The following is a 115,343-nucleotide window of genomic DNA, read 5'->3' as shown; positions in this document are numbered from 1 at the left end:
CTATAGTGAGCCAGAGCAAATGGTTTATATGGGAGTTTTGTTTCATATTTCTGAAAGCACTTTTAACGCTTGAGATGTTGACTTAATATTCTCAAAAGTTAAGAGTAGTCGCAAGCCATTACGGGTTTGTTTTTCTTTCATTTTACAATTGCGCGCATTTTGCTGTACAAATTGTAACACTCTGGTAAAACCATCACTTTGATAAAAGGCACTTTGCTGATCTTGGATAAAATAACCAATAAGTTTCCCTTGTTTTATAATCAGTTTTTCTAAGCCTATTTCTGTGGCTGTCCATTTTAATCTTACGCTATCTAACAAATCAGAGACTTGAGTCGGCATTTCTCCAAAACGGTCAATAATTTCAGATTCAAATTTTTGTAAGGCTTCTTCAGTTTTAATCTCGTTGAGTTTGGTATAAAGGTTAAGACGTTCTGTGATATTATTGACGTAATCATCTGGGAAAAGCAGTTCAAAATCAGTGTCAATAGTAACATCTTTTACGTAAGTTTTGGGCTTACCATCGTCCTTGTATAAATCTACAAATTCAGATTCTTTAAGTTCTTCAATAGCTTCGTTTAGGATTTTTTGGTAGGTATCAAAACCAATATCATTAATAAATCCACTTTGTTCACCACCTAATAAATCACCTGCTCCGCGTATTTCTAAGTCTTTCATAGCAATGTTAAATCCACTTCCTAGTTCTGTGAATTGCTCTAGAGCTGTGATGCGTTTTCTGGCATCTGTTGTCATTGCAGAATATTCGGGTGTAATAAAATAGCAGAATGCTTTTTTGTTGCTTCGACCTACACGGCCACGCATTTGGTGCAAGTCGCTAAGACCAAAATTATTAGCGTTGTTTATAAAAATGGTGTTTGCATTTGGGACATCCAAACCACTTTCGACAATGGTTGTGCTGACTAATACATCAAATTCACCATTCATAAAAGCCAGCATTAATTCTTCTAACTTTTTCCCATCTAGCTGTCCATGACCAATGCCAATTTTAGCGTCTGGAACTAAACGTTGAATCATTCCGGCAACTTCTTTTATATTTTCGATTCGGTTATGAATAAAGAATATTTGTCCGCCACGTTGAATCTCGTAACTCACAGCATCACGTATAGTTTCTTCATTAAACCTAATGACATGACTTTCTATAGGATAACGGTTTGGTGGTGGCGTGGTAATTACGGATAAATCACGTGCCGCCATTAAACTAAACTGAAGTGTTCTTGGTATTGGTGTTGCTGTTAATGTCAATACATCAACGTTTTCTTTTATCGTTTTAAGTCTTTCTTTTACAGCGACACCAAACTTCTGCTCTTCGTCAACAATAAGAAGACCTAGATTTTTAAATTTTACGTTTTTATTAGCGAGTTGATGTGTCCCTATTATAATATCAACACTTCCCCTTTCAAGACCTTCAAGGGTTTCGCGTTTTTGTTTTGCGGTTCTAAAACGATTAACGTAATCTACAGTAACAGGAAAATCTTTTAAGCGTTCTTTGAATGTTCTAAAGTGCTGATAAGCCAAAATTGTTGTAGGGACTAAAACAGCAACCTGTTTTCCATTATCTACGGCTTTAAAAGCAGCTCTAATAGCAACTTCAGTCTTACCAAAGCCAACATCACCACAAACCAAGCGATCCATTGGGCGTTCACTTTCCATATCAGCTTTGATATCTGCCGTAGAACTCATTTGGTCGGGTGTATCTTCATAGATAAAAGACGCTTCTAACTCATGTTGCATATGGCTGTCTGGCGCATATTGAAAGCCTTTTCTTAGTTTGCGTTTTGCATAGAGTTTTATAAGGTTAAACGCTATTTCCTTAACTCGAGACTTCGTCTTTTGCTTAAGTGTTTTCCAAGCTTTGCTACCTAGCTTATAAACCTTTGGAGGCTTACCATCTTTACCATTAAACTTGGTAATCTTATGAAGTGAATGGATACTTAAGTATAATACATCTCGCTCACAATAGACCAACTTTATAGCTTCTTGCTTTTTGCCTTCGACATCTATTTTCTGAAGTCCACCAAACTTACCAATACCATGGTCAATGTGTGTGACATAATCACCAATTTCGAGATTTGTCAATTCTTTTAAAGTAATCGCTTGCTTTTTAGCATAACCATTCTTTAAATGAAATTTATGATAGCGGTCAAAAATCTGATGATCGGTATAGACAGCAATTTTATGATCTAAATCTATAAACCCTTGATATAGGGATAGCACGACAGTTTTATAATTAACGTCTCTTTCAGAATCTTCAAAAATGTCATGAAAACGCTTTGCTTGCTGCTCACTGACACATGCAATGTAGTTGGTTAGACCATTACTGTGGTTTTTGTTTAAGTCATCAATTAATAGATTGAATTGCTTATTAAATGAGGGTTGAGGTTTTGTATTGCATTGAATGGTTTCACTACTAAAAACAGCCGAGTTGCCAAACTCCACTAAATTATAATCCAAAAATTGACGCTTTAGTAGTTCTGAATTACAAAATAACTCATCAGGAGAAGCATGTTTTATATCTTCTGAAAGTGCATTAAATGCTTCAATTGCTTTTTCGTAAAAACTATCAATTCTTGAGAATAATAAAGACGAATTTTTAGAGAAAACCACTGTTTTAGAAGAAATATACTTTAGAAAACTTTCGCGCTTTTCTTCTATAAACTTATTAGCAACATTAGGAATAATACTCACTTTTTTAATACGCTCCGTAGATAATTGGGTTTCTACATCAAAGGTTCTGATACTATCTACTTCATCTCCAAAAAACTCAATGCGATAAGGCTCGTCATGAGAAAAAGAAAAGACATCAACAATACCGCCACGAACAGAAAAATCGCCAGGTTCTGTTACAAAATCTACACGCTTAAATTGGTATTCGAACAAGACTTCATTTACAAAATCGATACTTAACTCATTACCAACAGCAATCTTTAGTGTGTTTTTTTCAAGCTCCTTTTTTGTGACTACTTTTTCAAATAGGGCATCAGGATAAGTAACAATTAACGCAGGTTTTTTTCTTGAATTTATTCGGTTTAAAACCTCAGCACGTAATAACACATTGGCGTTGTTAGTTTCTTCTATTTGATAAGGTCGGCGATAACTGCCAGGATAGAATAATACATCTTTACCATTAACTAACTGCTCTAAGTCATTTAAGTAATAAGCAGCCTCTTCTTTATCATCAAAGACTAGTAAAAAAGGCTTTTCAGCAGTTTTAAAAGCTTCAGAAATTAGTAGAGATAACGAAGAGCCAACTAAGCCTTTTAAGTGCGTATTCCCTTCAGAATTGGCAATAGCATTTTGCAGATTTTGCGTTTGCAAAGCCTGTGCATAGGTTTGGGTAATTGTTGCTTTACTCAATGGCCTTATTTTGAGTGTGCAAATATAAAATTTTTTAAGCCTATCTATATTGAAAATCTTTTATTAGAATTATATTTGCATCGACTTAAAAAAACAAGATATATGTCATTTTCAGATTTATTCGAAAGCGGATTCCAAAAACGTAACCAAGATCATTTTGCAGCCATAGTTAGAGTCGCAATGAGTGATGGTGTTATCAATGATGCAGAAAAAGCTTTCTTAGATAGATTAGCTACGCGCTTAGATATTACAGAACACGATTATAAAGATATCCTTAAAGACTATAATTCGCATCCAATAAATGCACCACATTCATATAAAACACGTTTAGAACGTTTGTATGATTTAGCGCGTATGGTTTGGGCAGACCATATTGAAGGGGCAGATCAAGTGTCTTTGCTAGAAAAACTATGTATTGGGTTAGGGTTTAATCAAGATAATGTAAAGTATATTGCAGATAAGGCGTTAACACTTGTACACTACGAAGTAGACTTAGAAGATTTTATTGAAAAAATGAAAAACATGAATCAGTAACTGATTCTAAAAAGATAGATAAATCGAACAGAAATGTTCGCTTTTTTTTATGCATTACGCATAAATTCTTCTGCCTTTTCTACCATGTTTTTGCTCCCACAGATAAAAGGCACACGTTCATGAAGCTCCGTTGGGGCAATATCCATAATTCTTGTAAAACCGTCACTGGCTTTACCATTGGCTTGTTCTGCTAAAAATGCCATAGGATTACATTCGTATAACAAACGTAATTTTCCTTTTGCGTTTTTAGAGCTTTTTGGATACATATAGATACCGCCTTTTATCATATTTCTATGAAAGTCAGAAACCAATGATCCAATATATCTAGAGGTATATGGTCTGTCACCTTCTTCCATTTGACAGTATTTGATGTAATCTTTTATGCCCTTTGGGAAATGAATATAATTACCCTCATTTACAGAATATATATTGCCGTTTTCAGGAAATTGCATATTAGGATGAGATAGGTAAAATGTACCAATAGCAGGATTTAAAGTAAAGCCATTAACACCATGGCCAGTTGTATATACTAGCATCGTTGAAGTCCCATAAACCACATAACCTGCAGCAACTTGTTGGTTTCCTTTTTGTAAAAAGTCATCAATAGTAACTGGTGTCCCAACCGGAGTTACACGTCTATAAATCGAAAATATGGTACCTACAGAAACATTAACATCAATATTTGATGAACCATCAAGTGGATCTATTAAAACAACGTATTTATTCTGGTGATTTTCATCTTGACTATTAATAGCAACAAAATCGTCTTCTTCTTCACTAGCAATGCCACATACAATATTACGCTTGGTCATTGTTTTTATAAAGGTGTCGTTAGCATAAACATCAAGTTTTTGTTGATCTTCACCTTGGATGTTTGTGTCACCGGCAGCACCAATAATATCTACTAACCCAGCTTTATTTACTTCATGGTTTACAACTTTTGCGGCTAATCTAATAGAGTTAATTAGACGGGATAATTCTCCTGAGGTGTACTTAAAAGAGGATTGATTCTCAATAATAAACTCACCTAAGGTCTGGTTACGTTGCGACATGAACTAGAAAATTGATTTATTTGCCGCAAATATCGGATTTTTTAACTAACTATAACGTTTTCGTAGGGTAAATAAATTGAAAATTCTACAGACTTTCAGTTATATTTGGAAACCTATTCAAAACGTATATGTATCAACCAAGATTAGCCACTCAAGAGGATATGCCAAGAGTTTACGAACTTATTAAGGAATTGGCTGAATTTGAAAAAGAACCAGATGCTGTTGAGGTTACCGTTGAACAGCTAGTAGAAGACGGTTATGGAGAACAACCAAAATTTGTCTGTTTTGTCGTTGATGTTAACGATAAAGTAGAAGGCATTGCAATGATATATCCACGGTATTCGTCGTGGAAAGGTGAGGTGATTCACCTTGAAGATTTAATTGTCAGTCAGGCTTTACGTGGAAAAGGCTTAGGAACGATTTTGCTTGATGAAGTTGTCAAATACGGAAAACAAAAAGGTGTAAAACGCATCTCTTGGGATGTATTAGATTGGAATGAGCCAGCTATAAAGTTTTATGAGAAAAAAGGTGCAAATGTGATGAGAGATTGGGACATTGTGCAAATGGATGAACAAGCAATTGATAATTATATCAATAAATTATAAATGAAAATTTTCAAGTTTGGTGGTGCATCTGTAAAAGATGCAGAAGGTGTAAAAAATGTAGCTACTGTATTAAAAACAGTTGGTTACGAGAATACACTTGTCATAGTTTCTGCAATGGGGAAAACGACTAATGCTATGGAGTTAGTTGTTAAAAACTATTTTGAAAACAAACCCGAATTGCAGAGTGCTTTACAAGACGTGAAAAAGTTTCATAACCAGATTCTCCTCGACCTTTTTGATAATGAAAGACACCCTGTTTTTGATAAAATAAAGTCACTATTTTCCGAATTAGATGGTTTCTTTAAAATCAACAAATCTCCAGACTATAACTTTGTTTATGACCAGACTATTGGTTTTGGAGAGCTGATATCAACAACTATAATTAGCTATTATCTTAATGACATTGGATTGAAAAATAATTGGCTAGATGTGCGGTCATTTATTAAAACGGATAGCTATTATCGAAGAGCTAATGTAGACTGGGATGCTACCCAAGACCAGATATCTGAAAATTTTGATAGAAGTATATTAAATATCACGCAAGGCTTTTTAGCCAGTGATGCTAATAATTTTACAACTACGTTGGGCCGTGAAGGAAGCGATTATTCGGCAGCAATTTTTGCCTATTGTCTCAATGCAACAGGTGTTACTATATGGAAGGATGTGCCTGGTGTTTTAAATGCGGACCCACGTTATTTTGAAAACGCTAAGCTGCTTAATCAAATATCTTATAGAGAAGCTATTGAGTTGGCTTTTTATGGTGCATCGGTGATTCATCCAAAAACACTTCAGCCATTACAACGCAAGGAAATTCCGTTGTATGTCAAATCATTTTTAAACCCAAAAGCTCCAGGAACTAGTGTGAGCAAAGGCAAAACATTAGAACCGGAAATCCCCTGTTTTATAGTTAAGAAAAATCAAGTTTTAATTTCGTTATCGTCATTAGACTTTTCATACATCGTAGAAGAAAATATTAGTGAAATTTTTAGTTTGTTGCATTTGTATAAAATGAAAGTAGATGTGATTCAGAATTCTGCTATTAGCTTTTCAGTATGTTTAGAGAATACCTATGATAATCTCGAAAAGCTATTACAGCATTTAAAGGCAAAATTCAATGTAACATATTATAAAAATGTGAGTCTATATACTATTAGGCATTTTACAGAGGATGCTATATCTTCTCTTGAAGAAGATAAAGCTGTGTTGCTGAAACAATTAACCCAGGAAACCGTTCAAATAGTAACTACCTAAACATTTATTACATTTGTTTATATGAGTAAATCATCAAATACAGGACTTGTGTCCGCCAAAGAAGTTGCAAAAGCTATCAATGCAGATAAATATGGCTTCCTAGGAACCTTTGCGGGTTGGATTTTGATGAAAGTCTTAAAAATATCTTCATTAAATCGTATTTATAATCGTAACAAGCATTTAACAGATCTTGAATTTTTAGATGGCCTTTTGGATGATTTTCAGATTAAGTTCGAAATCCCTGAGGAAGACCTTAAACGCTTACCAAAAGAAGGACCATACATTACAGTTTCTAATCATCCACTTGGTGGAATTGATGGTATTTTATTATTAAAATTGATGCTAGAACAGCGAAGCGATTTTAAAATCATCGCTAATTTTCTATTGCATCGTATTGAGCCATTAAAACCTTATATCATGCCTGTCAATCCGTTTGAGGACAGAAAGGATGCTGCTAGTAGTATTACAGGTTTTAAAAATGCAATAATGCATTTAAGAAATGGTCATCCTCTAGGTGTCTTCCCTGCAGGAGAAGTATCAACATATAAAGATGGTAAGCTTGTTGTGGATAAACCTTGGGAAGATGCAGCAATGAAGCTTATACAAAAAGCAGAAGTGCCAGTTGTACCTATTTATTTTCATGCTAAAAACAGTAGATTATTTTATAGACTCTCTAAAATCAGTGATACACTACGCACGGCAAAATTGCCTTCTGAATTGTTAACCCAAAAACGTCGTGTAATTAAAGTAAGAATAGGTAGGCAGATTTCTGTAAAAGCTCAAAAAGAGCATAGTACACTAAAAGATTTTTCTGATTTTATCCGTCAAAAAACATACATGTTATCTCGTGCTTTTGAGGATAAGCCAAAAATTTTAGATAATATTCAGTCACAGTTAAAAGTTCCAAAACCTGCTAAGCGTATAGTAACACCTGTAGATTCTGAGGTTATGATTAATGAGGTTGAGCTTTTAAAGGGCAAAGACTGTAGACTGTTAACGAGTAAAAATTATGAAGTTTATTTAGCTTCAGCAGTAGATATCCCAAATATTTTAAGAGAACTAGGAAGGCTAAGGGAGATTACCTTTAGAGAAGTTGGAGAAGGAACTAATGAATCTATAGATTTAGACAATTTTGATACCTATTATCACCATATGTTTCTTTGGGATAATAATACTAAAAAAGTTGCTGGAGCATATAGAATGGGTTTAGGCTCGAAGATTTTTGAAGCGTATGGCATTGATGGATTTTATCTTCAGGACCTGTTTCGTTTTGAGCCAGAGTTGTATAAAATGATGAGCCAGGCATTAGAATTAGGAAGGGCATTTATCATTAAAGAGTATCAGCAAAAACCAATGCCTTTGTTTTTACTTTGGAAAGGCATTGTGCATACCACATTACGCTATCCTGAACACAAATATTTAATTGGAGGTGTAAGTATTAGTAATCAGTTTTCTAACTTCTCTAAGAGTTTGATGATTGAGTTTATGAAATCGCATTACTATGATCCTTATGTAGCTCAATATGTTCACCCCAAAAAAGAATTTAAAGTAAAACTTAAAGATGCAGACAAAGATTTTGTTTTTGATGCCACGGAAGCCGACTTAAATAAATTTGATAAGATTATTGATGAGGTCGAGCCAGGTGCATTAAGACTACCTGTATTGCTAAAAAAATACATTAAGCAAAATTGCAAGCTTATAGGTTTTAATGTAGATCCTTTGTTTAATAATGCGGTTGATGGGTTGATGTATATTAAGATTGCGGACTTGCCAGAAAGTACTGTTAGACCTGTGATGGAAGAATTCCAAGCAGAGTTAGAACGTAAATTTATGGATAACAATGATAAGTAGAATTACGTTTGTTTTACTTCTTTTTTCTTGCCTAGTTACTTATGCCCAAACTTTAAAGGGAAAAGTTATTGATGTCACTACCAAAGAACCTCTAGAAATGGTTTCGGTATATTTTAATAATACAACCATTGGAACAACTACTAATACTAAAGGCGAATTTTCTATAGATTATAATGGCGCAGTGCAATCTCCACTAATCATTTCTTACCTTGGGTATGATAAAGTCGTTATTTCTGATTATAGAAACCTCTTATTTTTAAATGTCGAATTAAAGGAGGCTTCCAACCAACTGGATGAAGTCGTAATTAATGCAGACGATGGTTTAACACGAAAGCAAAAATTAAGAATTTTTAGAGACCAATTTTTAGGTACTTCAAAGTATGGAAAAACCTGTAAAATTCTTAATGAAGATGATTTAATTTTGCGATATGATAAAAAAGGGAAACAGCTTAGCGTAAGTGCAAAAGCGCCTCTTGAGATTGAAAATAGAGCTTTAAAATATCATATCACATACGAACTTGTGGACTTTGAAGTTGTTTTTAATTACATAGATCTTTTTAGAAACGACTTTAATGTATATTCTACATATTATTCAGGCTCATCATTATATAAAGATAAAAACATTGAGAATAAAGAGTCTATTCTTAGACAAAGAAGAAAAGTATATATAGGTTCTATACAACATTTTATGCGTTCAATTTTTCGGGGTGATTTAAAGAAAGAAAAGTATAGAATCTTTAAGCGAGGTTTTGGAGTTAAAATCACCGAACATATTTTTGTTAAAGACTTAGATAGCACCAATTTTAAAGAAGTAAAATTATCTGGAAAATTAACCATTACTCATAAGGGAAAATCACAATCGGATTTGATACCAGAAACAGATAAATTTTACATTGATGAATTTGGAAATTTTGTTCCAGCTCAAGCACTGTTTTTTAATGGAGCTATGGGCAATCAACGCATAGGTGATACTTTGCCTTTGGATTATGGTTTAGATAATAATTCTCAAAATTCAGAAAATAGTTCCCAAATTATAAACGAAGAATTTTTAGAAGGCAGTTGGCAAGTTGTTAATGTAGACAAATCTCCAAAAGAAGCCCCTTTTAGTTTAATGGTGGATAGCTTTAAAGAGGCTAAGTTTACTTTTAATTCAAATAGAACTTGTAAGTTGGAAACCACTGTAGATAAAGGTTATTTTTCATTGATGACTTCTGTTATAAATCAATCTACTTGGGATATTTACGAACTCGATAATAATTCATTTATCAATATTGTAAATAATGGAAAAACCCAAATGGAGTTACTTGTTACTACTGAAGGAAAAGATATTTATTTTACTATAGGAAAAGAAAGAGAACCATCTTATTTTGTACTAAGAGTTGTTAAGGAATAAATTAAAAGTCTGTATATGTAGCTTTTAGTCGAATAGATGAATAATTAAAAAAGCCCAGAGCAAAATCTCTGAGCTTTTTTTACTGTAGTTTTAAACTTTATAAGCCCTTAAACCATTCTTGGAATTGATTTCCTAATAAAAAAGTAGGCTTCTTTTCGCCACTTAAAGAGCTAATTAAACTCATAATCCAAGCTATAATAATAGCAATTCCTAATACCCAGCCTAAAAACGGAATCAAAGCAAAAAAGCTTAATAAAAACAAGCCTAAATTTTGTCTTATATAAAAAGAACCTAATTCTGTTTTGTTACTATTATTCATAATCACAGCAATTATCCAACCAATCCAATAGACATGAGAAATAATACCAATATTTTTTCCATCACTTAATATTTCTTTGGCCTCGTCAGCAAATTCTGACGCTTTTTCCTTTGCTTCACTAGCAAATTCTGACGCTTTTTCTTTAGCTTCCTTACCAAGTTCTTTAGCATCATCGGCTAGTTCACTAGCTTTTTGACTTATTTTTTCTCCAGCTCTTTTTGCACTTTCTTTAGCATCACCTATCATATCATCAAGGTCGTCACTTAAATTTTTATTATCGTCAGACATAGTATTCGGTTTTTTAAGTTAAAAATTAGTTAGCTTTTAAAATTACTAAAAAAACCAATGAGATTATTTAAAGGCAGCATCAATAGGCTCCCATAATTCTATCTTATTGTTTTCATTATCAAGTATCCAAGCAAACTTTCCGTACTCATATGTCTGTATATCACCAACAATTGTTACACCTTCTTCTCTTAAAGTTTTTATAAGAGTTTCTAAATCCTCGACTCTGTAATTAAACATAAAGTCTTTTTTTGAAGGCTCAAAATAAGTGGTATCATCCTTAAAAGGACTCCATTGTGTTGAGCAATCATTACCGTTTTTGTCTTTCCACCAAAAAGTACAACCGTAATCATCGGTATTAAAATCGAGATGTTTTTTATACCAATCTTTTGAGGCTTTTGGGTCTTTAGATTTAAAGAATAGACCGCCTATCCCTGTGACACGTTTTTTCATATTATTTATTTTTTAAGGCAGTTTCATAAATAGTTATCCATTCTTCAACAGTCATTTTTCCTAAAAGTTCTTTAATCAAATCATAAGGAATATCGTCAACTTTTTTAAAGCGGACACAACTCTTACCCATGTCTAATTTGTACTTGGCATGTTTTGGATATTCTGCAACAAACCAATCGTATAATTCTTTTTTTGCATACAAACCTGAATGGTATAATGCAATAAAGTTCTTTTGTGACGCTATATTAATAAATGGTAAAGGCGGAAAAGGTTTGCAATGATATCCCGGAGGATAAATTGATTTAGGCACAAAATAGGCCGGCATATTATAGCCCATTCCCGATTCTAAACCTTTAGGCATATGTTCTTTTATAAGCTTATGAAGTTTTGTCATTGGGGCTTTGCGCTCCTCAGGCAATTGACTTATATAGTCTTCTGGTGAATCTGCTTTGTATTGCATAATAGTATTGATTTAGTTTATTTACGTTGTAAAATTAAGCCAGATATTAAAGATATAATAAACCCTAATACAAGAACAGAAGCTAACATCATAAAAGCCATAAAACTGGGACTACCATAGTCTTCCATTTGTTTGGTGAGCTTAGCACTTTCTACTTTGAATTCTTCTGGTGATAATGCTGCTTCCATACCACTTAATTTATACTCTAAATAATCCGAAGCAAAATCAGGATTAATTTGTGTTGTATATAAATAATCCATAACAGCTACACCAATTGCAGAAAATAAAGCTATAAGCATACCTATTGCAAGCGCTTTTCCTAAAGAGATTTTACCATTATTAACCTTATCACGATAATGTTTAATGCCAAAGAATACAAACAATAAAGAAATTATCATTGACGTATATCCAATGAGTTCTCCATAGTCATAGTCAACGCCCATCCCTAAAAAGAAAGGCAATCCAAATAGAACAAATCCACTTATGAGCGCATATAGCCCATATCTTATTACTGTTTTTTTCATAATTATTAGGTTTTGATTAGTTAGCCAAAAGTAGAAATAGGAAGATTTAGGAGGCTCATACTAAAGTACTATTTTACTCATACTTTAGTGTTAAAGCTAGTAAATTATATAATATTTAGACTTTTTGAAACTTGAATAGCTTGGGTTCGGCGTTTTGCATCTAGTTTTACAAGAAGGTTAGAGACATGCGTTTTTATGGTACTTTCCGAAACAAAAAGCTTTTCTGCGATTTCTTGATTTGATAAACCAAGCGCAATTTCTTTTAAGACTTCATATTCACGTTTACTCAGTCCTAGTTCTTCAATTTTTTTAAAGTCTATTTCTTGCTTAGGGGCAGGAGAAGATTTTTGTGCTCTTTTATTAATGAACAGGCCAATAAGTAAAAAGATAACGGCGATAATAGCCATAATATATTCAACTTGAAAATCACCACTTATTACAGCATATTTGCTAAGTTGAAATAGCAAGAGCAATGCTAAAATGAGCATTCCAAAAACAAAAATAGTTTTCTTCATTTTATAAAATTAGCAAAATTTTGCTTTGATTTTATCTACGATGGTTTGGGCTAACTTTTCTTTACTTTCAATAGTCCAACCAGCAACATGTGGAGAGAGTAATACGTTTTCAGAATGGATTAAATACTTAAATGCTTCTGGCATGTTCTCTGAAGTAAAAAGGTTTTCAAAAGAAGACTTTTCGTATTCTAAAACATCTAAACCTGCACCTAATACTTTACCAGACTTAAGCGCTTTAACCAAATCTGAAGTTACGACACTTTTTCCGCGAGCAGTATTAATTAGCCAAAATGGTTTTTGAAAACCATTAATAAAATCTGAATTCACCATGTTTAATGTTATTGGTGTTTGTGGTGTGTGTAGACTTAATACATCCGCTTTATTCTGCAATTCTTCAAGTGAAACCTGCTTGCAATTAGCATCACCAACATTAGTTTTAATGTCATAACATAAGACATCAACATCAAAACCGCGAAGCTTTTTTGCAAAGGCTTTGCCCATATTACCATACCCAATTAAACCTACCGTTTTACCATCTAGCTCAATACCTCTATTGTCTTCTCTCTGCCATTTACCTTGTCTTACTTCTTTATCGGCTTTATTTAGTTTATTAAAAAGAGACAATAACATTGCTAAACTGTGCTCACCAACGGCATTTCTATTGCCTTCTGGTGCATTGAATAATGAAATGCCTTTTTCTTCAGCATAACTGCAATCAATATTTTCTAACCCTGCACCAACGCGACCAATAAATTTTAGATTTTTAGCAGCATCTATAAAATGTTTATCAATAGTAAAGCGACTACGGATAATGATGCCATCATAATCCGAAATTTTAGCTTCAATGTCTGTTTTTGAAGAGGTATAATCTTTATGGTTAGTAAAACCTAAATCGTTGAGTTGATTTATGAGAAGCTCATGATTGCTGTCTATATGGAGTATTTTCAAATCCAAGGATATTCAGTTTGCGTCATTTCGTCTTGCACATTACCTGTATGCGCTGTATCAAGTTTTTCAAATAAAAGGAGATGGACTTCCTCGCCATTTTTAGTCGAAGGATTATGTTCAACACCTTTTGGGACAACTATCATTTCGCCTTCTTTAACGATTTCTGTCCTGTCTCTAAATTGCATGTACAAAGTGCCTTTAATCACTTGAAATAATTCATCTTCGTTATCATGGCTATGCCAAACAAATTCACCTTGAATTTTAGCTAGAATCACTTGCATGTTATCTACTGTAGCAATGCGATGTGGATGCCATTGTTTTGAAAAAAGTGCGTGCTTGTCTTTAATATTTATTGCTTTCATGATATAAAGATATTAATAATGAGATGCTGAACAAGTTCAGCATGACAATGACTAAATGATTAAATGCCTAAAATAAGTTTTGAGATAATTAAGTAAATCACAATCCCAAAAATATCATTACTTGTTGTAATAAACGGACCTGTAGCTATAGCTGGGTCAATACCTCGTTTATGAAGAAAAAGCGGAATAAATGTACCAATTAAACCTGCAATAATTATAACTGCAACTAGTGATATAGATATGGCTAAAGCTAATTCAAACCTTTGCTCCCAAGCAAATACAAATAGAAACAGAAAAACTGATAAAATAATCCCGTTTAATGTCGCTAATAACATTTCTTTGATTAGTCTATTATTTATACTGCCTTTTACATCATCATTTGCTAAACCTTGTACTATAATAGCACTAGATTGTACACCAACATTTCCTGCCATTGCAGCTATGAGTGGCGTAAACAAAAACAAAACAAAAGCTTCTTTTGGTAAGCTTCCTTCAAAATAATGCATAATAATAAACGCGCCAACACCACCAATTAAGCCTAAGAACAACCAAGGTAAGCGTGCTCTTGTCAATTCTATAATACTATCGTCTGAGTCTACATCTTGTGTAATACCAGCAGCAAGTTGGTAATCTTTTTCGGCCTCTTCTTTAAGGACATCTACAATATCATCAATAGTAATTCGGCCTAAAAGTGTTTGCTCATCATCAACAACAGGAATGGCTTCTAAATCGTACTTAGCCATTACTTTTGCAACATCTTCGGCATCGTCATTTACATTAACAAAATCTACATTTTCTTTGGCTATATCAGTGATTCTTTGGTCACTCTTTGCAGTGATTAAATCTTTTAAAGATAATCTACCAATCAATTTTTCTTCTTTACTAACCACATAAATAGAATGCACACGAGAGACATCTTTTGCTTGTCCACGAATACGACGTATACATCCTGCAACTGTCCATGTGCCATAGACTTTAACAAGCTCTTTTGCCATAAGTCCACCAGCAGTGTCCTCATCATAAGTTAAAAGCTCTTGGATTTCTGCTTTGTGTTCTTCGTCTTCAATTTGCGATATTACCGCTTCTTGACGTTCTTCAGGAAGCTCGGCAATTATATCTGCAGCATCATCCGTATCTAATTCTTCAACTTCTTCTGCGATTTCTTTAGCCGATAGATTGTCAAGAATTTTTTCTCGTACATCTTCATCTAGCTCAGTAAGAATATCTGATGTGGTTTCGCTATCGAGGAGCTTTATAATGTATATGGCATCTTCGAAGTTAAGTTCGTCTAAAATCTCGGCAATATCGGCGTAGTGAAACTCATTAAGAAGACGTTTTAGCGCCTCGTCATCATTATTAATGATAAGTGCTTTTACATTTTCTATCAGCTCATTTGTGAGTTGAAATTGTATGTTTTCTTGAGTTTCTTCCAAAGCGAAAAATCAGCAATTAAGGTTTTTATGCCTAATGTCTACTTTTCGTCCTTTTCAATTAATAAGGTTAATTCTATAAATTGAGCAACACTTAATTGTTCTGGACGCTGCCCAAAGATAGTATTTGCTTTTAAATTATAGGAAAGATTAAAAACTTTTAAACTATTGCGAAGTGTTTTTCGTCGTTGTTGGAAACTTGTTTTTACCACACGGAAGAATAGCTTCTCGTCACAAGGCAGATTGTAGTTTTCTTTTCGGGTTAATAATAATACACCCGAATCTACTTTAGGTGGTGGATTAAAAACACTAGGTGGTACTGTAAATAAATACTCCGCATCATAAAAAGCTTGTGTTAAGACAGAAAGAATGCCATATGCTTTACTGCCTTCTTTAGAACAAATGCGTTTAGCAACTTCTTTTTGAAACATTCCTGAAAATTCTGGAATTTGTTCACGCATCTCTAAAGTTTTAAAAACTATTTGGGAAGAGATGTTGTAAGGGAAATTGCCAATAATTGCGAAGGGTTTTCCATTAAATACTAGGTTAAGGTCGTAACGTAAAAAGTCTTTTTCGTAGATTCTACCAGAAAGATTAAGATAGTTGTTTTTTAGATACTCAACCGATTCTGTATCAATTTCTACAACATGGGTTATGGTATCTTTCTCTAACAAATATTTGGTCAAAACCCCCATTCCTGGACCAATTTCTAATACGTCATCATAGCCTTTTAAAGACAAGGTGTCTGCTATTTTTTTAGCAATATTCTCGTCTTTTAAAAAATGTTGTCCAAGGTGTTTTTTTGCTTTTACACTCATACGATTAATCTAAAGGCTTCTTTAGTGAGATAAAAATAAGTAATAACCCTAAACCAATTCCACATAAGAATCCCCCAATGGTTTCCCAAGGCTCAATGTTATATTGTACATATGCTAGGATTACCCCAGATACTATAATTAGGATGCAAACAGCAATTAGTAATGTTTTGTTATTGTATAGAAAATGATTCATGATTACTTAAAATTTACAGCATAAGTATCTATAACTTCAAGTTCTGTCCTGAAAGCTAACATTTTATCGGCAAACTTTTTTAAGCCTTCTTGCCTTAATTTATCGGCATCTTCCTGGTAATATTTATCTAAAGCTTCGCGCGAATAAGAACGGTATTGAATAGAATAGGTTTGACCACCCATTTCTTCTTCAACTAAAACTTTTGAAAATGTTGCACCGTCAAATTTTCCAGTTGCTAAAACTTTAGGAATATGTTCTTTTATCCAGATGAGCCATTCGTCATGAACGGAATCGTCTATGTTTACTGTGACGTTATATATTATCATTTATAATTGTTTTTCGAATAAGAGAAGATTTTTATCTTCCTCAAAAGGATTAACTGTTTTTTTATACTTGAAACCTAATTTTTCAATAAGTCCAATGGAGACCTTATTGGTAGGTAATGTTATTGCGCAAACTGTTTTAATATGAAATGTGTGCTTAGCTAAATTGAGTAACTCTGATGATGTTTCAAAACCATAGCCTTTTCCATGAAACTTTGGTAAGATAGAGAAACCTATATCCACATGCTCTAAAGTGTCACGTTTTAGTAAACCAGCTGTACCGATAGGCTTAAGGTTGTCAGATTTTAGACACATTTTGTAGTAACCAAAGTCATGTTTTTCGTAACATTTTAGCTGATTATTTTTTATGTAATCCTCTGTATCAGCTACAGTTCTTACATTTCTATCACCAATAAATTTTAACCAACCAGGTGTGTTCATCAATTCTAAAATAAAGGGCGCATCTTCCACGGTAATTTTTGAAAGAATTAATCTTTCGGTTTCGGCTATTTTCATTCTAGAATTTAATTTATCGTATCGCCTCGAAGCATTCTAAATTTCTTTCGAGCTTCAACAAAATAGATACTGTCTTCGTGATTGAAGATTATTTTTTCATAAAGTGATTTTGCTTCTTCAGGTCTTGCTAAATGCAAATTATAAAGCTCAGCCAGATAGTAATAAGCATCATCGATAAAAATATCCTCACGATAGTCTGCTATGATTTTTTGATAGTTGGCTTCTGCTTTTTCGTATTGGTTTTGCTTTTCATGAAGTTTTGCTTGGGTAAATAAAGCTTGATCAATAATACTTTCACCATTATGCTCAGTTAAAACCTTATCTAAAAGTTTAATGGCGTCTTCAGTTTTATTCTGAAATGCTAATAAATCTGCTTTAGCGTAATATTTTAGAGCTGTTTGTGTCGTATCGTCCCATTTGTTGTCGGAGATTAATAATTTTAAATCCAAGGCATCATTAGCAATAAGTTGAGAGGTCGATGCTTTTAAGACTTTAAGCTGAGATTCTGCCCAATCAAAATCACCTTTATAATAACTTGTTTTTGCAATTTTATAAGCGGCCTCCTGAGCAATAGTACTGTTTTTTAGATTAGCTTTTATTTGAGTGTAAAAGATAAGTGCCTCATTAAACTTTTCCTGAAGCACTAAAATATCTGCCAATTTTAGTTTTACTAAGGCTTCTTGATAAGGCGAAATATCTAATTTGTATGAGGCTTTTAGAAATTCTGAAGCTTGTTTAGGTTGCTCGAAACTAAATGCCAAAAACTGCCCATAGGATAACTGAAGTGCTAATGTAGATTCAAACTTACCATAAGTTTCAAACAGCGACAAGTATTTGTTATTTATAGCTTCAAGTTCTTTTTTTGAAGCATTTTCGGTTTTGATTTCTAATATAGATTGATGCGCGAGTAAAATAACATCTCTTTCTTGAGATGTCTCCAATATGTAGTTAAAAATATTGATTGCTATTTCTTCATCAGCATCATCTGAGGCTGTTATCGCCAAATCTATAATTCGTTCTAAGCTTTCAGGATTTCTCTTGTATAAGGCTTTTTCTTGTACAAAAGATTTACTGTATTGACGTTCTTGAACATAAAGCCAGCTTAATAACTCATACCAATATGCATCAGGATTAGTTTGTAAGCGTTTGAGCAAAAGGGTTCTTAAGATTTTATTGTTTTCGTTATCCTTATTTTCAGAAACAAATTGGCTAAAATTTCGTTTTATATTATTCAATGTATTTGGCTTATACGCCACATAATCTATATAGCTAGAAAACATATTTTTAATATCGCCTAAATCTCCATAAATGCGTGCTAACTGGACACTAAAATTCTTTTCTGGTAATAGTTGTGTCGCTTTTTTATAGCCTTTTATGGCTTGATGTAAAAGTGAATGTTTTTCAAAGCGTTGCCCAATACCATAAATATATGTAGGTCTTTCCTCTAATGCATCAATAGCCTCATTATATAATGCCTCTGCTTTTACAATACTGTCTTTGAGTTGGTAGTTATAGCCCAATTCTACAAGCATTATTGGAGCTCTATTTTTGACAATTCGTTTTTCTAAAACCTCTTGTGCTTTATCATACTCTTCTAATTGCTGATAAGTATCTACCATTTTATAAACATACGTGTAAGAATAGGGTTTAGCTTCGTATAGTTTACTGTAAATGAGTAATGCTTTCTTAAACTCTCCGCGCTTATAATAATCATCACCTAAATTAAGTTGTTTTTTGTCAGCGCCTTGCGCAACAACTATTGCAACAGAGAATAGTGTAATAAAGACTAATAGTATGTGTTTTCTTAACATCATAAGTTGTAAATATAACAAATGAGGCATTTAGATATTGCAAATGGTATCATAAAAAAATGCCCAAGGAAACTTGGGCATTAATTTTTATAACTTCTTATGTTTTAATCTATAATATCAAAACCAGTATACGGGATTAAGGCTTCAGGAATTTTGATGCCATTTTCCGTTTGGTAATTTTCAAGAATACTAGCAAGAATGCGCGGCAAAGCTAATGAACTCCCGTTTAATGTATGTGCCAATTCATTTTTACCATCACTATTTTTAAAACGTAACTTTAATCGGTTAGACTGGTAGGTTTCAAAATTAGAAACAGAAGATACTTCTAGCCAACGTTCTTGAGCCGCAGAAAAAACTTCAAAATCATACGTTAGTGCAGAAGCAAAAGTTAAATCTCCACCACATAGACGTAAAATACGATATGGTAATTTTAGCTCTTTTAAAATATCTTGGACATGAGACACCATATTATCTAAAGCTTTATAAGACTTTGATGGATGTTCTACACGGATAATTTCTACCTTATCGAACTGGTGTAAACGGTTAAGGCCACGGACATGAGCACCGTAACTTCCAGCTTCACGTCTAAAGCAAGGCGTATAACCGGTAATACCTATTGGTAATTCACTTTCACTAAGAATAACATCTCTAAAAATATTAGTTCCAGGAACTTCTGCAGTAGGAATTAGATATAGGTTATCTTCTGTAACATGATACATCTGACCTTCTTTATCTGGTAATTGACCTGTGCCAAAACCAGAAGCTTCGTTAACCAGGTGCGGTAATTGATATTCTGTATAGCCTACTTCAGTATTTTTATCTAAAAAGTAGGTTATTAATGCACGTTGCAAACGAGCACCTTTTCCTTTATAAACAGGAAAGCCTGCACCAGCTATTTTATTACCTAATTCAAAATCTATGATGTCGTATTTTTTTGCCAATTCCCAATGCGGAAGTGCACCATCATGTAAACTAGGTATTTCGCCATCACGGAGTGTTTCTAAATTATCTTCATCAGAATTTCCGTTAGGGACAATTGGGTTAGGAACATTAGGTATTTTGTACAATACGTTATTTAAAGCTTCAGCTTTTTCATTTAACTCCTGCTCAACCGTTTTTATAGTTTCTTTGAGCTCAGATGTTTTTGATTTAAGTGCGTTAGCTTTTTCTGCTTGGCCAGATTTAAATAAACTTCCTATTTCTTTTGAAATAGCATTCATTTCAGCTTTTGTGGTATCTAACATAGTCTGTAACTGACGGCGTTCTTCATCAAAATTTAAGACATCGTCAATCATTGGCTTTGCATCAATATTTCTGATGGCCAACAATTTTATAATCTCTTCGCTGTGTTCTCTTATATGCGAAACTTGTAACATAGTTGCTTGGTTTTTGTGTCGCTCTAAATTTGAGCCATAACGCTAATTAGCAAAGGGCAAAAGTAAAAAGATTTTATGGCTAGTGAAACAAAAAGAAGTCTATTTTGAAGGTAAAATCCACTTGTTGTGTTTAAAGTAATTCCACTCTACTTTAGTAAGGTCTACTTCTGGGTCTATAAAACGTTTTGAAGGTTTACCATTTACACTCACATACGAAGTGACAAATATTGAAACAGATTTACCTTCAATTTTAAATTTTTTATCAAGCATTTGAGCAAATTGCCATATAAAATCGGGCTTAGTTTTTAAGCCTCGCTGTTGTTTTTTAGTAAGGTAATCGTTGAGTTTAATAGGGATAATCTTATTTGTAGCATTATCAATTACCCTAAAATTAATGCTTCCATTTTTAGCACGTAACATCATACGCCATGAGAGTCGATGCCCTTCTTCAGTCCAAAGCACATTGTCTTCTATAAAGTAATGACGTAATGGGAGTGCTACCTGAATTATAAAGTATGTTGCAAAAGCAATTTTAAAAATAGTTTGATAACTAGGTATTTTTATAGCATTACCAGAGTAGAGTTCTTTCTTTTTTAAAAAGATATTTCTAATTGTTTTTGGTTCAAAAAAGAATAAGCAGAATGCTAAGGATAAGTAGGGGAATATACCAATATGAAATACAAAGGAATTAAAAAGATGAAAAAATATAGAAGCGAAAAATGCATATTTACGAGTTGGCTTAAAAAGCAATAGTGGGATAATTAACCCGTCGAATACTATTCCAGAGTATGCAATAAAATAATGTACACTTTCATTTTGAAGTAGCTCACCAACTATAGGAAAGTGAGATTTACCCTGCATTAATAGCTTGATTACTGAGGCATCTAGCCAATCTGGGTATATTTTTGCAATTGAAGCATAAGTATATACAATAAAGAGTTGTAAAATAAACACCCATCGACACCAATTGGGCATGGATATGCTTTTGAGTTTAGGGTTGCGTTTTACATCAAAACTTGCATAGCGATTGGCAGGTAGAATAGCCATAATAAAGCTTAGCAAGAACAATAAATAATAATGATTATTGTATGATGATTTCTGCATAAAATATGTGCCAGCCCACATCATTGCAAAAGCAAAAGCACTATACCTATATTTATAGCCTACCATTATAAGTAGCCCAAAAACACCCATTACAATGTAATACGCATACATCCAGTTTCCTGATAATGGTTGCAACCAACTAAAGTCTATAAAACTAAAAGTAAATTCGGGTTCAATTAGTGTTTTTTTTATCCAACCTGTAAATATGGCGCCAACAGATTCTAAAAAACAAAGTAGTCCAAAGAAAATTCTAAAAACGATTAGAGAAGAATTATCTATATGTTTAAATAAAAATGTATTCATTCTACTGATTTAATATATACTAATGCACTCTCTCTATCTAGTCTAAGTTGTTCTTGCAACGCTTCTAAGGTTTCAAACTTATGTTCATCTCTTAATCTACTTAATAGTTCTATTACAATTTGGTTACCATAAATATCGTTTTCAAAATTAAAGAAATGGACTTCTATAGATCTTGGCTTGTTTTTTATAGTAGGGTTTGAGCCAATATTCATCATGCCGTAATATTGGGTGTCATTAATTATAGATTTTACAACATATACGCCATCTTTTGGGATGAGTTTGTAATCTTCTTCTATAAATATATTAGCTGTAGGGAAATCAATAGTGCGCCCAATGCTTTGGCCACTAACGACTTTTCCGGTTAAAAAATAATTATAACCTAAATACGTATTAGCAAGAGATATATTTCCATTATTGAGGGCATTTCGTATTTTAGTGGAGCTTATAGTTACTTCTGCAATATCTTCTGCAGAGATTTCTTCAATTTCAAAATCAAACTCTTCAGAAAATTGTTTTAAATCATTAATGTTAGCACTTCTGTTTTTTCCAAAATGATGATCATATCCAATGAGAACCTGTTTGGTATTTAATTCATTTATTAAAATATCTTTTATATAAGCTCTAGCGGATAAGTTGGCAAACTCTCTTGTAAATGTTTTTACGCATATTAATTCAATACCAAATTTTTCTAGCAACATTCTTCGTTCTGCAATAGTGTTTAATAGTTTTATAGAGTGATTTTGTTGGAGTACCATCCTGGGATGAGGGAAAAAAGTCAATACGCTAGGTATCAAGTCTTTCTCTTTTGAGAGGTTTACTATTCGTTTTAGTATTTTTTGATGGCCAATGTGAACGCCATCAAAGGTTCCAATTGTTAAAATTTTTGAAAAACGTCGGTGATTTGATGACATTGTACGAAATATTCTGATTTTGTTAAGGATATGTGAAAAAAAAGTATAAATTTGATGCTAATTTAATAATCCTATACTAATCCATATGGCAAAAAAACTACATTTAAAACTCATAACTAAATATTTAAATTCTTTTTTAACTAACCTTTAAGGTTTTGTCTTTCATTAAGCACTGTGATTGTGATTATTGAAAGACTTTTATATTACATTAATTAAACTCACTTCAAATGAAAAAAAATCTTTACTTTTTAGTAGCTGCTTTTTTCTTGATTTCATCTTCTTTAATTGCTCAAGAGAGGAACTGTTATTCTAATGACTTATTAGAACAGAAGATGCAAGATCCTGCATATCAGGAAAGAATGAATCAGCTAGAAAACTTTACTCAACAAGGTATTGCAAATAATAGCTTCCGAATGATGGATGATATTATATATGTCCCAGTTGTAGTACACGTGGTTTGGAATTCTGCTAACCCAGTAGAAAACATTAGCGACGCTCAAATAGAATCTCAAATAGATGTTATCTATAAGGATTTTAGAGCCTTGAATGATGAGTTTGCTGATATACAAGCAAACATATGGCCTCAAGCTGGGGATACTAAAATAGAATATTACTTAGCTCAAATAGATCCAGATGGTAACCCTACAAACGGTATCACAAGAAAAGAAACTAATGTTGCGGCATGGGGAACTGACGATTCTATTAAGTTCTCAGCCCAAGGAGGAACTGATGCATGGGATCCATTACGTTATTTTAATTTTTGGGTAGGTAATATCGGAGGTGGAATCCTTGGATATGCAACATTCCCAGCAAGTGCAGGTGACCCTGACGATGGTATTGTAATGAGCCCGCAGTTTTTTGGATCTTCAGATTATGAAGCTGCTGCAGGTGAAACTTTTTTCTTAGATGATACTTATGATTTAGGTCGTACTACTACTCATGAGATAGGTCATTATTTTAATCTTCGTCACATCTGGGGTGATGGTGGCTGTGGTGTTGATGATTTTGTAGATGACACACCGAGTTCTGATAGTCCTAACTACCCTTGTGCTGGAGCTAGGCCAGTTAAATGTGGTACTGATGATATGTTCGAAAACTATATGGATTACAGTGATGATGCATGCATGGGACTTTTTACTCAAGGGCAAATTGACAGAATGCGTGCAGTTTTTGAACCTGGTGGGCCAAGGGAAGTTCTTAATCAATCCCCTTTTCCTTTTGAGATAACTTTTGCAGATTCTAATGCTTCAAATGTAGAAGTTTGTAAACCAGCTGATGCAACATATAATTTTACATATAATCTTATAGATCCGACTTTTACAGGTTCAGTGACTTTTGCAACTAATGGCTTGCCAATGGGTGCTACAGCTAGTTTTAGTCCAAGTACAGTTACAGCTGATGCGACTCCTGTTACAATGACGGTTAGTGGTTTAGCTTCTGTAGATGTAGGGACTTATGATTTTCAAATAGAAACTACTGATGGTACAGATACGGCTCCAACTAATGCTACTTTAAATGTATTTGACGATACATTTGGAACAATTACTCAGGGTTATCCTAACGGAGGAATTACTGGAGTTCCTCCAATGGCTGAATTTACTTGGAGTGAAGATTCTAATGCTGCTGCCTATGAAGTTGATGTAGCGTCTGATGCAGGTTTTACTAATATAGTATCTAGTGGAGTTGTTACAGAGGCTTTATTTGTACCTATGGGGCTTGCTACTGATACTTCTTATTTTTGGAGAGTTAGAGCTGTGAATAATTGTGGAGAAGGAGCATATGCTTCTACTAGTTTTCAAACTGGTACTATTGAATGTAATGTTTCAACAGCAACTGATACTCCAATAGCCATACCAGATGGAATATTCTTTGTTGGTCCTGGAGACCCTGTAAGTTCAACTCTTCAAGTTACTGATGTCTCTGAAATTACAGATGTAAATGTAACTATTAATGTATCTCATACATGGGGTGATGATTTACTTATAACTTTAACGAGCCCTTCAGGTACTGATGTTATTCTTTCTAACCGTAATGGAGGAAATGGAACACAGTATGTTGATACTGTATTTGACAGTGATGCTACTGACCCTATAAGTTCTGGTTCTGGAGACTTTACAGGGACATTTACGCCAGATGGTGATTTATCTACATTGAACGGAGAAATTGCTAGTGGAGATTGGCTTTTAACTGTTCAAGATTTTGTTTCTGGTGATACAGGTAATATAGAAAATTGGTCTTTAGAAATATGTGGTGTACCTCTGCCAGATTCAGACGATGATTTGGTTCCTGATTCATTAGATAATTGTCCTTTGACAGCTAATACTGACCAATCAGATGTTGATGGTGATGGATTAGGAGACGTCTGTGATGACGATATAGATAATGATGGATTGCTTAATGATGATGATAATTGTCCGAGCACAGCCAATGCAGATCAAGAAGATTTAGATGGTAATGGAATTGGAGATGTATGTGATGTTACATGTACAATAGCAACATATGCAGGTGAGTCATTAGTAATTGACGATGACTCTGCTTTACCTAGTCAACAATATGTTATATCTGTAGATATAGAAGAAGATTTGACAATAACAGATGTTAACGTTACTGTTGATATTCAGCATACTTGGACTGGAGATTTATTAATAGCTTTATTCAATCCTACAGCCACAGAATTTGTTGTTTTGGCAGATGGTGCTGGAGGAGGTAGTGAAAATTTCACCAACACAGTTTTTGATGATGATGGAATTGATACAGACGGAGATGGAATTGTTGATATACAACCGGTTTCAATTAATGATGGTGTAGCTCCATTTACAGGAGTTTTTGCTCCAGAAGAGCCTTTATCATTTTTTAATGGCCAACAATCAATAGGTACTTGGTTCTTAGTTGTTGTTGACCAAGACCCAAGTTTAGATGGAGGTTCTCTGGATGGATTTAGCTTAGAAATTTGTGGTATTAGAGATTCAGAAGATTTTGATTCTGATGGAATTCTAAATGATGATGATAATTGTGTAATTGTAGATAATACAGATCAAGCTGATAATGATGGAGATGGTATTGGAGATGAGTGTGACGATGATGATGATAATGATGGGGTATTAGATGTTAATGATAATTGCCAGTTTACTGCTAATACAGATCAAGCTGATAATGATGGTGATGGTCTTGGAGATGTTTGTGATGATGATGATGATAATGATGGTGAGTTAGATATAAACGACAACTGTCCTCTAACTGCAAATGCAGATCAATCAGATGTTGATGGTGACGGTCTTGGAGATGTTTGTGATGACATAACTGTTAATGATATTGTTACTCCTAATGGGGATAATGTTAATGATACTTGGCAGATTCAGAGTATTGAGCTTTATCCAGGCACTACTGTAAGAGTCTATGACAGAACTGGAAATGAGGTTTTCGCATCTAATTCATACAGAAATGATTGGGGAGCAACTAACCAGAGTGGTAAAGCACTGCCATCAGGTTCTTATTACTATGTAGTGAATCAATCAGGAGAAGGAAACATAGTTGTTAACGGATGGTTATTTGTTACATACTAAAAAAGTAGATAAATTTTAAATCAATTAATTCAATGAAATTTTATAAAAACATTTTAAAGGTAGTAGCATTGTTATTGTTTGGAACTATATATGCACAACAAGAACCTAACTATGCCTTGTATAGATATACTATGAATGCAATTAACCCTGCTTATGCTGCCGCAGATGGTGAAACAAGCTTGACATCAAGCTTTAGAAGTCAATGGGTTAACGTTCAAGATGCACCTGAAACTCAAACTTTCTTTTTTGCCACACCACTTACTGAAAAATTTGGAATAGGCTTGTCAATTATTAATGATAAAGTGTTTGTTGAGAATAGAACAAGTTTCAATGTCGACTTTTCGTATAAGTTAAAGTTCAGTGAAACCACAGATTTATTCTTAGGGTTAAAAGCTGGAGCAAGTACTTATAATATTGATGAGGATGGCTTTGGTAGGTTTGGTTTTAATAACGGAGATAGTGCGATTCAAAATATTGACGAAGGTTTTAGACCTAATCTTGGAGTTGGAGCACATTTATTTAATGAAAAGTATTTTGTGTCTTTCTCAATTAATGGGCTATTACAAGGAGAGCGTGTTAATGTTGACGATGGTAGAGTTACAACATCTAATAATAATTCTCATTGGTATCTTTCAGGAGGTTATAATTTTGACTTATCGGATAAGTTTGAATTTAGACCATCTACTATGATAAGATATGTCAATGGTTCACCATTATCTGCAGACTTTACCGCGGCATTCAGATACAACAAACGTTTTGAACTTGCAGGTGTTTACACAACAGATGGTGCATGGGCAGGTACTTTAATGTTTAATCTTGCTGATTGGATGGATTTTGGTTATGCTTATGGAGGTTCATCTAGAAGCGATTTGAATGATATCAATGATGGTACTCATGAAATCCTAGTACGTTTTAATTTTCCTAAGAAAAATAATTCTGACGAGTAAAAAGTAATTTATTTACATAAAAAAACCTCTCAATTTTTGAGAGGTTTTTTATTTTCCATTATAATTATTCATTGTAATTTTTAATCCCGAGAGAACAAAAGAATCTATAATCTTAGTACTTAATTCTAACCTTTCTTTTAGCTGATTATTTTCTTCATCTGTCCAATTAGCTAACACATAATCAACTTGTCTTCCTTTTGAGAAATCATTACTAATTCCAAATCTAAACCTACTATACTTTGTAGTTTGTAATTTGTCTTGGGTGTCTTTTAATCCATTATGACCACCGTCGCTTCCTTTTCCCTTTAACCTTAAAGTACCAAATGGTAAATTAAGATCATCTGTTATAACTAATAAATTTTCTAATGGAATTTTTTCTTTTGCCATCCAATATTTAATAGCCTTACCACTTAAATTCATGTAGGTACTAGGTTTCAAAAAAATTAGAGTACGCCCTTTTATTTTATAATAAGCCAAATCGCCTAATTTATCTGTCTTAAACTCAAAATCATGAGAAGCAGAATAATAATCTAATATTTTAAAACCAATATTGTGTCTTGTATTTTCGTACTTGTCACCAATATTACCTAAGCCGACAATCAAAAATTTTTTCATGGGGTCAATGTTTTCTTTAGATTTAAATAAGCGTATTAAGCATTTAATCATAGATTTATATTTTCTCAAAAATAAAAAAGCATTCTGAAATACAGAATGCTTTTAGCTTATATGAAGAAATAGTTTTGCTTATTCTTGTGCTGCTTCCGTTGCTGGTGCATCTGCTGCTGCTTCTGCTGCTTCTGCTCCTTCTTCTTCCTCTTCTTCCTCATCAACAACAGCTAGTCTACTACGCCTTACTTGACATACTACTGTATTATCTGGGTGTAAAAATTTGTAAGCGTCATTTTGAAGCTCAGTGATGTATAATTTGCTTCCTATTTTAAGAGGAGTAATATCAACCTCAATAAAATCTGGAAGATTTGAAGGGATTGCTTTTACTCTTAATTTACGGTAAGGTCTTCTTAAGTTACCACCATTTAAAACACCTTTAGAAGTACCTGTAATACGTACAGGAATGTTCATGGTGATTTCTTTATCATCAAAGATTTGATAGAAATCTACGTGAATAATTCTATCTGTCACAGGGTGAAATTGAATGTCTTGCATGATTGCGTTAACTGTTTCACCGTTATCTAAGGCAATCACAACTGTATGCGCGTCTGGAGTGTATACAAGTTTAGAGAATGCCAATTCTGGTGCAGAGAAATGCAATGGCTTATCTCCTCCGTATACTACGCAAGGAACCTGACCAGCATTACGTAAGGCTTTAGTTGACTTTTTGCCTACGCTTTCTCTTTGAGATCCATTAATTGTAATTGATTTCATTTTAAAAGTTTAATTTAATAATTATTAATTACCTCATTTTGAGGGCTGCAAATGTAGTAATATTAAATTAAAATTCTATAGACCTAGCGTTCTTTTTTAATACACCTTATCTATTGGAAACAAATACACTAAAAAAGGAATACGATTACATTACAAATTTAGAACTAATAGACTTATTCTGATGCACATTTTGCATGACTTCAGCAAACAAGTCTGCGCAACTTAAAACACGAATTTTACTGCTTTCTTTAGTAAGAGCAATCGAATCTGTAACTATTAATTCTTCTAATTTGGAGTTTGCTAATTTTTCATAAGCACTTCCAGATAATATTGGATGTGTACAAATAGCTCTTACACTTAACGCACCACGCTCCATCATTAAATCTGCAGCTTTGGTTAAGGTGCCAGCAGTATCAACCATATCATCAACTAAAACTACATTCTTCCCAGTAACATCACCTATTAATTCCATATGCGAAATAACGTTAGCCTTAGCCCGTTGTTTGTAGCAAATAACAACATCGCTTTCTAAGGCTTTTGAGTACGCATAGGCACGTTTAGAACCTCCCATGTCAGGAGAAGCAATGGTTAAATTATCTAGATTCAACGACTTTAAATAAGGCAAAAATATAGTAGAGGCAAAAAGATGATCTACAGGTTTTTCAAAGAATCCTTGTATTTGATCTGCATGAAGATCCATGGTTATAATTCTAGTAGCTCCAGCAGCTTCCAGCATTTTTGCAACTAATTTTGCTGCAATCGGAACCCTAGGTTTGTCTTTTCTGTCTTGTCTAGCCCAACCAAAATATGGTAATACCGCAGTAATATGTCTTGCCGAAGCACGTTTAGCTGCGTCAATCATCAGTAACATTTCCATTAAATTCTCTGGTCCAGGATTTGTTGAACCTATTATGAAAATTCGAGTACCTCTTATTGATTCTTCATAAGATGGCTGAAATTCTCCATCGCTATATCTTGATGTGATGACGTTGCCAAGTTTTACGCCATAGGCGTTAGCAATTTTTTCAGCTAGATATTTGCTTTGAGAACAAGTAAAAATCTTAGCTTCGGTTGAGTCGTAAGGCATTTTTAGTGTTGTATTATGTTAGTTAGTTGTAGTTGTAAAAATATGCTCAAAGTTAGAAAAATATTTACCTAGCAAAAAACATAAAACCTAGTATTTTTAATTGATTGGCAGAAATAATTTTTTATTTTTGCCAATCCAAATTCAATGCTCAAGTGGCGGAATTGGTAGACGCGTCGGATTCAAAATCCGATTTCTTCGGAAGTGTGGGTTCGATTCCCACCTTGAGTACTAAAAAGGTTAAATCATAAATAAAGTGATTTGACCTTTTTTATTATATCATTTAACGAACTTTAATTGAAAAAGCATATATAATTATTTACTTTAGTGAATATTATTTTAGAAATGAAAATTAGTATTTATAAGGCTTTGATTAATAAAAAAGTAAGCTTACTTTTTTTATTCTTTTGTTTAGTTCATTATTCAAATTCTCAAACTTTCACCGATGTTACATCATCGAGCGGTATAGTCGATTTAATAGATACCGTAAGTGATCCAATCATTGCACGTGTGTATGGAGGAGGCGCATCAGTTGTTGACTTCGATAAAGATGGTGATTTAGACTTTTTTGTGGGTACTAATTTTGGTAAGCCTAGCCAGCTTTATCGTAATAATGGGAATGGGCAATTTCAAGAAGTAGCAAGTACACTAGGAATTACTAATTCAAATAGAGTCAGAGTTGGTTTATGGTTTGATTATGATGGAGATGAATTACTTGATTTAGTTCTAGTAGGAGATTGTTTTAAAGTGTCTTCAGGATGTGTAGACAAAGTAGATATATTTCTTTATAAACAAACAGAAAGTGGCATGTTTACTGAGATAAATAACTCAGGATTAGATTTTAATGGTAAATACAATGGTGTTACACTTCGAGAAAGAGTTGTAGGAGGAATAGCCTCAGCAGATATTAATAACGATGGTTGGTTAGATGTGTTGGTTACTGTTTGGGGAGCTGAAGCTACTTTGTTTATTAATAATGGGAATGGAACTTTTTCAGATATTAGTATTTCTAGTGATTTAGGTCAAGAATCTATGTTCAGATGGCAACCGGTTTTTCATGATTTTAATAGAGATGGTTATATAGATGTTTATATTAATGTTGATTTTGATGCAAATGAATTATGGAGTAACAATGGAGATAATACTTTTACAAATATTGCTGCATCTGTTGGAGCGGATAGTTCATTTAACGAAATGGGTATGACGCTTGGAGATTATGATAATGATGGAGATTTGGATATTTATTCTACTAATATTTCTAGAGTTGAAGATGGAGAAGTTAATTTAAGACATAATATTTTACTCAGGAACGATTGGGCAAATAACAGTTTGAGTTTTACAGAAGTCTCAAATGAACCTGCAATTAATGTTGGTGCTAGTGGTTGGGATTGGGGGACAACTTTTTTTGATGCTAATAATGACGGGTACATAGATTTAGCTACAACAAATGGTTGGCCTCAAGAAGAGTGGTCGCCTGATGAATCTAAATTATGGCTTAATGTAGATGGTATTTTATTTTCCGATATTTCTGAGAGCGCTTCTTTTAATGATTTATGGGAAGCTGCATCTTTACTGGCATTTGATATGGATAGAGACGGTGATTTAGACTTATTGCAGTCTATGAAATTAAATACAGGAGATGCCAAAGGAGCAAGATTGTACCAAAACAATTATTCAGCTGGCGTAAATCCAAATAATTATTTAGTAGTTAGGCCAAGGTTAGATGGCAGCAATCATTTTGCAATTGGTGCAAAAGTTACTGCTACATTTAACGGGATCTCCAATATTCGACTTATAACTGCAGGAACTAGTCATTTTGGGCAAGAACCTGCTGAGGCTTTTTTTGGAATAGGAACAAGTAATTTAGTTGATGAAATTAAAATTGAATGGCCAGATAATACGGAGACTATAGTTACGGATATAAATGCAAATCAAGTCATAACAATTTCAAAATCGGGAATATTAAGTATTGATGAAAAGTCTCTAATAGATAAGATGTCAGTTTATCCAAACCCAGTAAAAGACATATTAAATATTGAGACCAACATAGAACTTAAAGAAATAGAAATTTTTAATGTATTAGGGCAAAAAGTTTTAATGGATTTTAACAATAAAAAAATTAATGTTTCATCTCTTATTTCCGGAACATATTTTATAAAAATCAATGATGTTGCTGACTCAATAACTAAGACAATACGTTTTATAAAAAGATAAAATTAACCTAACACAAATTTTATAATTCTCCCGATATGGATCAATTCTGGTTTAATGTAAAGTATGGTCTTAATCATGTTTTAGACATCAATGGTTATGACCATGTACTATTTTTAATGGTGCTTGCAGTGCCGTACCTTTTTAAAGATTGGAAACGAGTACTACTTTTAGTGTCCATTTTTACTTTAGGACACACTTTATCATTGGTTTTGGCAGCTTATGACTATGTCTCAATAAATGGTAAAACTGTAGAGTTTCTAATACCTATTACCATAATAATTGCGGCAATTTATAATGTTTTTACTGCTGGGAAAAACAAAGAAAATACAAAAATATCGGTACTTTTCTTAACAGCTTTGGCCTTTGGTATAATCCATGGTTTAGGTTTTGCACGAGAGTTTACAATGGTCTTTGGTGATGCCGAAAATAAGCCATTGGCATTATTAGAATTTGCTTTAGGGATTGAGTTTGCTCAGGTTATTATTGTTTTTGTAATTCTCTTTCTAGGTTTCTTGTGCCAAACTATTTTTAAAGTTTCAAAGCGCGATTGGACTCTTGTTGTTTCATCAATTGTTGTTGGTTTAGTTATTCCAATACTTTCTGCTAATAGTATTTTTTAAACACTTTAAAGTTTTGTAAAACTTTAACTGCAAGGCATTGCTTATAAAATACGAAGCCATTATATTCGTTTATTACAAATATTATAATTTAAGTTAATGGCTCAAGAAGCAAAACAACTTCGATACGACAAGGCTTATTTACGAATGGCTCAAGAATGGGGAAAACTATCTCATTGTAAACGTAAGCAAGTAGGTGCAATTATCGTAAAGGGCCGAATGATAATTTCTGATGGTTATAATGGCACACCAACAGGTTTTGAAAACTATTGCGAAGATGATGACGGTTATACCAAATGGTACGTCTTACATGCCGAAGCTAATGCCATTTTAAAAGTCGCTTCATCAACACAATCGTGTAAGGGTGCAACGCTTTACATCACCTTATCTCCTTGTAAAGAATGTAGTAAACTCATTCACCAAGCTGGAATAGTTAGAGTTGTATACTCTCAAGCTTATAAGGATGATTCTGGTATAAAGTTTCTTGAAAAAGCAGGAGTTCAAATAGATTTAATAGAAGAAGTAGAAGCATAATATGTCTAATACCAAAAAATATATACCATTAATCATTGGCATTGCTATAGCTCTAGGTGTGTTTATTGGTGGTAGACTAAACTTTACAGATACTTCAGATCGGTTGTTTACAACCAACAGTAAAAAGGATAAGCTTAATAGACTCATAGATTATATAGATTATGAGTATGTCGAGGACATAAATACAGATAGTATTGTAGACGTTACCGTAAATGGAATATTAGATAATCTTGATCCACACTCAGTATATATTCCAAAGAAAGATTTAGAACGTGTAACAGAAAATATGAGAGGCGATTTTGTAGGCATTGGCATTAATTATTATCCTTACAAAGATACATTGGCCGTGATTCGCCTAACAGAAGGTGGTCCAAGTAAGCGTGCAGGCATATTAGGAGGAGACCGTATAATTACTGCTGACGGAGATTCTATTATAGGCAATAATTTTAGTACTGAAAAAATCAGTAAAAAGCTTAAAGGCGAAAAAGGAACTAAAGTAAAACTCAATATCTACAGACCGCAAACAAAAGAATTTTTAGACATCACCGTTAAGCGTAGTGATATTCCTATTAAAAGTGTCGAAGCTGCGTATATGCTTACCAATAACTTAGGTTACATAAAAATTAACCGTTTTGCGGAGTCAACCTATAAAGAGTTTAAAAGAGCTTTAGATAAGTTACAAGATAGAGGCGCAACAAAATTGGCATTAGATTTAAGAGACAATCCAGGTGGGTTTTTAGGTATTGCAGAACAGATTGCAGATGAATTTTTAGAAGACGATAAGCTTATTCTTTTTACAAAAAACAAAAAAGGAAGACGAGAAAATATTTACGCCACTGGACGAGGTGATTTTGAAGAAGGACAAGTTTATATTTTAATTAATGAAAGTTCTGCCTCAGCTAGTGAAGTTATAGCTGGCGCTTTACAGGATAATGATAAAGGTGTTATTGTTGGCAGAAGATCATATGGTAAAGGTTTAGTACAGCGAGAAATGGCTCTTGGAGATGGTAGTGCTGTGCGTTTAACTGTTTCAAGATATTATACACCAACTGGACGGTCTATTCAAAAACCATATAACAATGGTAAGAATAGAGCCTATTTTAACGATTACTACAAACGACTTCGTAATGGAGAGCTTATGGACTCTGAAAATATACAAATAGAAGATTCATTAAAATTCACTACGCCGGAGGGTAAAGTGGTTTATGGTGGTGGCGGAATTATACCAGATGTCTTTGTGCCTTTAGACCGCTCCTTTGAAAACGAAACCATTAACTACCTGAGACGCTCTGGTCATTTCGGATATTTTGTTTTTGAAGAATTAGACAAAAATAGAGCTATTTATAAAGGTGTTGAAAAGCGAGATTTTATAAATAACTTTTCAGTAAGCGATGATATCGTTGTACGTTTTCAGGAGTATGTTAATAGACAGGAACGTACAAAAATTAGTTTCGTTGCTTTTAACGATGTCATTAAAAGACTCATTAAAGCAACACTTGCCAGACAGCTTTATGATGATAATGCTTTTGAAGAGATTGTCAATAAAAGTGATATCATGATTGACGAAGTTATTCTTTTAAGTCAAGAAAATTTTGATGGTAATTAACTCGAAATCTTATCATGTATTTTGGTGTGTTTTCCACCGTTCCACAATGTTAAAATATCTGTAGCTACTTGAGCGCCACTACCGCAGGCAATTGCAAACTGACTTCTCCATCCAGCTAAAGTCCCCGCGACATAAAGGCCCTCTTCAATAAGGTGATTATCGTTCTTAAGCCAGATGCGTTCTTTTATAGGCATGGCTTTTGGGTGTGCTTCAATATAATTTTCTAAGCCTTTTATGGTCATAAGATTGGTGTAACCAACAGCAATTACAGCAGTTTTAGCGCTGTAAGCATTTTTATTAGTTTCAATAACAAACCCTTCTGTAGTTTTTGCAATAGATTTCACTTTCTCTTTGTCAATTTGCTGGACGTGAGGATATAAATCTTTAAGTTGCTGTTTGCCACTCTCCAAAATATCTTTACCCAAAGTGCCAGGGTCTAATCCTAAGACATTATTAAACAGTGCTGTTTGTAAATGCGATGTTTTTTGATGGGTAATAATACCAATGTTTTTATTAGTTGCAAAAGGCTTAGGCTTTGCAGAACCTAAAACCAAAGCACAGGACATGCCAGCTGCGCCACCACCAATAATTAAAGCGTCAAAATCCATTATTTGTGGCTTTGTAAACGTTCAATTTTTTTTGAGATTCTCAGTATTTGAAGCAGAACTAAAGCGCAAAGTGCTGCGACTATCGTAATAACAGCAGTAAAGCTTTCGCCTTCAAATAAAGCATCAAAATTTAATTTTGTAGCATTAAAAATAATCAAGGCAATTGCAATGACTGATGCAATAGGAATAAATAGTTTCATGTGCTTATGTTTATTGTTTTTTTAGTGGTTACAGCTAACATCTATACAAGTAAAGCTTTAATGTTCGCTGTAAATAGTTTTACTGCAATGGCTAAAAGAATCACTCCAAATACTTTGCGAATTATTCGTATCCCGTTAGGACCAATTAATCGTTCAATACGAGAAGATGTTTTTAGCACTATAAAGATAACAAGAACATTAATAATAACAGCACAAATAATATTCTGAATCTCAAACTCTGCTCGTAAGGATAAAAGCGTTGTTAAGCTTCCTGGCCCAGCAATTAAAGGGAAGGCTAATGGAAATACAGATGCGGTTATAGCGTTACTTTCTTCTTCCTTATACAAGGTAATACCAAGAATCATTTCTAGTGCAATAAAAAATAGTATAAACGCACCAGCCACTGCAAATGAGTTAACATCCACACCTATAAAATGCAATAGACGCTCTCCCACAAACAAAAACACAATCATTATAATGCCCGCTATAATAGAGGCTTTTTCACTTTGTATATGGCCTACTTTTTTACGTAAATCTATGATAATAGGAATGTTGCCAATGATATCTATCACGGCAAACAAAACCATAAAAGCAGTAAATATTTGTCTAAAATTAAATTCCATAATCTTTCGTTTTAATTTCGCCGCAAAGTTGCAACTTAATTCCTGATTTTCAGTATTAAATAAAGGTAAAGTTTAAGTATTTTTGCTCAAGAATTTAAGCCATTAAAATGTTTCAACTCGGTAAAACTATTGTGTCAGAAGACATTATTGAAAAAGACTTTGTTTGCAATCTTTCTGCATGCAAAGGCGCTTGTTGCATTGATGGTGATGCCGGTGCACCTTTAGACAAGGCTGAAGCCAAAATTTTAGAGGATATCTATCCAAAAGTTAAGCCGTTTTTACGTAAAGAAGGTATAGCAGCTATAGAAGCGCAAGGCACATCAATTACTACTGCTTTTGGCGATTTAGAAACACCATTAATAGATGGTGCCGATTGCGCGTATGTTATTTTTGATGATAAAAAAACAGCACTTTGCGCTATAGAAGAAGCCTATAATCAAGGAGAAGTCGATTGGAAAAAACCAGTGTCTTGTCATTTATACCCCATAAGAGTAAAAGCGTATACCGAGTTTTCTGCAGTTAACTATGATAAATGGGAAATTTGTGATGATGCCTGTGCTTTAGGAAAAGAATTGCAAGTGCCCATTTATAAGTTTGTAAAAGAAGCTTTGATTAGAAAATTTGGTGAAGATTGGTATATGGAACTAGAATCTGTTGCTAAAGAAAAATTTGGCAAATAATTTTGTCTTTTTTTTAAAATCTGACGTTGCTAAATTTTAGTTTTATAAAAATTTAAGAAGTTTTCAACGGTTTTTTTGTTCATGTAAATTAGTTTTATCAAAATTTAAAAACTGCCCATTTTTACACTTGCTTAGCAGTTTTTTAATAATCTAATTCCTACAATTAAAATTTCAACAATATATTCATAATATACTGATTATCAATATTTTAAAAAATATTCTGATAAATAGAAACTCGTTTGAAAGAATTTTCGTGTTGTTAAAAACTTGTTGAAAAGCTTTCAGTGAAATGAGTAAAATAAGTAAATCATTTTGTCATATTTGTTAGTCCCAAGTCACACCAAATATTTTCTATTAATTCACAAATAAATTAAGAAACATGTCGCAAGCAGTAGAGCCCATTTTACAAGAAAACAAAGATAGATTTGTAATATTTCCAATTCAACACCATGATTTATGGGAGTGGTACAAAAAATCTGAAGCGAGTATTTGGACTGCTGAAGAAATTGATTTGCACCAAGATATTACAGATTGGACAGAGAAATTAACCGATGATGAGCGTTATTTCATCAAACACATTTTAGCCTTTTTTGCGGCAAGTGATGGAATTGTGAATGAAAATTTGGCAGAAAATTTTGTAAACGAAGTACAATATAGCGAAGCGAAATTTTTCTATGGTTTCCAGATTATGATGGAAAACATACACAGCGAAACCTACTCATTGTTAATTGACACCTACGTCAAAGACGAAAAAGAAAAGTCAAAACTTTTTAATGCCATTGAAACATTTCCTGCCATTAAGAAAAAAGCAGAATGGGCATTAAAATGGATAGAATCTCCAAGTTTTGCGGAGCGTTTAATTGCTTTTGCAGCAGTTGAAGGAATTTTCTTTTCAGGCTCTTTTTGCTCCATTTTCTGGTTAAAGAAACGTGGTCTTATGCCAGGATTAACATTCTCTAACGAGCTAATCTCTAGAGATGAAGGAATGCACTGTGATTTTGCCGTGCACCTACATGAGCACCACTTGGTAAACAAGGTGCCAAAAGAACGTATTAAAGAAATTATTGTTGATGCATTAAACATAGAAAGAGAATTTATCACAGAATCTCTTCCGGTGAGTTTAATTGGGATGAATGCCAATTTAATGTCTCAATATTTAGAATTTGTAACCGATGGGCTTCTTGCTGATTTAGGTTGCGAAAAAGTGTATAACACAGCAAATCCTTTCGATTTTATGGATATGATTTCGCTTCAAGGTAAAACAAACTTCTTCGAGAAGCGTGTTGGTGATTACCAAAAAGCAGGTGTCCTTAACAAAGAAGTCGAAGAGGATAAGTACAATATGGATTTCGATTTTTAATAATCAATCCTTTCAAATTAAAACAAGCTTTATAGTACATGCGCTTTTCTTATAAGAAGCGCCTGTCTAATCATAAAATTAACCATTGACTACTGTAATTATTTGCTTTAGCTACAGATAATTACAGCATTAGAATAACTAACTAACCCCTTTTCTGAACTGGCAATTTCAGAAAAAACAAAAAATGTGTACAGTATGTTTGTAATCAAAAGAGACGGAAGAAAAGAACAAATCATGTTCGATAAAATTACGGCGAGAGTCCGTAAACTATGCTATGGCTTAAACGAGCTTGTAGATCCATTAAAAGTAGCCATGCGTGTTATCGAAGGTCTATACGATGGCGTAACTACAAGTGAGCTAGATAATTTGGCAGCTGAGATTGCAGCAACAATGACCACGGCTCACCCAGATTATGCACGTTTAGCAGCACGTATTTCTGTGTCTAACTTACACAAAAACACAAAGAAAACCTTTAGCGAGGTGATGGAAGATTTATACACGTATGTCAATCCACGCACAGGTAAAGATGCGCCTTTATTGTCTGATGAAGTGTACAACGTCATCATGGAAAATAAAGACAGATTAGATTCTACAATAATCTATAACCGCGATTTCGGCTATGATTATTTTGGATTTAAAACATTAGAACGTTCTTACCTTTTAAAACTAAACGGTAAAATTGCCGAGCGTCCACAACACATGCTTATGCGTGTTTCAATAGGGATTCACTTAAATGATTTAGATGCCGCTATTGAGACCTATGAGTTAATGTCTAAAAAATACTTTACACACGCGACACCAACATTATTTAATTCTGGTACGCCAAAACCGCAAATGTCTTCTTGTTTTTTATTAACAATGAAAGACGATAGTATCGATGGTATTTACGATACCTTAAAGCAAACGGCAAAAATTTCGCAGTCTGCAGGTGGTATAGGCTTGTCTATTCATAATATTAGAGCCACTGGTAGTTACATAGCTGGTACAAACGGAACATCTAATGGTATTGTGCCAATGCTTAAGGTATTTAATGACACGGCACGTTATGTCGATCAAGGTGGTGGAAAGCGTAAAGGAAGTTTTGCCATGTACATTGAGCCATGGCATGCAGATATCATGAGCTTTTTAGATCTGAAGAAAAACCATGGTGCAGAAGAATTACGTGCACGTGATTTGTTCTATGCCATGTGGATGCCAGATTTATTTATGAAGCGTGTTCAAGAAAATGCCGATTGGACCTTAATGTGCCCTAACGAGTGCCCAGGATTATCAGAGGTACACTCTGAAGAGTTTGAAGCCTTATATACAAAATACGAAACCGAAGGAAAAGGTCGTAAAGCCATTAAAGCCCGTGAGCTTTGGGAGAAAATCTTAGAATCACAGATTGAAACGGGTACACCGTACATGTTATATAAAGATGCCGCTAATCGCAAGTCTAACCAAAAGAACTTAGGGACAATTAAGTCATCAAACCTATGTACGGAGATTATGGAATACACATCTCCAGATGAGGTGGCGGTATGTAATTTAGCATCGATAGCATTGCCAATGTTTGTAAAAAATGGCGCTTTTGACCACAAGGAGTTGTTTAGAATCACAAAACGTGTGACTAAGAACTTAAATAGAGTCATCGATAGAAACTACTATCCAGTGATAGAAGCTCAGAATTCTAACTTCCGTCACAGACCAGTTGGTTTGGGTGTGCAAGGTTTAGCAGATGCATTTATTAAGTTGCGTTTACCATTTACAAGTGACGAAGCAAAGGCATTGAATCAAGAGATTTTTGAAACGCTTTATTTTGCAGCTGTTACAGCTTCTATGGAAGAAGCCAAAAAAGATGGCCCATACGAAACATACGAAGGTTCTCCGATAAGTCAAGGCGATTTCCAACATAACCTTTGGAATATTAAAGATGACGAATTAAGTGGTCGTTGGGATTGGGAAAAACTACGTAAGCAAGTAAAGAAGCATGGTGTACGTAACTCGTTATTAGTCGCGCCAATGCCAACTGCATCGACATCTCAAATCTTAGGAAATAACGAATGTTTTGAGCCGTACACGTCTAATATCTATACGCGTCGTGTACTATCAGGTGAGTTTATTGTAGTTAATAAGCATTTATTAGAAGACTTAGTGGATTTAGGCTTATGGAATGACAATCTTAAGAACGAAATCATGAGAGCTAATGGTTCTATTCAAGGCATTGATATCATTCCTGAAGATATTAAAGAGCTCTATAAGACGGTTTATGAAATGAGCATGAAAGACATTATAGACATGTCTCGTCAACGTGGTTATTTCATTGACCAATCGCAATCTCTAAACCTGTTTATGGAAGGTGCTACTATGGCTAAATTAACGTCAATGCATTTCTATGCTTGGAAGAGTGGCTTAAAAACAGGAATGTACTACTTACGTACAAAAGCAGCTGTAGATGCTAAGAAATTTACAGTAACAAGAGAAGTTAAAAAAGAACCTGTTGCTGAGAAAGTAGCATCAGAATCCATAAAAGTTGCAGACGCTGCTGTTATAGAACAACAAAAGCAGAAAGCAGCAAAAACAGCAGCCAAGTTTGCTGAAAAAACTGAGACTCCAGAAGCTGAGCCAATGACGGCAGAAGAGATGAAGGCATTAATTGCCCAAGCTAAAGAAGCAGAAGGTGATGATTGCTTAATGTGTGGGTCTTAATATTTTAAATTAAGTGTTATAAAACCAACGTGAAAGCGTTGGTTTTTTTTATTTCCCCAAAGTATCTGTCCCCAAATACTTATCATCTTTGTTATAATACCAAGCGCGGACTTTAGGCATTTTAATGCCGTTTACGATGTCTTCTTCAGTGAGTAATATATATTCTCCAGAGTCTGGTTTTACCTTGCCATTTTCATCTGTTTTATAAAACTGGTAGACTTCCATAGCATAGGTTTCTGGGTTAAAATAGAAGTACCAAACATCGCTCCCAATAGCAGCATCGTAAGTGGCTTTTAGTACTAAATATTCCTTGCCTTTAAAGGTTTTGCGTTCTACTTTAGAGTCAATGTTTGTGCCTTTGTCTTCGAGTTTCATTGGTAAACCGTACAAATAGGTATAATAGTTTTTATACATATTGGCACGCTCGCAAGTCATCTTTTTTTCTTTGGCTGCAGCTTCATCAAGCTGAGTTTCATTATAAAACAAAGCGCAATCCGTTTTGTCAACAGTATAGGTTTGGCTCGTGTTATTTCTAACAGCTGTAACACTAAAAAACTCTGCAGGTAAGTTGATGTTTATAGCACTAACTCTAGCACTTTGATTTGGCGTTGTCATCGTTACTTTAAGGTGACCATTAAACGTCGACCAATTGCCACTTGGGTCGTGATAATTAATGGCTTTTTCTAAGAGCTGCTGTCCAGTTAGGTTTTGCGATTGTATGGGCATACTAATCACAATAAAGAGTAAAAGCGCGTATAAAGGTTTCATAAAATAAGTATTGTGATACCAAATATACAAAAGCAGGGATTACTCTTCCTCTTCAGTATTAATTGTTGCTGGTTCTACTGAGCTGTCATGAGAATTATGATACTCTTGTAGAAGATTCATGGTCGCATTAATTAAATCTTTGGTCTCTAAAAGCAACCCAAAGTATAAAGTGGTATTCTTTGGACTTGATTCTTCGGTACGAGTACGCTCTACTTGTTTGGCAATTTTAGAAGTTACCAAATCAAAATTAGTATTACGCTGAGATAATATGGTTCCGATTTGTTCAAAAGAACGCGAATCAAAGGCGGACTTTATATCTGCAAAAAGTACTTCTAAAACATCATCCACTTCTTTAAGTTCCTTAATTTGACTGAACTTTAATTTCTTATGATTGTTATTAATATGCTTATGGCTGACTTTAGAAATGTATTCTAAAGATTGTGTCATATCTTGTAAATACCCTAAAATATTAATATAAAAGTTACTTGCGCCAACACTAGACTCATCTAGGTTTTTAATAAAATAGAAGATATTGTCTCTAAGGTCGTCTACCTCAGCAGATAACTTGGCGACTTGTTTTTTATTCTTTTTAAGCTCTAGTAAATCTTGCTTAGCCAACCCACTAATTGCATTGGTGTATATGCGATTACCACGCTTAACAACGTTAGAAATATTTTTTGCACTTTCATGAATGACACCTTGAACAGAAGAACTTTCTGTACGCTCAAGCTCGTCTTCGATGTCTATTTTTTTGGCTTTGTTTTTATGAGTGATGTAGTTTCTTGTTAATAAAACGATGGCGAGTATAAATAAACCCATTAGCGCAAAACCACCGCCATAATAAAGAACACAAGCCATAATAAAGGCTGCAACAAACGCACTAAAAGCAGTAAAAAACCATCCGCCAATCACATTAAGTACACCAGCAACACGGTAAACAGCACTCTCACTTCCCCATGCTCTATCCGCTAATGAGGTTCCCATAGCGACCATAAATGTGACATAAGTTGTAGATAGAGGCAATTTCATAGACGTGGCAATAGAAATAAGCACACTAGCAACCATTAAGTTTACGGCAGCTCTTACCAAATCAAAAGCAGGTAAATCCGCAGCTTTTATTAAGGGGTCTTTTTCAGGTTTTGTAAACTGTTTATCTGTAGTTTTCTTAAAAGAATCTGGAAGGATATGGTTTATAGATTTAGACAATTCTATAGTATATCTCACAATAGTTCTCGATAAAAAGTTAGGTTCAAAACGCTCTTTAACTTCATCTTGTCTGGATAAGTCAACCGAGGTTTTAACCACGGCCTTAGCTTTACTAGAAAACCATAGTGTTAATACCATAACAACACCAGCCAAAAGTAAAAGGTAAGGTTGTGTAGGTACTTTTTGTGCAAGACTCTGCATGCCAAATTCTGAAGGTAATGTACCAAAAGCTAAATAGGCTTCATGCCAACTCTCGTAGGAGTTAAATGCAGCAATTGGGACACCTATAAAATTCACCAAATCATTACCTGCAAAGGCTACGGCTAATGCAAAAGTACCAACAATAATAATCAGCTTGTAAATGTTTATTTTTAAAAGAACTGTTACAGCCAAAGACAATAAGGTCCAAAAAACAAAGCTTATGCTTAAGGTGGCATACAAATTCGTATTTGCAAATTCTAATATATCAGAGCTAATAAAAGTCGCATTTTTTAGACCCTTTATAAGAATAAAGTACATGATTGCAGATAATGCGACACCACTAAAAATGGCACCATACCAGGCTGGTTTTTCCTGAAATTTAAATGACAGTAAAATCCTGGAAAGATATTGCACTATAGCACCTATAGTAAAGGCGACAACAACGGAGAGTAATATGCCGAGAATAATCTCAATGGCTTTAGAGTTGTTAATATAGTTGCCTAAGTCTAATAGGGTTTGGTTAGCATCACCATATATTTTTATAACAGAAAGTGCTACAGAGGCGCCTAATAATTCAAAGACAATAGATACGGTTGTGGATGTGGGCAGCCCAAGAGTATTAAAAAAGTCGAGAAGTAGAATATCTGTGAGCATTACCGCCATAAAAATGACCATAATCTCATCAAACATAAACTCGCCTGGGTTAAAAATGCCCTTACGTGCAACTTCCATCATGCCACTAGAGGTCATAGCACCTACGGCTACACCAATACTAGCAACAATCATAATGGTTTTAAATGAAACAGCTTTTGAACCTATAGCAGAATTTAGAAAATTAACGGCATCATTACTAACACCAACAACTAAATCAGCTATTGCTAAAAATGCTAGAGCGGCTAGCATATAGAGGTAAAGGTTTTCCATGTAAACGGATACTAAAAAATTGTATGCAAAATACCTTAATTATTTTCAAAGCAACGTTATCTAAACGTTATATTAGAACATCTAAATTAAGCAAAATTGCTCATAAAATACAGTCTGCAATATCGGTCAAATAATTGTTAATTAATAACTCCCGAGAAATATTATTAGTTTAAACTTTTAGAATAAAAGACGTTAGGATAAATAACTTTTCTTCTGCCTTAATGTTTAATGCCTCAAAACGATATTCTAAACCTAATTGAATTTTTGATGTCTCATTAATAAGCCATCCGATTTGTGCTGTAGTCCTATGGTCTAATTCAGGTTTAATCTTTACATTTTTACTCAAAAGCGCTTCCATAGATGCGACCAAATAGCTTTCACCTATATCTAACTTCTCGCCATTTAAAGGAACATCTAATGCAAAACGATAGCGAGAACGTAAAACAGTTAGTTGGTCAAAAATGCGCTGCTCAAATCTAATTCTATGACCAAAGCGCAAGGCTTGATTCTTTTTCGTGTAATTAAATTGTTGGGTAAGTCTTAGCTCATTATCTCCACCATCAAAAGATGATCTAAAACGATATTGAATACCTAAACTCAAGCTATGGTTGTAATCTAAATTAAGCGTTGAAAAGTGTGCAATGTCTACTTGACGATTTTCAAAATCAAAGCTTTGGTCTTGGTATAAATAATACCGTGAGCGTGCTGAAAAATTGATTTTGTACGAATCTGAAACCTTATGGTTTAAAGCAAAACCTGTTTCGCCTAGAGTTTCAAAATTGTTTTGAGAAAACAGATTTAACCCAAATATGAAGCTAAAAGAAATGATTAGAATCCTAATATAATACATGCTCGTATGATGTTGGATTTAGAATTCTTGAGCTTAAAAATTCGCCTTTATGGTTAAAAGTAAATTCTTTAATGCTCCTTTTTTTATCTGTTCTAACTTCAGCTATTATTTCATAATTGGCTGAGGCGGTATTCCTTTTTTTCAGTGTATGATCTATAAATGCATCGGCATTAAAATCGCTGGTATAAACATACTGTTTTTGAATTTTTATGAATTTGTGCTTTTTGAAGAATTGTTTGTAATAAGCCGCAATGTGTTGCCTTGCAGAATCTTCGATGTTTTTGAATTTAGTAATCACCTCAATATCTTCCAGTAGACCTTGATTTGAAAACTCTATACTGTAATACTGTTTCAAATATTTAAACTTTACTTCATAACTTTTCTTATCGCCATCTGTTTCCTTGTAAAATTTAAGTCGCTTACAGTTTTTGGGTAATGCCTCAATAATGGTTTGAGTCACTTCAGGAAATTCTGAAATTTTGATGCGCTCTTCCTTTTCATTTTTGGTTTGGCCATATGAGGATTGGCTAATAAAAGATGATAATAGGATTACAAAAATGGATTTCAATTTCATAATGACACTGTTGAGTCCCTAAAAATAAAGATTATCCATTTTTATGCAATATTAAATTTATTTACATAATTAAACTTCTGAAAATCAACTATATAGATATTTAATGTTAATTTAATGTTACGTAAATCTTGTTTAAATGTAAAATTAATGTTATGTTTGTTTCATAATCATTAATAAACCCAAATTGTGATGAAAAAGATAGTAGTAATTATGTTGATGTTATGTGTAGGATTTGCCTATGCACAAAAAGATAGAACCTTAAAACTTAATGAAGAGACTAACCTTATAGAAGTGGTGTATTACCATGATAATGGTCAAATCAGTCAGACAGGGTTTTATACTAAAGAAGGAAAACTTCATGGCGAATGGTATAGCTATTGTCAAGAAGGGAATAAGATTATATCTGCAAAGTATGACAGCGGAAAAAAAGTTGGCAAATGGTTTTACTGGAGTGCAGATAAATTGAAAGAAGTAGATTATTCTAATAATAAGATTGCTAGTGTTAATGAATGGGTACAAAACAGTGCTGTAGCATCAAATTAAATTAGAAATACATAAAAACAAAAAGAGCAGCGATATCGCTGCTCTTTTTGTTTTTATAATTTTGAAGACTAAATCAAAATAATATTCATTTTACTAATTAGTTTCTTGTCCATCCAGAGTTCCAAGAATCATAATCAGCACCAGTACCATTACCAACACCGGTAAAGAATGAGTTTTCATCAAAAGCACCGTTGGTGTCATTTTTTAGAGTAAGTGTTACATCATCAAATGTAATATCAGTAACACTAGTTTCTCCTGCTAAGAATCCGTTTCCAGTTTCTTCATCATCTAAATCATAACCTTCTTCAAAACCTTGAATCCAAACATTATTAAATGTAGCACGCGTTCCTGCTCTTAAGCGGATAGCTTCATTACCATTACTAGAACCTAATCCGTTAATAGTTAAGTTGTTTATAGTAGGAGCACTCCAAAAAACTGGGTTAGAGTTGTTTCCTATATCTGTGTTGAAACCATCTCCTTCAATACCTTTATCATGAGACTGTCTGTGCTCGATATATACATCTGTAAGTGTACCTGTAAAACCTTCAGTCCAATCTACAGAATCATCTTGAGCTCCGACAACAGATATGTGAGACGCATTAACTGTTCCTCCAAAGAATTCTACACCATCATCAGCACCTTCAAATGCCTGAATAAAGTCTATTGTTGTTCCACTTCCGACACCATAGAAAGAGAATCCGTTATTTTCTGAAGCAGCATCAGCAGCACCACCAGAATACTCAATACGTACGTATCTTATGATTCCAGAATTATCATTTGCAATACTTCCTCCGTAAGGTAAACCTCCAATTTCAGATGTTGAGGTAGCATCGCCTCCTACTACAGAATTTATAGGCGCACGACCTAATACAATAAGTCCTCCCCAATCACCAGGGTTTGGTGTTGCAGAGTTAGAGGTAAATACAATAGGGTTAGAAGATGTACCTTCCGCCATGATAACACCACCTTGTTGGATAGCAACATAAACATCAGATCCCGTCGTAGCTCTAACAACAACACCTGGCTCAATAGTTAATGTGATACCTTCAGGTACAATAAGTGCACTTGTTAAATCATATTCTGTGCCTGTAGTTAGAGTAAGGTTTTCAGTCAGTGTTCCTCCAATTATAAAGTCAGAAGGATTTGTTGGATTTGAACCTCCGTTTCCTTGATTAATTGTTACGTCTGCAGTGTCATCTGCTGCACAACCCACAACTAAAAGCGTTGCTGCTGTAAATAATCCTAAAAGAAATTTGTTTGCTTTCATTTTGTTTCGAATTAATTTAATAATCGTTTTTGATTGGGTTAAAATTTATACTTGAATTGTATGCTTGCGTTAATACCTCTTTTATAGCTTGATAAGGCAAACTCAGAGAGATTAGAATTTATACCTAAGTCATTTGCTAACGTTGTATCAAAAGACACATTTTCACGGACACGTTCTATTGTAGGGTCTAATATGTTTTTGACACTAGCATTAATTTCAAATTTTTTGTTAATCGTATTTTTCCACACAAAGTCTAAGGTTGGAACTCCTTTTTCAATGATGTTTCCTAACTGTCCTGAACCTAGTGCATCAATACGGTCTGAGAAATAAGAAAAGACAAGGTTTGCAACTGGCTTATATTCGCCAAAAGTTGGGCTATAGCTTACATCAGCATTGATAAGAACCGGTGAAGCACCTTGAAGCTCATCAGAGTCTCTATTGAAGTTGGTGTTAAATGTTCCAGATACAGTCTTTAAATCTTGTTTTGTAGAAGTGTAAGTCACATTCATACCAGCGGATAGAATACTGTTTTCGTCTTCATCTTTAATCAGTCTTTTTCTAACTTCAAGCTCGATTCCGAAAACATCAGCACGGTCACCTGTTCTAAAGAAACGTTGTGTACCTGTAGCATCATTTGCCGAAACTAAGTTTACAGGATCATTTATGGTTTTATTAAAAACACCTATAGAAAATATCTCACCGCTATTAATAAACCATTCGTACTTTAAATCTAAGTTTACAATCGTTGAGAACGCAGGGTCATTTAAAAGGTCAGGGTTACCACCAATACGATCGGTTACATTCTCGTAAACAAATGGCGCAACTTCTTTGAACTCTGGGTTAGAAACTGTTCTGCTTGCAGAAAAACGAAGGTTTTGATCTTCTGTTAACGCATACTTTACATTTAAACTAGGTAAGAAAAAAGTTTCGTCAGCTTCGTTGCTTCCAGGATTATTAAAAGACAAATTAATCACATCGTAACTAATATCTTGGTTAAATTTCTCTACACGAAGCCCAGGGACAAAGGTCCATTTTTCTCCAGCTTTGTAGACGGCATCTGCGTAAAGCGCATGTACATCAAGATTACCGCTATACGTGTTCTCTAATTGTCCTGGTAGATTTTCTCTTTCTAAACCAGGTAATGGACGGAATACACTTGTATTGTATAAAACACCTAAGTTTTCAGTTGAGAAGAACGCGTCGAAATTATTAGGGTCTTCTATTTCTGTTAGAGGATTTATGATTTCGTAGCCATAACGCTGGTTGTCGAAGCTACGTTCCTTAATACGTCCGTTATAACCAAAGTTAAACTTTAAGGTTTCGGATTGCTCATAGCTTAAATTAACTCGTGCATTAAATTCACTGTCTTCAATATTTTGGAAGTAACGCTGATTATCAAAGTCGACATTTCTGTAAAAAATAGCGTTTGTACTTGGGTCATTATCAAGCGTATTTTCAAAACGCTCTAAAGCAATACGCTTACGATCTGGCTGACGAGCTAGAACGTTATTGTACCCTATGCCGTAATCTAATTTTAATTTTTCACTAAGGTTACTTGTACCAAGAATTTGATTTACAAAAATCATATCCTGCTCGAACTGAACATTTTGAGTAAAGAATCCAAAATCATCATTATCAGCAATAGTGTTACGGTTATAGCCACGTCCGTCAATACCAAAACGGCCTACTTCATCTGTAGCAGCGTTAATGAATAAAGAGTTGAATTTTATTTTATGATCGTTGTTAATACGGTATACAACATTAGCCATTGCTGTTGTGTTACGAGTAAATTCAAACTCTTCAGCATCTTGGAAGATGGTGTTTGCCGCAGCAGTTACATTAGCAAATTGGCCTCTTCTGTATTCAAAACTACTACCAAAAGCAGCTGTTGTGAAAATGCTTAAACGAGATTCTTCTCCAATTTCCCAAGAATCACCAGCAGAAAAATTTCCTTCAATACCTAAAGAGCCATCAATACCTTGTGGGTCTACACCGTGAGATAGAATAACAGCGTAAGGATTATTACGGTATCTGTTATAAAAACCAAAATAACCAGTCCCTTCACTCTTTACAAAGTTTTTACCAATTGCATTTGAGTTAAAATTTGATCCTAGATTTACATCTAAGAAAAAATCTCCTGTGTGTTCTTTAGCAACGATATCTACATTCCCTGCTGCAAAATCGCCATAAAAATTAGCAGCATACGTTTTGCTAACACCTACATTTTGGATCACGTCAGAAGAGAAAAGATTAAGGTCCATATTTTTCTTTTCAATATTATTAGCAGGAAGTGTAAGGCCATTGTATGTCGTATTTAAATAACGATCCCCAAGGCCACGAACGTAAACATTACCGCCACCTTCTTGTTTTGAGATACCAGATATTTTAGTCACAGCACCAGCGGCATCACTAACCCCTTTACGAGATAATTCTTGAGCACCAATACTTTGTTTAATAGTAGTGGCTTTCTTTTGATCTAAAAGAAGTGCAGTTTCAGTTTCTCTTTTTGCCGTAGTTTTAATGACAACTTCATCAAGTGAGGCAGCACTTGCAAACATTAAAATATCAAGCTTTGTTTCTTTGCCTGCTTCAACAATAACTTGCTTCTCAATAGTTTCGTAACCCACAAAGCTAAATTGAATCGTGTAGGTTCCAGGAGTTAAATTATCTAGTCTATAATTACCATCAATATCAGAAGTAACACCAGTGGTTGTCCCTTTTATAAGGACATTAGCGAAAGGAAGAGGTTCGTTATTAAATTCCTTATCAGTTAATTTTCCAACGATTGAGCCTGTATCCTGTGCTTGTACAAAAGCTGTAAAAAGGAAAATAAAAAGTAATATAATTTGTCTCATCAGTTTTTTATAATTGATGGTGCAAAGAAACGTCGCAATTCTAGCTTATAGGTTAATCAAAAATTAATGATTGGTAATAAAAAGGTTATACAATGGTTAGCTTAATATTAAGAGCTAGGCGTATTAGACAACAATTTATTAACATTAAAAATGTTATTACTTTTCTAATCAAAGCTAATGTCTTATTTCTCAATTTGTATATCTTGCCTGTACTAAAAAATGCAACTCATGAATTGGGAACAACTCCTGTCCTTAAAGCGTTTTGGAGACGTAAATAAACGACTGCGCCAAGAACAAGACGAAACGCGTTTGGGCTTTGAAGTCGATTACGATCGTATTATTTTTTCTTCAGAATTTAGAAGCCTTCAAGATAAAACACAAGTTGTGCCATTGTCTCAAACAGACTTTGTGCATACGCGGTTAACACATAGTTTAGAGGTTAGTGTTGTTGGGCGTTCTTTAGGGCGACAAGTAGGGCGATTATTGTTAGAGAAGCATCCGCATCTTCAAAAAATTCACGGCTATCAAATTAATGATTTTGGAGCCATTGTTGCAGCGGCAGCCTTAGCTCACGATATTGGGAACCCACCATTTGGGCACTCTGGAGAAAAAGCAATTGGCGCTTACTTTAAAGAAGGCGAAGGAAAAGAATTTGAGGGTCAACTTACTAAAAAGCAGTATAAAGATTTATGTGATTTTGAAGGTAATGCCAACGGGTTTAAAATTTTAACCGAGAGTAGAGTTGGTCGAGAAGGCGGATTGAGGTTGAGTTACGCTACGCTTGGTGCATTTATGAAATATCCAAAAGCATCGTTGCCTAAAAAGCCTACCACACATATTGCAGATAAAAAGTATGGCTTTTTTCAAAGTGAAGAAGAGACCTTTAAGGCAATTGCAGAAGAATTAGGGCTTGAAGTTAGAGATAAAGCTAATAATGCGTATGCAAGACATCCACTAGCATATTTGGTTGAAGCTGCTGATGACATATGCTATACTATTATTGATTTTGAAGATGGTATAAATCTAGGATTAATTGAAGAAGACTATGCGTTAGAATATTTAATTAAGCTAGTAAAAAACACGATAAACACTGAAAAGTATAATGCTTTAAAAACCACTGAAGATCGTGTAAGTTATTTGAGAGCACTTGCTATTGGAACGCTAATTGATGAGGCGGTTTCTATTTTTATGAAAAATGAAGAACAGATTTTAGCTGGTAAATTTGAAACAGGTTTATTGGATGTTAGTAGTTACAAAGCTCAAATTTCTGATATTATAGATATTAGTATCAAAAAAGTATATCAATCCGCTGAGGTCGTCCACAAAGAAATTGCAGGATATAAAGTTTTAGAAGGCATTCTTTCTGTCTTGGGAAAAGTAGCAAGTAATGTCTATTCTGGTCATTTAACGAGTTACGATAAGCTTATTCTAAAAACGCTACCAGAGACCGTTAACTTATCTAATAACGCTCTGTATGATAATTTAATAGCTGTCTGTTTGTATGTTTCAAAGCTGTCAGATTCTAATGCGATGCTGTTATATCATAGATTTAATGGAAATTCAATATAATTTAAGTTACTGATAAACAGTTGTTTGTAAAATTAAACATGTATTTCATCGATAAAATTTGTTTTTTAACGATATAATACATTAATTTGAAATGTTAGAACCCCAAATCTACCAACCATGAAAAATAATGTACTTAGTGCTTTTGTCGTTTTTTTTGCAGTTGTTGCATGTTTATTAATCATTGATGATATATCACATGGTGTGAGTGCTTCAAAAGCAGATTCTTCAGAAATTAGTAATGAAGTAGAGCAGTCGAATACTGAAACTTTGGCCACTTTAGATTTAGAGACTGAGGATTAATTCCTCTAGTGTTTCTCGTAAGCCATTTTCGTCGATACCATTAATTGCTTTAAGCTCGTTTACAGTACCATGTTCTGTAAATTGGTCTTTAATACCAAGAATTTCAATTTTAGTTTTGTAATTATTGGCATTAGCAAATTCTAAAACCGCAGACCCAAAACCACCAGTAACAACACCATCTTCTATGCTAATGATTGCCTTATATTTTTTGAATAAAATGTGGAGAAGATCACCATCTAGTGGTTTTACGAAGCGCATGTCGTAGTGCCCAATATTGTGGAATTTTGGGTTATTTTCAATCACGTTTGTAACAGTATTAGCAGTTGTGCCAATAGATAATACAGCAATATCAACGCCTTCTTTTAAGCATTTTCCTTTACCAATCTCAACAGTTTCAAAAGGTGTTTTCCAGTCTAATAAAATACCGCGACCTCTCGGATAACGTATCGCCATAGGAAAATCAATACCTTTTTGAACGGTGTACATCATATGACGTAACTCTACAGCATTGCGAGGCGCAAAAATCACCAAATTAGGAATGCATCTTAAATAGGCCAAATCAAAAACACCATGATGCGTAGCGCCATCTTCACCCACTAAACCGGCTCTATCCAAACAAAATATTACAGGTAAATTTTGAATAGCCACATCATGAATAACCTGATCATAAGCCCGTTGTAAAAACGTCGAATAGATATTACAAAACGGGATGAGTCCTTGTGTTACCATTCCGGCAGCCAATGTTACAGCATGTTGCTCGGCAATACCAACATCAAATGCCCGCTCTGGTATAGCTTCCATCATGTATTTTAGAGAGCTACCTGTAGGCATTGCAGGTGTTATACCTACAATTTTTTCGTTTTGTTTAGCAAGTTCTACGATGGTCTCACCAAAGACATCTTGAAATTTAGGTGGCAGCTGGTTAGAACTAGATTTGGTAATAAGCTCTCCAGTTTTGGCATCAAACTTTCCTGGTGCATGATATTTGACTTGATTTTCTTCAGCTTGCTTTAAGCCTTTGCCTTTAGTGGTAATAACATGTAAAAACTTTGGACCTTTTACAGATTTTAAACGTTCTAATTCCGAAATTAATTTTGACAAATCATGCCCATCAACGGGTCCTGAATAGTCAAAGTTTAAAGCCTCAAAAATATTGTCTTGCTTTTGCGTGCCTTTTTTTACGTTGGTCAAATATTGTTTTAGAGCACCAACGCTTGGGTCAATACCAATAGCATTGTCATTGAGGATTACGAGCAAATTTGCATCAGTCACACCAGCATGATTTAAGCCTTCAAAAGCCATGCCGCTAGCAATAGAGGCATCGCCAATAACAGCAATATGTTGTTTGTTGGTATCACCATTTAATTTAGAAGCAATGGCCATACCCAAAGTAGCAGATATTGATGTTGATGAATGCCCAACGCCAAAGGTGTCATAATCACTTTCATCTCTTTTAGGGAAACCGCTAATACCGGCAAGTTGCCTATTGGTATCAAAAATTTCTTTGCGACCCGTCAATATTTTATGTCCGTACGCTTGATGTCCTACATCCCAAATGAGCAGATCTTCAGGTGTATTAAATACATAATGCAATGCAATAGTTAACTCGACCACACCTAAACTTGCACCTAAATGCCCTTCTTTTGTGGCCACAATGTTTATGATAAACTCGCGTAACTCTTGTGCAAGCTGGGATAAATCATCTTGCGATAATTGCCTTAAGTCTTTTGGAAGGTTAATGTTGTCGAGTAAGCTATTGCTCATAAGACAAAGCTACGATATGAATACTAATTTTTACATTTCTGATATAAAAATTGATATTATTAATATGAATAAATTTTACTAAAGTTATATTTGATGTATGATTAACCCTTTCGACGACACATACTTTATGAGAAAAGCACTTCAAGAGGCAGAGGCTGCTTTTGAAAAAGGCGAAATCCCTGTTGGTGCTGTTGTAATTATTGATGATAAAATTATTGCACGCTCTCATAACTTAACGGAGCTGCTAAATGATGTTACAGCACATGCCGAGATGCAGGCAATTACATCAGCTGCCAATTTTTTGGGCGGAAAGTATTTGCATAATTGTACACTGTATGTCACCTTAGAACCTTGCCAGATGTGTGCTGGTGCCTTGTATTGGAGTCAGATATCTAAAATTGTTTATGGAGCCACAGATGAGCAACGTGGATTTAAGGCTATGGGGACAAAATTGCACCCTAAGACTAAAGTCATTGGCGGTGTTTTGGAAGACGAAGCTTCAGCACTAATGAAACGCTTTTTTATTGAAAAGCGTAATCTAAACTGATTATATGTTTTGATGGCTGAGCAGAGTTGAAGCCAAAAAAAACGCCCAACCAAAAGTTGAGCGTTGCATGCTAAATAAAGTATATCTCTTAAAGGATGCTGATGTTAGCAGCTACCATTCCTTTACGGCCTTCTTCTTCTGTGTACTCTACTTGATCGCCTTCGCGAATCTCCAAACCATTAAGGTTTGATACGTGAACGAAGATATCTTTTCCTGTTTCTTCGTTAGTAATGAATCCAAATCCTTTTGAATCATTAAAAAATTTAACTGTTCCAGTCATTATAAATTATAAATAAAAATTAAAGTGCAAAGATACAGTTAAAAACATTACCAATGTTAATAAATTGTTTTATTTCAAAATGTTACAAATATGTTTAGCGCTACAATTGTTTTTTACGCTTTTGATTTTCACGCATTTTATTTAAACTTTCTTTGGTAATCATATAGTCTTTAGCGTCTTTATCTTTCCATCGATAATAGGAGAATAACGGAAATACAACAAAGAAAATACCCATAACACCAAACCCAATTAGTTTCTTTGAATACGGAACATCTAGAACATAACCACAAATAATACTTGCTATTGAAGCCAGTAAGGCTATAAATGTTATAATTTTTATAGGTTTCATAGCGTTAAGATGTAAAATTAATTAATTCTTTTCTGTAGGCAGTCAATAACTTAGATTTTGAAATGAAACCGTAATATTTTTCGTCTTTAATTACGGGTAAATTCCATGCGCCAGAATCTTGGAATTTTTTCATTACTTTTTGCATACTATCCTTTTCGTAAACAATAAATTCTGGCGGAAGATGCATAAAGGTTTCAACGGTTGTAGACTCATAAAGTGTTTGGTCAAACATGACTGTTCTGATATCATCTAACAGAATAATGCCCATAAAATTATGGTCATCATCGGTAACAGGAAATAGATTTCTGCTAGATTTGGCGACACCATTTTTCAGCATATCTCCGAGGGTCATTTCAGGTTGTAATACCACAAAATTTTGCTCAATAACGCTATCTAATTTCATTAAAGTAAGGACACTTTTATCTTTGTCTTGTGTTAATAGCGCACCTTTTTCAAGCAGCTCTTTAGTATAAATGGTGTGGTCCAATACATTTTTATTAATGATAAAAGACATTGAAGCCGTTATCATTAGTGGTACAAATAATTGGTAACCACCTGTAATTTCAGCAATTAAGAAAATAGCGGTTAATGGTGCATGTAAAACACCTGCAATTAAGCCAGCCATACCAATCAATGTAAAATTAGCTTCAGACACCGAAAACCCTAAACCACAATTATTAATAATCTTGGCAAAGAGATTGCCTAATGAGCTTCCCATGACCAGTGTTGGAATAATGATTCCACCAGTACCACCTGCAGCAAAGGTAGTCGTCATGGCAATGGCTTTAAAAACCGTAATACCAAAAAGTAGCGCAATGACGACCCAAATATTATCGATGTAATCATCAAAAAGAGATGCACCAATAGCTTTACTGTCATTACCCAGCATCAAATCATTAATAAATCCAAAACCTTCACCATATAGTGGCGGGATGAAATAAAGCATAACACCAATAGCTAGTCCGCCAATAATTAATTTATGCCTTGCTGATTTTAACCGGTTAAAAATGGATGTAACACCAAAATATATCTTTGTAAAATATATAGAAGCAACACCAGTTCCTATTCCTAATAATATATAGAATAATGTATCCTTAATCTGAAACTTTTCTGAAACAGTAAAATTAAAAAGCACACTGTCACCTAAGAAAAAGTAAGATGTAATTACTGACGAGATTGAAGCAATTAAAAGTGGAAGAAGCGAAGCGAATGTCAAATCCAAACTAAATACTTCTATGGCAAAAATAATAGCCGCAATTGGAGATTTAAAAATTGAAGCAATCGCTCCAGCAGAGGCACAACCAATCAATAAACTTCTCGTTTTTCTATCGATATGTAGTAATTGACCTAAACTAGAACTTATAGCTGATGCAGATGCAATTGCTGGTCCAAGTAAACCCACAGAACCACCAAACCCAACAGTAAGTGGTGCAGTAACTAATGGCAAATAAATTTTACGCTTAGGTATTATTCCATTACGTTTTGATAAGGAATATAATATCGATGGAATAGCATGCTCGTTTGGTTTTTTGGAAACATATTTTACGAATAAATACACTAAAAGCAAGCCAATAACAGGCAAAATAAAGTAAATGCTGTTTTCTGATAAGTTGATGCCTTTTTCAAAAATAGCCTCAATAGCAAAGGTGATGTTTTTTATAGTTACTGCGACCAAACCTGAAAGTAACCCAATAAGAAGAGCTAATAAAAACACGAAGTTTTTTTCGGAGATATGTTTGTATCTCCATACGAGTAATCGTCTAAAAAAGTTGAACTTAGTTGGCACAGGTTAAATCTAACAAAAAATCCTGCAAGAAGCAGGATTTTAAATTTATGATTTTAGGTTTAGCTTTAAACTAAGCTCTGTGAGTTGCTCATGGTCAATTGGCGCTGGTGCATCAATCATGACATCTCTACCAGAATTATTCTTAGGGAAAGCAATAAAATCTCTAATGGTTTCTTGACCACCTAAAATGGCTACCAATCTGTCTAATCCAAAAGCGATTCCACCATGAGGAGGCGCGCCATATTCAAAAGCATCCATTAAGAAACCAAACTGGGCTCTGGCTTCTTCGTCAGAGAACCCTAAATGTTTCAGCATAATGGCTTGCGTAGCCTTATCGTGAATACGTATTGAACCACCACCAATTTCGTTTCCGTTTAAAACTAAATCGTAAGCGTTAGCTTTTACTTCACCAGGCTTAGTATCTAATAATTCTAACTGACCTGGCTTTGGTGATGTAAACGGATGGTGCATGGCATGATAGCGTTCAGTATCTTCATCCCATTCTAATAGTGGGAAATCCATGACCCAAAGTGGTGCAAATTCATCAGGCTTGCGTAAACCTAAACGTTCTGCTAATTCCATACGTAAAGCACTTAATTGTGCACGTACTTTATTGGTATCTCCAGAAAGCACACAGATTAGATCACCAGCTTTTGCACCAGTAACTTCTGCCCATTTGGCCAAATCGTCCTGGTCATAGAATTTATCAACGGATGATTTATAAGTGCCATCATCGTTACAGCGACAGTATACCATACCTAAAGCACCAACTTGTGGACGCTTTACCCAATCGATAAGTTTGTCAATGTCTTTTCTTGTGTAAGTATTCCCGCCAGGAACTGCAATACCAACAACTAGTTCCGCAGAATTAAACACATTAAAATCTTTGTGTTGTGCAACTTCGTTTAGTTCACCAAATTCCATCCCAAAACGAATGTCAGGTTTGTCATTCCCGTATAAACGCATGGCATCATCATAAAGCATTCTTGGAAATTTATCAACTTCAACACCATTGATTTCTTTTAAGAGATGGCGTGTTAGACCTTCGAACGTGTTTAAGATATCTTCTTGCTCTACAAATGCCATTTCACAGTCTATCTGTGTAAACTCAGGTTGTCTATCAGCACGTAAGTCTTCATCTCTAAAACACTTTACAATCTGAAAGTACTTATCCATGCCGCCTACCATAAGCAATTGCTTAAACGTCTGAGGAGATTGTGGCAATGCATAGAATTGCCCTTCGTTCATACGAGAAGGCACCACAAAATCACGAGCACCTTCGGGTGTTGACTTTATTAAATATGGTGTTTCGACTTCAATAAAATTGTCATTAGATAAATAATTCCTAACAGCTTGTGCTACTTTATGCCTAAAGATTAGACTCTCTTTTACAGGGTTACGACGAATATCTAAGTAACGATACTTCATACGTAGGTCATCTCCACCATCAGTATGATCTTCAATCGTAAAAGGTGGTGTTACAGAACCATTAAGGATATTTAATTCTGAGACCAATACTTCTATATCACCAGTTGGAATATTTGGGTTTTTAGACGCACGCTCTTGTACTTTTCCAGTCACTTGAATTACAAATTCACGACCTAATTTTTGAGCATTCTCTAAAATGTCTTTAGTTGTTTGCTCTTCATCAAAATACAATTGCGTAATACCATAACGGTCACGTAAATCTACGTAAACCATAAACCCTTTGTCTCTAACACCTTGAACCCAACCACTCAGGGTTACTTCTATATTTTTATGTGAAGCTCTAAGCTCACCACATGTATGACTTCTGTACATATCCTAATATTAAGACCGCAAATTTAAGTCATTTCTAAGATTATCAAATAAAAAAGCCCTAACAAATGCTAGGGCTCACTATTATTCTATTTTAATTGCAACTTAAGCTGCTGCAATTTCAGTTTCAGGATTTACTAAATCTTGTACAGGACTTGGTTTAGATTTTAATCTCATTTTTAATCGCATGGCTAGATAAAACAAAATAGGCACAACAATTAAAGTTAAGAATGTCGCTATAAATAATCCATAGATTACGGTCCATGCTAATGGTCCCCAAAAGATAACATTATCACCACCAAAATAAATATTAGCATCAAACTCACTAAATAGGGTAAAGAAGTTAATATTTAAGCCAATAGCTAATGGAATTAACCCTAATATTGTTGTAATTGCTGTAAGTAATACAGGTCTTAAACGTGCTTTACCAGCTTTAATAATTTGTTTAAGCAATTCATCTTTTGGTAAATATTCTGAAACGTCTAAATCTAGTTCGTTTTTCTTTCTATCAATTAAAAGTTGCGCATAATCCAAGAGGACAACACCATTATTTACTACAATACCAGCTAATGAAATAATACCCATCATGGTCATTAAAATAACGAATGAAGCACCAGTAATTACAATCCCTCCAAATACACCAATTAAACTCAAGAAAATTGCAATCATAATAATTGCGGGTTTAGATACGGAGTTGAATTGGAAGATTAAAATGAAGAAAATCAAGAACAACCCAGTAAAGAAAGCACCCATTAAAAATGCCATTTCTTTGTTTTGTTCTTCGATTTGCCCGGTATAATCAACCTTGATATTACTTGGCAAGTTTTCAAAATTCTTCATTTCATCTTGAATTTGACTTACCACAGCACCAGCATCTGTATAACCAGGCGCTAAAGCAGAATAAACAGTTACTACACGTTTTGTGTCTTTATGTTTAATAGCACTAAAACCTGAGTTGTTTTTCTGTTTGGCTACGGCAGAAACAGGGATTTCTCGAAGTTGACCTGTCTGAGTTCTAAAAATCATTTTTTGATTAAACAATGCACTGGTGTTGTATCTTAAATCTTCATTAAAACGCACGTAGATATCAAAATCATCACCATCTTCTTTATAGATGCCAGCTTTTTTACCAAACAAAGAATTACGTAGTTGTTGACCAACTTGACCAGTACTTACACCAAGTTCACCAGCCTTTTCTCTATCAACGAGGACTTGCATGCCAGGCTTATCTTTATTTACATCAATTTTAAGTTCGTCAATTGCTGCAATATTTTTTGAATTGATATATCGACGCATGTCTTCGGCAACTTTAATTAATTGGTCATAGTCATTGCCTTCTAATTCGATATTAACAGGAGCACCTGCAGGTGGACCATTAGCATCTTTCTCTACAGAAATTAAAACACCAGGATATATACCAGCTAGTGATTCTTGGACTTTCTTGCGTAAATCCTCACTGTCTTTACCTTTTCTATATTTATATTCACGCATCGATGCGGTAATCTTTCCTTTATGAGGCAATTCTGCATCTGAGCCACCATCAGTTTGAGGGTTCCCTGCTCCCGATCCTACTTGAGAAACAGCACTTTCAACTAAAAAGTTTTCACCATCTGCAATATACTCAGAGTCATTTAAGATGGTATACACTCTGTTTTCGATATCCTTAGTAATTTGATTGGTCTTTTTAATATCTGTGCCTTCAGGATATTCTATATAAACAATAATTTGGTTAGGCTTATTGTCAGGGAAGAATTCAATTTTTGTACGTTGACTAGCTACTGAAGCTCCAAATCCTCCAAAGGCAATAAACAATAATAGTAAGCTACCAAAAGCAATAAGTTGGGGCTTCCATCCTCTCAGAGACTTAGTCAAAAGACGCTCATAAAAATTCTCTAAACGTGTTAATATTTTAGTTTGAAAATAATTAGCGGCTTTTCTTAAAACTAAACGATATATCCACAACATAAAGGCTGTAAAAATCATTAATGTGCCTAAAGCTCTATATTCACCTCCAAAAATTGCTATTAGTAAACCTATTCCGACTAAAATTCCAGAGATTTTAATGATTTGTTTAATCGGCATATCTTTATCTTCAGTAGTCATAAATTGAGAGACTAATACTGAGTTGAAGAAAATAGCAACTATTAATGATGATCCTAAAACCACGGATAAGGTTATAGGAAAATAAATCATAAACTGCCCCATCAAGCCAGGCCATAAACCTAAAGGAATAAATGCAGCGATAGTTGTCGCAGTAGAAATTATAATAGGAAATGCAATTTCACCTATTCCTTTTTTTGCTGCCTCGATTCGAGATAATCCTTCTTCATCCATCAAACGGTAAACATTTTCTACGACTACAATACCATTGTCTACAAGCATACCAAGTCCCATAATAAGACCAAATAGAATCATGGTATTCATGGTGTACCCCAGGGCATTTAGTATCATTAAGGACATAAACATTGACATTGGTATTGCGAACCCTACAAATAATGCATTTTTGAAACCTAAAAAGAACATTAAAACCGTTACTACGAGAATAATACCAAAGATGATATTGTTAACTAAGTCATCAACTTGGCCAATAGTTTTTGAAGATTGGTCATTTGTAATGGTCAACTTTAAATCTGCTGGCAAAACATTTTTCTTAGCATCTGCTACAATTTTTTCTACTTTTTCGGCTGCAGCAACCATATTTTTACCAGAGCGTTTTTTCACATCTAGCATGACTACAGCTTCACCCTTATTACTTTCAGTATTAAACTCACGAGCATAGGTAGTTTTGTCTTTAGGTCTAAAGGTAATTTCTGCAATGTCTTTAAGGTAAATAGGACTATTGTCTTCAGATTTTACAACAAAGTTTTTTAGTTGTTCTGGTGAATCGATCTCTCCAATGATTCTGATGGTACGTCTTTGACCACTTGTTATAAAATTACCTGCTGACATGGTCATGTTTCCATTACCAATGGCATTAGCAACATCATCAAAGCTTACCTTTGAAGCCATCATTTTATAGATGTCTACAGCTACTTCTACCTCTTTATCTTGTGCACCACGAATGTCTACTTTTTTGATTTCCTCTAAATCTTCAATTTCATCTTCTAAGTATTCACCATATTCTTTTAGTTTTTCTACAGTATAATCTCCAGAAACATTAATATTTAGAATTGGCATTTCCTCAGACATACTTAACTCAAAAACATTAGGTTCTACTTTTGCGCCGTTAAATGTTGGCCAGTCTTCACTAGAAGTTTCACTTTCTATTTCATCCTTAACTTTTTGTTTTGCAGACTCAACAGTTATGTCTTCATCGAATTCAACAATAACCATAGAGTAATCTTCTTGAGACGTTGAGGTAATCTCAACTAGATTACTCACATTCTTTAGCTTATCTTCTAATGGATCAGTGATGAGTTTCTCAATATCTTCTGCCGTATTGCCAGGAAATAAAGAGCTTATGTAGATTTTTGTTTCTTTTATTTCTGGAAAGTTTTCTCTGGGCATTGAAAAATATGCTGATCCTCCAAGAAATAAAATAAGTACAATAGCCACATACATTGTGGTTTTATTGTTAATTGCCCAGGATGATAGACCAAATTCCTTGTCTACTTTCTTTTTAGTTTTCTTTTTACTACTCATAACTATGCGTCATTAGAAATAATTTTTACTGTCTGCTCATTCTTCACACTACGTGCACCTTCTTTTATAATCTCATTGTTTGCCTTTAATCCAGAAAGGACTTCAATAAAATCGCCTTGTGTTTTTCCTGTTGTAATAATCACTTGTTCTGCTACAGCTTTACCTTCGTTTTTATCTTTTATGATATAAACATACTGTTCACCATTTGCATTTTCCGAAATGATATTTTGAGGAATTAAGATGGCATTTTCATTGGTGTAATCGTTAATTTTTAACCGAGCAGTTAAATTAGGTTTTATAGAGCGGTCTTTATTAGGTACAGCAATTTCAACCTTAAAAGTTCTATTTGCTGGATTAATAAACGTACCTGTTTGCCTAATTTTTGTGTTTATTGTTTTCCCTAAAATTGGAAACATAACTTCAACCTCTTTACCGTTTTTGATACTTGTGATGTAGCTTTCAGGGATATCTGTTTTAATATACATGTCATCTAAATTCACAATACGTATGAGTTGAGTTTGGCCTGCGCCAACCACACTACCTTGTTCTGTAATAATATCATCTATAACTCCAGAAAATGGCGCTCTTACAGAAGTTTTTGCAAGCTGTTGATTAACTTGATTTACACTTTCTTGCATTGCTTCATAGTTAGATTTGGCATTGAGGTATTGTATTTCACTACCAATTTTTTGTTCCCAAAGACGCTTTTGTCGTTCAAAAGTAGTTTTGGCCAAATCGGCCTGAATTTGAAGCTGGGCTCTTTGTTGTGATAAACCTCCATCATCAATACGAGCTAAAGTTTGCCCCTTTCTAACTTTATCACCTTCTTTAACGAAAACTTGTTTTAGAATTCCATTCATTTCTGGAGTTAAAACGAGATTCTGCTTTGTTTCAACATTACCTTGAAGTTCTAGAAAGTGATTAAAGTTTTTACTTTCAGCAACAAATGTTGTGATCAATGGGATATTTCTATCAGGGCTTAGTACTTTTAAGCTATCATCAAGTTGCTTTATTTTGCCAGCTAATTCCTGTTGTTGAGCGACAAGTTCTTCTTTTTTTGATTGAATAACTTTAACATCTCCAGTAGCTAATATGTCTTCTACTGTTTGAGATTTATCTCCGTCACAGGCAACTAATATTAGTGACAGAGCAATTAGTTTATATAAATTTTTCATTTTGAAATGTGTTTTTATGATTGATTAATTATCAGAAATTTTATTGGTAATGGTTTCAAGTTCTGCTTTAGTATTGATAACATCTAGCATCGTTTGTAATAATTCTTGTTGCGCAGTATAAAGCTGAGTTTGAGCCTGTCTAAGCTCAAAACTAGAAGATATACCTTCAAAAAACTTAGTTTGATTTTTCTTTTCAATACGTTCAGCTAGTGCTAAATTTTGCTTTTTATTTGTGTAATCTTCAACTGCAAAACGGTAATTGCTTTTTGCAGATTCTATTTGCAAATTAAGACGTTGTTGCGTCTCTGTTAAATCGTCTCTAGATTTTTCAAGATTTATTTTTGCGCGTTGGGTTGCAGCACTTCGTTTCCCTGAACTAAAAATAGGAACGTTGAGGTTAATACCAACTGTAGAGAAGCCAAACCATCGATTCTTACTGTCTAAGAATACAAAGTCGTCGTTAAAGCTGTTATAACCTCCATTAAGAAATGCACTCAAACTAGGTAACGCTTTACTCTTTTCTAGTTTAAGAAGAAGCTCTTTAGATTTAGTATCATTAGCCGCTATCTTATAATCAATTGTAGACTCTACGTCATTTTCAGTATCTAGATTTTGCAGAGCTATATTTTGAATAGCAAGTGTTTCTAGATCATCTGTTAGCTTTATGGTTGCATTAAATTCTATACCTAAAGTAATATTTAGCATTTGGTAAGCGATACCTCGCAAACGCTCTGTGTTATTAAGATTGCTTTTAAGATTAGATAGTGTAATTTGTAATTGCTCAACACTTTCTTCTTCCTCTAAGCCATTCTCATATATTTTTGTAGTCTCATAAAGATTTTTTTCAAGCACATTAATGTTCTTCTCAAGAATTTCTAGACTTTCTTCAGATAGCAATACATTACCATAGGCATTTATTACAGCTTTTCGCACTTCTAAATCTGTTTTTACTTTGGCGTTTTCAGAAATTTCTAAGAACACTTTTGCAGACTGAAGCCCTACGATGTAAGAACCGTCAAATAGTAATTGATTTAAAGTCGCAGTGGCTGTAGCATTTTGCTTAGTTCCAAAAATAACTTCAGCAAATTCACCAGGATTACCACCAAAAAACTCGGCAGGGATTACAGAAACTTGTTGCTTTAAAAAGTTTTGGTAGTTTACAGTTGCATCTAATTGAGGCAAGCCTGTTGCAGTGGTTTCCCATTTTTGCTGTTTTGCAGCGTCAATATCTCGAGCTGCATTTTTTGATTGTCTGTTATTTTCTAAAGCATAATCAATAGCCTCTTGAAGACTAAAGCTGCTAGGTATGTCTTGTGCATAACCAAAGCTAAATAGCAAAAGAAAACAAAATAATAATTGGTGTTTCATTATGGTTTATGATTGATTTTTTGTGATAAATTGATTTAATATTTTAAAGCCATTTTCTGTGACTATGGCTCTAAGATGGTATTCTAAAAAGTTCTCCATTAAATATTCCATATTAAACTTTTCTTTAGGGAAAATAACTTCGTCCTTTATACCTGTCATTCCATTAAAATAAAGACGTGAAATAAACTCCACATCTATATTTTCTCTAAATAGTTTGGTTTCAATTCCTTTTTCTAGACTTTCAGATACAGATTCGTGCATCTTGTCAAATTGCTTAGATTTTAAAGCGTCATGTATAGCAGGATAATACTTTTTAAGTTGATATTGAGGCGAAGCTTTTTCATTTTTTAAATGCTGCATTACAAACATTTTTATAGAATAAAGCTCTTCTATTGGGTTAGGAGCATTATCACAGATATCGTCTATGCCATCGCAAATAGTATCAAAAAGATAAAATGTAACGGCTTCTACCAACTTGGTTTTATTACTAAAGTGAACATATATGGTTTTTTTAGATATGCCCATTTCATTGGCAATATCGTCCATTGTAACACTCTTAAAACCTAGGTTAAGAAAAAGGTCTGTAGCTCTATATATTATTTTTTCTTTCATAATTGAGAGCACAAAAATACATCAGGAAACTTTAAATACAAAAATAGTTTCCAAAGTTTTAATGATTTTTTAACATTCATACTATTGAAGTTAAATACGTTGAAAACGTATTTTTGCTTTATGAATCATATCGAAGACTATCAAAAAGCGTTTATTGATTATTTAGATAATTTTATTCAAGAACGTCATCCCAAAAATCTTTACGACCCTGTAAACTATATTCTTAATCTTGGTGGAAAACGTTTAAGACCAGTCTTAACATTAATGGCTTGTGATTGTTTTGGGAGTGATTATAACAAAGCTCTTGATGCAGCCTTGAGTATTGAAGTTTTTCATAATTTTTCTTTGGTCCATGACGATATTATGGATGATGCACCACTAAGAAGAGGTAAAGAAACTGTACATGAAAAATGGGATATTAATACAGGGATACTCTCGGGAGATGTGATGCTGATTATGGCTTATCAATTATTTGAGAATTATAAACCAGAAACTTTTCAGGCACTCGCAAAATTATTTAGTAAAACAGCTACTGAAGTTTGTGAAGGACAGCAATACGACGTGGATTTTGAAACCCGCGATGACGTTTCAATACCTGAATACTTAAAAATGATTGAATATAAAACAGCTGTATTAGTTGGAGGTGCAATGAAAATGGGAGCAATAGTAGCAGAAGCATCTGAAGAAGATCAAGATGCTATCTATGATTTTGGACGCTTTTTAGGAATAGCTTTTCAGTTGCAAGACGATTACCTTGATGCTTTTGGCAATCCTGAAACTTTTGGAAAACAAGTTGGAGGAGATATTATCGAAAATAAAAAAACATACTTATATCTTAAAGCTAAGGAATTTGCTTCTGAGGGCGATAAAACTAAATTGTTAGATTGGTTTTCCTCTCAGCCAGAAGATGCTTCACAAAAAATAGAAGACGTAAAAAAGATATTTACAGAGACAGGAGCTAAAACAGCCACAAAAGAAGCTGTAGAACACTATACTGAGAAAGCATTTTCTTTGTTAAAAATGCTAAATATTTCTGAAGAGAAAAAACAAGTACTTAAGCAATTTGGACTAGGTCTGATGACAAGAAAAGTATAATGCAATTACCAACAAATTTTGAAGACTTAATCGAAGAGGTAAATGGATCAAAACTTTATAAAAGATTAGTCCTTCAACTTAATAAAGATTTGCTATATGCAAATATAGATTTGGGCTTTGATGATGAAGTTTTGCCAACAAGCCTAAAGCTGATTTTACAAGAAGAAATCTATAATCTTATTCAGAATAAATTTTCGGACTATCTTAATTTACTTTATATCGTTGATGTTTCTGAAGCTAAAGTCAGAAATCTAGAGAGCGACGATACCGCAAAACTTTCAGAAGACATTACATTTTTAATTTTGCAACGTGAGTGGCAAAAGGTTTGGTATAAAGCTAATTATTAGAAATGTTTTGGTGACTGAGTATATCGACGTCAAAACCAAAATCTAACAAAAGGTAACCATGGGTCTGCATATATACTTTCATCTTCATCATAAAGCACATCGTATCTAACACCAAAAGTGACATTTCCTGTTCGGTAACCAACTCCTAAAAACAAGGCAGTTGCCCAAAAGTTATCTCTTGTATTTGATGAAAATTGAGAATCAAAATCGGTATTAACATTTACTTGTTCTAACTCAGCTGAAACTTGAATTTCTGGAAAAGGGTTAGTCAAAGCAATTACACTACCACCCAAAATTGTAGATTTAAAGACGTTTCTTTGACTACTATAACTTCCATTAAGACCCAAGCCTGCTGAAAAATAAGGATTAAAATCATAGATGGCTTGGGGTGCTAATGTTCCGCTAAAAAAGCCATCGCCAAAATTTAAACCTATTCCACCCCCAAATCTAACATTACTCCAAAAATTTGAACTTTGATTCTCTTGAGAAAAACTAACGAGGCTAAAAAAAATAAATATAATATTCAGAAAAAATGATTTCATACTCATAAATTGGGTAAACAATGGTTATAAATATACTAAATGTGTTATAGAAAAACCTAAAAGTTGTACTTTTGCCTAAACTTTGTTGAAGCGATAACGTCTCAAAAAAACAAATGGATAAATATTCCTTTCTTAACGCAGCACACACAGCATATTTCGCTGATTTATACGATCAATATCTTAAAAATCCAGATTCTGTAGAACCAAGTTGGAGAGCTTTTTTTCAAGGTTACGATTTTGGCGCTGAAACCTATGGACTAGAAGGCGAGATTATTGAAGGTGTATCGACTCAAATTCCAGAACATGTTCAAAAAGAATTTCAAGTCGTAAAACTTATTGATGGCTATAGAAGTAGAGGTCATTTATTTACGAAGACTAATCCTGTTAGAGCTAGACGAAAGTATGCGCCAACTTTAGAGATTGAAAATTTTGGACTTTCTAAAAGTGACTTATCTACAAAGTTTTCAGCTGGAGAGATTATAGGTTTAGGCTCAGCTACGCTTCAAGAAATTATAGACCATTTAGAGCGTATTTATTGCGATTCTATAGGTGTGGAGTATATGTATATTCGTCAGCCAGAAGAGATTGATTGGATTCAGAAAAAGCTTAATATTAATGATAATCATCCAAGCTTTTCAGCAGATGAGAAAAAGAATATTCTCAGAAAACTGAATGAAGCTGTCTCTTTTGAAACATTTCTGCATACAAAATATGTTGGGCAAAAACGATTTTCTTTAGAAGGAAACGAATCTTTAATTCCTGCATTAGACGCTATGATAGAAAAGGCCGCAGATTATGGTGTTAAAGAGTTTGTAATGGGAATGGCCCATCGAGGACGACTAAGTACATTGACAAATATTTTTGGCAAATCAGCAAAAGACATTTTCAGTGAATTTGATGGAAAGGATTATGAAGAAAAAATCTTTGATGGTGATGTAAAATATCATTTAGGTTGGACGAGTGATCGTGAAACAGATTCGGGCAAAAAGATAAATTTAAGTATTGCTCCAAATCCTTCGCATTTAGAAACTGTTGGTGCAGTTGTTGAAGGGATTTCTAGAGCAAAGCAAGACAGAAAAGATATTGAAGACGCATCTCAAGTTCTCCCAATTGTAGTTCATGGAGATGCAGCAATAGCTGGGCAAGGTTTAGTCTATGAGATTGTGCAAATGGCACAGTTAGATGGCTACAAAACCAATGGTACTGTGCATATTGTAGTTAATAATCAGATAGGTTTTACTACTAATTATTTAGACGGACGCTCTAGCACCTATTGTACAGATGTTGGTAAGGTTACTTTGTCCCCAGTCTTACATGTCAATGCAGATGATGCTGAATCCGTAGTGCATGCCATATTATTTGCATTAGATTTTAGAATGCAATTTAAACGAGACGTGTTTATTGACTTATTAGGATATAGAAAATATGGACATAATGAAGGTGATGAACCAAAGTTTACACAACCTCTATTATACAAAGCTATTTCTAAGCATAAAAACCCTAGAGATATTTATGCCGCAAGATTAATTGCTGAAGGTGTTATTGACGATGGTCATGTCAAAAAAATAGAAAAAGAATACAAAGACCAACTTGAAGAAAAATTAGTTGATTCTCGTAAGATTGAAAAAACTAAGATTTCGCCATTTATGCAAGAAGAATGGAAGAACTTCATTCGAGTTGATGAAAAGGAAATGGTAAAGTCTCCAGACACTACAGTGTCTAAAACGTTATTAAAAGACATCACAAAAACAATTTCTAACTTACCAGAAGATAAAAAGTTTATTCGTAAGATTCAGCGATTAGTAGAATCTCGTCAGACCATGTTTGATGAAGATAGGTTAGATTGGGCAATGGCTGAGCATTTAGCATATGGGTCTTTATTATCTGAAGGCTTCAATGTTAGAATTTCTGGTCAAGATGTAGAACGAGGAACATTCTCTCACAGGCATGCTGTTGTTAAGGTAGAAGATAGCGAAGAAGAAATTATCTTACTTAAAAATGTAGCTAAGAATCAAGGGCAATTTAATATTTACAATTCGTTATTATCAGAATACGGTGTTGTAGGTTTTGATTATGGCTATGCTATGGCTAGTCCAAATACACTTACCATTTGGGAAGCACAATTTGGAGACTTTAGTAATGGTGCTCAAATAATGATTGATCAGTACATCTCTTCTGGAGAAGATAAATGGAAAACTCAAAACGGACTGGTAATGTTATTGCCTCATGGTTATGAAGGTCAAGGCGCAGAGCATTCCTCAGGCCGCATGGAACGCTATTTACAAGTTTGTGCCAAGGATAATATGTTTGTTGCAGATTGTACGACTCCTGCTAATATGTTTCATTTATTACGCAGACAGATGAAAGCTAATTACAGAAAACCATTGGTAGTTTTTACCCCAAAAAGCTTATTACGTCATCCAAAAGTGGTCTCGACAGTAGAAGAATTTGCTAATGGAAGTTTCCAAATGTTAATTGACGACGAGAATGCTAAGGCAACTAAGGTGAAGACTCTAGTTTTTGTTACAGGTAAGTTCTATTACGATTTGCTTGAAGAGCAAGAAAAATTAGGAAGAGATGATGTGGCATTGGTAAGAATAGAACAATTGTTTCCATTACCAACTGCAGCTATTAATAAGGTACTTAAAAAGTACAAAAATGCAGATGATATCGTTTGGGCACAAGAAGAGCCGAGGAACATGGGTGCTTATGGACATATGCTAATGCATATTGAAGAAGCAAAACAGTTTAGAGCCGCTACAAGAAGACCTTATGGTGCGCCGGCGGCAGGAAGTTCAGTACGATCAAAAATACGTCATCAGCAGGTGATAGATTATGTTTTTGATAAAACAAAAGACAACCAAAGAAATTAATAAATAAAAACTCAAATCAGAGCTTAAATAAATAAAAGAACGATGATTTTAGAAATGAAAGTGCCTTCACCAGGCGAATCAATTACTGAAGTAGAAATAGCAGAATGGTTAGTTGAAGATGGCGATTATGTAGAAAAAGACCAAGCCATCGCTGAGGTAGATAGCGACAAAGCAACATTAGAACTACCTGCGGAAGTAAGTGGAACAATTACACTAAAAGCTGAAGAAGGAGATGCAGTTGAAGTTGGTGCAGTAGTTTGTTTAATAGACACAAGTGCTACAAAACCTGAAGGGAGTTCTGATGAAGCTCCAAAAGAAGAGAAGAAAGAAACTGCACCAAAAAAAGAAGTTTCTAAGCCAACAGAGGAATCTAAAACTTATGCCACAGGAACACCAAGTCCTGCAGCTAAAAAAATATTAGACGAAAAAGGAATTGATGCTAAATCTGTATCTGGCACTGGTCGTGATGGACGTATAACTAAGGATGATGCTGTTAATGCTGTGCCGTCAATGGGAACTCCATCTGGAGGAAACCGAGGGACATCCCGCAGTAAAATGTCAATGTTACGTCGTAAGGTTGCTGAGCGATTAGTTGAGGCAAAGAATACGACAGCGATGTTGACAACGTTTAACGAAGTCGATATGTCACCGATATTCGATTTGCGTAAACAATACAAAGAAGATTTTAAAGCTAAGCATGGTGTAAGTCTTGGGTTTATGAGTTTCTTTAGCTTAGCTGTTGTTAGAGCATTACAATTATATCCTGCGGTTAACTCTATGATAGATGGTAAAGAAATGCTTTCGTATGATTTTGTAGATATTAGTATTGCAGTTTCTGGGCCAAAAGGATTGATGGTGCCAGTTATAAGAAATGCTGAAAACTTATCTTTTAGAGGTGTAGAGTCAGAAGTAAAACGATTAGCATTAAGAGCCAGAGATGGGAAAATCACTGTGGATGAAATGACAGGCGGAACCTTTACCATTTCTAATGGTGGTGTTTTTGGTAGTATGTTATCTACACCAATAATTAATCCTCCTCAAAGTGGAATTTTAGGGATGCATAATATTGTTGAGCGACCTGTAGCTATAGATGGTAAGGTAGAGATTAGACCAATAATGTTTGTTGCGTTGTCTTATGACCATAGAATTATTGATGGTAAAGAGTCTGTAGGATTCTTAGTCGCAGTAAAAGAAGCACTAGAAAATCCTATAGAATTATTAATGGATAATAATATTAAAAAGGCATTAGAGTTATAAACTCAATCCTACTATTAAAAAGTAAAAGCGCAATTCCCCCAAATTGCGCTTTTGTTTTTAGATACCCTTATATCTAAAGCTAACTAAACTAAAATTAACTAAAAAAAATAACAGAGATATTAGCTGTAATTATAGCAACAGTACTTACAATTAGAAGTAACACAAATATTTTACTGTTATTGTTTTTCATACTAATGAATAGTCTCTCTGTAAAACTATAAATTGCTTTAATCGTTAGCTAAGGTAAATTTCCGAATAAATTTTCAAATATTTATACGTAGAAATACGTGCTTTTTATTTTTTTTAAAATTTATAAAATATTGAAAATCAAATAGTTGTAAAAAAGCACGTTTTTTCGCACAAAAAAATCCTTCTTATTTTGTCAAAAACCAATTTTTGAATTGTAGAGATTAAAATGAAGAATTATTGAAGTTTTAGGTAAAGGTATTTTTTATCATAGTCAATGATGCCTTTCCCTTTTTTTAGAATGTCAGCACCTATGATTCCATCAACTTTATCTACATTATGGTTTATCAAACCTTCATTAACATGATTAAGATTAAATAGCACCAAAGCAATGCGTTGCTTTTTCCATTTACCAATTGTTACGGTATTAGATTTTGAGAGTTTTGTCTCCATACCAGATGCTCCAGCACCAACGGCTTTTATTTCAGAATCTACGACTTTAAGATTAAACTGTTTAATAGCTTCAAAACCAACACAGCTACTTGATGCGCCAGTATCTAAAATAAATCGCCCTTTTACACCATTAATTGTTGCTCTAATTTCAAAATGATTGGTTTTTGTGAGCTTCAGTTTTATTTTAGAATAGCCTTTTAACGTCAAAAAATCTTTAAGTGCCATTTGCATTTTTGTAGTAGTATTTAAACATCAAAAATACAATTATTAGTAATGCTAATACCCCAAGACTCCATAAAAGGACTATTGACTTAGCGGATTTTAACTCCTGAGAATCACCATAATAAGTAAAAGCTCCCCAATAGTAAGGTGATTTTTTGGCATTGCTAATTGTGTTATTGCTTAGGTAGTCAATCTTTGATTGCGTGTTTGAAAATACTGCGGACTTTCCATTACCATAATACCTATAAAAAGACGACATAATCTCTGAAGTACTTAAATCATTAATTTGCCATAAAGAAAACAATATGTTTTTTGCACCAGCATACTGAAATCCACTGGCAATACTCATAGTACCTTCACCTTTTACTAGTTTTCCAATACCAGTCTCGCAAGCACTTAGTACCACTAAATTTGGGTTAAGATTAAGATTATACAGCTCGTTTAATGATAAAATAGTATTTGAAAAAGAAATTGTTGCAGGATTTACAAAATCACCAGAAGTTGCATGTGTAGACAAATGTAGAATAGAATAGTCGCTAGCTTTTTTTATAAAGCTTTCTTTAGTTGCTAGTTGGTGCATTAAAAGTTTTGATGGGATTTGTGTTTCGATACTTTTTGCTTCGTTTATTGTATGTAATAGTTCTTGATTAGAATCTTTAAAAACTGGGAAAATACCGAGTAAATTATCTTCTAATCTTTCTTTATTATCGTTTAAGTAAAATAAAAGGCTGGAATTATAAGCCAATGACTGATTATTAACTACAAAGGGCATTTTAGAGAAGATAGTTGAGGTCGTTTTAGTATATAAAAGCGTTTCAAAAGGAATAAAATTAATCCATCCATCAGGAATTATAATAACATTAGGTTGATCACTAACAGCATTAAACTTTAAAAGATTGTATATCGAAAACGCATCTTCTGTATAGGCTGCAACATCAGAATTTATCTTTGTAGCATCATTAAAATAGCTTATAAAATTTATGATATCTTGAGTTGTATTTTGATGAATAGGGATTTTATTAAAAGCATGATTCTTTTCAGAAAACACAAATTGATAAATCGCATTCTTGCCATAAAAATATTCTACTATAGTTGTGTTCTCAGCTTTTAGTTTTGTATAAATGTCCTTAAGAGTTATAGCTTTAGTGCTCTCAATAGAATAATTCTGCTTAATTAAGTCTTGCAAAAACTTAAGCTCATTGTTTATTTTTATTAGCCTTAATCTTATGCTGTCTTGCGCATTGATTAGATTCTTGTTTGCAGGTCTATTGAGAAGCCTATTAGTTAATTGCCTTTGTTCTTTTAGAAGTAAGTTTTCTTTTATAAGCGTTGAATCAGAATCCCCATATTTTTGGATTCGATTTCTACGTTCAGAGCGGTTTTTTAAAATCGAAACTTTATGTTGTTCAGCATAATTGATTGCTTGCTGTAAAAAAATAGAATCTCTGTCTTTAAGATATAGTTGATGCAAAATGCCAATGCATTTTTCACTTCTGTTTCTATTTGCATTAGCTTTAACTATGAGGCTTTCTTCACTAGAACTTTCGTAATCTAATAAATTGGCAACATAAATGCCAAGGTTGTGATATGACAATTTTTTCTCAGGATTTGCCTCCATTTCTGCTAGTAAATCAAAGACGTCTAAAAATGTATTTTCTGGGTATAAATTAGTTTCATTAAGATGCTGCAAATCTTTAAACTTGGGTAAAAGTATAGCAAGCGTATTTTTTAATTCTTGTAATGCTTTATCAGGCTTATTAATGAGATAATATAATTGAGCTTCTTGGAAACTAAGCTTTGCAAGCGCTCTTGAAGACGTAAGCTTGTTTTTTAGAGTGTTGTTTTTAATGCGATTAAAGTAGCTAAAGGCTTTGTTGTAATCTTCGTTTTTAAGATTAAGCTGATATTTTAGTTGTAAAGTTTCAAAATCTTCTTTTATGCTAAAGACAATATCGCCATCTAAAAGAAGTTTTTCTTGATTAGTTTCTAACAACAATTGACTTCTTCGTTTTAAACTATTAAGTCTTTGTTTTTGCTGTTTTTTTATGCCGTCTATCTGTAATGTTTTGTCTATTATATTTATAACGCTTTGATGTCTATTTAAAGATTGATACAATCCAGCAAGATTAATGCTTCCTGTTATTTGCTGAGTTTTATTATTCTGCTTTTTGGCAATAACGATATAGTGTTTTATAATGTTTTCAGCTTTGAGGTAAGCATTAGTTTTGTGGTAAAGTATACCAAGCGGAATTAAACAATATTCAACAATATCGTAGCTTGCTACATTGTTTTTTATATAGATTTGGTGTGCTTTCTCGTAGGCAGAAATTGCTTCTCTTTGCTTGTTTTGTTCCCCTAAATAATAGGCTTTATTTACAATAAGATTGATAAATGCAAAGTACTCATCTTCTGTCCTTAACTGGGGTTCGTAGATTTTAATTTCAGAATTTAAAATTTGTAAGTTTTTGAGATTTGGTTCACTATAAAACTGTTCTGTTGATGCGTAAATACGCTCCTCTAAAGTTTGAGAAAAGCAAACCGAAAAGCTCGAAACAAAAAAAAGAACGAAGAGGTTTTTCATTTATACTTTAAAAGAATTTAGAACTTCCAAATACCATACAATTGAAGATAATTAAAATTAGCCTTGAAGTTAAAGACATAACGTGCGCCAAAGCTTGGCCCAATTCTGGCAAAACCACCTGTGACTTCTACTAAAAATCCAGTTCTAAGGTTTGTAAAAGAATCTGAAAATTCAGAAGTAGAATTAAGAGTTTCTATAATTGGGGCTTGTGGATTTGTGCCTTCAAAACGCTCTATTAAAAGAGATTCATCTCTTTTTTCACTAAGAGTTATCATAGTATTAAGACCAGCTCCTAAACCTATGTAGTTATTAATATTGTATCTCATTAAAATAGGAACCTCCCAATCTATATTCTGAAAACTAGACGAAGCTGTAGTGCGTTGTAATTGTTCAAAGCCTTGTGCTCCTCCTATAATTTCTTCAGTAATAGAGGTATCCGAATCATAATTATGAAAGCTATTCAAAAGCTCTACTTGCCAATACCATCGATAAGACTTGTATGGCGAAACTGTTGCACCAACAAAGTAGCTTTTAGAGTCTTTTAAATCTGGAAAATAATTATAGCCTGCCTTTGCTCCAATCGATATGCCTGGTAAAAATCGAGTTGTAGAATAATTCGTAATTATGGGATCGTTTTTATCAAAAATTATTGCAGTTCTACTTCTAGTCTTTTTCTTATGAAAATCTTTAGAGAATTTAATCTTATACCTTACAAAGCCTTTGGTAGAATCATACGCTTTTACATTTTTTTGTTCGCTTCCTGGCAGGTAAATATTTTTAAATGTAAATATAGCTTGAGTTTCAGTATATGTGGTGTCCAGGCAACTGTATTGCACCTCTCTTTTGGGACAAATTTTTACTTTTGGATACATGTCCATGACCTCTAAAGTTTGTTTGTCTAGCATCTCAGGAATATCTGTTTCCAGTCTAATTGTTCGTGCTGGACCTTCACCGTTATTTTGAAACTTAATTTTATATTTAAGCGTTTTAAATCGTACAAATCTGTAATTCAGAAATGTACCATTACTTGACATCTTATTTGGGTCATGAGATGTGACAATCTCCATTTCCATGTCTTTTACTGTATGGTTGCTATAGTTAGAATCTGGGACAAAAACACCACGGACAGAAATTATAGCACTTGTGTCTTTAAGCATTTCTGGTGTGGTTTTCATTGTAAAAAACACATGACGTTCTTCTTTAGGTTCCATGTTTGTAAACTCTAAAACTTTAGATTTTTTGTAATAGTCGTTGGCCTCTTTTAAAGTTAATGGTAAATCTGTTTTTTTAGTAGAGTCTTGCTGTTTTATATGTAGATTTTTAATAACATCTTCGGATGAAGCTAGGAGCGTGCCATCAAAACTGTCTTTTGGAATGTTATAAACGATATCTTCATTAATCAGTTCTTCTTCACCATGATGTGTTCGCATTTCAGTTAATTCAAAATTATTAGCTGCATATTTTTGCTCGTTATAGAATAAGTAAAGTTTACCATTAGAAGCATAGTCATTTTCATTTTTATAACTCATGATTAGTACCATGTCTTGGTCTGGCATTGGTTCTCTGTTGCGCTGTAATGTAAAATCTTCAGACATTGAAGCTTGTGCTTGAAAATTTTCAGCATCTTTAGAAATACTTATTTTTTTAGGACGACTCACAGGTGGCTTCCCTGTATCGTAATTGTTAGTAACCCATAGCTTTACTTCATAATCACCTTTATCTTTATATACGTGTTTAGGATTCTTTTCTTTACTATAATTGCCATCACCCATCTCCCAATAATAGGTGTAAAATGCTTTTGGAGCACCAGCTATTTGTTCTAATGGTGGTGTTTCAGCATTTAATATCAGGCTATCAGCTTTTACACGATGTTGTATCGAAGCTATTCTGGGTTTTATAGAATCAGAAACTGCCTTTTGCTGAGAAAAAACAGTTAAAAAGCAGAAAAGAAAACCAAATACAAAAGCATTAGATTTCATAATTATATTGAGTTGATTGCACTTAAATATAAAAAAAAGCGATGACTCCCCCTTGGTCATCGCTTTTACAGGTCAAGAATTATGGTAGGGCATTTATGACAGTTGTTAATTCAGTATCTGTTGCTGAAATTAAATTACCAGCGTTAAAAGTAATCTGATCATTAGCTGCTATTGTCACTGCTTGAATATGATATAACCATCCCCCGGTTTCATTTGGTGATGCAAAAATGATGTGGCACTCTAAACCAATAGGAATCTGTCCATAATGCTCACTGAATAATCCTGATCCAGTATCATAAGTGTCAAGGTTTGCTAATCCTGTATCTTCACCATCGTAAGAGATAAACACAGAACTATTTGTATTATCATAACCTGTTGGTGGCGCAACTAAGATTGTTGTTTTTGGTCTTGGATCATTATAAAAACGATCTACATTACTCCAACCAAAGTCATTAAAGAATGCATAATATTGTCCGCCTTCTGCAAAAACTTCACCACCCATTCCTTGAGGACCACCTTCCATTTCGTCCCAAGTTAAGTTGTCATTTTCGTCAATTCTACCAGTCCAAAGCTCCATTGCTGGGTCATCACCGCCAGTAAGATTAGATGGTATCTGTAACTCTATTGGGCAGTTTGTTTCTAACGCAATTCCGTTTTGAAAAGCTTCTATTAAAAACTCTCCACCGGTCAACAACATAGCTTTATCTCCATTTGGTAATGTACCCATTGTGTTTCTGTTTGTTTTTAACATGTTTGCTTTATCAAAAATTTCTGTTAGCTCTACATCTACTAATCCAGTTGCAGCGTTTCCATTAAGAGTTAAACAAGCACCGTTAATGCTAACACTAACACCACTAGCTGTTGTTAGAGTCGTTATTCCGTCTTCAACCGTAAGCTGAAAATCTTGTTTTAAAGCTTCGCGAGCGTTTTCTTTTAGAGTTTGAAACTCTTGTTGTGTTGGGACAAAAGGGAGTATTGGGTCTAAATCATCTGAAGTTTTGCAGCTTGTTAATATAACTGCCATCATTAATAAGGTTCCGAAAATTGATTTTAAAGTTTTCATAATTTCTAATATTTATTGTTTTACACCTTTATATCAACAGGGCAACAATTTTGTTACCCTGTTTTTGGTTTTATTTTTTACTTGTAATTATTTTATAGGTAATTACTTCACCTTTTGTGACAAGTGCAATCATTGCTCTTGCGTCTCTTTCAGAAGAAGAGTAACCTTTAGCCTTTCCGTTTGTGGAGTCTACTTCCCAGTAATAAGTTCTACTGTCTGAGGCATCACTTTTTAATACGTGATAACTAATTATCTTTTTTTCAAGAACCACTTCATTACGGCTAAAAAGTCTTATCATTTCTTTGGCTTCTTCCAGACTAGATGAAGTTCCTGAGCTTTTCCCTGTTAAGGTTTTTACAGACCACTCGTACTCAGTTGTAATATTGTTTTCTGTAATTTCTGTTTTAACAATTGCTTTAGTTGCCTTTGTTTTTAATGTTGTAGCGTTTAAGTTTAAGAACGATAATACTACTGTACTGATAATTAAAATTGAACGTTTCATAATTTCTAATTTTTAAGGATTAATTTTCTCGTTACAACCTTATATCAGTATCCTAATAAAATTGTTACCCTGTTTCTTTAAAGTTTTTTTAAATTAGTAGAAAATACAGGGGCTATTGGGCGAAAAAAAAAATCATGAAGACCAGAAATATATTACTGGATTGTTGCAAAACAACTCTTTTGTGATACAATCTATATATGATAAGTATGCGCCTAAAGTGGTTAATTATATTAAACAGAATAATGGAAGTGCAGATGAAGCCCAAGACATTATTCAAGAGGCCATTATTACTATATATCATCAAGCAAGTCAAAAAAACTTACAACTCACTTGCCCGTTTGATGCCTATTTTTTTCTGCTGTGTAAACGTAAATGGTTAAACCACCTCAAAAAAAATTACAATAAAGAGGTAACAATTAATGAGGCAACTGTATCTATAGGTGACGATGCACAAGAATTAGCCTTCGAAACTGAAATTTTTGGCGAAAAACAAGCTTTGTTTGCTGAGATGTTTAATAAGTTGGGTGATGCTTGTAAAGATTTGCTTAAAGCAACTTTTAAAATAAAATCTATGGAAGAGGTTGCAGAACGTCTTGGTGTAACTTATGCTTATGCCAGAAAAAAGAAATCTTTGTGCATTGGTAAATTAACCGAAATGGTGCGAAAATCACCCAAATTTAACCAGCTTAAGTTGTAATGAAGGAAGAAAATTACATAGCGTTTGAGAATTACATTTCTAAATCCTTATCGGATAAAGAGGTGTTGGCTTTTGAAGAAAAGTTAAGTTCAGATTCTGAATTTAGAAAGGACTTTGAAACCTATAAAGAACTATCAGAGTTTTTAGAGCACAGTTATGGAGAAGCTAAGGCTTCAAAAGATTTTGAAACTAATTTAAAAGCCATATCTAATACCTATTTTAATAAACAAGAACATCAAGCTCAGCCTCTAAAGAAGTCAAAAAGATTTAAGATTAGCCAACTAGCTATTGCTGCTACAGTTATTGTGTTTTTAGGCTTGTTTATCTTTAATAGATTTTCAGCACCAGGCTATGAAGATTATTCAGACTATGGTGTTATTAGTTTGTCGGTAAGAGGGAATGTCGAAGATGTCGTCATTAAAGCTCAGAAGGCATTTAATGAAAAAAACTATAAAGATGCCGAAGTCTATTTATCTGAAATTTTGAAAACAGATTCGGATAATGATGAAGTAAAGCTGTACAGAGCTATTAGCCAAATTGAACAAGATAAGTTTGAAGAGGCAGATACTGTTTTAAAACAAATATTTTCGGGAAAATCAGCTTATAAGAATGAAGCACTCTGGTATGCTGCTTTGAGCAAGCTAAAACAAGAAGATACCAAAGCATGTGTAGCGCTTCTTAAAGGCCTGTCTGAGGATACAATCTATTACGAAAAAGCTCAAAAATTAATTGATAAACTAGACTAAAAAGATGTGTATTTTTGCGCTATGATAATTACAGATACGCATACACATTTATATAGTGAAGCCTTTGACGAAGATAGGCATGAGATGATACAACGTGCTATCGAGGCTAATGTAAAGCGCTTTTTTATTCCAGCCATTGACTCTAGTTATACTGAAGCGATGTATAAACTAGAGGCAGAGTTTCCTAACGAGGTGTTTTTAATGATGGGGCTGCACCCCACTTCTGTAAAAGAAAATTACAAAGAAGAGCTTAAACATATTGAAGAACAATTTCAAGCAAGAGATTTCTACGCTGTTGGGGAAATAGGAATTGATCTCTATTGGGACAAAAGCACTTTGCCAATACAGGTTGAAGCATTTAAGCATCAGATTAACTTGGCAAAAAAATACAAGCTGCCTATTGTAATACATTGTCGAGAAGCTTTTGATGAAATCTTTGAAGTTTTAGAACAAGAAAAAAGTGATGATTTGTTTGGGATATTTCATTGTTTTACAGGAAACTTAGATCAAGCTAAACAAGCCATTTCTTATAATATGAAGTTAGGAATAGGTGGTGTGGTGACGTTCAAAAACGGAAAAATTAATCAGTTTATTCATCAAATAGATTTAAAGCATATTGTTCTTGAAACAGATTCACCATATCTTGCACCTAAACCCTACAGAGGAAAACGTAACGAAAGTCAATATGTTATTAAGGTATTAGAGAAACTTTCAGAATTGTATGGTTTATCTACTGAAGAAATAGCTCGTATTACAACAGAAAACTCTAAAGCAATTTTTGGGATATAAGATGAAAAAACAAAACATACTTTTAATATACACAGGCGGAACTATTGGTATGGTAAAAGATGTCAATACTGGCGCATTAAAGGCTTTTGATTTTAATAATCTTATACAAAGAATACCAGAATTACGATTGCTAGATTGTAATATAGAAACTATATCTTTTGAAGAACCTATAGATTCCTCTAATATTAATCCAGAATATTGGTGCGTAATAGCAGACACAATTAAAGACAATTATAAACGCTTTGACGGTTTTGTTGTATTGCATGGCAGTGATACAATGAGTTATTCTGCATCCGCTTTGAGTTTTATACTCGAAAACTTAGCAAAGCCTATTATATTTACTGGGTCTCAACTCCCAATAGGAGATTTAAGAACAGATGCAAAAGAAAACCTAATTACATCTATTCAATTAGCGACACTCAATAATAATGGTATACCTATTATAAGAGAAGTAGGCTTATATTTTGAATACAAATTATACAGAGGCAATCGCACGACAAAAATTAATGCGGAGCATTTTGAAGCCTTTGAGTCTTTGAATTATCCAAATTTGGCAGAATCTGGCGTAAATCTCAATGTTAACAAAGAGTATCTTTTAAAACCTAATGAAGGACTTGCGCTTAAGGTTAATAAAAAGCTGGATACTAATGTTGCGATACTTAAATTATTTCCAGGCATATCAAAACCAATATTAGAAGCTGTTTTACGAAGTAAACTCATTAAAGGATTAGTTATAGAAACTTATGGATCGGGTAATGCTACTACAGAAACTTGGTTCATTGATTTGTTGAGAGAAGCTGTTAAAAGAGGTATGTATATTATTAACGTTACGCAATGTGCTGGCGGAAGTGTAAATATGGGACAGTATGAAACGAGCTCGCAGTTAAAAGAAATTGGTATTATCTCTGGAAAAGATTTAACTACTGAGGCTGCAATAACAAAGTTAATGTACCTCATTGGACAGGATATTAATCCTTTAGAGTTTCAAAGCATTTATGAAACGTCACTACGTGGCGAAATGTCCTAAAATTAACGCCCATAATTTTAGTGTTTAAAGATTTTTTTGTTATTTGGCGTTCTGTAATTTTTAAGACTTACAGAGAGGTGGCCGAGTGGTCGAAGGCGCACGCCTGGAAAGTGTGTAAACGCCAAAAGCGTTTCGAGGGTTCGAATCCCTTCCTCTCTGCTGATGTTTTACTTAAATAGTTACATATTTTTTTTATCTTTAACACTTTAACTAATAAAAATTAAGATTCAAGACAATGAAAAGATTATTTTCTATCCTAGCCATTACATGTTTAATGGTTATTGGAACTGTTAATGCAAATGCAACAACAACAGTAGCAGCCGCAACAACAACTGTTGCAAATGTAGCCCAAGAAACAAATGAAGCAGCAGCTGAAGACTTAGGGTTTCATCAAGAATTAAAAAAGAGATTTATTGAAGGTGGTCCTGGGTTTATGGGAATCGTTTTATTATGTTTAATTCTTGGTTTAGCAATTGCTATTGAAAGAATTATCTTTTTAAATCTTTCTACTACAAATTCAAAGAAATTAACTCAAAATGTTGAGGATGCTTTGGCATCTGGTGGTATCGAAGCTGCTAAGGAAGTTTGTAGAAATACAAAAGGTCCTGTTGCATCTATATTTTACCAAGGTTTAGACAGAGCAGACGAAGATATTGATGCTGCTGAAAAAGCTGTTGTAGCTTACGGTGGTGTACAAATGGGACAATTAGAGAAAAATGTTTCTTGGATATCATTATTTATCGCACTTGCACCAATGTTAGGTTTCATGGGTACGGTAATTGGTATGATTCAAGCATTCGATAAAATTGAAGCAGCTGGAGACATGCAACCTTCTTTAGTAGCAGGTGGTATTAAAGTAGCACTTTTAACAACTGTATTTGGTCTTATTGTGGCTATTATACTTCAGATTTTTTACAACTACATCATCGCTAAGATTGATAGTATTGTAAACGATATGGAAGATTCTTCTATCACATTGATGGATTTATTAGTAAGACACAAAAAATAAGAAGTAGATATGCATAAAATATTAAAAATAGTAGCAGCCTTACTAGGGGTTCTTGGTATTGTTTTTCTTGTTAGAATTATTTCTGCAGGAGATGACGCAATCAAGAGTGGTGAGTCTGCTGGCTTAGTAGATCCTATGGCTTATGTAGCATACATAATATTAGGAATAGTATTAGCATTTGTTGTATTCTTTGTAGTCAAAAATTTATTTACAAATACAGCAGGTCTTAAAAACACATTAATAGGAGTTGGCGCTTTTGTTGCTGTACTTGTTATTTCTTATGTAGTTTCAGGAGGAGACACTAGAGCTTATAAGTTACAGGATGGTATTGCAACTGATGGTCAGTCTCAAATGGTAGGTGCAGGTTTAGTAGCTTTTTATATACTATTAGCTATTGCTGCAGTTTCAATGATTTTCTCAGGAGTAAAAAAAATATTAAGTAAATAGTAGATTATGGCAAAAAGAGCAGCACCAGAAGTTAACGCAGGTTCAATGGCTGACATTGCTTTCTTACTATTGATATTTTTCTTAGTAACAACTACAATCGAGAAGGATAAAGGTATTTTAAGAAGTTTGCCGCCAATTGATGATTCACAAACTGAGCCACCAATTATTAAACAAAAAAACTTGTTTACTATTTTGGTAAATAGAGATGACCGTCTTTTGGTTGAAGAAGAGGAAATGGATATCAAAGATTTAAGACAGGCAGCAGTAGACTTCTTAGATAATGGTGGAGATGTTAATGCAGAAGGTGAGTCATGTACTTACTGTAGAGGTAAAAAAGACCCAGCTTCGTCAGATCATCCCGATAAGGCAATTATTACGCTAAAGCATGATAGAGAAACTAGTTATGGCAGATATATCGAAGTACAGAACGAACTAGTTGCAGCTTATAACGAGCTGAGAGAAAGAGAAGCTCAACGTATTTTTAACAGATCTTTTGCATCCATGTTAGAGGAGAAAGAAAAGAATCAGTTTAATAAAGACGAAAAGCTGAACGCCGATATTAAGAGAATTAAGGACATGTATCCTATGAAACTCTCAGAAGCAGAACCAGATAAAAGTTAATTAGTATGTCTAAGTTTAAGAAGAAAAAAGGTGGTGAATTACCGGCGATATCGACGGCATCTTTACCAGACATTGTATTTATGTTATTGTTCTTTTTTATGGTAGCAACTGTAATGAGAGATAACTCTACAATGGTAGAAAACACTTTACCTGTAGCAGATCAGATAGAGAAGCTTAAAAAAGACAGAACCATGTTTATTTATGCTGGGAAACCAAGTTCGCAATACAGTAATTTAGGTACCGAAGGGCGTATTCAAATTAATGATTCATTTGTTAATTTAGATGCCGTTCAGCCTGCTGTTTTCGAATATATCGCTACACTACCTGAAGAATTAAAAGATAGGGTTGTTATAGCTTTAAAGGTCGATGAAAATACAAATGCAGGTATTGTTTCAGATGTTAAGCAAGAGCTCAGAGAAGCTAATGCACTTAAGATCATGTACATTACCGGTAAGAAAAAAGAAGAATAAATAAAATCTTAATTTTTTGAGAGCGTTATGGTATATATCATAACGCTTTTTTTATATGCTATACTTACTGAAATTTAATAGCTTTACAGCATGAGATTATATTATTGTTTGTTATTGTTTTGTTTACCAATTAGCTTTTCTTGGGCGCAAGATAGTTTATCTGTTGCTATAGATGATAGGTATCGTGAAGATCAGTTTTATGCGTCTATTACTTATAATCTATTATCAAATAATCCGAATGGTGTTTCTCAGAGTGATTTTTCTACAGGCTTTCATTTTGGTTTTATAAGAGATATGCCAATTAATCAAAAACGAAATTGGTCAATTGGTATAGGACTAGGAATTTCTTCTAACTCATATAACCAGAACTTGATTATTACGGAAACATCAGGAAACATTAATTTTTCTATAGATGATGGAGGTCTTGGAAATATTACTAAGAATAAATTTACAACCTACCTAATAGATGTCCCTTTTGAGTTTCGATGGAGAACTTCGAGCGCTGAGACGTACAAGTTTTGGCGCATATATCCAGGATTTAAACTAAGTTATTTAGTATATAATTCTTCTAAATTAAAAAGCGATTTATTAACTACAAATGTATCTAATATTGACGCCTTTAATAAATTGCAGTACGGACTTACTTTAAGTGCCGGATATGGCACATGGAATTTTCAAATCTATTATGGGCTTAACTCTATTTTTGATGATACCGCACAATTAAACAATCAATCTATAGACTCTAGAGCTATTAAGGTTGGAATAATGTTCTATATATTATAGCCAAAGCTTCAGCAGCAAAAGCTGAGGAATAAAGCCTGTTAGACTACCAATAATTAATTCAGGATATGTATGCGCTTTTAAGTGTAAGCGTGACGTAGCTATTGCACCAAGTAAAATCATCATAAGCGCAATAGAACCATTAATATTTATATGAAAATGAATACTCAATGCTATGGCAAACATAAAAAAGCCAGAAGCAGCTAACATATGTATACTAGCTTTTACTTTAAAAACTGCAAGAAAAAAACAGACTAGAGTTGATAATAATATCCCCACAAAAAAATAGTACAATTCTTCAATTTCGGTTTGCGTAAAAACACGAGTAATCACTAGTGCGATAATTACAGAATTGATTAATAATGGTAACTTTCTTTCGTCAGTAGATTTAAGATAAATACTATCTACTTTATTTAGGGTTTTTAATAAATAGTAGACCAATACAGGCAGAATGATAGTAAGCAGAATTGTAGAAAAAATCTTGGCTTGACTAATAGGTTCTGGGATAAATCTAGGTGTTTTAGAAAAGTAAAACAAAACACCTAGCAGTGGCATTATTAATGGGTGAAATATGTACGATATACTTTTTAAGATGAAATCCATAGCTGTCAAACAAAAGTAATTTATTAATTTTCAAATTCAGAAAAATATTAAAAATGAAACTGAAATATTTAATTCTCTTAATCTCATTAGTCTTAACTGCAAATGTCTCTTTTTCTCAAGAGGAGAATTTCAGAATAGTATTTCCACAAACAGAAGCTGAAAGAAATAAAGCATGTTCTAATTGTTTTAATGTGTTTCGTCAAAAAACAAAGGAAGTTAGATTTTCTATTCAGAACGAAAATGGAAATTTATACTTTCAGACTAATGACAGAAAGTGGTTTAATCTACTTTTTAAAAACCCAACAGATGGTTTAGCTCTTGATGTTGTTGCAAAAGATATTTATAACTGCTCAGTTACATCTATAGAGAATAAGCAAATAAATGGAAAGCTACTTAAACCAGTGTACGCTAAGCGTCTAAAAAGTGGATTACGCTCTAGTGGAAAGGATATGTTTAGAGTTTTAGTGGGTAAAATACCTACTGAATTAAAAGGAAAAGAGCTAGAGTACAATATTCTTTTTCTTGGAAATAAAACACTATGTCGATATCAAATTATATACAATCTTAAAGCATATCAATGGGATTTACTAGACATGGGCATGTACTTAGATTCTGTAAATTTTAAAAATCAAAAATTAGTGAGTCAAGGTGAAGAAAATGTTAAGATTAGATATAAAACTCTAAAGTTTAAAATACCTTTTGAGAAAAATAAGTCGATCTATTCTCCTGAAGATATAAAGCCTGTTTACGATTCGTTAAACCTCACAGATTTTAATATTAAAACCATAAACATTAAAGCTTATTCCTCCGTTGAAGGAAGCTTGGAGCGCAATATAGAATTACAAGAAGGACGAGCAAATAGTATTGCAAAAGCGATACAGACTTATCAAAAACCTACTATAAAAAATACGATTTCATCTTCAGAGAATTGGGTTGAATTTTTAAATGATATTGAAGGTACCAAATACGAAAACCTAAAAGTATTAAGTAAAGCGCAAATAAAGAAGAAGCTAGTGGGTGCATTTTCTACAGAGATGGAACCGTATTTAAAAAATCATCGTAAGGCATTAATTACTTTGGAGCTTGAGAAAAAGGATAAGTACAAAACAATGCCTGTAACACAGTTGGTAAACTTATTTAATCAATCCATAAAAGAGGACAATTTAGATGAGGCAAATACTATTCAGAATTCTCTATTTGAAAAGTTGAAAAACAGTGAGGTTTCTCCAGATGTTTTGAAGCAACTTGAAGTACCAATGCAGCTTAAATTCATCAATATATTAAATAAAAACAGTGCTATTAAATATCAGTTAGATGAACGACAAATAGTTATTGTTAGAAACGAGCTTGAACAATTAAAAAAGTTAGATCCCAAAAATACTAGAGTTAGATACAATCTTGCCGCAATAAAATTTAAAATATGGCGCTATAATATTGAAAAGATAAATCCTTCACTGTTTAAAGATGAAATTTTCAATCTTGAAAAGTATAAAATTTCAAAAGCCTTGATTAATAGAATGATGATTAATTATCATATTATTCAAAGCGAGAATTTTAATAGAAAAAGAGATTACTCTAACAAAGACAAATCGGTTAATTATATAAAGTCAATATATGAGAAAATACCACTATCAGATTTTGACTATTTCAGCTTAGCACAATTCTTATCTTACTATGCTAATGTTGAAGCAGCAGCAAAATTATTGTCAGATAAAGCAAGGCAAATTGATGTAGATGAAGATTTATTATTCTACTACCTCAATCTGACATTAATAAATAAAGAATTAACTAAGACAGATGAATATCGCGCCATAATGCTTAATGCTGTGAACTTAAATAAAGATAGGTATTGCCAACTATTTAATACACCAGAGGAAGATGGTGTAACTTTTCAATTACTAAAAGATGATTATCTAAGAAAGAGTTATTGTGAAAACTGTAATAACTAAATCTTTTTGCGTAATCGTGCTACAGGAATATCTAATTGCTCACGATATTTTGCAACAGTACGTCTAGCTATTGGATAACCTTTTTCTTTTAATATACCTGCAAGTTTATCATCAGTTAAAGGTTTCTTCTTGTCTTCTTCCTCAATAACGGTTTCTAGGATTTTTTTAATCTCACGAGTAGACACTTCTTCTCCTTGGTCATTGGTCATAGATTCAGAGAAAAATTCTTTAATGAGTTTTGTGCCGTATGGCGTATCTACATATTTACTGTTTGCAACACGAGAAACTGTAGAAACATCCATTTCAATTTCATCGGCAATATCTTTAAGAATCATTGGTTTTAGCATGCGTTCATCCCCAGATAAAAAATACTCTTTTTGGTAATGCATAATAGAGCTCATGGTTACAAAAAGTGTTTGTTGACGCTGTTTTACTGCTTCGATAAACCATTTAGCGGCATCTAATTTTTGCTTAATAAATAGTACAGCATCTTTCTGAGATTTTGATTTCTCTTTAGATTCTTTATAACCTTTTAGCATATTGTTGTAGGTGCGCGAGACATGTAATTCTGGAGCATTACGACCATTGAGTGTAAGTTCTAACTTACCATCTACTATTTTAATAGCAAAGTCAGGAACAACATGCTCAACCATTCTATTGCTTCCAGAATACGAGCCACCTGGTTTAGGATTAAGGCCTTCAATTTCTTCAATAGCTGCCTTAAGTTCGTTTTCTGTTATGCTAAATTTTTGAAGTAATTTTTTGTAATGCTTCTTTGTAAATTGCTCAAATGCTTTATCTATAATTTTTGTAGCTAATTCTATATCTGGATGTTGTTCTTTTCTATTTAATTGAATACTTAAGCATTCTTGTAGGTTTCTAGCGCCAACTCCAGCCGGGTCTAATTGATGCACTATTCCTAATACTTTTTCGACATCTTCTTCTGTGGTATAGACATTTTGAGTAAAAGCTAAATCATCTGTAATATCTGATAAAGATCTACGGATATAGCCACTCTCATCAACACTTCCTACCAAAAACTGAGCAATCTCATATTCTTGGTCATTAAGTCTAAATGTATTGAGTTGATTTGTTAGGTGTTGAGTAAAGGAAGTTCCTGAAGCGTATGGTATCGATTTTTCGTCATCATCAGCACTATAATTATTTGCGTGAGTTCTATAATCTGGAATCTCATCATCACTTAAATATTCATCGACATTAATATCCCCTGCATCAATAGTGTCACTGTCGTTATAATCGTCTTGAGAGTTATCAAATTCATCAAATTCGTTATCCTTGGCGTCGCTTTCTTTTCCAGTATCTAAAGCAGGATTTTCTTCCAGCTCTTGCTTGAGTCGTTGCTCAAAAGCTTGAGTTGGCAGCTGAATCAACTTCATGAGTTGTATTTGCTGCGGTGAGAGCTTCTGTGATAACTTAAATTGTAAATACTGTTTTAGCATTTGTTGGTTTCGATTTAGTTAAAAATAAAAAAACAATCTAAAACTATACCGTTATTAGATTGTTTTCTGAAAATTTTAAACTTTTTTTAAAACTCTGCATTTTGCGGTGTTCTAGGATAAGGAATAACGTCTCTAATATTACCCATTCCAGTGGCGAACATGACTAATCGCTCAAAACCTAATCCAAAGCCAGAATGTACAGCTGTACCGTATTTACGTAAGTCTAAATACCACCATAGTTCTTCTTCTGGAATATCTAATGCAGCCATTTTTTCTTTTAAAATGTCTAGACGTTCTTCACGCTGTGAACCACCGATAATTTCGCCTATACCAGGAAAAAGTACATCCATGGCTCTTACCGTTTTTTCATCATCATTTAAGCGCATATAGAAGGCTTTAATATTCGCAGGATAATCAAATAGAATTACAGGGCATTTAAAGTGTTTTTCTACCAAGAAACGTTCATGCTCAGATTGTAAATCTGCGCCCCATTCATTAATCAAATATTTAAATTTCTTTTTCTTATTTGGCTTTGAATTTCTAAGAATATCTATTGCTTCTGTATAACTTACACGTTTAAAGTTATTATCTGTAACAAACTTTAGTTTTTCTATTAAACGCATTTCGCTACGCTCAGCTTGAGGCTTAGATTTTTCTTCATTAAATAAACGCTCATCTAAGAATTTTAAATCTTCTTGATTGTGTTCTAAAAGATAACTAATCACAGATTTAATGAAGTCTTCTGCTAAGTCCATATTGCCAGCCAAATCCATAAAAGCAACTTCTGGCTCAATCATCCAGAACTCTGCTAAATGACGTGACGTATTAGAGTTCTCTGCTCTAAAAGTTGGTCCAAATGTATAAACTTTACCAAGAGACATGGCATAAGTTTCAGCTTCTAATTGCCCAGAAACAGTTAGGTTTGCTTCTTTTCCAAAGAAATCTTGTTTAAAATCCACATCTCCATTCTCATCAAGTGGAGGGTTTTTTGCATCTAAGGTGGTAATTCTAAACATTTCTCCAGCACCCTCAGCATCACTTCCTGTAATCATCGGCGTATGCATATTGTAAAATCCATTCTCTGTAAAGTACTTGTGGACAGCAAAAGATAATGTAGACTTTATACGCATAACAGCACTAAATGTATTTGTGCGTGTACGCAAATGTGCATTTTCGCGTAAAAATTCGAAGGAGTGTTTTTTAGGTTGAATAGGATAAGTCTCAGCATCAGAATCTCCTAAAACTTCAATCGTTGATACGACGATTTCAACCTTTTGACCTTTACCTTGACTCTCTACTAACTCTCCATTAATATGCAAAGCAGCACCTGTAGTTATCCTTTTTAAAAGTGCTTCATCAAAATTTTCAAAATCAACAACACACTGAATATTATTTATTGTAGAACCATCGTTAAGGGCAATAAACCTATTAGCTCTAAACGTTCTAACCCAACCTTTTACACTGACTTGTTGTAATGTAACATCTTGAGTTAATAATTCTGATACAGTTTTGGTAGTCATTTTTTATTCTTTTTTAATCTATTCTATTTCTTTTTCGATATCATCCTCATCTTTAGGAATAATATTTATAGAAGGTTCTTTTAGTACTTCTTTATTTGCGATGCTACGCTCTAATGAGAGTAATAGCGATGGCAATAATAATAAATTTGATAACATGGCAAATAGTAATGTTGCAGAAACTAATCCACCTAAAGCTACTGTACCTCCAAAACTTGAAATTGTAAACACCGAAAACCCAAAAAATAACACAATTGAGGTATAGAACATACTTACGCCTGTTTCTCTTAGAGCGGCATAAACAGATTTACGTATTTTCCAATGATTTGCCTGTAGCTCTTGCCTATATTTTGCTAAGAAATGTATCGTGTCATCTACAGAAATACCAAAAGCGATACTAAAGACTAATATAGTCGAAGGTTTTATAGGAACGCCTAAATAACCCATTAGTCCTGCAGTGACTAATAATGGTAATAAGTTTGGTATTAGAGATACTACAATCATTCTTACAGACCTAAACATATAAGCCATAAAAATGGAAATTAATATAATAGCTAAGGTTAGAGAGATAACAAGATTTCTTACAAGATATTTAGTTCCTTTTTGAAAAACTAATGCTTTTCCTGTGATGGTAACTTGGTAGCGTTCTTTCGGAAAAACTTTATTTATTTTATTTTGAAGGTCTTCTTCAATACGCTCCATTTTATCAGTTCCAATATCTTTCATAAAGGTAGTGATGCGAGCATATTGACCTGTACTATCGACAAAGTTCCTAAGTAAATCGACATCTGAAGAGGACTTTTTTACATAAGAACTAATAAATAAGTTTTCTTGACTTGTTGGCAACTGATAGTACTTAGGATTACCATTTGTATAAGCTTGCTTTGCATACTTTACTAAGCCAACTACAGAAATAGGTTTTGAGAGTTCAGGGATTTCTTCAATCAACTCTTCAAGCTGATTCATTCTTTTTATTGTAGCCAATTTCATGACACCTTTTTTACGTTTGGTATCTATCATAATTTCTAATGGCATTATGCCATTAAACTCAGATTCAAAGAAACGGATATCACTAAAAAACTCTGTATTTTTTGGCATATCTTCAATAAGACTACCAGATATAATAATCTTATTTATACCTAAAAGGCTTGCAATTAATAAGATTAATGCCGTAACGTATATGGTTATTTTCTTGTGCTTTACCATACGTTCCATCCAATCTACAAAACCATTTATCCAGCGTTTGTTTAAATGTTCTAAGTGACGAGGTTTAGGATAAGGTAGAAATGTATATAGAATAGGTATAATTAAAAGGCAAAGTATAAAAATGGCTAGAATACTTAAAGATGCCACAATACCAAACTCTTTTAAAAGTTGACTCTCAGTAAGGATAAAAGTTGCAAAACCAGATGCAGTAGTCACATTTGTCATTAAAGTGGCATTACCCACTTTTGTGATGACGCGTTGAAGTGATTTGACCTTGTTCCCGTGTAATCTTACTTCGTGTTGATATTTATTAATTAAGAAAATACAATTTGGGATACCAATAACAATTATTAATGGCGGAATAAGCGCTGTCAGTACTGTAATTTCATAATTTAATAAGCCAAGAATACCAAAGGTCCACATCACACCAATACAGACAACAATCAATGATATAAATGTGGCTCTAAACGACCTAAAAAATAAAAAGAAAATTAATGAGGTTACTGCTAATGCGGCTCCTATAAAAAGACTTATTTCGTCAACAATGTTTTGGGAGTTTAAAGTGCGTATGTATGGCATTCCAGAAACACGCACATCGAGATTTGTAGTTGTTTCAAACTCACTTATCTTGTTACTTAGTGTTTGAATTACAAAGTCTTTTCTAGCTGAGGTGTTTACAATATCTTTTTTAAGATATATAGCTGTTCGAACGGTTTTAGAATCTTTATTGAATAAAAAATTATCGTAAAAAGGATACTTTTTAAAAAGCTCATCTTGTAATGTTTCAATTTGTTTTATTGAAGTAATAGAATCTTTGATAAAAGGTTCTAAATCAAACTTTTCTTCTTTTGTATTTTTAACTAGTTTTTGTAAATCTTTAATGGAAATAACTGTTTCAACTTCGTCAAAACTTTTAAAATCTTCAGAAAGACGATTCCATGCATTAAGTTTTTCAATAGAAAAAAGCATGGAGTCTTTTACACCTAATACTATGAGATTTCCCTCTTCACCAAAAATATCGAGGAAATTATTGTAACTAAGGTTTACTTCGTGATCATCTGGTAATAGGTTAGCCTCAGTATATGTAAAGCGCATGTGCTTCCATTGCATACTAAAAAATATAGTATACAAAATCACTGTGATGAGAATAGCAATTTTATTGCGCAAAATTAATCGCGCAACAGTTTCCCAAAAACCAGTTGTTAAAAGTTTAAACATGCATTTGTAAATGAGCGTCAAAGGTAGAAAAAACGTAGATAATCTGTGTTAAAATTAATTTTTATTAATCATTATAATATAGATTAATTTAAAGGTAGACTTTTGAATTAAAACACACATAAATCTTGATATTTTAACAGACAATTAATATCAATTTTTTATGCTCTTTGTAACTTTATATAAATAGATATTTTATGGGAAATAGAATACAGACTTTATTACTTGGTGTATTTTTTTTCATGCTAAAAAGTAGTTTGTTTTCACAAACAAATGAAAATATTAAGCATGAAGCCTTTGCTGAGAAAATCTATTTACAGTTAGATAGTAATATTTATACTTCTGATAAAACTATTTGGTTTAAAGCTATTTTAGCAAATGCTGTAACACACAATTTAGAGATTACTAGTGGTGTTTTAAACGTAGATTTAATAAATTCTGAGAATGAGATTGTAGAATCGAAACTATTAAAGATTAAGAATGGTATAGGGGAAGGGTTTTTTGATTTAAACAGAAGTTACAGAGAAGGTAATTACCAAATAAGAGCTTACAGCGAATTGAACAAGAATTTTGGTGATGATTTTATTGCGAAAAAGTATATTAAAATTTTTTCAGATATACCTTCAAGTATTGATGATGAATTAGTAAGAGATAAAACCTTAAATAATAAAGACCTTAGTGAAGTAGTTGAGATATTAGATTTAAGACTACAATTCTTTCCAGAGGGTGGAAAAATGGTAAGAGGTCTTCCAATTAAAATTGGTTTTAAAGTTACAGATAATAATGGCAAAAGTATAGTTGCGAATGGTGAAATTGTAAATGAAAGAGATGAAGTCTTGAGTACTTTCAAAAGTAATGAAGTTGGCTTAGGTCACTTCCTAATTAAAGACTTGCCAAAGACTGGCTTATATAAAGCAAGAGTTTTAAATAAAGATGGTAAAACATATAAATACTATCATTTACCAGAAATACAAGAATTAGGCTACACATTATCAGTTTCTGAGCGAAAAGAATTCTTAATAGTAGCTATTAGGACTAACATCTTAAACAATGATAAACTGATATTAAAAGGCTCAGTAAGAGGGAAGGAATACTTTAGTCAAGAAGTAAGTCTAATTGAGAACAAATATATTTTTACTATACCAAAATCTACATTTCCTAACGGTATTATAATCTTTCAATTATCAAACAAAAACTATCAAGCTATTTCAGAACGTTTATATTTTAATGAATTATCAGAACGCTACCTAGACATAAATGCAAAGTTTAGTTCAATGATACTAGAAAAAAGAAAAACTGTAAATATAGATTTAGGTTTTAATAATCAACAGTCTATTACTGAAGAAGATGCAAGTGCTTCAATTTTAGTTTTAGATAAATCATTATATGGAGACATTGAGAATGAAAGAGATAATATACTCTCATATTTTTTATTAAGCTCAGATATTAAAGGCAAGATAGATAAACCGGGAAGATATTTTTCAAGAGAAAATAGACTTAACGTTGATGATTTAATGTTAACACAAGGGTGGAGAAATTATAAGTATGTTACTCCAAAACAAAAACTCGATTACAAATTAGAAAAAGGATTGAGTATTAAAGGTGTTATTAATGTCAAGAACTCGAATTTTAAACAAGAAGATTTAGATGTTATGATGACCACTTTGGGCAATGATTATTCTATCTATTCTGGGAGTTTATCAGTTCCGGGTAGTTTTGATTTTCGAATTGATGACTTATATGGTAACGAAAAGAAAATGATTTTTAAACCCAATGGATTAAATGATAAAGAGAGTAGAAATTATGATATCACTTTGAATAAACGAAAAAGAATGATACCAGACTTTATTTATAATGAATCAGAGAAAATTATTAAACAAGACACCTCAATTAGTAGGTTAGTAAAAACCAATCGTAATCAACTTAATAAATTAAATAAATATTATACAAATATTACTGGTGTTACAGAGCTAGATGAAGTTATTATTGATGCTTATAAGATGACTCCAAAGCGAAAAGAAATGTTTGATAAATATGGTGAACCAGATGTTGTTATTAATGGAGAAGACTTATTAGAGAAAAACCCTAAATGGTCTTCAGGACTTTTTGATGTCATATCTTCTGGGTTTAGAGATAAATTATATGTCACTAGAGAAATTGGAAGTACAAGCCTAAGTGTTAAATCTATTAAACATGGAAAAGGTTATGTGACTTTATGGGTAGTAGATGGAGTGCCAGTTATGAAAGATAATTATGATTTACTCCAATATATAAGGCCAGAAGAAATTACCAGTTTAGAGGTCATAGAAAATGCTAAGAAGCTCAAAGAGTTAATATCAATTGTTAACGGTGAACCTCCTCCTTTTGGAATTGTTGACGGCGCTGTAATATCAATTTATACAAAAGCTAATAAGGGACTTTATGGTGCTCTAGATTTAAAGAAAGGTGTCAAGATTCATACAATATCAGTATTTTCAACTGTAAAGGAGTTTTATGTTCCAGATCACGAGGATAGCTTTTCAAGTATAAATTCAGAGCCTGACTTACGCTCTACAATTTATTGGAATCCTGATGTAAAGATGAATAGTAATAATTCAAATAAAGTAAAATACAGCCATTCAGATAATACAGGAGAATTTCTTGTTATTGTTGAGGCGGTTACTAAGGATGGAAGAGTAGGTTACAAAACAGTTGAATATTCTGTTATAGAATCCAAAAAATAAACTACAAAGAGATATTAAAGGTAAACTTAAATGCAAAATTATCGCCTAAAGATGGTAAGTGATAACCGCCATAGCGGTAAGCAAAACTTAATCCAAATCCAAAAAGTAGTTTATTAATCTCAAATCCGGACTCAGAATATAACTTGTCTAGAGTTCCAAAATTTATACCTTGATGTTGGTCTATACTTTTCATGTTTCCTAGAGCATATCTCGAGATTAAGACCAATTGAGGTTTCCAACGGCTTGAGATTTTAAAAGGCTTTAAGTAATGCTTAAATTGAAATGTAGTAAATCGGTCACTAAAAAACTCATTAAAAAACATGGTTTCAAAACTGTTTAAGCCAGCCACAGAAAAGCGCTGCAAAACAGTCTCTTTTCTAATATTATTAGGGTAAGCATGATACAAATGCGTTAAAGGGGTTTCTCCCGAAGCTAATCCAGCGACTAACGTTAATCGAGTCAGTGATTCATTACCATAATCTATTTGGTGGATGGTTCTAAAATCAATTTTTGCAAAATTAAAATCACTCTTAAATACATCTCCAAAACCTTGGGTTAATTGGCCCGTGAATTTTGGATAACCATCAACAGTTTCTTCAATTTTATTATTGATAAACTCATACTTACTAAAGGGGCTCCACTGCAGACTTAGAGTAGCAGTACTGAATCTAAAAGAGTTAAATACGTCTCCATTAGATGCAAATGAGTAATTGTAAGTTGGATTAACCCTGCTAACAGCAAACTGAGTTTCTGATAGTAGGTTATTTGATATTTTATGTTGTACGGATATAGATTTTGTAATATGTCGATGGAACAAATCTATATTTAATAAACGTGGTTCAAAAAATGAAAAGAAGCGTTTATCCGTTAAAAATTTTGAACTGCCCGTTTCTTGTAAATCATCCGTATAGGTAAAGTTAACCCAAGTGTCTGTTTTTTCATTAAGTCTTAATCCGCCACCAATACTATACTTGTAACGTTGGTCTCTAAAACCATATACCAGATAACCATTGACACGAAATTTATCGGAAAATTTTTCACTAGTAACACCTCCAAGACCAGTTCTAAAACCTTCAAATTGATTGTACTTTACTAAGTATCTAAGGTCAAAATTAAAATACTTGGTAGGGAAATAACCCAAACCAATATTTTCTAAAAAGACTCTTTTTTTTAAAGAGTCTTCAGTTTTTTTATTCGCTTGTTTTTCGGAATTTTCATTAGGTTCAATTTGTGCTAAAGCATAAGTAGACATGCATAGTAAAATTACAGCAAGGGAACGCTTTAGCATCAATTGGATAGTTTGTAGTTAATGGATTAAAATAAAAGAGGGATGGTGTAATTAATTACACCGTCATAATCTCTTTTTCTTTAGCACCAAGTATTTGGTCTACTGTATTAACGTGTTTATCTGTAAGTTCTTGTACGTCAATCTCAGCATTTTTCTGAAAATCTTCGGATACGTCTGTTTTTTTGATATCGTTATTAGCCTCTTTACGTGCGTTACGTATACCAACTTTTGCATCTTCAGCTTCAGCTTTGGCCTGCTTTGCCAATTCTCTACGACGTTCTTCGGTTAATGGCGGAACATTGATAATAATACTTTCGCCATTATTCATAGGATTAAACCCAAGATTAGCTATCATTATACCACGTTCAATCTCTTGAAGCATTGATTTTTCCCAAGGTTGTACAGTAATGGTACGCCCATCAGGTGTGTTGACATTAGCTACTTGATTTAAAGGTGTTTGAGAACCATAATAGTCCACCATGACACTACCTAGCATAGAAGGACTGGCTTTGCCTGCTCTAATATTCACTAATTGTTTTTCGAGATGCTTTAATGCACCTTCCATAGCTTCTTTTGCTGTATCTATAATAAATTGAATCTCTTCATTCATGTTGTTAAATTTTAATGAAACATTATCAAAATTTGAGCCAAACCTTATAAGTTAACTTTGGTGCCAATATTTTCACCAGAGACAACTTTTAATAAATTACCTTTTTTGTTCATATCAAAAACGATTATTGGGAGTTCGTTTTCTTGACTTAATGTAAATGCAGTTGTATCCATAACTTTTAAGCCTTTTTGTAGAACATCTTCAAAAGTAATATGATCAAATTTAATGGCATTACTATCTTTTTCTGGATCTACATTATATATACCATCGACACGAGTCCCTTTTAAAATGACATCGGCTTCAATCTCAATCGCACGTAATACTGCTGCAGAATCTGTTGTAAAATATGGATTTCCTGTTCCGCCACCAAAAATCACAACGCGGCCTTTTTCTAAATGACGCATGGCTTTGCGGCGAATAAAAGGCTCAGCCACCTCATTAATTTTTATAGCTGTTTGCAAACGTGTAGGTATGCCTGCATCTTCTAAAGCACCTTGTAGAGCAAGTCCGTTAATAACAGTAGCTAACATGCCCATATGATCACCTTGTACACGATCCATACCGTTACTTGCACCTGCAACACCTCTAAAGATGTTTCCGCCACCAATAACAATAGCAACTTCAACCCCTTGATCTGTTATGGTTTTTATATCATGGGCATATTCTGAAAGACGCTCTGGATCAATACCATATTGTCTATTGCCCATTAAGGCTTCGCCAGAAAGTTTGAGTAGTATTCTTTTAAATTTCATTGGATGTTTTGAAAGTTAAGCAAAGCTAAACAATTATTGCTAGGTTTAAAAGTGAAATATATATCGTGATTTGTATTATAGTTTTGAGAGTATCGCTCATAAAAAAAGCCTTCAGAATTCTGAAGGCTTTTTTTGTATATATAGGTTATTAATTACCCTACTGTAGCACGCTTAAATCCTGTTACTTCTACCTCACCATAAGTGGCTACATATTGTGCAACAGTTTTCTTTTCGTCTTTAATAAATGCTTGGTCTAATAAACACTGCTCATTATCTAATGTTGTGTTATCAGAGATAAAACGTTCCATCTTACCTGGTAAAATGCGATCCCAGATTTGTTCTGGCTTACCTTCAGCTTTTAGTTCAGCTTTTGCATCTTCTTCAGCTTGTGCTAACACTTCAGGAGTTAATTGAGACATAGAGATGTATTTTGGTACATTCTTTAAAGTCTTTCCTAAACGTGCTAATTCGATATTATCTTTTTCGATAACTGCGATACGCGCTTCAGTTTCTGAAGCTACATAAGCTGGATCAAAATCTTTGTAAGATAATGTAGTTGCACCCATTGAGGCAACTTGCATAGCAACATCTTTGCCTAAAGCTTCAACGTTATCTACCTTAGCAGAGAAACCAACGATAGCAGCAATTTTGTTAATGTGAACGTAAGAACCAACATAAGCAGCTTCTATAACTTCAAATGCATTGATGTCTAATTTCTCACCAATTACACCAGTTTGTTCAACTAATTTTTCAGCTACAGTCATTCCGCCAAAATCAGCAGCTAAGAAATCTTCTTTGTTGCTGTAGTTTAAAGCGATATCTCCAAAGTCACTTGCTAACTTTAAAAAGTTTTCGTTTTTACCAACAAAATCAGTTTCACAACCTAATACAAGTGCAATACCTTTTGTATTATCTGCATTAATTTTTGCAACAGCTGCACCTTCAGAAGACTCTCTGTCTGCTCTTTTAGCTGCAACTTTTTGTCCTTTTTTACGTAAAACTTCGATTGCTTTGTCAAAATCACCACCAGCTTCAACTAGTGCTTTTTTACAATCCATCATACCAGCACCAGTAGCTTTTCTAAGCTTATTTACTTCTGCTGCTGAAATTTTTACTGTGTTTTCCATAGTATATTAAAATTTGAAAAAGTCGCTTAACTATTTTCTGATTTGAAAAGAATTAAACGACTCTAACTATTGTATAATTCTTTTATTTATTCTTCTTCTTGAGCTGCAACTGGAGCCGCTTTCTTAGCTTCAGCTTTTGGTGCTGGAGCTGCTGCTTTATCTTCTTTTTCTGTACGCTCAGCTTTTCTTTCGCTTAAACCATCTGCTACTGCAGAAGTTACGATAGATAAAACTTTATCGATAGACTTAGAAGCATCATCATTTGCAGGAATTATATAATCTACCTGACGTGGGTCAGAGTTAGTATCTACCATTGCAAAGATTGGGATATTTAATTTTTGAGCTTCTTTAATAGCAATGTGCTCACGCTTAATATCTACAACGAATAAAGCACCTGGCAAACGTGTCATGTCTGAGATAGAACCTAAGTTTTTCTCTAATTTAGCACGTTGACGGTCTACTTGTAAACGCTCTTTTTTAGATAAAGAGTTAAACGTTCCGTCTTTCTTCATTCTGTCAATTGCAGCCATTTTCTTAACAGCTTTACGGATAGTTACGAAGTTAGTTAACATTCCACCAGGCCATCTTTCTGTAATGTATGGCTGGTTTACAGCACCTGCTTTATCAGCAACAATGTCTTTTGCTTGTTTTTTTGTAGCTACAAATAAGATTTTCTTACCTGAAGCAGCGATTTTTTTCATTGCTTCAGCAGTTTCGTTAATCTTAGCTGCAGTTTTGTAAAGGTTAATAATATGGATGCCGTTACGCTCCATATAGATGTAAGGCGCCATGTTTGGATCCCACTTACGTGTTAGGTGACCGAAGTGTACACCTGCTTCAAGTAATTCTTTTACTTCTACTTTTTCCATTTTGTAATAGTTTACGTTCTGTTGAATTAGCAATGATTAAGTGGTCGCTTTTGCTTGCCTTAACCATTTAGATGCTAAACTAAATCCTGATGTTACCATCATGGACAACAATAACTGGTTTAATTTTTTGCCGAAATTTTCAGCGATTTCAATAAAATAAAATAATTCAGAATCTGAATTAACAGACTCTGAATTAAGTGTTGTTTGGATATTAACGTTTCGAGAATTGGAACTTCTTACGCGCTTTCTTCTGACCGAATTTCTTACGCTCTACCATTCTTGGATCTCTAGTTAATAGACCTTCTGGCTTTAATATTGCTCTGTTTTCAGCATCAAGCTCACACATTGCGCGAGATAATGCTAAACGTATTGCTTCTGCCTGGCCGGTGATACCACCTCCGTATACGTTTACAGTAATATCAAAGTTGCCATCATTGTTAGTCAAGGCTAAAGGTTGGTTTACTTTATACTGCAATGTTGCAGTAGTAAAATAATCCGCCATGTCTTTTTTGTTCACCGTGATGTTACCTTTTCCTTTGGCAACGTACACACGAGCAACAGCCGTCTTTCTACGGCCAATTTTGTGAATTACTTCCATTAGTTAATTTCGTTTAAGTTAATTGCTTTTGGCTTCTGCGCTTCGTGAGCGTGCTCAGTACCAGAAACAACTGTTAAGTTTCTAAAAAGAACTGCTCCTAATTTGTTTTTAGGTAACATTCCTTTTACTGACTTTTCTACTAATCTGCTAGGGTCTTTCTCAAACATCTCAGTAGCTGTCAGGCTTCTTTGTCCACCTGGATAACCTGTGTGACGGATATAACTTTTATCTGTCCACTTATTACCAGTTAAGTTGATTTTTTCTGCATTAACAACAATTACATTGTCACCGCAATCAACGTGTGGCGTAAAATTAGGTTTGTGCTTACCTCTTAAAAGTATTGCTACTCTTGAAGCTAAGCGACCTAAAGTTTGTCCTTCAGCATCAACTAAAACCCACTCCTTATTAACGGTAGCTTTGTTAGCTGAAACTGTTTTGTAGCTTAATGTATCCACACTAATTTGATTTATGTTGTACCACTATGATACAATTGATTAAACATTCCTCTTCCGAAAAAGAGTTTGCAAATTTACGATAACTTATTGGATTGACAAACCTTAGCTAATGTTTTTTTAAGCTGAAAATCAATGGGTATAAAATTTGAAATGTTGAAGATTATTTTGTTGCTCTCTCTAATCTGTCATTAATAGATTTTCCTAAATCGTAATTAGGAAAACGTTCTGCAATAATTATATCTAGATTTGCGGCATCAAGCTCATGTAATGCATCGTACAGATTTGAAGCAGCTTCCTGCAAATTTTCATTTAGTGAAAGTTTTACTTGAAATTTCACAGCGGGATTTTCAAATTCAGAATTCAAAGATAAAATACCGATGTTTTTATCTTGGTTTTGAGAAATGGCTTTAGCCAAATCATCGGTAAGAATCGTTTTTGTCCTTGGTGAGTAATGACGTGCCAACATTCCTGGAGCATTAGGTGCGCTATCTTTTTGATTTCCATCATGCTTAGCTGAACTATTTTTAAGCTCAATTTTTCCAACCACTTTTTCAATAGCTTCTATAGGTGTTGAGCCAAGTCTATAAATAATAGGCTCTTCATCTTCAAAACCAATAATTGTAGATTCTATACCACTTTTGCACGCACCACCATCGAGCACCATTTTTATATCATTTTTAAAATAATCTTCCACGTGCTTAGCTGTTGTAGGACTAATTCGGTTAAACGGATTTGCACTTGGAGCAGCTAAAGGAAAATCTAACTGTTTTAATAACTCTAATGTGATTGGATGATTTGGGATGCGCACGGCTACAGTAGCTTTGCCTGCCGTTATTAAATCAGGAATTACAGGTTTCTTTTTTAATACCAGAGTTATTGGGCCAGGCCAAAAAGCATCTGCCAGAAGTTGGGCTTTCTTAGGGATATCATCTACAATTTTACTAAGATAGTCTAAAGATGGAATATGGACTATCAAAGGATTAAACAACGGTCGTTGTTTGGTTTCAAATATTAATTTTATTGCCCTTTCACTAAAAATATTACCAGCTAAACCATAAACCGTTTCGGTAGGTATAGCCACCAATTCTTCAGCATTTAGTAATGCTACTGCTTTTGATATGTCTTTTGAAATGATACTCATAGATAGAGCGCAAAGCTACTTCAAAAAAATGATGTTTAATGCGCCTCCAACCAATTATCGCCAATGTCTAATTCAACATCTAAAGGAACAGATAATTTATAAGCATTTTCCATCTCAGATTTAATGAGGGATTTCATGTTGTCTAACTCAGGTTTGTAGACGTCGAATACCAATTCATCATGTACTTGCAATAACATTTTAGATTTGTAATCGCTAGCTTTTAATTTTTGATGAATATTAATCATAGCAATCTTAATAATGTCTGCAGCACTACCTTGGATGGGTGCATTAACGGCATTACGTTCTGCCGCACCACGGACAACAGCATTACGAGAATTAATATCTTTAAGATAACGACGACGTCCTAAAACGGTTTGCACATAGCCATTGTCACGAGCAAAATCTACCTGTTTGCTCATATAAGCTTTAAGTTTTGGATAGGTTTCGTAATAAGTATCAATGAGCTCTTTGGCTTCACTACGAGATAAATCCGTTTGGTTACTTAAACCAAATGCCGATACCCCATAAATAATCCCAAAGTTTACGGTTTTGGCATTACTACGTTGCTCTCTAGAGACGTCACTAATTGGCACATTAAAGACTCTTGAAGCGGTGGACGCGTGGATATCTTCTCCGTTTTTAAAGGCTTCAATCATAGTTTCCTCTTCACTTAATGCAGCAATGATTCGTAATTCAATTTGACTGTAATCTGCAGCGAGTAGCGTATAATCTTCATTTCTTGGAACAAATGCTTTCCTTACCTGGCGACCACGTTCTGTACGGATGGGGATATTCTGAAGATTTGGATTATTGCTACTTAAACGACCAGTTGCGGCAACGGTTTGCATGTAATCTGTATGCACGCGGTTGGTGCTGTCTTCTACTTGAAGAGGCAAAGCATCTACGTATGTACTCTTTAGTTTTGAAAGTCCACGGAAATCTAGAACATCTCTAATAATCTGATGGTCTTTTGCCAAATAACTTAACACATCTTCAGCGGTAGAATATTGACCCGTTTTAGTCTTTTTTGGTTTGTCTACTAATTTTAGTTTTTCAAATAAAATAACACCTAATTGTTTTGGTGAAGCAATATTAAACTCTTCTCCAGCGGTATTGTATATTCTTTTTTCAAGATTGGAGATGTCGTTATTTAATTCTTCGGATAATGAATTTAAAAAGTCTTTATCTAAGTTGATGCCTTCCAACTCCATATCTGCCAAAACTCGAAGTAAAGGCAATTCTATATCGTCAAATAATTGTTGGGTATTGGCTTCTCCAAGTTCTTTCTCAAAATGTTCTTTGAGTTGTAGCGTAATGTCTGCATCTTCTACGGCATATTCAGTCTGTTTCTCTAAAGGCACCTCTCTCATAGAGAGTTGATTTTTTCCTTTTTTGCCAATTAGCTCTGTAATAGAGATTGGTGTATAATTGAGGTAGGTTTCGGCAAGCACATCCATGTTATGTCGCATATCAGGATTGATTAAATAATGCGCTAACATGGTGTCAAATAATTTCCCTTTTACGTCAATATTATATTTGGCTAAAATCTTAATATCGTATTTTAAGTTTTGTCCAATTTTCTGAATGGTTTCACTTTCAAAGAAAGGACGTAATTCTTCAATTAACTCTTGAGCCTCATCTTTGTTTTCTGGAAAAGGAACATAAAACCCTTTCCCAACTTCCCATGAAAAGGCAATACCAACCAATTCTGCAGTTAATGGATTTAAGCCCGTAGTTTCGGTATCAAAACAAACCGAATTTTGAGTCATCAAATTTTTTACAAATAGCTTTGTGGCCATACCAGGCGAAACACTTTGGTAAAAGTGAGAACTAGTTTCGGCTGTCTTTCTAGTATATTCTGAGACTGTTTCTTCATTAGAAGAGGCATCACCACCAAATAGTGAAAATTGACCAGCACCAGCAGATTTTTGTGCTTTAGGTGTGGCTTTAGTTTCTGTTTTTGCTTCGGTTGTTGATGTATTATTTGTAGTCGGAGCTTCAGTAGAAAATGTTTTTACAAAATTATCAGTCAATCGCCTGAACTCTAAACTCTGAAATATCTCTTTTACTTTTTCGACATCGGGATGGTCAAGTTCAAAATCTTTAGCATTAAATTCAACTGGGACATCAAGCATAATTGTAGCCAATTTTTTTGAAAGCAAACCAAGTTCGCCATTGGCTTCAACTTTTTCTTTCATTTTTCCTTTGAGCTGGTCAGTATTTGCCAATAAGCCTTCCATACTACCAAATTGAGCTAAAAATTTCTTTGCTGTTTTATCTCCGACACCAGGCAATCCAGGAATATTATCTGAGGCATCTCCCATCATGCCTAAGTAATCTATAACTTGTAAAGGATCTGTAACTTCAAATTTTTTCTGTACTTCAGGAATGCCCCAAGTTTCGTAACCACCACCAAACACTGGTCGATACATGAAAATATTATCTGAGACCAATTGTGCAAAATCTTTATCTGGTGTCACCATAAACGTTTTATAACCTTCTTTTTCGGCTTTTTTTGCTAAGGTGCCAATCACGTCATCAGCTTCATAGCCTTCTTTTACCATAATAGGAATATGCATGGCTTTAAGGATTTCATAAATATATGGGACAGCTGTTTTTATGCCTTCTGGAGTTTCGTCTCTATTGGCTTTATAATCTTGATACATTTCAACACGATCAGTGCTGCCGCCTTTGTCAAAACAAACAGCCAAGTGGTCAGGTCGCTCACGCTTAATAACATCCAAAAGTGAGTTCATAAATCCCATAATAGCAGAGGTGTCTTCACCTTTAGAATTTATTCTTGGATTTTTTATAAAGGCATAATACCCACGAAAAATTAAGGCATAGGCATCAACTAAAAAGAGACGTTTTTGGTCTGACATGACATTGAATTTTGAAGTCTATAAAACTACAAAAAGTTAAGGGTTTATTTGAAATGCAATTTGTAATTTTCCAGAATCAAATTTTAGATATGAAAACATTTTCAATAGCTATACACGGAGGTGCTGGTACTTTAGTAAAAGGCCTAATGACTAAAGAATTGGAAGAGCAGTATAAAAACGCGTTAAAAGTGGCTAGAGAAGCTGGTTATAAAATTCTTGAGGATGGAAAATCTGCAATTGAAGCTGTTGAGGTTGCTGTTAAATTATTGGAAGACACACCTCTATTTAATGCAGGAAAAGGTTCTGTATTTACAGCAGAAGGCACCCATGAAATGGATGCAGCTATTATGGATGGTAAAACACTAAATGCAGGAGCTGTGTCTTTAGTCACAGGAATTAAAAATCCAGTGGCCTTGGCAAGAGATGTAATGGATAAAAGTTATCACGTGTTTTTAGCTGGTGAAGGCGCTATGACATTTGCTAAAAACCAAGGTTATGAAATTAAAACTCCGGATTATTTCTATGATGAGGTACGTTATCAGCAATGGCAAGGCATAAAAGACAGTGATAATTTTCAGTTAGATCATAGCGTAAAAAAGGATGGAAAATTTGGAACTGTTGGTGCAGTAGCTTGTGATCAAGATGGAAATATTGCTGCTGCAACATCAACAGGTGGTATGACCAATAAAAAATGGGGACGAGTTGGAGATAGTCCAATGATTGGTGCAGGTAATTATGCTAACAATAAAACTTGTGCAGTAAGTTGTACTGGAAGTGGAGAATTTTTTATAAGAGGTGTAGTAGCTTATGACGTATCTTGTTTAATGGAACATAAAGCGATGACACTTGATGATGCCGCAGATGAAGTTATCCACAAAAGAATACTAGAGATACATGGAGATGGCGGTCTTATTGCTGTAGATACTAAAGGTAATATTGCGATGCCTTTTAATACTGAAGGGATGTATCGCGCTTGTAAATCTTCAAACGGAAAAGAAGAAATTTCAATCTATAAATAGTGATTGTAAGGCATTTAGGATATACTGATTTTACGGTTATTATGGAATGCTTCTTATCTGCATTCGAAAATTACTTTGTAAAAATGCCAACAGATTATGATTTTTATCGCGAACGTTGGAACGCTTCAGGAGTTAGATATGACATGTCTTATGGAATGTTTGACAGCGATAAATTAGTTGGATTTATAATACATGCAGTTGATGAGCGTCAAGGTTATTTAACAGCATATAATTCTGGAACAGGAGTACTCCCAGAATATAGAGGACAACGAATTGTAAAGTCTATTTACGATTATGCCATGCTAGAATTAATTAAAAGCGGAGTTGCAAAATGTCAACTAGAAGTGATTACCGAAAATGTAAAAGCAATTAAGTCTTATGAAGGTATAGGTTTTGAAATCTACAAACATTACAGGTGTTTTAAAGGCGAAATTTCTTCGAATAGTAAAGATGATTTTGAGTTGAAAAAAGTGTTGCATCATGAGATGAATTGGGATGCATTCTCAAATCAAAACGTATATTCTTGGGATAATCAAAAAGAGAGTTTGATAAAAGGGAATTATGACTATTATGAAGTACATGCTAAGAATATATTACAATCGTATTTTATAATGAATTCAAAAAGTGGATATATCGCTCAGTTTGAAATTTTAGAAGATTCAGTTTCTCAATGGCAAAATCTATTTTCTGCAATATATTCTATTAATTCAAATATTAGAATCAATAATGTTGATGATAGGTTAGTGCGCAAAGTAGAGGCTCTAGAATTAGAAGGTTTACAGAATTCTGTAAATCAATACGAAATGAAATTATATGTATAACAATAGTGGTGGCAGAGCTAAGACCAAGTTATATAAAAGGTGCTTCAATTGGTAAAACTTCTACCTTTTTCTTTTTAATATTAAAACGATCTCCATTAGATAGAATATGCGTTTTTAAGTTGGTTAAAGACATCGGTGTGCCTTCCTCAAGAATAGCATGATTATTATGCTTTATTTTTCTACCATCAAAAACAATAACCATACCTGAGCCAATAACCTCAAAACAATTATTCTTAATAATTAAACCAGTATCTTCTGCTAAGCCAAGTCCAATAAGTTTTGGATGTTGAGCAACAGCTTCTGCAACACGACCAAATCTTCCACGGCGGATAAAATGAGTATCAATAATTAATTCAGGAATTAGACTTAAACCCTTGTACATGAGCACTGCTCCTTTAATAAACGATTCTGAGGCGCTTCCACCAGCAATCATTTCATTCGCCATGGCCATAGCACCAGCACTAGTACCAGCTATAACAAAACCCTCTTCGTTTTTATAGCGATCTGCTAAGATTTTATGAATGGTAGTGTCACCTATTTTATCAGTTATCTTAGACTGATTTCCTCCAGAAAACATGACACAATTTGCATTATTAATAAGCTCAATAGAGTGCTTTGTTTCAGAATCTTTTTTAGAACGGATGTCTAAAATTTCTACGTTTTTGCACCCCAAAGTTGAAAAGGCTGTTAAATAACTTTCACCAACTTCAACCGGAATACTTGAAGCTGTAGGGATTACAACAATATTAGAATCTATACCACCGGCTTCTTTAACAACATGCGCCAGTATGCCTTCTTCAATAAACTCTAAGGTATACATTTCATCTGCTTCAATACCTTTATCTTCATTTCCTCCAATTGGTATTAATATCCCTTTTGCTTTCTGCATAATTTTAATCTAAAAATATTGGGCAAAAATAAGTCAAAATTTCTATTGAAAAATACTATATTTATAATCTTTCACTAAATAAAAAACCAACCATAATGGAGATAAGAAGTATTAATGCAATGCGAGGACCAAACTATTGGTCTGTGAGACGACATAAGTTAATTGTAATGGTTTTAGACCTTCAAGAAATGGAAGAGTATCCATCAAATAAAATAGATGGATTTCCAGAACGATTAAAAGCCATGTTCCCTAGTATGTATTCTCATCGCTGCTCAGAAGGTTGTGAGGGTGGTTTTTTTATGCGTGTAGATGATGGTACTTGGATGGGTCATGTTATTGAACATATTGCTTTAGAGATTCAAACCTTAGCAGGAATGGACACTGGCTTTGGTAGAACTCGGGGTTATGGTGAAGAAGGTGTTTATAATGTAGTGTTTTCTTATATGGAGGAATCAGTTGGACGTTATGCTGCTAAAGCTGCAGTTAGAATATGTGAAGCTTTAATTGCTGGTGAAGACTATGATTTATCTGAAGATATACAAGAGATGCGTGAACTTCGAGAAGCTGATAGGTTAGGACCAAGTACCGGTTCAATAGTCGCCGAAGCTGAAGCTAGAGGCATCCCTTGGATTAGACTTAACAAATATTCATTGTGTCAATTAGGGTATGGGGCCAATCAAAAACGAATTCAAGCGACTGTTACAAGTGAAACTAGTAGTATTGGTGTTGAGCTAGCATGTGATAAAGAAGACACAAAATACTTATTAGAACAAGCTGAAGTTGAAGTGCCAAGAGGTGATATTATTCGACGAGAAAGAAGCTTAGAAGAAGCATGCAGATATGTGGGGTTTCCGCTAGTGATAAAACCAATTGACGGTAATCATGGTCGTGGAATTACCGTAGATATTCAAAATTATGATGATGCATTAGTAGCTTTTAGACATGCAAAAGATAGTTCAAGAAGCGGCGCTATTATAGTTGAAAAATTTATTACAGGTGATGATTATAGGTTATTAGTCATTAATAATAAATTGGTCGCAGCTGCAATTAGAACGCCGGCACATGTAATAGGTGATGGAAAATCGACAATTCAAGAATTAATTGATAAGGTAAATAGTGATCCTCGTCGTGGATATGGTCATGAAAAAGTTTTGACCCAAATCACAACAAATGAGCTTACACAAAAACTTATTGCGGATGCAGGTTATACATTAGACTCGATTATAGCTGAAGGTGAAAAGTTAATTTTAAAAGATACAGCTAACCTAAGTACTGGTGGTACAGCAGAAGATGTGACTGATATTGTGCATCCTGCTAATGTAAGTATGGCAGAACGAATCTCTAAGATTATTGATTTAGACATTTGTGGTATTGATGTGATGACAACAGACATAACCAAACCATTGTCAGAAACTGGAGGTGCTGTTTTAGAAGTTAATGCAGGTCCTGGTTTTAGAATGCATCTAGCACCAACTACTGGCTTACCAAGAAATGTTGCAGCACCAGTAATTGATAAATTATTTCCTCAAAAAGGAGACACAGGAAGAATCCCAATTATTGCGACTTCAGGAACAAATGGAAAAACAACTACGACGCGTTTAATAGCGCATATTGCTAAAATGAAAGGCTATCGTGTTGGTTACACAACTAGCGATGGTGTGTATATTCAGAACAGGTTATTAATGACAGGCGATTGCACAGGTCCAGCTAGTACAGAATTTGTGCTAAAAGATCCAACAGTAAACTTTGCAGTTTTAGAATGTGCTAGAGGTGGTTTATTAAGAGCCGGTTTAGGATTTAAGAAATGTGATGTTGCTGTTGTAACTAATGTAGCTGCGGATCATTTAGGATTAAAAGGGATTAATACGATAGAACAATTAGCTAAGGTGAAAGCTGTAGTTCCAGAAACTGTTTTACCAGATGGTTACGCTATTTTAAATGCAGATGACGATTTAGTTTATGACATGAGGCGAAATGTAGAATGTAATGTAGCACTATTTTCAATGGATGAAAACAACCCACGTATTAAAGCATTGCAGAGATTAAATGGTATAACAGCAGTCTATGAAAGTGGTTTTGTAACTATTTGCAGAGGTGAATGGAAAATGCGCATCATGAAAGCTGAAAACATTCCATTAACTTATGGCGGGAAAGCTAAGTTTATGATACAGAATGTTTTGGCTGCTGTGTTAGCTGCTAATATTCAAGGAATTAGTAATGAAGATATTAAGGCTGGTTTAGAAACCTTTATCCCTTCTGCTTCTCAAACACCAGGACGGTTAAATTTATTTGAATTTAATGACTTTAATATTTTGTTAGATTATGCGCACAATCCTGCAGGAATGAGAGCGCTACAAAAATTTACAGATGAGTTAGAATCTACTGTTAAAGTCGGAATTATTGCAGGCATTGGAGATAGACGTGTTGAGGATAATAATGAAATGGGAAGTATAGCTGCTGAGATGTTTGATGAAATTATCATTAGACAAGATAAGCGTCTTAGAGGAAAAACGGAAGAAGAGTTAATTAAGATGCTTAATGACGGTATTAAAAGTAAGGACCCAAATAAGAAAACAACGATAATACCTTCAGAAAAAGAAGCGATTAAATATGCTGTTAAAAATGCAGAAAAGGGCTCACTAATTATTTTATGTAGTGATGTGGTGCCAGATGCATTGGATTTAGTAAAAAACCTTAAAGCGTTAGACGCTAAAGGCGAATTACATTTAATAGATTAATAAAAACAAAAAGGCAGAAATCTCTGCCTTTTTTTGTTTAAATAAAGTTTAGTTTAAGGCGCTGGATTAGGAATCGATGCATGTACTTCGTTTATAGCCTTCATCACCTCTTCACTTAGTGTAATATTAATACTATCTATATTTTCTTCTAGCTGTTGTAAATTGGTTGCGCCAATAATATTACTCGTTAAAAACGGCCTGCTATTCACAAAAGCTAGTGACATTTGCGCTAAACTCAGATTATTCTCTTCTGCAATTTTAAGGTAGCGCTTAGTAGCCTCTGTAGCTTGCTCACCACTATATCTTGCAAATCGTGGGAATAACTTTAGACGTGCATTATCTGCAGCAGTACCTTTAATATATTTACCAGATAAAACACCAAAAGCCATTGGTGAATAGGCTAAAAGACCAATATTTTCACGATGGGCAATTTCAGCCAATGCGCCTTCAAATGGTCTGCACAATAAGGAATATGCATTCTGTATGGTAATCATTCGAGGTAGATTATTGTATTTAGCTTCTTCTAAATAGCGCATGGTTCCCCAAGCGCCTTCGTTAGAAATACCAATATGTCTCACCTTTCCAGATTTTATAATTTCATCTAGATTATGTAGTATTTCATTAAAGTTGTCTTGCCATGGGTCATTAGGATTATGAACATAATCTCTTGTTCCAAAAAGCAAAGTCTCTCGCTCAGGCCAGTGCAGTTGGTATAAATCTATGTAATCTGTTTGTAAGCGTTTTAAACTATTGTCTACGGCTTCATTAAGCGCTTGTTTACTAAAGCCAGTAGTGCGAATATGTGCTGTGTAATCTCCAGGGCCTGCTATTTTAGTAGCTAAAACCACTTTATCTCTATGACCTGTTTTTGAAAACCAATTACCTATAATACGCTCTGTCTCTGCATAAGTTTCTGCTGTTGCAGGTACAGGATATAATTCTGCAACATCAAAAAAGTTTACACCTTTGTCTAGTGCTAAATCCATTTGAGCAAAACCTTCGTCTTGTGTGTTTTGGTTTCCCCAAGTCATGGTGCCAAGACATATTTTACTAACATTTATATCTGTATTCGGAAGGGTGGTGTATTTCATAGTAGAGTAAAAAATTTTAACAAAAATAAGAAGACCTTTCAGGTTTGTAAAACTTGAAAGGTCTAAAAGATTGTTAAGTTTTTAATCAAAACTTATCTTCCAATAAAAAATCTAAGGTTCTGATTCTATGCTCTGTAATGGTTAACATGCTATGCATGTAAATTATTGCTTCAGAATTACCTTCTAAGCCATCACTCATATGTTGACTTAAAATTTTGCGTTCTTTTTCCCATGCTTTCTGGAAATCTTTAAGTTTGATCTTAGTACTGTCGCTATCGACTAAAGCAATATATTTATTAAACTTTGATAACATTAAAGAATCCGTTTTTCTAAGCTCAATATTCAAGCAGATTCTATGTTCAATATTACTTCCAGAAGTGCTGTCACAATTGATTTTGTATTTCAGATAAGGCATGTCTTTCAGAAAACCAACGTCTTTAGTGTTTTGCGAAATACTAAACACTGGAAAACAAAATAGCAATATTATAAGACGCTTATATATCATTCAATAACTTAGAAATCTCATCTAGTTTAGGTGTTAAAATCACTTCGATACGTCTGTTTTTTGCTTTGCCTTCAGCGGAATCATTACTTGCAATTGGGGCATATTCACCACGACCAGCGGCAGTTAAATTTTCAGGATTAATTGACGTGTTTTCACGCAATATATTTACAATTGCAGTGGCACGTTTTGTCGATAAATCCCAGTTGCCACTTAATTGGGCATTACCTTTATAAGGGACATTATCTGTGTGTCCTTCAATTAAAATATCTATATCCGGATTGTCTGCTAAAACACTTCCCAGTTGCTGTACCGCTTTACGACCTTCGGAACCTACAGACCAACTACCTGAATTAAAAAGGAGTTTGTTTTCCATTGAGATGTAAACTTTCCCATCACGCTGTTCAACTGTCAATCCTTTGCCTTCAAAATTAGTCAAGGCTTTAGAAATGGCATCTTTTAGTTTGGTCATTGCAGCATCTTTGTTAGCAATAATTGTTTCTAATTCTGCAACACGTTTAGAGCCACTCTCTAATTCTTTTTGTAATTTGTTCAATCGGTCACTTTCAGCAGCTAAAGCTTGTTCTTTAGCTTCGAGTTGCGCTAATAACTCTCTATTCTTTTTAGAATTTGCCGCAATTGAAGCTGAGCTATTTTCCTCCAAAGCTTTATATGAGGCTTTTAAGTTGTCTAGATTTGCTTTTGTAGCAGCCAATTCTGTTGTCAATTGGTCACGCTCTTTTATAGCATCATCATAGGCTTTTTGGAGTTTGTTCAAATCATTTTCGAGCTTTGTTTTTGCTTCAGAAAGTGATTGATTATCATCAGAGAGTTGGCGATGTTCTTTTTTAAGATTGGCATATTTGTCTTCTAAATCTGTATAAATCTTTTTAGATACACAGGAAGAAAATAAACTTAAACTTAAGGCTAGGATTGTTACTTTTTTAATCATAGGTTTTATTTGGGTTTAAGGGATGGTTTAATTTAAAATTCTAACTCCAGCAAAATAGGACAATGGTCACTATGTACAGCTTCGGTGAGTATAACGCTTCGTTTTAGATTTTCTTGTAAAGGTTTAGTTGCTAAGGCATAATCCAAACGCCAACCTTTGTTATTTGCACGCGCGTTTGCTCTGTAACTCCACCACGAATATTTTTGTAATTCAGGGTTTAAGTATCTAAATGTATCTACGAGGCCGCTGTCCAAAAATTTGCCTAACCACTCACGTTCTTCAGGCAAAAATCCCGAAACACCTTTCATTTTTGGGTTATGGATATCGATTTCTTCATGGCAAATGTTATAATCACCACAGATTACAAGTTTAGGAAAGTCTTTTCTTAGGCTGTTAATATAGTCTTGGAACTCGGCCATATAATTGAGTTTAAAATTCAATCGCGCATCATTTGTTCCTGATGGTAAGTACAAACTCATTACAGATACATTATCAAAATCTGCTCTAATGTTTCGGCCTTCAAAATCCATAGATTCTATTCCTGTACCAAACTCGACATGATTTGGTTCTGTTTTACTTAAAATAGCAACACCGCTATAGCCTTTTTTTTGTGCACTAAACCAGTAATTGTATGTGTAACCTGCTTCGGCAAAAACATTTAAATCTAATTGGTCTTCTTGAGCCTTTATTTCTTGTAAGCATATGACATCAGGGTCAGTTGCTGTTAACCATTCTATAAATCCTTTTTTTAATGCGGCTCTAATACCGTTGACGTTGTATGATGCTATTTTCATGTTAAAGAATTAGTTCAATTTCAAAAATAAATAATACTGTACTTTTACAATGCTTTTTATTGTGAAATATGTCTTAAATAAAGGCGTTACTGTTCTATATGCGAATAATAATTACTTTTCTATGTTTTCTGCTTTCGTTTGCTGCCCTAGGACAGGACAAGTCTAGTAATTATCGTACTAAAAAAATAGCGGTTAAAGATTCGATTAAAATAGATTCTGTAAGCATCAACCCAAACCTGTTTAAGATAAGAACTAAGTCAGGTGTAATTATAGACTCTACCTTATATTCTGTAGATTTTGCTAAATCCATATTGCGTTTTAAGCAACCAATATCTATAGATACAATTGTTGTCGAATATCTTCAGTATCCAAAATTTATTACTAAAACATATAGGCAGCTTGATGATAATATTATTGTTAAAAACACAAAAGCGCGACAAAAGTTATTTCAAATTCAGAATACAAACAGAACAAATAATTTTACACCTTTTGACGGATTAACCACATCAGGAAGCATTTCTCGTGGTGTAACTATTGGTAATAATCAAAATTCTGTTTTAAATAGCGAATTAGATTTGCAAATTTCCGGAAAATTAAGTGAAAAAGTTTCTTTAAGAGCATCGATACAAGATGCAAATATTCCGTTACAAGAAAGTGGATTTTCCCAGCGATTGGATGAGTTCGATCAAATTTTTATTGAAATATTTAGCCAAGACTGGCGCATACGAGCTGGAGATATAGATTTAAACAACAACACGAGTTACTTTAATGGATTTAGTAAACGTGTGCAAGGCTTATTAGTTAATGCCAATTTGAGTGAGAAGACATCAGTTTTTGCTTCTGGTGCTTTGGTACGTGGTCAGTTTACGACCAGTCAATTTACAGCACAAGAAGGCAATCAAGGACCTTATAAATTACGTGGGCAAAATGGTGAATTATTTGTACTTGTAGTTTCAGGAAGTGAAACCGTTTATGTCAATGGTGTGCCTTTACAACGTGGAGAAAACAAAGATTATATTATAGATTATAATGCCGGCGAAATAATTTTTAATTCTACATTTCCGATTACTTCAGAAATGAGAATCACTGTTGACTATCAATTTAGTGAGCGCAATTATTCGAGATTTACGGTTTACGGCGGCGGACAATACCAAAGTGAAAAATTGAAGTTGAATCTTTCTGTGTATTCTGAAAGTGATGCAAAAAACCAACCATTACAACAGAATTTATCTACGGAACAAGTCCAGATATTAGCAGTAGCTG

The 115,343-nt window shown here is 33.8% G+C and carries 101 protein-coding genes and 2 tRNA genes (2 of these 103 running past the window's edge); 39 read left to right on the top strand and 64 right to left on the bottom strand.

Annotated features, from left to right (window positions below):
- Both IEV10_RS01840 and mfd read right to left on the bottom strand, forming a co-directional pair.
- Positions 1-46, bottom strand: partial view of a DMT family transporter gene (locus IEV10_RS01840; protein ID WP_188372993.1) — the 5' end (the start) only. 818 nt of this gene lie to the left of the window's left edge; 46 of the gene's 864 nt are visible here — the first part of the coding sequence; it begins with the start codon at positions 44-46; the stop codon falls past the left edge of the window.
- Complete coding sequence (mfd, locus tag IEV10_RS01835; RefSeq protein ID WP_188372992.1) at positions 43-3,372, bottom strand: transcription-repair coupling factor; 3,330 nt, start codon at positions 3,370-3,372, stop codon at positions 43-45. Before mfd ends, IEV10_RS01840 begins: the two co-directional genes overlap by 4 nt.
- Before the next feature lie 102 nt (positions 3,373-3,474).
- Here mfd and IEV10_RS01830 point away from each other — a divergent pair, with 102 nt between their 5' ends.
- Positions 3,475-3,906 carry a tellurite resistance TerB family protein gene (locus IEV10_RS01830; protein ID WP_188372991.1) on the top strand — a complete coding sequence of 144 codons (432 nt, stop codon included), beginning with the start codon at positions 3,475-3,477 and terminating at the stop codon, positions 3,904-3,906.
- A 47-nt stretch (positions 3,907-3,953) separates the two neighbouring features.
- Here the strand turns inward: IEV10_RS01830 and fbp are convergent, their stop codons facing one another.
- Positions 3,954-4,958: a class 1 fructose-bisphosphatase gene (fbp, locus tag IEV10_RS01825; protein WP_188372990.1), complete on the bottom strand. Its 1,005-nt coding sequence runs from the start codon at positions 4,956-4,958 to the stop codon at positions 3,954-3,956.
- 128 nt (positions 4,959-5,086) lie between these two features.
- Between fbp and IEV10_RS01820 the strand changes: the two genes are divergently transcribed.
- Genes IEV10_RS01820 through IEV10_RS01805 form a run of 4 tightly spaced genes read left to right on the top strand, consistent with a single transcriptional unit; the run spans position 5,087 to position 10,058 of the window.
- The gene (locus IEV10_RS01820; protein ID WP_188372989.1) at positions 5,087-5,563 is read left to right on the top strand and encodes a GNAT family N-acetyltransferase; all 477 of its coding nucleotides are present in this window, start codon (positions 5,087-5,089) and stop codon (positions 5,561-5,563) included.
- The gene (locus IEV10_RS01815) at positions 5,564-6,814 is read left to right on the top strand and encodes an aspartate kinase (protein ID WP_188372988.1); all 1,251 of its coding nucleotides are present in this window, start codon (positions 5,564-5,566) and stop codon (positions 6,812-6,814) included.
- A 21-nt stretch (positions 6,815-6,835) separates the two neighbouring features.
- Positions 6,836-8,665, top strand: a complete 1,830-nt coding sequence (locus tag IEV10_RS01810; protein ID WP_188372987.1) for a GNAT family N-acyltransferase — start codon at positions 6,836-6,838, stop codon at positions 8,663-8,665.
- The gene (locus tag IEV10_RS01805; protein WP_188372986.1) at positions 8,655-10,058 is read left to right on the top strand and encodes a carboxypeptidase-like regulatory domain-containing protein; all 1,404 of its coding nucleotides are present in this window, start codon (positions 8,655-8,657) and stop codon (positions 10,056-10,058) included. The genes IEV10_RS01810 and IEV10_RS01805 overlap by 11 nt, the downstream gene beginning before the upstream one ends.
- A gap of 97 nt (positions 10,059-10,155) precedes the next feature.
- Here IEV10_RS01805 and IEV10_RS01800 read toward each other — a convergent pair whose 3' ends face one another.
- The 16 genes from IEV10_RS01800 to IEV10_RS01725 form a co-directional block, all read right to left on the bottom strand.
- Positions 10,156-10,665 (bottom strand): YtxH domain-containing protein, encoded by a 510-nt coding sequence (locus tag IEV10_RS01800; RefSeq protein WP_188372985.1) that lies wholly within the window; start codon positions 10,663-10,665, stop codon positions 10,156-10,158.
- A 63-nt stretch (positions 10,666-10,728) separates the two neighbouring features.
- Positions 10,729-11,115: a VOC family protein gene (locus IEV10_RS01795; RefSeq protein WP_188372984.1), complete on the bottom strand. Its 387-nt coding sequence runs from the start codon at positions 11,113-11,115 to the stop codon at positions 10,729-10,731.
- Position 11,116: 1 nt separating this feature from the next.
- Positions 11,117-11,575, bottom strand: coding sequence for a DUF1801 domain-containing protein (locus IEV10_RS01790; RefSeq protein WP_188372983.1), 459 nt, complete (start codon positions 11,573-11,575; stop codon positions 11,117-11,119).
- 17 nt (positions 11,576-11,592) lie between these two features.
- Positions 11,593-12,099 carry a DUF4199 domain-containing protein gene (locus tag IEV10_RS01785; protein WP_188372982.1) on the bottom strand — a complete coding sequence of 169 codons (507 nt, stop codon included), beginning with the start codon at positions 12,097-12,099 and terminating at the stop codon, positions 11,593-11,595.
- Positions 12,100-12,203: 104 nt separating this feature from the next.
- Positions 12,204-12,614, bottom strand: a complete 411-nt coding sequence (locus IEV10_RS14410; protein ID WP_188372981.1) for a response regulator transcription factor — start codon at positions 12,612-12,614, stop codon at positions 12,204-12,206.
- A 9-nt stretch (positions 12,615-12,623) separates the two neighbouring features.
- Entirely contained in the window at positions 12,624-13,562 is a 939-nt protein-coding gene (locus IEV10_RS01775) for a 2-hydroxyacid dehydrogenase (protein ID WP_188372980.1), read from the bottom strand.
- A complete protein-coding gene (locus IEV10_RS01770) occupies positions 13,559-13,924 on the bottom strand; it encodes a cupin domain-containing protein (protein ID WP_188372979.1) in 366 nt (121 codons plus the stop codon). Before IEV10_RS01770 ends, IEV10_RS01775 begins: the two co-directional genes overlap by 4 nt.
- 59 nt (positions 13,925-13,983) lie before the next feature.
- Positions 13,984-15,357, bottom strand: a complete 1,374-nt coding sequence (gene mgtE, locus IEV10_RS01765; RefSeq protein WP_188372978.1) for a magnesium transporter — start codon at positions 15,355-15,357, stop codon at positions 13,984-13,986.
- A gap of 38 nt (positions 15,358-15,395) precedes the next feature.
- On the bottom strand, positions 15,396-16,172 hold the full coding sequence (gene rsmA, locus IEV10_RS01760) for a 16S rRNA (adenine(1518)-N(6)/adenine(1519)-N(6))-dimethyltransferase RsmA (RefSeq protein WP_188372977.1): 777 nt from the start codon (positions 16,170-16,172) through the stop codon (positions 15,396-15,398).
- A 4-nt stretch (positions 16,173-16,176) separates the two neighbouring features.
- The gene (locus tag IEV10_RS01755; RefSeq protein WP_188372976.1) at positions 16,177-16,365 is read right to left on the bottom strand and encodes a hypothetical protein; all 189 of its coding nucleotides are present in this window, start codon (positions 16,363-16,365) and stop codon (positions 16,177-16,179) included.
- A gap of 2 nt (positions 16,366-16,367) precedes the next feature.
- Complete coding sequence (locus IEV10_RS01750; RefSeq protein ID WP_188372975.1) at positions 16,368-16,691, bottom strand: DUF4286 family protein; 324 nt, start codon at positions 16,689-16,691, stop codon at positions 16,368-16,370.
- The gene (locus IEV10_RS01745; RefSeq protein ID WP_188372974.1) at positions 16,692-17,204 is read right to left on the bottom strand and encodes a GNAT family N-acetyltransferase; all 513 of its coding nucleotides are present in this window, start codon (positions 17,202-17,204) and stop codon (positions 16,692-16,694) included.
- An 8-nt stretch (positions 17,205-17,212) separates the two neighbouring features.
- Positions 17,213-19,018, bottom strand: coding sequence for a tetratricopeptide repeat protein (locus tag IEV10_RS01740; protein WP_229719560.1), 1,806 nt, complete (start codon positions 19,016-19,018; stop codon positions 17,213-17,215).
- A 101-nt stretch (positions 19,019-19,119) separates the two neighbouring features.
- The gene (serS, locus tag IEV10_RS01735; protein ID WP_188372973.1) at positions 19,120-20,391 is read right to left on the bottom strand and encodes a serine--tRNA ligase; all 1,272 of its coding nucleotides are present in this window, start codon (positions 20,389-20,391) and stop codon (positions 19,120-19,122) included.
- Between the two features lie 99 nt (positions 20,392-20,490).
- A complete protein-coding gene (locus tag IEV10_RS01730) occupies positions 20,491-21,798 on the bottom strand; it encodes an HTTM domain-containing protein (RefSeq protein WP_188372972.1) in 1,308 nt (435 codons plus the stop codon).
- A complete protein-coding gene (locus IEV10_RS01725) occupies positions 21,795-22,709 on the bottom strand; it encodes a bifunctional riboflavin kinase/FAD synthetase (RefSeq protein ID WP_188372971.1) in 915 nt (304 codons plus the stop codon). Before IEV10_RS01725 ends, IEV10_RS01730 begins: the two co-directional genes overlap by 4 nt.
- A gap of 227 nt (positions 22,710-22,936) precedes the next feature.
- On the opposite strand from IEV10_RS01725, the gene IEV10_RS01720 reads away from it, so the two are divergent.
- On the top strand, positions 22,937-26,272 hold the full coding sequence (locus IEV10_RS01720; RefSeq protein WP_188372970.1) for a thrombospondin type 3 repeat-containing protein: 3,336 nt from the start codon (positions 22,937-22,939) through the stop codon (positions 26,270-26,272).
- A 32-nt stretch (positions 26,273-26,304) separates the two neighbouring features.
- A complete protein-coding gene (locus IEV10_RS01715; protein ID WP_188372969.1) occupies positions 26,305-27,219 on the top strand; it encodes a PorP/SprF family type IX secretion system membrane protein in 915 nt (304 codons plus the stop codon).
- Between the two features lie 48 nt (positions 27,220-27,267).
- Here IEV10_RS01715 and pth read toward each other — a convergent pair whose 3' ends face one another.
- The 3 genes from pth to IEV10_RS01700 all read right to left on the bottom strand — a co-directional run bounded on the left by pth (position 27,268) and on the right by IEV10_RS01700 (position 29,689).
- The gene (gene pth / locus IEV10_RS01710; protein ID WP_188372968.1) at positions 27,268-27,885 is read right to left on the bottom strand and encodes an aminoacyl-tRNA hydrolase; all 618 of its coding nucleotides are present in this window, start codon (positions 27,883-27,885) and stop codon (positions 27,268-27,270) included.
- Positions 27,886-27,963: 78 nt separating this feature from the next.
- Positions 27,964-28,602, bottom strand: coding sequence for a 50S ribosomal protein L25/general stress protein Ctc (locus IEV10_RS01705; RefSeq protein WP_188372967.1), 639 nt, complete (start codon positions 28,600-28,602; stop codon positions 27,964-27,966).
- Positions 28,603-28,747: 145 nt separating this feature from the next.
- Complete coding sequence (locus IEV10_RS01700; protein ID WP_188372966.1) at positions 28,748-29,689, bottom strand: ribose-phosphate pyrophosphokinase; 942 nt, start codon at positions 29,687-29,689, stop codon at positions 28,748-28,750.
- 146 nt (positions 29,690-29,835) lie between these two features.
- On the opposite strand from IEV10_RS01700, the gene IEV10_RS01695 reads away from it, so the two are divergent.
- The 5 genes from IEV10_RS01695 (at position 29,836) to IEV10_RS01675 (ending at position 34,657) form a co-directional block, all read left to right on the top strand.
- A tRNA-Leu gene (locus IEV10_RS01695) sits at positions 29,836-29,917 on the top strand.
- Positions 29,918-30,031: 114 nt separating this feature from the next.
- Positions 30,032-31,900 (top strand): T9SS type A sorting domain-containing protein, encoded by a 1,869-nt coding sequence (locus IEV10_RS01690; protein WP_188372965.1) that lies wholly within the window; start codon positions 30,032-30,034, stop codon positions 31,898-31,900.
- 35 nt (positions 31,901-31,935) lie between these two features.
- On the top strand, positions 31,936-32,520 hold the full coding sequence (locus IEV10_RS01685) for a HupE/UreJ family protein (protein ID WP_188372964.1): 585 nt from the start codon (positions 31,936-31,938) through the stop codon (positions 32,518-32,520).
- A 96-nt stretch (positions 32,521-32,616) separates the two neighbouring features.
- Entirely contained in the window at positions 32,617-33,051 is a 435-nt protein-coding gene (locus tag IEV10_RS01680; protein ID WP_188372963.1) for a deoxycytidylate deaminase, read from the top strand.
- Position 33,052: 1 nt separating this feature from the next.
- Positions 33,053-34,657, top strand: a complete 1,605-nt coding sequence (locus tag IEV10_RS01675) for a S41 family peptidase (RefSeq protein ID WP_188372962.1) — start codon at positions 33,053-33,055, stop codon at positions 34,655-34,657.
- On the opposite strand, the gene IEV10_RS01670 is transcribed toward IEV10_RS01675, so the two are convergent.
- Genes IEV10_RS01670 through IEV10_RS01660 form a run of 3 tightly spaced genes read right to left on the bottom strand, consistent with a single transcriptional unit; the run spans position 34,654 to position 36,088 of the window.
- Positions 34,654-35,265, bottom strand: coding sequence for an FAD-dependent oxidoreductase (locus IEV10_RS01670; RefSeq protein ID WP_188372961.1), 612 nt, complete (start codon positions 35,263-35,265; stop codon positions 34,654-34,656). The two genes, IEV10_RS01675 and IEV10_RS01670, sit on opposite strands and share 4 nt — an antisense overlap.
- Positions 35,265-35,465: a hypothetical protein gene (locus tag IEV10_RS01665; protein ID WP_188372960.1), complete on the bottom strand. Its 201-nt coding sequence runs from the start codon at positions 35,463-35,465 to the stop codon at positions 35,265-35,267. The genes IEV10_RS01670 and IEV10_RS01665 overlap by 1 nt, the downstream gene beginning before the upstream one ends.
- A gap of 41 nt (positions 35,466-35,506) precedes the next feature.
- Entirely contained in the window at positions 35,507-36,088 is a 582-nt protein-coding gene (locus IEV10_RS01660) for a MarC family protein (RefSeq protein WP_188372959.1), read from the bottom strand.
- A gap of 107 nt (positions 36,089-36,195) precedes the next feature.
- Here IEV10_RS01660 and IEV10_RS01655 point away from each other — a divergent pair, with 107 nt between their 5' ends.
- From IEV10_RS01655 to IEV10_RS01645, 3 genes are all read left to right on the top strand, one after another.
- Positions 36,196-36,768 (top strand): DUF3109 family protein, encoded by a 573-nt coding sequence (locus tag IEV10_RS01655; RefSeq protein ID WP_188372958.1) that lies wholly within the window; start codon positions 36,196-36,198, stop codon positions 36,766-36,768.
- A gap of 379 nt (positions 36,769-37,147) precedes the next feature.
- Positions 37,148-38,128 carry a ribonucleotide-diphosphate reductase subunit beta gene (locus IEV10_RS01650; protein WP_188372957.1) on the top strand — a complete coding sequence of 327 codons (981 nt, stop codon included), beginning with the start codon at positions 37,148-37,150 and terminating at the stop codon, positions 38,126-38,128.
- 195 nt (positions 38,129-38,323) lie between these two features.
- Positions 38,324-40,816: a ribonucleoside-diphosphate reductase subunit alpha gene (locus IEV10_RS01645; protein WP_188372956.1), complete on the top strand. Its 2,493-nt coding sequence runs from the start codon at positions 38,324-38,326 to the stop codon at positions 40,814-40,816.
- Positions 40,817-40,864: 48 nt separating this feature from the next.
- Here the strand turns inward: IEV10_RS01645 and IEV10_RS01640 are convergent, their stop codons facing one another.
- The 4 genes from IEV10_RS01640 to IEV10_RS01625 all read right to left on the bottom strand — a co-directional run bounded on the left by IEV10_RS01640 (position 40,865) and on the right by IEV10_RS01625 (position 45,339).
- The gene (locus tag IEV10_RS01640; RefSeq protein ID WP_188372955.1) at positions 40,865-41,584 is read right to left on the bottom strand and encodes a DUF6503 family protein; all 720 of its coding nucleotides are present in this window, start codon (positions 41,582-41,584) and stop codon (positions 40,865-40,867) included.
- Positions 41,585-41,623: 39 nt separating this feature from the next.
- Positions 41,624-43,915 carry an inorganic phosphate transporter gene (locus IEV10_RS01635; protein ID WP_188372954.1) on the bottom strand — a complete coding sequence of 764 codons (2,292 nt, stop codon included), beginning with the start codon at positions 43,913-43,915 and terminating at the stop codon, positions 41,624-41,626.
- 169 nt (positions 43,916-44,084) lie between these two features.
- Complete coding sequence (locus IEV10_RS01630; RefSeq protein ID WP_188372953.1) at positions 44,085-44,765, bottom strand: DUF2490 domain-containing protein; 681 nt, start codon at positions 44,763-44,765, stop codon at positions 44,085-44,087.
- Positions 44,752-45,339: a hypothetical protein gene (locus IEV10_RS01625; protein WP_188372952.1), complete on the bottom strand. Its 588-nt coding sequence runs from the start codon at positions 45,337-45,339 to the stop codon at positions 44,752-44,754. Before IEV10_RS01625 ends, IEV10_RS01630 begins: the two co-directional genes overlap by 14 nt.
- A gap of 189 nt (positions 45,340-45,528) precedes the next feature.
- On the opposite strand from IEV10_RS01625, the gene IEV10_RS01620 reads away from it, so the two are divergent.
- On the top strand, positions 45,529-45,882 hold the full coding sequence (locus IEV10_RS01620; RefSeq protein WP_188372951.1) for a toxin-antitoxin system YwqK family antitoxin: 354 nt from the start codon (positions 45,529-45,531) through the stop codon (positions 45,880-45,882).
- A gap of 97 nt (positions 45,883-45,979) precedes the next feature.
- Here the strand turns inward: IEV10_RS01620 and IEV10_RS01615 are convergent, their stop codons facing one another.
- Positions 45,980-47,149 carry a beta-helix domain-containing protein gene (locus IEV10_RS01615; RefSeq protein ID WP_188372950.1) on the bottom strand — a complete coding sequence of 390 codons (1,170 nt, stop codon included), beginning with the start codon at positions 47,147-47,149 and terminating at the stop codon, positions 45,980-45,982.
- A gap of 38 nt (positions 47,150-47,187) precedes the next feature.
- Positions 47,188-50,004: a TonB-dependent receptor gene (locus IEV10_RS01610; RefSeq protein ID WP_188372949.1), complete on the bottom strand. Its 2,817-nt coding sequence runs from the start codon at positions 50,002-50,004 to the stop codon at positions 47,188-47,190.
- A gap of 228 nt (positions 50,005-50,232) precedes the next feature.
- On the opposite strand from IEV10_RS01610, the gene IEV10_RS01605 reads away from it, so the two are divergent.
- Positions 50,233-51,573 carry a deoxyguanosinetriphosphate triphosphohydrolase gene (locus IEV10_RS01605; RefSeq protein ID WP_188372948.1) on the top strand — a complete coding sequence of 447 codons (1,341 nt, stop codon included), beginning with the start codon at positions 50,233-50,235 and terminating at the stop codon, positions 51,571-51,573.
- Positions 51,574-51,690: 117 nt separating this feature from the next.
- Positions 51,691-51,873 carry a hypothetical protein gene (locus IEV10_RS01600; protein WP_188372947.1) on the top strand — a complete coding sequence of 61 codons (183 nt, stop codon included), beginning with the start codon at positions 51,691-51,693 and terminating at the stop codon, positions 51,871-51,873.
- Here IEV10_RS01600 and dxs read toward each other — a convergent pair.
- Positions 51,856-53,637, bottom strand: coding sequence for a 1-deoxy-D-xylulose-5-phosphate synthase (gene dxs, locus IEV10_RS01595; protein WP_188372946.1), 1,782 nt, complete (start codon positions 53,635-53,637; stop codon positions 51,856-51,858). The two genes, IEV10_RS01600 and dxs, sit on opposite strands and share 18 nt — an antisense overlap.
- A gap of 97 nt (positions 53,638-53,734) precedes the next feature.
- Between dxs and IEV10_RS01590 the strand changes: the two genes are divergently transcribed.
- Positions 53,735-54,184: a nucleoside deaminase gene (locus IEV10_RS01590; RefSeq protein ID WP_188372945.1), complete on the top strand. Its 450-nt coding sequence runs from the start codon at positions 53,735-53,737 to the stop codon at positions 54,182-54,184.
- Positions 54,185-54,272: 88 nt separating this feature from the next.
- On the opposite strand, the gene IEV10_RS01585 is transcribed toward IEV10_RS01590, so the two are convergent.
- The 8 genes from IEV10_RS01585 to IEV10_RS01550 all read right to left on the bottom strand — a co-directional run bounded on the left by IEV10_RS01585 (position 54,273) and on the right by IEV10_RS01550 (position 65,193).
- Positions 54,273-54,464, bottom strand: coding sequence for a cold-shock protein (locus IEV10_RS01585; protein WP_188372944.1), 192 nt, complete (start codon positions 54,462-54,464; stop codon positions 54,273-54,275).
- 100 nt (positions 54,465-54,564) lie between these two features.
- Positions 54,565-54,813, bottom strand: a complete 249-nt coding sequence (locus IEV10_RS01580; RefSeq protein ID WP_188372943.1) for a hypothetical protein — start codon at positions 54,811-54,813, stop codon at positions 54,565-54,567.
- 4 nt (positions 54,814-54,817) lie between these two features.
- On the bottom strand, positions 54,818-56,599 hold the full coding sequence (locus IEV10_RS01575) for a chloride channel protein (RefSeq protein ID WP_188372942.1): 1,782 nt from the start codon (positions 56,597-56,599) through the stop codon (positions 54,818-54,820).
- A gap of 45 nt (positions 56,600-56,644) precedes the next feature.
- Positions 56,645-58,399, bottom strand: coding sequence for an aspartate--tRNA ligase (gene aspS / locus IEV10_RS01570; protein ID WP_188372941.1), 1,755 nt, complete (start codon positions 58,397-58,399; stop codon positions 56,645-56,647).
- Positions 58,400-58,501: 102 nt separating this feature from the next.
- Positions 58,502-62,038 (bottom strand): efflux RND transporter permease subunit, encoded by a 3,537-nt coding sequence (locus tag IEV10_RS01565; RefSeq protein ID WP_188372940.1) that lies wholly within the window; start codon positions 62,036-62,038, stop codon positions 58,502-58,504.
- Between the two features lie 2 nt (positions 62,039-62,040).
- On the bottom strand, positions 62,041-63,213 hold the full coding sequence (locus tag IEV10_RS01560; protein WP_188372939.1) for an efflux RND transporter periplasmic adaptor subunit: 1,173 nt from the start codon (positions 63,211-63,213) through the stop codon (positions 62,041-62,043).
- 24 nt (positions 63,214-63,237) lie between these two features.
- The gene (locus IEV10_RS01555; protein ID WP_188372938.1) at positions 63,238-64,581 is read right to left on the bottom strand and encodes a TolC family protein; all 1,344 of its coding nucleotides are present in this window, start codon (positions 64,579-64,581) and stop codon (positions 63,238-63,240) included.
- Between the two features lie 6 nt (positions 64,582-64,587).
- On the bottom strand, positions 64,588-65,193 hold the full coding sequence (locus IEV10_RS01550; protein WP_188372937.1) for a TetR/AcrR family transcriptional regulator: 606 nt from the start codon (positions 65,191-65,193) through the stop codon (positions 64,588-64,590).
- Between the two features lie 120 nt (positions 65,194-65,313).
- Between IEV10_RS01550 and IEV10_RS01545 the strand changes: the two genes are divergently transcribed.
- Both IEV10_RS01545 and IEV10_RS01540 read left to right on the top strand, forming a co-directional pair.
- On the top strand, positions 65,314-66,288 hold the full coding sequence (locus IEV10_RS01545; RefSeq protein WP_188372936.1) for a polyprenyl synthetase family protein: 975 nt from the start codon (positions 65,314-65,316) through the stop codon (positions 66,286-66,288).
- Positions 66,288-66,635 (top strand): hypothetical protein, encoded by a 348-nt coding sequence (locus tag IEV10_RS01540; RefSeq protein WP_188372935.1) that lies wholly within the window; start codon positions 66,288-66,290, stop codon positions 66,633-66,635. Before IEV10_RS01545 ends, IEV10_RS01540 begins: the two co-directional genes overlap by 1 nt.
- A gap of 29 nt (positions 66,636-66,664) precedes the next feature.
- Here IEV10_RS01540 and IEV10_RS01535 read toward each other — a convergent pair whose 3' ends face one another.
- Positions 66,665-67,177 carry an alpha-ketoglutarate decarboxylase gene (locus IEV10_RS01535; protein WP_229719558.1) on the bottom strand — a complete coding sequence of 171 codons (513 nt, stop codon included), beginning with the start codon at positions 67,175-67,177 and terminating at the stop codon, positions 66,665-66,667.
- Positions 67,178-67,290: 113 nt separating this feature from the next.
- Here IEV10_RS01535 and IEV10_RS01530 point away from each other — a divergent pair, with 113 nt between their 5' ends.
- Together IEV10_RS01530 and odhB are read left to right on the top strand one after the other, a co-directional pair.
- Positions 67,291-70,050 (top strand): 2-oxoglutarate dehydrogenase E1 component, encoded by a 2,760-nt coding sequence (locus tag IEV10_RS01530; RefSeq protein WP_188372933.1) that lies wholly within the window; start codon positions 67,291-67,293, stop codon positions 70,048-70,050.
- A 42-nt stretch (positions 70,051-70,092) separates the two neighbouring features.
- On the top strand, positions 70,093-71,307 hold the full coding sequence (odhB, locus tag IEV10_RS01525) for a 2-oxoglutarate dehydrogenase complex dihydrolipoyllysine-residue succinyltransferase (RefSeq protein WP_188372932.1): 1,215 nt from the start codon (positions 70,093-70,095) through the stop codon (positions 71,305-71,307).
- A gap of 423 nt (positions 71,308-71,730) precedes the next feature.
- Here odhB and IEV10_RS01520 read toward each other — a convergent pair whose 3' ends face one another.
- The 5 genes from IEV10_RS01520 to IEV10_RS01500 all read right to left on the bottom strand — a co-directional run bounded on the left by IEV10_RS01520 (position 71,731) and on the right by IEV10_RS01500 (position 78,293).
- Positions 71,731-72,171 carry a retropepsin-like aspartic protease family protein gene (locus IEV10_RS01520; protein WP_371862922.1) on the bottom strand — a complete coding sequence of 147 codons (441 nt, stop codon included), beginning with the start codon at positions 72,169-72,171 and terminating at the stop codon, positions 71,731-71,733.
- On the bottom strand, positions 72,161-74,749 hold the full coding sequence (locus IEV10_RS01515) for a CHAT domain-containing protein (RefSeq protein ID WP_188372930.1): 2,589 nt from the start codon (positions 74,747-74,749) through the stop codon (positions 72,161-72,163). The genes IEV10_RS01520 and IEV10_RS01515 overlap by 11 nt, the downstream gene beginning before the upstream one ends.
- Positions 74,750-74,766: 17 nt before the next feature.
- The gene (locus tag IEV10_RS01510; protein ID WP_188372929.1) at positions 74,767-76,728 is read right to left on the bottom strand and encodes a PKD domain-containing protein; all 1,962 of its coding nucleotides are present in this window, start codon (positions 76,726-76,728) and stop codon (positions 74,767-74,769) included.
- A 79-nt stretch (positions 76,729-76,807) separates the two neighbouring features.
- Positions 76,808-77,791 (bottom strand): riboflavin synthase family protein, encoded by a 984-nt coding sequence (locus tag IEV10_RS01505; RefSeq protein WP_188372928.1) that lies wholly within the window; start codon positions 77,789-77,791, stop codon positions 76,808-76,810.
- Positions 77,792-77,861: 70 nt separating this feature from the next.
- The gene (locus tag IEV10_RS01500; RefSeq protein WP_188372927.1) at positions 77,862-78,293 is read right to left on the bottom strand and encodes a hypothetical protein; all 432 of its coding nucleotides are present in this window, start codon (positions 78,291-78,293) and stop codon (positions 77,862-77,864) included.
- A gap of 115 nt (positions 78,294-78,408) precedes the next feature.
- Here IEV10_RS01500 and IEV10_RS01495 point away from each other — a divergent pair, with 115 nt between their 5' ends.
- The 10 genes from IEV10_RS01495 (at position 78,409) to IEV10_RS01450 (ending at position 84,882) form a co-directional block, all read left to right on the top strand.
- Complete coding sequence (locus tag IEV10_RS01495) at positions 78,409-78,990, top strand: RNA polymerase sigma factor (protein ID WP_188372926.1); 582 nt, start codon at positions 78,409-78,411, stop codon at positions 78,988-78,990.
- Positions 78,990-79,736 carry a tetratricopeptide repeat protein gene (locus IEV10_RS01490; RefSeq protein ID WP_188372925.1) on the top strand — a complete coding sequence of 249 codons (747 nt, stop codon included), beginning with the start codon at positions 78,990-78,992 and terminating at the stop codon, positions 79,734-79,736. The genes IEV10_RS01495 and IEV10_RS01490 overlap by 1 nt, the downstream gene beginning before the upstream one ends.
- A gap of 21 nt (positions 79,737-79,757) precedes the next feature.
- Complete coding sequence (locus tag IEV10_RS01485) at positions 79,758-80,525, top strand: TatD family hydrolase (RefSeq protein ID WP_188372924.1); 768 nt, start codon at positions 79,758-79,760, stop codon at positions 80,523-80,525.
- A gap of 1 nt (position 80,526) precedes the next feature.
- The gene (locus IEV10_RS01480; protein WP_188372923.1) at positions 80,527-81,552 is read left to right on the top strand and encodes an asparaginase; all 1,026 of its coding nucleotides are present in this window, start codon (positions 80,527-80,529) and stop codon (positions 81,550-81,552) included.
- A gap of 71 nt (positions 81,553-81,623) precedes the next feature.
- Positions 81,624-81,711: transfer RNA gene (locus IEV10_RS01475), tRNA-Ser, on the top strand.
- A gap of 76 nt (positions 81,712-81,787) precedes the next feature.
- Entirely contained in the window at positions 81,788-82,561 is a 774-nt protein-coding gene (locus IEV10_RS01470; RefSeq protein ID WP_188372922.1) for a MotA/TolQ/ExbB proton channel family protein, read from the top strand.
- 9 nt (positions 82,562-82,570) lie between these two features.
- Positions 82,571-83,008 (top strand): hypothetical protein, encoded by a 438-nt coding sequence (locus tag IEV10_RS01465; RefSeq protein ID WP_188372921.1) that lies wholly within the window; start codon positions 82,571-82,573, stop codon positions 83,006-83,008.
- Positions 83,009-83,014: 6 nt separating this feature from the next.
- Positions 83,015-83,629, top strand: coding sequence for an ExbD/TolR family protein (locus tag IEV10_RS01460; RefSeq protein WP_188372920.1), 615 nt, complete (start codon positions 83,015-83,017; stop codon positions 83,627-83,629).
- A gap of 5 nt (positions 83,630-83,634) precedes the next feature.
- Positions 83,635-84,099, top strand: coding sequence for an ExbD/TolR family protein (locus IEV10_RS01455; RefSeq protein ID WP_188372919.1), 465 nt, complete (start codon positions 83,635-83,637; stop codon positions 84,097-84,099).
- A gap of 90 nt (positions 84,100-84,189) precedes the next feature.
- Positions 84,190-84,882 (top strand): porin family protein, encoded by a 693-nt coding sequence (locus IEV10_RS01450; RefSeq protein ID WP_188372918.1) that lies wholly within the window; start codon positions 84,190-84,192, stop codon positions 84,880-84,882.
- Here the strand turns inward: IEV10_RS01450 and IEV10_RS01445 are convergent.
- Complete coding sequence (locus tag IEV10_RS01445) at positions 84,877-85,482, bottom strand: hypothetical protein (protein ID WP_188372917.1); 606 nt, start codon at positions 85,480-85,482, stop codon at positions 84,877-84,879. The two genes, IEV10_RS01450 and IEV10_RS01445, sit on opposite strands and share 6 nt — an antisense overlap.
- Positions 85,483-85,535: 53 nt before the next feature.
- Here IEV10_RS01445 and IEV10_RS01440 point away from each other — a divergent pair, with 53 nt between their 5' ends.
- Entirely contained in the window at positions 85,536-87,431 is a 1,896-nt protein-coding gene (locus IEV10_RS01440) for a hypothetical protein (RefSeq protein WP_188372916.1), read from the top strand.
- Here the strand turns inward: IEV10_RS01440 and rpoN are convergent.
- The 3 genes from rpoN to IEV10_RS01425 all read right to left on the bottom strand — a co-directional run bounded on the left by rpoN (position 87,428) and on the right by IEV10_RS01425 (position 92,832).
- Positions 87,428-88,891, bottom strand: coding sequence for an RNA polymerase factor sigma-54 (gene rpoN, locus IEV10_RS01435; protein WP_188372915.1), 1,464 nt, complete (start codon positions 88,889-88,891; stop codon positions 87,428-87,430). The two genes, IEV10_RS01440 and rpoN, sit on opposite strands and share 4 nt — an antisense overlap.
- A gap of 86 nt (positions 88,892-88,977) precedes the next feature.
- Positions 88,978-90,411, bottom strand: coding sequence for an asparagine--tRNA ligase (gene asnS / locus IEV10_RS01430; RefSeq protein WP_188372914.1), 1,434 nt, complete (start codon positions 90,409-90,411; stop codon positions 88,978-88,980).
- A gap of 18 nt (positions 90,412-90,429) precedes the next feature.
- Positions 90,430-92,832: an efflux RND transporter permease subunit gene (locus IEV10_RS01425; protein ID WP_188372913.1), complete on the bottom strand. Its 2,403-nt coding sequence runs from the start codon at positions 92,830-92,832 to the stop codon at positions 90,430-90,432.
- Positions 92,833-93,026: 194 nt separating this feature from the next.
- Here IEV10_RS01425 and IEV10_RS01420 point away from each other — a divergent pair, with 194 nt between their 5' ends.
- Positions 93,027-95,552 carry a hypothetical protein gene (locus tag IEV10_RS01420; RefSeq protein WP_188372912.1) on the top strand — a complete coding sequence of 842 codons (2,526 nt, stop codon included), beginning with the start codon at positions 93,027-93,029 and terminating at the stop codon, positions 95,550-95,552.
- A gap of 1 nt (position 95,553) precedes the next feature.
- Here IEV10_RS01420 and IEV10_RS01415 read toward each other — a convergent pair whose 3' ends face one another.
- The 9 genes from IEV10_RS01415 to polA all read right to left on the bottom strand — a co-directional run bounded on the left by IEV10_RS01415 (position 95,554) and on the right by polA (position 105,274).
- A complete protein-coding gene (locus tag IEV10_RS01415; protein ID WP_229719557.1) occupies positions 95,554-96,840 on the bottom strand; it encodes a DUF5686 family C-terminal domain-containing protein in 1,287 nt (428 codons plus the stop codon).
- 55 nt (positions 96,841-96,895) lie between these two features.
- Positions 96,896-97,450 carry a ribosome recycling factor gene (gene frr, locus IEV10_RS01410; RefSeq protein WP_188372911.1) on the bottom strand — a complete coding sequence of 185 codons (555 nt, stop codon included), beginning with the start codon at positions 97,448-97,450 and terminating at the stop codon, positions 96,896-96,898.
- Positions 97,451-97,494: 44 nt separating this feature from the next.
- Positions 97,495-98,202 (bottom strand): UMP kinase, encoded by a 708-nt coding sequence (gene pyrH / locus IEV10_RS01405; protein WP_188372910.1) that lies wholly within the window; start codon positions 98,200-98,202, stop codon positions 97,495-97,497.
- A 152-nt stretch (positions 98,203-98,354) separates the two neighbouring features.
- Positions 98,355-99,329, bottom strand: a complete 975-nt coding sequence (gene tsf, locus IEV10_RS01400) for a translation elongation factor Ts (RefSeq protein WP_188372909.1) — start codon at positions 99,327-99,329, stop codon at positions 98,355-98,357.
- Between the two features lie 86 nt (positions 99,330-99,415).
- On the bottom strand, positions 99,416-100,198 hold the full coding sequence (gene rpsB / locus IEV10_RS01395) for a 30S ribosomal protein S2 (RefSeq protein WP_188372908.1): 783 nt from the start codon (positions 100,196-100,198) through the stop codon (positions 99,416-99,418).
- Between the two features lie 211 nt (positions 100,199-100,409).
- The gene (rpsI, locus tag IEV10_RS01390; protein WP_188372907.1) at positions 100,410-100,796 is read right to left on the bottom strand and encodes a 30S ribosomal protein S9; all 387 of its coding nucleotides are present in this window, start codon (positions 100,794-100,796) and stop codon (positions 100,410-100,412) included.
- The gene (gene rplM / locus IEV10_RS01385) at positions 100,796-101,251 is read right to left on the bottom strand and encodes a 50S ribosomal protein L13 (RefSeq protein ID WP_188372906.1); all 456 of its coding nucleotides are present in this window, start codon (positions 101,249-101,251) and stop codon (positions 100,796-100,798) included. Before rplM ends, rpsI begins: the two co-directional genes overlap by 1 nt.
- Before the next feature lie 160 nt (positions 101,252-101,411).
- A complete protein-coding gene (locus IEV10_RS01380; protein WP_188372905.1) occupies positions 101,412-102,392 on the bottom strand; it encodes an L-threonylcarbamoyladenylate synthase in 981 nt (326 codons plus the stop codon).
- Positions 102,393-102,427: 35 nt separating this feature from the next.
- Positions 102,428-105,274: a DNA polymerase I gene (gene polA, locus IEV10_RS01375; RefSeq protein WP_188372904.1), complete on the bottom strand. Its 2,847-nt coding sequence runs from the start codon at positions 105,272-105,274 to the stop codon at positions 102,428-102,430.
- An 89-nt stretch (positions 105,275-105,363) separates the two neighbouring features.
- On the opposite strand from polA, the gene IEV10_RS01370 reads away from it, so the two are divergent.
- Together IEV10_RS01370 and IEV10_RS01365 are read left to right on the top strand one after the other, a co-directional pair.
- Positions 105,364-106,293, top strand: coding sequence for an isoaspartyl peptidase/L-asparaginase family protein (locus tag IEV10_RS01370; RefSeq protein WP_188372903.1), 930 nt, complete (start codon positions 105,364-105,366; stop codon positions 106,291-106,293).
- Positions 106,293-107,114 carry a GNAT family N-acetyltransferase gene (locus IEV10_RS01365; RefSeq protein ID WP_188372902.1) on the top strand — a complete coding sequence of 274 codons (822 nt, stop codon included), beginning with the start codon at positions 106,293-106,295 and terminating at the stop codon, positions 107,112-107,114. The genes IEV10_RS01370 and IEV10_RS01365 overlap by 1 nt, the downstream gene beginning before the upstream one ends.
- 28 nt (positions 107,115-107,142) lie before the next feature.
- On the opposite strand, the gene IEV10_RS01360 is transcribed toward IEV10_RS01365, so the two are convergent.
- On the bottom strand, positions 107,143-108,003 hold the full coding sequence (locus tag IEV10_RS01360) for a cyanophycinase (RefSeq protein WP_188372901.1): 861 nt from the start codon (positions 108,001-108,003) through the stop codon (positions 107,143-107,145).
- A 95-nt stretch (positions 108,004-108,098) separates the two neighbouring features.
- Between IEV10_RS01360 and cphA the strand changes: the two genes are divergently transcribed.
- Entirely contained in the window at positions 108,099-110,741 is a 2,643-nt protein-coding gene (cphA, locus tag IEV10_RS01355) for a cyanophycin synthetase (protein WP_188372900.1), read from the top strand.
- 53 nt (positions 110,742-110,794) lie between these two features.
- Here cphA and IEV10_RS01350 read toward each other — a convergent pair whose 3' ends face one another.
- The 4 genes from IEV10_RS01350 to IEV10_RS01335 all read right to left on the bottom strand — a co-directional run bounded on the left by IEV10_RS01350 (position 110,795) and on the right by IEV10_RS01335 (position 114,080).
- On the bottom strand, positions 110,795-111,832 hold the full coding sequence (locus IEV10_RS01350; RefSeq protein ID WP_188372899.1) for an aldo/keto reductase: 1,038 nt from the start codon (positions 111,830-111,832) through the stop codon (positions 110,795-110,797).
- An 85-nt stretch (positions 111,833-111,917) separates the two neighbouring features.
- Positions 111,918-112,337: a lysozyme inhibitor LprI family protein gene (locus tag IEV10_RS01345; RefSeq protein WP_188372898.1), complete on the bottom strand. Its 420-nt coding sequence runs from the start codon at positions 112,335-112,337 to the stop codon at positions 111,918-111,920.
- Positions 112,327-113,286 (bottom strand): OmpA family protein, encoded by a 960-nt coding sequence (locus IEV10_RS01340; protein ID WP_188372897.1) that lies wholly within the window; start codon positions 113,284-113,286, stop codon positions 112,327-112,329. The genes IEV10_RS01345 and IEV10_RS01340 overlap by 11 nt, the downstream gene beginning before the upstream one ends.
- Positions 113,287-113,318: 32 nt before the next feature.
- The gene (locus IEV10_RS01335; RefSeq protein WP_188372896.1) at positions 113,319-114,080 is read right to left on the bottom strand and encodes an exodeoxyribonuclease III; all 762 of its coding nucleotides are present in this window, start codon (positions 114,078-114,080) and stop codon (positions 113,319-113,321) included.
- Between the two features lie 98 nt (positions 114,081-114,178).
- Between IEV10_RS01335 and IEV10_RS01330 the strand changes: the two genes are divergently transcribed.
- A protein-coding gene (locus IEV10_RS01330; protein ID WP_188372895.1) for a DUF8818 domain-containing protein crosses the window boundary here: on the top strand, positions 114,179-115,343 show its 5' portion. The gene runs 2,279 nt beyond the window's last position; the window shows 1,165 of its 3,444 coding nt (coding positions 1-1,165); its start codon is at positions 114,179-114,181; the stop codon falls past the right edge of the window.

This window comes from Winogradskyella haliclonae (assembly GCF_014635865.1).
GTDB classification, from domain to species: domain Bacteria; phylum Bacteroidota; class Bacteroidia; order Flavobacteriales; family Flavobacteriaceae; genus Winogradskyella; species Winogradskyella haliclonae.
Note: the sequence above shows the minus strand (reverse complement) of the source record. Positions and strands in the feature narration are given on the sequence as shown.

What these genes read in the sequence shown, in the direction of transcription:
- IEV10_RS01345 (WP_188372898.1), bottom strand. Translation starts at nt 112,337, where the DNA reads ATGATATATAAGCGTCTTATAATATTGCTATTTTGTTTTCCAGTGTTT.
- IEV10_RS01625 (WP_188372952.1), bottom strand. Translation starts at nt 45,339, where the DNA reads ATGAAATTGAAATCCATTTTTGTAATCCTATTATCATCTTTTATTAGC.
- IEV10_RS01445 (WP_188372917.1), bottom strand. Translation starts at nt 85,482, where the DNA reads ATGGATTTCATCTTAAAAAGTATATCGTACATATTTCACCCATTAATA.
- IEV10_RS01785 (WP_188372982.1), bottom strand. Translation starts at nt 12,099, where the DNA reads ATGAAAAAAACAGTAATAAGATATGGGCTATATGCGCTCATAAGTGGA.
- polA (WP_188372904.1), bottom strand. Translation starts at nt 105,274, where the DNA reads ATGTCAGACCAAAAACGTCTCTTTTTAGTTGATGCCTATGCCTTAATT.
- serS (WP_188372973.1), bottom strand. Translation starts at nt 20,391, where the DNA reads ATGTTACAAGTTTCGCATATAAGAGAACACAGCGAAGAGATTATAAAA.
- IEV10_RS01560 (WP_188372939.1), bottom strand. Translation starts at nt 63,213, where the DNA reads ATGAAAAATTTATATAAACTAATTGCTCTGTCACTAATATTAGTTGCC.
- IEV10_RS01480 (WP_188372923.1), top strand. Translation starts at nt 80,527, where the DNA reads ATGAAAAAACAAAACATACTTTTAATATACACAGGCGGAACTATTGGT.
- IEV10_RS01830 (WP_188372991.1), top strand. Translation starts at nt 3,475, where the DNA reads ATGTCATTTTCAGATTTATTCGAAAGCGGATTCCAAAAACGTAACCAA.
- IEV10_RS01750 (WP_188372975.1), bottom strand. Translation starts at nt 16,691, where the DNA reads ATGATAATATATAACGTCACAGTAAACATAGACGATTCCGTTCATGAC.
- IEV10_RS01815 (WP_188372988.1), top strand. Translation starts at nt 5,564, where the DNA reads ATGAAAATTTTCAAGTTTGGTGGTGCATCTGTAAAAGATGCAGAAGGT.
- IEV10_RS01605 (WP_188372948.1), top strand. Translation starts at nt 50,233, where the DNA reads ATGAATTGGGAACAACTCCTGTCCTTAAAGCGTTTTGGAGACGTAAAT.
- IEV10_RS01370 (WP_188372903.1), top strand. Translation starts at nt 105,364, where the DNA reads ATGAAAACATTTTCAATAGCTATACACGGAGGTGCTGGTACTTTAGTA.
- IEV10_RS01800 (WP_188372985.1), bottom strand. Translation starts at nt 10,665, where the DNA reads ATGTCTGACGATAATAAAAATTTAAGTGACGACCTTGATGATATGATA.
- IEV10_RS01380 (WP_188372905.1), bottom strand. Translation starts at nt 102,392, where the DNA reads ATGAGTATCATTTCAAAAGACATATCAAAAGCAGTAGCATTACTAAAT.
- IEV10_RS01755 (WP_188372976.1), bottom strand. Translation starts at nt 16,365, where the DNA reads ATGAATCATTTTCTATACAATAACAAAACATTACTAATTGCTGTTTGC.
- IEV10_RS01425 (WP_188372913.1), bottom strand. Translation starts at nt 92,832, where the DNA reads ATGTTTAAACTTTTAACAACTGGTTTTTGGGAAACTGTTGCGCGATTA.
- rpsB (WP_188372908.1), bottom strand. Translation starts at nt 100,198, where the DNA reads ATGGAAAAAGTAGAAGTAAAAGAATTACTTGAAGCAGGTGTACACTTC.
- pyrH (WP_188372910.1), bottom strand. Translation starts at nt 98,202, where the DNA reads ATGAAATTTAAAAGAATACTACTCAAACTTTCTGGCGAAGCCTTAATG.
- IEV10_RS01745 (WP_188372974.1), bottom strand. Translation starts at nt 17,204, where the DNA reads ATGAAAATAGCCGAAACCGAAAGATTAATTCTTTCAAAAATTACCGTG.
- IEV10_RS01450 (WP_188372918.1), top strand. Translation starts at nt 84,190, where the DNA reads ATGAGATTATATTATTGTTTGTTATTGTTTTGTTTACCAATTAGCTTT.
- IEV10_RS01730 (WP_188372972.1), bottom strand. Translation starts at nt 21,798, where the DNA reads ATGAATACATTTTTATTTAAACATATAGATAATTCTTCTCTAATCGTT.
- IEV10_RS01795 (WP_188372984.1), bottom strand. Translation starts at nt 11,115, where the DNA reads ATGAAAAAACGTGTCACAGGGATAGGCGGTCTATTCTTTAAATCTAAA.
- rpsI (WP_188372907.1), bottom strand. Translation starts at nt 100,796, where the DNA reads ATGGAAGTAATTCACAAAATTGGCCGTAGAAAGACGGCTGTTGCTCGT.
- IEV10_RS01545 (WP_188372936.1), top strand. Translation starts at nt 65,314, where the DNA reads ATGAATCATATCGAAGACTATCAAAAAGCGTTTATTGATTATTTAGAT.
- IEV10_RS01460 (WP_188372920.1), top strand. Translation starts at nt 83,015, where the DNA reads ATGGCAAAAAGAGCAGCACCAGAAGTTAACGCAGGTTCAATGGCTGAC.
- IEV10_RS01650 (WP_188372957.1), top strand. Translation starts at nt 37,148, where the DNA reads ATGTCGCAAGCAGTAGAGCCCATTTTACAAGAAAACAAAGATAGATTT.
- IEV10_RS01655 (WP_188372958.1), top strand. Translation starts at nt 36,196, where the DNA reads ATGTTTCAACTCGGTAAAACTATTGTGTCAGAAGACATTATTGAAAAA.
- IEV10_RS01485 (WP_188372924.1), top strand. Translation starts at nt 79,758, where the DNA reads ATGATAATTACAGATACGCATACACATTTATATAGTGAAGCCTTTGAC.
- rpoN (WP_188372915.1), bottom strand. Translation starts at nt 88,891, where the DNA reads ATGCTAAAACAGTATTTACAATTTAAGTTATCACAGAAGCTCTCACCG.
- IEV10_RS01420 (WP_188372912.1), top strand. Translation starts at nt 93,027, where the DNA reads ATGGGAAATAGAATACAGACTTTATTACTTGGTGTATTTTTTTTCATG.
- IEV10_RS01335 (WP_188372896.1), bottom strand. Translation starts at nt 114,080, where the DNA reads ATGAAAATAGCATCATACAACGTCAACGGTATTAGAGCCGCATTAAAA.
- IEV10_RS01470 (WP_188372922.1), top strand. Translation starts at nt 81,788, where the DNA reads ATGAAAAGATTATTTTCTATCCTAGCCATTACATGTTTAATGGTTATT.
- IEV10_RS01610 (WP_188372949.1), bottom strand. Translation starts at nt 50,004, where the DNA reads ATGAGACAAATTATATTACTTTTTATTTTCCTTTTTACAGCTTTTGTA.
- IEV10_RS01720 (WP_188372970.1), top strand. Translation starts at nt 22,937, where the DNA reads ATGAAAAAAAATCTTTACTTTTTAGTAGCTGCTTTTTTCTTGATTTCA.
- IEV10_RS01565 (WP_188372940.1), bottom strand. Translation starts at nt 62,038, where the DNA reads ATGAGTAGTAAAAAGAAAACTAAAAAGAAAGTAGACAAGGAATTTGGT.
- IEV10_RS01740 (WP_229719560.1), bottom strand. Translation starts at nt 19,018, where the DNA reads ATGATGTTAAGAAAACACATACTATTAGTCTTTATTACACTATTCTCT.
- IEV10_RS01700 (WP_188372966.1), bottom strand. Translation starts at nt 29,689, where the DNA reads ATGCCTTACGACTCAACCGAAGCTAAGATTTTTACTTGTTCTCAAAGC.
- IEV10_RS01465 (WP_188372921.1), top strand. Translation starts at nt 82,571, where the DNA reads ATGCATAAAATATTAAAAATAGTAGCAGCCTTACTAGGGGTTCTTGGT.
- dxs (WP_188372946.1), bottom strand. Translation starts at nt 53,637, where the DNA reads ATGAGCAATAGCTTACTCGACAACATTAACCTTCCAAAAGACTTAAGG.
- IEV10_RS01675 (WP_188372962.1), top strand. Translation starts at nt 33,053, where the DNA reads ATGTCTAATACCAAAAAATATATACCATTAATCATTGGCATTGCTATA.
- IEV10_RS01615 (WP_188372950.1), bottom strand. Translation starts at nt 47,149, where the DNA reads ATGAAAGCAAACAAATTTCTTTTAGGATTATTTACAGCAGCAACGCTT.
- IEV10_RS01535 (WP_229719558.1), bottom strand. Translation starts at nt 67,177, where the DNA reads ATGAAATCATTTTTTCTGAATATTATATTTATTTTTTTTAGCCTCGTT.
- IEV10_RS01415 (WP_229719557.1), bottom strand. Translation starts at nt 96,840, where the DNA reads ATGCTAAAGCGTTCCCTTGCTGTAATTTTACTATGCATGTCTACTTAT.
- IEV10_RS01550 (WP_188372937.1), bottom strand. Translation starts at nt 65,193, where the DNA reads ATGAAAGAAAAAATAATATATAGAGCTACAGACCTTTTTCTTAACCTA.
- IEV10_RS01630 (WP_188372953.1), bottom strand. Translation starts at nt 44,765, where the DNA reads ATGTATTATATTAGGATTCTAATCATTTCTTTTAGCTTCATATTTGGG.
- IEV10_RS01680 (WP_188372963.1), top strand. Translation starts at nt 32,617, where the DNA reads ATGGCTCAAGAAGCAAAACAACTTCGATACGACAAGGCTTATTTACGA.
- IEV10_RS01340 (WP_188372897.1), bottom strand. Translation starts at nt 113,286, where the DNA reads ATGATTAAAAAAGTAACAATCCTAGCCTTAAGTTTAAGTTTATTTTCT.
- IEV10_RS01665 (WP_188372960.1), bottom strand. Translation starts at nt 35,465, where the DNA reads ATGAAACTATTTATTCCTATTGCATCAGTCATTGCAATTGCCTTGATT.
- IEV10_RS01645 (WP_188372956.1), top strand. Translation starts at nt 38,324, where the DNA reads ATGTTTGTAATCAAAAGAGACGGAAGAAAAGAACAAATCATGTTCGAT.
- IEV10_RS01590 (WP_188372945.1), top strand. Translation starts at nt 53,735, where the DNA reads ATGATTAACCCTTTCGACGACACATACTTTATGAGAAAAGCACTTCAA.
- IEV10_RS01440 (WP_188372916.1), top strand. Translation starts at nt 85,536, where the DNA reads ATGAAACTGAAATATTTAATTCTCTTAATCTCATTAGTCTTAACTGCA.
- IEV10_RS01690 (WP_188372965.1), top strand. Translation starts at nt 30,032, where the DNA reads ATGAAAATTAGTATTTATAAGGCTTTGATTAATAAAAAAGTAAGCTTA.
- IEV10_RS01600 (WP_188372947.1), top strand. Translation starts at nt 51,691, where the DNA reads ATGAAAAATAATGTACTTAGTGCTTTTGTCGTTTTTTTTGCAGTTGTT.
- cphA (WP_188372900.1), top strand. Translation starts at nt 108,099, where the DNA reads ATGGAGATAAGAAGTATTAATGCAATGCGAGGACCAAACTATTGGTCT.
- IEV10_RS01725 (WP_188372971.1), bottom strand. Translation starts at nt 22,709, where the DNA reads ATGTCATCAAATCACCGACGTTTTTCAAAAATTTTAACAATTGGAACC.
- IEV10_RS01360 (WP_188372901.1), bottom strand. Translation starts at nt 108,003, where the DNA reads ATGCAGAAAGCAAAAGGGATATTAATACCAATTGGAGGAAATGAAGAT.
- IEV10_RS01660 (WP_188372959.1), bottom strand. Translation starts at nt 36,088, where the DNA reads ATGGAATTTAATTTTAGACAAATATTTACTGCTTTTATGGTTTTGTTT.
- IEV10_RS01500 (WP_188372927.1), bottom strand. Translation starts at nt 78,293, where the DNA reads ATGAAACGTTCAATTTTAATTATCAGTACAGTAGTATTATCGTTCTTA.
- odhB (WP_188372932.1), top strand. Translation starts at nt 70,093, where the DNA reads ATGATTTTAGAAATGAAAGTGCCTTCACCAGGCGAATCAATTACTGAA.
- IEV10_RS01490 (WP_188372925.1), top strand. Translation starts at nt 78,990, where the DNA reads ATGAAGGAAGAAAATTACATAGCGTTTGAGAATTACATTTCTAAATCC.
- fbp (WP_188372990.1), bottom strand. Translation starts at nt 4,958, where the DNA reads ATGTCGCAACGTAACCAGACCTTAGGTGAGTTTATTATTGAGAATCAA.
- IEV10_RS01585 (WP_188372944.1), bottom strand. Translation starts at nt 54,464, where the DNA reads ATGACTGGAACAGTTAAATTTTTTAATGATTCAAAAGGATTTGGATTC.
- IEV10_RS01635 (WP_188372954.1), bottom strand. Translation starts at nt 43,915, where the DNA reads ATGGAAAACCTTTACCTCTATATGCTAGCCGCTCTAGCATTTTTAGCA.
- IEV10_RS01640 (WP_188372955.1), bottom strand. Translation starts at nt 41,584, where the DNA reads ATGAAACCTTTATACGCGCTTTTACTCTTTATTGTGATTAGTATGCCC.
- IEV10_RS01350 (WP_188372899.1), bottom strand. Translation starts at nt 111,832, where the DNA reads ATGAAATACACCACCCTTCCGAATACAGATATAAATGTTAGTAAAATA.
- IEV10_RS01510 (WP_188372929.1), bottom strand. Translation starts at nt 76,728, where the DNA reads ATGAAATCTAATGCTTTTGTATTTGGTTTTCTTTTCTGCTTTTTAACT.
- IEV10_RS01715 (WP_188372969.1), top strand. Translation starts at nt 26,305, where the DNA reads ATGAAATTTTATAAAAACATTTTAAAGGTAGTAGCATTGTTATTGTTT.
- IEV10_RS01770 (WP_188372979.1), bottom strand. Translation starts at nt 13,924, where the DNA reads ATGAAAGCAATAAATATTAAAGACAAGCACGCACTTTTTTCAAAACAA.
- tsf (WP_188372909.1), bottom strand. Translation starts at nt 99,329, where the DNA reads ATGGAAAACACAGTAAAAATTTCAGCAGCAGAAGTAAATAAGCTTAGA.
- IEV10_RS01805 (WP_188372986.1), top strand. Translation starts at nt 8,655, where the DNA reads ATGATAAGTAGAATTACGTTTGTTTTACTTCTTTTTTCTTGCCTAGTT.
- IEV10_RS01810 (WP_188372987.1), top strand. Translation starts at nt 6,836, where the DNA reads ATGAGTAAATCATCAAATACAGGACTTGTGTCCGCCAAAGAAGTTGCA.
- IEV10_RS01505 (WP_188372928.1), bottom strand. Translation starts at nt 77,791, where the DNA reads ATGAAAACTTTAAAATCAATTTTCGGAACCTTATTAATGATGGCAGTT.
- IEV10_RS01620 (WP_188372951.1), top strand. Translation starts at nt 45,529, where the DNA reads ATGAAAAAGATAGTAGTAATTATGTTGATGTTATGTGTAGGATTTGCC.
- pth (WP_188372968.1), bottom strand. Translation starts at nt 27,885, where the DNA reads ATGATTAAATGCTTAATACGCTTATTTAAATCTAAAGAAAACATTGAC.
- asnS (WP_188372914.1), bottom strand. Translation starts at nt 90,411, where the DNA reads ATGACTACCAAAACTGTATCAGAATTATTAACTCAAGATGTTACATTA.
- IEV10_RS01790 (WP_188372983.1), bottom strand. Translation starts at nt 11,575, where the DNA reads ATGCAATACAAAGCAGATTCACCAGAAGACTATATAAGTCAATTGCCT.
- IEV10_RS01580 (WP_188372943.1), bottom strand. Translation starts at nt 54,813, where the DNA reads ATGAAACCTATAAAAATTATAACATTTATAGCCTTACTGGCTTCAATA.
- IEV10_RS01540 (WP_188372935.1), top strand. Translation starts at nt 66,288, where the DNA reads ATGCAATTACCAACAAATTTTGAAGACTTAATCGAAGAGGTAAATGGA.
- rsmA (WP_188372977.1), bottom strand. Translation starts at nt 16,172, where the DNA reads ATGAGTGTAAAAGCAAAAAAACACCTTGGACAACATTTTTTAAAAGAC.
- IEV10_RS01455 (WP_188372919.1), top strand. Translation starts at nt 83,635, where the DNA reads ATGTCTAAGTTTAAGAAGAAAAAAGGTGGTGAATTACCGGCGATATCG.
- IEV10_RS14410 (WP_188372981.1), bottom strand. Translation starts at nt 12,614, where the DNA reads ATGAAGAAAACTATTTTTGTTTTTGGAATGCTCATTTTAGCATTGCTC.
- IEV10_RS01670 (WP_188372961.1), bottom strand. Translation starts at nt 35,265, where the DNA reads ATGGATTTTGACGCTTTAATTATTGGTGGTGGCGCAGCTGGCATGTCC.
- IEV10_RS01820 (WP_188372989.1), top strand. Translation starts at nt 5,087, where the DNA reads ATGTATCAACCAAGATTAGCCACTCAAGAGGATATGCCAAGAGTTTAC.
- frr (WP_188372911.1), bottom strand. Translation starts at nt 97,450, where the DNA reads ATGAATGAAGAGATTCAATTTATTATAGATACAGCAAAAGAAGCTATG.
- IEV10_RS01555 (WP_188372938.1), bottom strand. Translation starts at nt 64,581, where the DNA reads ATGAAACACCAATTATTATTTTGTTTTCTTTTGCTATTTAGCTTTGGT.
- IEV10_RS01520 (WP_371862922.1), bottom strand. Translation starts at nt 72,171, where the DNA reads ATGGCACTTAAAGATTTTTTGACGTTAAAAGGCTATTCTAAAATAAAA.
- IEV10_RS01685 (WP_188372964.1), top strand. Translation starts at nt 31,936, where the DNA reads ATGGATCAATTCTGGTTTAATGTAAAGTATGGTCTTAATCATGTTTTA.
- IEV10_RS01515 (WP_188372930.1), bottom strand. Translation starts at nt 74,749, where the DNA reads ATGAAAAACCTCTTCGTTCTTTTTTTTGTTTCGAGCTTTTCGGTTTGC.
- IEV10_RS01530 (WP_188372933.1), top strand. Translation starts at nt 67,291, where the DNA reads ATGGATAAATATTCCTTTCTTAACGCAGCACACACAGCATATTTCGCT.
- aspS (WP_188372941.1), bottom strand. Translation starts at nt 58,399, where the DNA reads ATGTACAGAAGTCATACATGTGGTGAGCTTAGAGCTTCACATAAAAAT.
- IEV10_RS01705 (WP_188372967.1), bottom strand. Translation starts at nt 28,602, where the DNA reads ATGAAATCAATTACAATTAATGGATCTCAAAGAGAAAGCGTAGGCAAA.